Here is a 113,481-nt window from a genome sequence, read left to right as displayed (position 1 = left end):
CAGTGCGCAAGGCTTTCGCATGACAGCTTCAACCCCGTTGCACGTCCAGGCATTCAACACCGGCGATGTGGCCGAACAGATCCGCGCCACGCCCGGTTGGGTGCAGCAGTACCAGCAAATGTCACCTGGGCATTTTGCAGGCCTCATCCGCTATCTGGACTTGCAGGGCGTGGAGATCTACGAAGAGTGCATGAACACTCGCGTGGAGCAGAATTTCAGCGCGCCCGAAGGCGCCTTGGCGTTCTGTTTCGATGGCAGCGACAACGCGTTATACGTGCTCAACGGTGAAAGCCGCAACATATGGATTACCCCGGAAAACTACCGCGAGGTGGCCGTGGTGTTCGGCCCCGAGTTCGTCCAGCGCCACGGCCTGGACGTTGGCAGGCTGGAAGGCCTGTTCATGGCGCCCTTGAGCTCCCAGCAAAACGCGCTGTTCACCCGCTGGCTAAGCGGCACCCTCACCCGCCTGTCCAACACCTTCGACCCACCCAGCCGCGAGGCTCTGACCCAGCAACTGCTGGACGACTGCCTGTTCATCCTCGACAACGCCTCGGCGTGCCTTGACCGAGGCGCCCTGCAGCGGCGCAGCGAAGAACGGCTGATCATGAAGCGGGTGTTCGAATGGTCGGCCGACGTGCCAGACGAAACCCTGAACCTGATGGAACTGGCCCGCATCGCCGGAGTGCCGCTGCGCCACCTGCAACATGCCTTCAAAGCCTTCACCGGCATGGCGCCGGCGCAGTGGCTGCGCCTGCGCCGACTGAACAGCGCACACCGCGAACTGCTGCAACGCAGCCCCAACCAAACCACCGTGGCCGAGGTGGCCATGCATTGGTCGTTCTGGCATTTGGGGCGGTTTTCCAGCAGTTACCGGGCGTTGTTCAATGAGTTGCCGAGTGAGACGTTGAAGCGGGGGCGATAGCGGCCTTGCGAAACACAAACACCAACCCCAGCACGATCAACCCCATCCCCAGCACGCTGAGCAGTGCCAACCGATTACCAAAAATCAGGTAATCCATCAGCGCCGTCACCGCCGGCACCAAGTAGAACAGGCTGGTAACGTTGACCAGGTTGCCACGGGCGATCAACCGGTACAGCAACAGCGTGGCCAGCAGCGACACCACCAGGCCCATGTACAGCACTGGGCCAAAGAACCCGGCGCTGGCCTCGAAATGGAACGGCTGGAACGGTACGAACGCGGCGCACAACAGCAGGCCGGCCAGGTACTGCACCGGCAACGTACCCAACGGGTTGCTGGTGATGCGCTTTTGCATGATCGAGCCCAGGGTCATGCTCGCCAGCGCCAGCAAGCCGCACAGCATTCCAGCCATCGACATGCCGGCCGTGCCGATGCCCTGGTACACCACCAGAATCAACCCGCTCAGGCCCAGCGCCAGGCCGAACAACCGAGTAAAGGAGCGCTGACGCTCCATCAGCACGGCGGTAAGGATCGGCTGCACGCCCATGAGCGTTGCCATGACCCCGGGGGTGATTTTCAGGTCCAATGCCAGCAGGTAGAAGATCTGGTAACCGCCCAGCAATACCAGCCCGGTGCCCGCCGCATACAACAACGGCCCCCGCCCTTTGGGCAGTTTCAACTTGAGCCAGGGCAGCAACAGCAACAGCCCGATAAAAGCGATGGCGGAACGAAACAGCAAAAAGGCAAAGGTACTGCCGTGGGCCAGGCCCAGTTTGGAGAAGATCGCGCCGCTGCTCCAAAGCAGAACGAACAGCACGGTGGTGGCCGCCGAGGCCACGGATTCTTTGGTTAAGGCAAACATGTGAGGCACCTGTCATTCAGGCCAAATAAGGCCAGGTCGGCTTACGCCGGATTCAGTGTTTTGGGGTGCGCGGGGTTACAGCCAGTCAAAGGCTGCTTAAACCGCGAAAACGACGCCTGGGGGTGCGACTGCGGTGCACACCGGCGACTGAACGACAGAAGGCGGGGGATAGTGGCTGCGCATGGGCGGCTGTTTGCTCGCGCACGACACGTCGGCAGCGTTGGCTGCTGAAACGTTGGGGGCGTGGTTGCAAAAAGCGGGCATGGTGGCCTTGGCGTGACGGTTTTCGAAGTTGGAATATAACCAGGGGTGGATCGGCTTGGCAATGGTTGTTTTAAACCCACACGTCGTGTGGGAGCGGATTCATCCGCGAAGAACGCCCCGCAGTGTGCCTGGTATACCGCAGCGAACGCTTCGCGGATGAATCCGCTCCTACCGGGGGTGCTGCAGGCTATTGAGCCTTGAAGCGCAACACCTCATACGGCGGCTTGCGCAAATCCTTGCCGCCATTCAAGCCCGGCGCGCGCTGCCACTGGCCCACGCTCACGTACACATAGCCATTGCGGTAGTACAACCCGTCCGGCCAGATCAAGCGCGGGTCGGTGGCCACCAGCGAGAATTTGCCATGGGTGTCCTTCTTGATGATCGAATAGCGCGACGCATCACCGAAATATACCGAGCCCTTGTCATCCACGGTAATCCCGCCGTTGGACGCGGTCTGCCCTTCGAAATGCGTGGCCTTTTTCAGGGCCGACTCAGGCAGGTTGAAGTTGCTCAGGTCGGCCGTGGCGATGCTGTAGTAATTGGGGTTGGTGGGGATGGTCCAGTACAACGTCTTGTTGTCGGGCGAAAGCTCGATGCCGTTGGCGCCGCCCTGGGGCATGGTGGCGTGGTCGACGCTGTAGGCGTGGGGCTGGCCCTCCACGTAGGTCATGAAGCCCGGCGCCGGCGAGGTTTCGGGAGCGTCGCGGAAGATCTCGCGCATCTTGCCGCTGGCGATGTCCACCACGATCAACGAATTGTCTGGCTTGGCGAAGCCGTTGTTGCTGATGTACACAGTGCCCTGCTTGCCGTGGCTCATGTCCACGCGCAAGTCGTTGAGTTGAATCGTGTCACGCATGAACGGCTTCTTGAAGAAGATCGTGCGGGTGATCTTGCGTGTGTCGATGTCGATGGCCAAGAGCTTGGCCGAGCCATCGGGGATGCCATCGACCCCTGCACGCTTGCCTTCGTCCAGCACCCACAGCGTGTTGCCGCTCAGGGTCATGCCCAGCGGCGAGACGATCCAGTCGGCCAAGGGTTTGTTCGACGGCACGGTGGTGGCAGCATCCGGGAAAGCCACCGGTTTGCCGCCGATGATTTCCACCACCGATGGTTCGTTGTGGTTGCTGCCAGCACGGGGCAAGGTCAGGAAAGTACGCCCGGCAGGGGTCACCACTACGCCGGAAGCCTCGGCGTTGGGCAGCGACACCACCACTTCGCCGGGCGGCAGGGTGGCCGCCCAGGTGGCGAAGGGGCTGGCCAGTAACAACAGGGGCAAGGCAAGTTTGGCTGGGTTCATCGCACGGTCCTTATCGATGGAGGGCTCATTGCGCATTGAACTGCGGGGTCGGCTCGGTGGAGGTGCGAATCAGCAGGTAAGGCGGTTTGCGCGTATCGCTGTGTTTGCCCAGGCGGTCCCATTGGCCCAGGGTCACGTAGACGCTGTCGCCGGTCACGAACAAGCCATCGGGCCACACCAGGCGCGGGTCGCGCAGCACCACGTCGAGGTGGCCATCGGGCCAGCGACGCAGAATCTGGTGGTGCTCGGCGTCGGTCAGGTACAGGCGGCCTTGGCTGTCCATGTCCATGCCATCGGTCATCACTTTTTCGCCTTCGTCGCGAATCTGCGCCGCCAGTTGTGCGTCGCTCAGGCTGAAGTTGGACAAGGCTGCGGTGGGCAGGCTCCACAGGTGGCGGCTGGTGAGCGGCGAGTAGTAGAACCGCGAACTGTCGGGGGCCAGCGCGACGCTGTCGACGCCGCCGTGGGGGAACGGCGTGTTGGCGCCGTCGTAGCGCATCGGCACGCCATCCAGTTGCGTGACGAAATCTTTTTGCGGCCGTACCGAAGGGTCGTTGCCCAGCACGCGGCGCTGACGTCCGCTGGCGATGTCCACCACGACGATGGCCGGACTGTCGCCGAAGGAGGAGTCCGCCACGTAGGCCGTGCCTTTGTCGCCGTGGGTCAGGTCGATGCGCAGATCGTTCATGTGGCTGTCTTGCTTGAGCCCGGCGTCCAGCAGCACGGAGGCGAAGATGCGGTTGGTCTTGGGGTCGATGCCCACTACCTTCGCCGCTCCCGCCGGAATGCCGTCGATGCCGGCACGCTTGCCGTCGTCGATCAGCCACAGGCGCCCTTTGCTGTCCTGGGTCATGCCGTGCACCGACACCAGCCGGTGCGCGTCATCACGCCCCGGCAGGCTGGTGGCCGCGTCCGGATATGGCACCAGTTTGCCGTTGACCAGTTCGCCCAGGGTCATGCCCTTGTGATCGATGGCGTGGCGCGGGAAGCCGACGAAGGTGCGACCCTCTTTGGTCACCACGATGCCCGACGGGCCTGGGCCGGCGAAGTTGGCCACCTCGGTCAATGAACCAACCGGCACCAGGCTGCGGTCTTCGGTTTCGGCCGACGCCGGCAGTGCCGACAACAGCGCCAACGCCGCACTCAAGGCCACGGCCAACGAACTCAATCTGCTCACGTGCAACTCCCTTACCCAATGATCTGAAACCGGTTTCAGAAGAAGGTATACAAGTGCAAAGACCGGGGGCAAATGAAAAGGGTTTCATTAAAAACACCTCGGGCGCCGAATGGGCGCCCGAGGTACACGCTCTAGACCAAGGTCTAAGCCCGGCGGCGACGCCAGAAGAACGCCAACAACACCAACACGATCAAGGCAGCGACGATCATCGCCGGCAGCATGAACGGTTGCAGCACGGCCAGCATCGGCTTCTCGCCACCCTGACGGGCGATCATCACGTCATGGGCGCTGACCTGGTGCGCAGCATTGCCGAAGTTGCTCAACACGTAGTTGGCAATATCGGCCACCTGCTGGTCGTCCAGTTGGGCGACATAGGACAGCTCGTCAAAACGCGGCATCAGCACGTGATGGTCATCGACCGTGCGGTCGACCCCGTAGAGGATCGCCGCGATCAGGTTGGCCGAGATCGGCAGCCCGGTCGCGGTGTTGTGGTACAGCGACGGGTAGGCCTGGTTGGCGCTGCCGGCACCGTTGGGCTGGTGACAGCTGGCGCAGTAGCCGCTGTACAGCGCCTGGCCACTGTGCAGGCTGTCGTGGGCGTTATACGCGCCCTGGCCACGCAGTTCTGCCTCACCGCTGTGGGGTGCGCCGAAGTCGAATGCCGCTTTGCTCTCGCCTTCGTTGCGTACCGCCGGCGTGCTTTTCAGGTAGGCGACGATGGCGTGCAGGTCTTCCGTTGGCAGGAACTGCAGGCTGTTCTGCACCGCCTCGGCCATGCCGCCGGCCGCCTGGTTCTTGCCTTTCACATGGCCTTCGCGCAGGTAAGCCAACAGCTCGTCATCACTCCAGCCGCCGATGCCGCTGACGGTGTCGGAGGTGATATTGGGCGCATACCATGGCCCCACCATGGCACCGCTGAGCTCCTTGCCCTTGATCTCTGCCATCAGCGGGTTACGCGGCGTGTGGCAGGCACCACAGTGCTCCAGGGTGTTGGTCAAGTACTCGCCGCGTTGCAACTGGGTGTTGGTTTGCTGTGGCCGCACCGCCGTGCGCGAATCGAGGAACAGCAAGTTCCAGCCGATCATCGAAAAACGCAGGTTGAACGGGAACGCCAGCGCAGTGGTGGGCGCCGGGGTGTCGTCGGCTTTGACCGAATGCATGAAGTAGGCATACAGCGCCGCCACGTCGGCATCGTTCATGTGCACGTACGAGGTGTACGGCATGGCCGGGTACAGGTGGCTGCCGTCGGCGCGGACGCCTTCACGCACCGCGCCAGCAAACTGCGCCTCGGTGTAAAGGCCGATGCCTGCGGTTTTCGACGGGGTGATGTTGGTGGAAAAAATCGCCCCGAACGGCGAGTTGATCGCGTAGCCACCGGCGAACGGCTTGTCGCTGTCGGGCACCGTGTGGCAGGCCATGCAGTCACCGGCAATCGCCAGGCGCCGGCCCTGTTCTTCCAGGGTAGGCGTGGCACTGACCGGCGTTACCGCAGGGCTGGGTGGGTTGTCCTGTGCCTGGGCCAGGCTGAACAGGCTGGTGAGCAGCAACGCGCACAGTGGGCGCACGAAATCCTTGGCAGTCATCATCAACCCCGCACCAGCGCTTTGCTCATGGAATCGGCCGCCTTGATCGCCAGCGCCGCCATGGTCAGGGTGGTGTTGACCACGCTGGCCGAGGCCATCGCGCCGCCGCCGGGCAGCCACAGGTTGGCGTGGTCGTGGGTGCGGCAGTCGCCGTCCACTACCGAGTCACGCGGGTTGCTGCCCATGATGGTGCCGCCCATGATGTGGTTGTTGGCGTTCAGGCTGGTGGTGATCTTGAATTCGGTGGCACCGAACAACTGGCCGATGTGCTCCAACTGCGCATGCGCGGCCTCAGCGCCCTGGCGCACGTAGTCGCCGACGTCGTAGTAGATGTCCGGGCAGGCCAGGCCGTGGGGGTCTTTGCGGGTTTTGCTCAACGTCAGGCGGTTGTTTGGATCAGGCAACGGCTCCAGGCTGATCGACAGGTCGACGCCGTGGGTGGCACGGCGGCGGATTTCCGCTTCCAGCGCCTGGCCCACCAGGCCCATGGCCAAGGCCTGCTCGGTGGCCTTGGCGACTTGGGTGATGTTGTTCAGGATCATTTTGTTGGCCGAATACTTGGCGCGGAAATCACCATCGCGCGGGCCGACGATGCAACTGCTCTGCGCCGGGCCACGGCCAATCCACAGGGGTTCGTTGGCCAGGAAGGTACAGTGGAAGCCGGAGTGGTCCATCATATTGCGGCCCACTTGGTCGGACGAGTTGGCAATGCCATTGGGGTTGCGCTCGTTGGCCGCCAGCAGCAACAGCCGCGGGGTTTCCAGGGCGTTGCACGCCAAGGCGAAGACCTTGCCGCTGGCCTTGTGCGAGGTGCCGTCGGGGCTCAGCCAATGCACGGCGGTCACGCGGTTGCCTTCGTCGGTGTCCACCTTGTACACCACCGCTTCAGTCAGGCACTGGGCGCCATTGCGCTCGGCTTCCTCGATGGTGTGGATGGCGTTGTACATGGCCCCGATCGGGCAGATCGGTTGGCAGTTATTGTTGCCACAGCAGGTCGGCCGGCCTTTCCAGGGGCGCGTGCTGCGCCCTTGCGGAATCGGGATGTGCTTGTAGCCGTGGGCGTTCACCACTTCGGCGAAGCGCTTGTCGCCATAGCCCCATGGCACCATGTCCATCGGGTACGGCTGGCTGCGCTCACGCGGGCTTTGCATGTCCGGGTCGCTGGGGCCGGCCACGCCCATGGCTTCTTCGGCGCGGCAGTAATAGGGTTCCAGCTCGTCGTAGCTGATCGGCCAGTCGCGGCCCACGCCGTATTCGGACTGCATGCGCATGTCCACCGGCAAGTGTCGCCAGCACGACGCCGCCCAGTGCCAGGTGGTGCCACCCAAGGTGCGCAGGTAGCCTTGCTGGAAACTGCTGCCGCTTGGCCCGCTCAAGCCCACGTAGTTGTTCTGCGGGAAATACAGCGGCGCGGGCGCGTGCTCGGCCTGCGGGTACAAACCCTGGAAGTCCGAACCGATGCGGTTGTCGAACGGCATGTTGCGCCAGTTCTCTACCGCCTGGGCGCGCTGGATGCGCAGGCCTGCTTCAAGGATCAGCACCGAATGCCCTTCGGCGACCAGTTGGTTGGCGATCAGCGCGCCCGCCACGCCGGAGCCGACCACGATCACGTCGGCGGTCACGTCGCCATTGGCATCAAACACAGGCTTTCTCATACGGCACCTCGCGGGCCGCTTGCCGGCGCGCTTGCATCAGGAATAGGAGCGGTCCACCACAGCGGGCCATTGCCGCAATAGGTCGGCACGATCAGGCCGTCGCTGGCAGGGCGGTACATCAGCGCTTGCTGATAGGTGATCAGCACGGCGCTCTGGCCATGGCCGACGGTGCCTTTGAACCAAGCCGACACCACGGCCAGTGCGGCATCACGGATACCGGCCTTGTCAGCGGCGGCCAGCAGGGCTTCGGCGCTCTGCACGTTGGCAGGCTCGGTGGACAGTTGTGCCAGGGTGGCCAGCGACTGCTGCATGGCCGGCTGCTGATCGATCAACGCACGGGCGATGCGCGCCGAGATCAGGCTGTCCAATTCGCTGTAGCCCGTCAGCACCTGGGACACCCGCATGAATCCGTCGGCATCGAAGCCGTCGTGCAATACCGCGCCATCGGCGAACGCCGGCAGGCTCAATTGCGCAGCCGTCACGGCCATGCCCAACAGCACGGCACGACGTTTCAGGGGCTTGGCCCACAGGCCTGGGCCTTGGGTCTCATCAGCTATCTCGGTGTGCATGATCATTCTCTTTTTTCTACGTTCTACCTCGCCCTGAAACCGGTTTCAGAGCGGGACACAAAAAAACCTGCCCACCGGTACGGTGCAGCAGGTCAGAGTCCTTCCGGCCTTTCACTCCCCTGAAAACAGGGAGCTAGACAGGCCTGTGTCAGAATGACGCAGAGAAATATAGGAAAATGCCATCACGGGCAAGAAATATCTGGTTACAGGGGTGTAATTCAATGTTGCGGGCGGGGTAACAATGGGCGGATGGCTGGGATTAATCCTAAGCCAGGCCCATCGCAATCCGAGGCGTTAACTCACCCCATCACGCCAATCCACATTTCCCCTGGCTGCGAAACGAAAATAGGGTGTTAGCGATGCGCGGGTTCGCAGACCGGTGATACAGGACCAGGCGCACCCGAATATACCCCACGCACAACCGCCATTGCACAATGATGCAGGCGTGGGAAAACGCCAGCAAATACTGTGCGACTTGGCGCATGAAGCGCTATACCGACGGGCTGCGAAACCCAGTCGCCGAGGTGCAGCGACGGAAGGAAGTTATGCCCTGTTGTATCTAACTCGCAAATGAAAAATTGTTACAGCCGCCGACCTACGCCCCTCGCGCCAAAGACGAGTCATTGCGAGAAGTTTCTTACGAGCCTACAGGAAACCACTGATATCGCGATTTGATTTCGCCAAGTACGTTTCATACCCACCCCATCAAACGGAAAGGTCATGGCAAGCCACGGCTACATGCGTATTACAGGCAAGGCGCAAGGTACTACGCGAGAAGTATCGTCAACGATGCAGAGTCTGGAAAAATAAGTCATTCACAAGCGATTCAAGACATAAAAAAGAACAACTTGCCTTACTTAACCAATCTGCAGAGATCGCACAAAAAGGCATAGGTGTCGTCGCAGGAGCGATGCAATTCGCGACAGGTGCTGGTATATGTTACGCATCACTCGGCACATTGTGTGCTCTTATGGGCGTGCCAATTATGGCCCACGGTGCCAATAACGTGTATGAAAATGGCCGTAATCTTTGGACAGGAAAATCAGATGCGCAAGGGCCTGTCAGACACGCTTACCATGGCGCGGCAGGTCTGATGAACCGTGGACAACTCGAAGGTAATCTGGCTTATGGGGCCATCGACATAGGAATGTCGATGTATGGTGTCACTAGACTAGTATTGAAGCCTGACGCACGGCGACTTTTCAGATATATAAGAACTGACTACATCCAGTCTTATAAACAAGCCAAAATAGGCACCCTGACAATCGACAGCATCGCGACTGGCATAACACTTCGATCAATGCGCTCAGCATTCGAGAAGACGAATGAGTGAACACAATATAGTCATACTAGGCTACTTTCTCGTATCGATAATGGGGCTTTTTATTTGCCGCGTAGTCTCGGAGCATTTTTCTGGAAACCGCCTTAACCTGGCCAAGCTTTGGGGATGCCTGGCAATCACGATCTTATGGGGGCAAGTGCAGTGGGGCGTTGCCAAAAATGGAAACATCATGTTCTTCGAAAACGAAACCCATTTCCTACATGACAACATTACGGCCAGATGGATCGGATTTGCGGCTGCCTTCCTGCAGATTTTATGCATACCCAGCAAGAACTCAAGAAAACAGATCATCTTGCGAAAGCTGTTTCCCTCTCGCTATAACTAGCATTGAGCATCACCGACCGAAGACATGCTGAGGCCCTGGGTCCGCCGCAGGAAAGAGAAAGAAACCTGAGGTGGTTACTGGCCGAAGCGGACTGGCTGGAGACTTAATAGTGGCTTAGGTAGGTCTGTCCCGATTAGAAGCCCTGCAAATGTACCTGCGGTACATCCAAAACAGGCACCGCCTCTCCATCAGACTGCGACACGGTGCAACAAATGTGGGAGCAAGCTCGCTTGCGATAGGCCGCGCGGGCGGCCGGTCTCAGCCTCACTTGAATCCCCCTGCCCCTATTCCCAGCCCCCACCCAACGCCGCAATCAACTGCACGCTCGTCACCAACTGCGTACCCGTCAAACTCAACAAACTCTGCTGCTGGCTCAAACTGGTGGCCTGGGTGGTGGCCACATCCAGGTAATCGATCACCCCTTCCTGGTACTGATTCAACGTGACTTCAGCCGAATCCTTTGCCGCCGTCGCCGCCCTGCCCTGCGCCTGGATCTCGGGCTCCAGGGTGCGCAACTCCACCAGGTAATCCTCCACCTCGCCCAACCCCGTCAGCACACTCTGGCGGTAGGTCGCGACGGTGGCGTCATAAGCGGCACGGGCCTGGTCGACGCCGGCCTTGGTGGCGCCGAAGTCGAAGATCGTGCCGGCCAGCGACGGCCCCACCGACCAGAAGCGCGCCGGCACCGAGAACAAGTCGGACCAGCCACCGCTGGCACTGATAGTCAGGTCGGGGTAATAAGCAGCCGTTGCCACGCCCACCGCGGCATTGGCGGCGGCCATGTCGCGTTCGGCCACGGCGATGTCGGGGCGCCGTTCCAGCAGTTGGCTGGGCAAGCCGGTGGGAATGTTGGGGATTTTCACGCCCCAGTTTTTATCGGCGGCCAAGGCGAAGTCGGCCGGTGGCTTGCCGATCAGCAAGGCGATGGCGTGCTCGTATTGGGCGCGCTGCCATTGCAGGTCCAGGGCTGACGCGCGGGCACTTTCCAGCAGTGCCTTGGCTTGGGCCAGGTCGGCACGCGAAGAGATTTTCTCGTCGTACTTGTTCTGGATCACCCGCAGGTAGCCTTCGTAGGCTTGCACGGTTTGCCGGTACAGTTCGATGCGCTGGTCCAGCACCCGCAACTGGAAGTAATCCTGGGCCAGGGACGACTGCGCGCTCAAGGTGGCCGACGCCAGCTGCGCCTGGCTTGCCTGGGCGCTGGCGCGGTCTTGCTCCACGGTCCGGCGCAGCTTGCCCCACAGGTCCAGTTCCCAGCTTGCGCTGAGGGTGGCGGTGTTGCTGTTGCTGATCGAGTTGCTGCTGGAGCCGCTGGTGGCGGCTTTGCTGCGGGTGCTGTCCAGGCTGCCGCTGACCACCGGCAACAGGTCTGCGCGGGACTGGCGCACCAACGCCAGTGCTTGCAGATACTGCGCCTGGTAAAACGCGACGTTCTGGTTGGAGATTTGCACCTGGGCCACCAGTGCATTCAACGGCGCATCCTGGTACAGCTCCCACCAAGGGCCTTTGGGTTGGTCATCCCGGGGGGCGGCAGCTTTCCAGCCAGCGGCCTCCTTGAACTGCGCCGACATCGGTGCGCTGGGCTTCTGGTAGTCAGGGCCCACCATGCAACCGCTCACCAGGGACACCGCCAGGCACAACGGCAACAGGCTTAGAAAACGCGAACTCATACGGCACCTTTGGCGGTAAAACGCTTGTGCCACTGCGCGCGGGTGGCGCGGCTCAAACGGTCGAGATAAAGATAAACCACCGGGGTGGTGAACAGAGTGAGCGCCTGGCTCAGGGCCAGGCCGCCGACGATGGCGATGCCCAGCGGCCGGCGCAGGTCGGCATCGCCGCCACTGCCCAGGGCCAGGGGCAAGGCACCGAAAAACGCCGCCAGGGTGGTCATCATGATCGGCCTGAAGCGCATGCGGCAGGCTTCGACAATTGCCTCCACCGGCGCCAGGCCATGCTCGCGCTCGGCGATCAGGGCGAAGTCGATCAGCATGATGGCGTTCTTCTTGACGATGCCGATCAGCAGCAGGATGCCGATCAAGGCGATCACCGTCAGTTGCATGTGGGTGACGTACAGCAACAGCAACGCGCCGACCCCGGCCGAGGGTAAGGTCGACAGAATGGTCAGCGGGTGGATGTAGCTTTCGTACAGCACGCCCAGCACGATATACACCGCCACTAACGCCGCGGCGATCAGCCAGGGCATGCTCGCCGCCAGGGCCTCATACGCCTTGGCGGTGCCCTGGAAGCTGCCGTGCACGCCACTGGGCAAACCGAGGGCATCAATGGCACCGTCGATCGCGACCTTGGCCTGCTCCAGTGCCACCCCATCATTGAGGTTGAAGGCAATGGTGCTGGTGGCCGACTGGCCCTGGTGCGCCACCGACAACGGCGCGTTGCCACCGGTGGTGCGGGTGAAGGCGCTGATCGGCACCTGGTCGCCACTGCTGTTCACCAGGTACAGCCGCGACAGCATCGCCGGATCGCCGGCATAGGCCGGGTCCACGCCCATCACCACGTGGTACTGGTTCAGCGTCTTGTATAACGTGGCGATTTGCCGTTGGCTGAAGGCGTTGTTGAGCAAGGTGTCCAGGTCTTCAGTGCTCACACCCAAGCGGCTGGCAGCGGCACGGTCGATGTCCAGCAGTACTTCCTGGCCGCCGACCTGATCGTCGGAGTCTACGCCCGTGAGTTGCGGCAACGCCTTGAGCCCCGCCTCGACCTTGGGTGACCACGTACGCAACACCTCCAGGTCATCAGCCTGCAAGCTGTACTGGTAAGTCGCGTTGGCACTGCGCCCGCCCACCCGCAAGTCTTCGGCCGGCATCAGGAACACCTGCATGCCCGCGCTGTGGCTGGTGGCCCGGCTCAGGCGGTTGGCAATGACCTGGGCGTTGTCGGTGCGCTCGGTGTAGTCCTTCAGCCGGATGAAAAACATCCCGGTGTTGCGCGAGCCAAAGCCGCCGCTGCCGGTGGACGCCATCACCGCCGCCACGTCCTTGTCTTGCGACAACGTCTTGGCGATGGCCAGCAACTGCGGTTTCAAGGCCTGGAACGAGGTGTTCTGATCGGCGCGCACCGCGCCCATCAACAGGCCGGTGTCCTGGCTTGGGAAGAAGCCCTTCTGCACCGTGGTAAACAGGAACACGTTCAGCGCCACGGTCAGCAACAGGCTGGCCAGCGTCAGCAAGCGATGGCGCATCACCCAGCCCAAGCCTGCCAGATAGCCGGCTTGCAAGGCATTCAAGCCGCGTTCGATCCACTGGTACAAGCGCGGTACTGGCCGGCCCTTGGGCGGTTGGCGCAACAGGGCCACGCACAGCACCGGGGTCAGGCTCAGGGACACCAGCATCGACAAACCCAAGGCGATGCTCAGGGTCACGGCGAACTCGCGAAACAACCGCCCGACGATATCGCCCATCAGCAGGATGGGGATGAACACCGCGATCAGCGACAGGGTCATGGACAGCACCGTGAAGCCGACTTCCTTGGCGCCCACCAGGGCGGCGCGCAACGGCCGCATGCCCTGCTCCTGGTAGCGAGCGATGTTCTCCAGTACCACGATGGCGTCGTCCACCACAAAACCGGTGGCGATGATCAAGGCCATCAGCGACAGGTTGTCCAGGCTGTAGCCCAGCACATACATCAGCGCGCAGGTGCCGATCAGCGACACCGGCAAAGCCACCGCCGGGATCAGCGTGGCGCGCAGGTTGCGCAAGAACACGAACACCACCGCGATCACCAGCAAGGTGGCGATGATCAGGGTTTCCTCGGTGTCATGCAGCGAGGAGCGAATGGTCCCGGAGCGGTCGATCACGCTGACCAGTTGCACATCCCCCGGCACCATGGCTTGCAGTTGCGGCTGCAAGGCCTTGATCGCATCGATGGTCTGCAGCATGTTGGCGCCAGCCTGGCGGGTCACGCCCAGGGTCACCGAGGGCTGGCCGTTGAGGTAGCCACCCACGTACACGTCTTCCACCGAGTCATACACCCGCGCCACGTCCTTGAGGTGCACGGCGGCGCCGTCGTTGTAGCCCACGATCAGGTCCTGGTAATCGCTGGTCTTTTCCAACTGGTCGTTGCCTTCCACCGTCCAGGTTTGCCCGTTGCCTTGCAAGGTGCCTTTGGGCTGCACCTTGGTGGCGTTGGCAATGGCTTCGCGCACCGTGTCCAGCGAGATGCCGGCGTGGCTGAGCTGTTGCGGTTGCAGGTCGACGCGCACGCCCGGCAGCGAACCGCCGCGCACCGACACTTCGCCCACGCCGTCCACTTGGGCGATTTTCTGCTGCAGCTTGCTGGATGCCAAGTCGTACAGCTCGCCCGGGCTGCGGGTGGCCGAGGTCAGCGCGAGCATCACGATGGGCGCGTCCGACGGGTTGGCCTTGCGGTAGGTGGGCAGCGACGGCATGGAGCTGGGCAGCAGGCTGCGCGAAGCATTGATGGCCGCCTGCACGTCGCGCGCGGCGCCGTTGATGTCGCGGTCTAGGCCAAACTGCAGAACCAGGTTGGTGGAGCCTGCCGAACTGCTAGAGGTCATCTCGGTGATGCCGGCGATCTGCCCCAGGCTACGCTCCAAGGGCGTGGCCACCGTGGCGGCCATGGTCTCGGGGCTGGCCCCTGGCAAACTGGCGCTGACCATGATGGTGGGGAAATCCACTTGTGGCAGCGGCGCCACCGCCAGCAACGAAAACCCCAGGAAGCCCAGCGCCAGAATCGCCAGGCTGATCAGCCAGGTGGCGACTGGGCGCGCGATAAACAGCCGCGACAGATTCATTCAGCCGCCCTGCGCACGCGTCGCAGCAGGCGATCGGAATACTTGTCAAAAAGCAGGTAGATCACCGGCGTGGTGAACAACGTCAACAACTGGCTGAAGATCAACCCGCCGACGATCACCAGGCCCAGCGGCCGGCGCAATTCGGCGCCGGCGCCACTGGCGAGCATCAATGGCAAGGCGCCGAACAGTGCCGCCAGGGTGGTCATCAGAATAGGCCGGAAGCGCAACAGGCAGGCCCGGCGAATCGCATCATGGGCACTGAGGCGTTGGTGCTGGCGGCCTTCCAGGGCGAAGTCGATCATCATGATTGCGTTTTTCTTGACGATGCCGATCAACAGGATCACCCCGATCAACGCGATCAGGTTGAACTCGGTGCCGGCCGCCAACAGCGCCAGCAAAGCGCCGATGGCCGCCGAGGGCAGGGTCGAGAGGATCGTCACCGGGTGGATGAAGCTCTCGTACAGCACGCCCAGCACGATGTACATGGTCAGCAGCGCGGCCAGGATCAGCCACACAGTATTGCCGGTGGCGGCCTGGAACGCCTGGGCGGCGCCTTGGTAGCGCAGGGTGACGCTGTCGGGCACTTTCAGCTCGTCCATGACTTCGCCGATCGCTTGTTGCGCCTGCTCAAGCGAGTAGCCCTGCACCAGGTTGAACGACACCGTCACCGCCGGGAACTGCCCCAACCGCGACAGCATCACCGAACCGGTACGCTGGCTGATGTGGGCGATGTCGGTCAGGCGCACCAAGGCGGTGGCCGTGGTGGTGGTGCTGGATTTGGTGCTGGTGCTGGTGGAGTTGGTGTTCTCGGTGGTGGTAGTGCTGGTGCTGGAAGCGGTGCTGGTGGAGGCACTGGTGCTGGTGGAGGCCGGCGTCAGGTACACGTCATCGAACGCCGCCATGTTCTGCTGGAAGCGCCCCGGCACCTGCAGCACCACGCGGTACTGGTTGGACTGGGTGAAAATGGTCGAGATCAGCCGCTGGCCGAAGGCGTTGTACAACGCCGTGTCAACATCGGAGGCGGTGATGCCGTAGCGTGCGGCGGCGGCGCGGTCCAGCTCCACGTAGGCGACCAGGCCTTGGTCCTGGAGGTTGTCGATCACATCGCGCAGCTGCGGCCGAGTTTGCAGCTTGGCCATCAACTTGGGCATCAATGTGGCCAGGTTGGAGCTGTCGATGTCGTCCAGGGTCATCTGGTACTGGCTGGGCGTCAGTTGGTCGTCGACGGTCAAGTCTTGGGCAGCGACCATGTTCAGTTGCAGGCCGGCGACCACGCCGCTGGCCTTTTGCAGGCGCTGGATAACGTCCTCGGCGCTGTCGCTGCGCTCGGAAAATGGCTTGAGGGCAATCTGCAATCGGCCGTTGTTCAGCGAGCCGTTGGTGCCGTCCACCCCAAGGGTCGACGACACCGCCTGCACGGCCGGGTCCTTGAGCACTTCCTTGACCATCGCCTGCTGGCGGATGGACATTTGCGCAAAGGACACGTCCTGCGAGGCCCGGGTAAAACCCTGGATCAGCCCGGTGTCCTGGGTCGGGAAAAAGCCCTTGGGCACGATCAGGTAAAGCAATGCGGTTACCACCAGGGTAGCGGCGGCCACCAGCAGGGTCAGCCGCTGATGGTCCAGTACCCAGTCCAGCAAGCGTTCATAGCCGCCCAACAGGCGATCGAACTGGCGGCCACCCCAGGCGGCGAACCCGCGTTGCTCGGACTCTTTCACGTGGCGCAACAGGTAGGCACAGAGCATGGGCGTCAGGGTCAGGGAGATCACCATTGACACCAGGATCGCCACCGCCAGGGTGATGGCGAACTCACGGAACAGCCTGCCGACCACGTCGCCCATGAACAGCAGCGGGATCAGTACGGCGATCAGCGAGAAGGTCAGGGAGATGATGGTGAAGCCAATTTCCTGAGAACCCTTGAGCGCCGCTTCCATCGGCGCATCGCCCTCCTCCAGGTGCCGCGAGATGTTTTCCACCACCACGATGGCGTCGTCGATGACGAAGCCGGTGGCGATGGTCATGGCCATCAGCGTCAGGTTGTTCAGGCTGAACCCGGCCAGGTACATCACGCCAAAGGTGCCCACCAGCGACAGCGGCACGGCGACGCTGGGGATCAGCGTGGCGGTCATGTTACGCAAGAACAGGAAGGTGACGATCACTACCAGGCCGATGGAAATCAGCAACTCCACCTGCACGTCATGGATCGAGGCGCGGATGGTTTCGGTGCGGTCGGTGAGCACGCTGAGCTTGACCGAATCGGGCAACGCGGCCTGCAGGCCGGGCAACTGCTTTTCGACGCTATCGACCACTTCGATCACGTTGGCGCCGGGCTGGCGCTGTATGTTGATGACGATCGCCGGTTGGCCGTTGGCCGTGGCGGCCAGGTATTGGTTCTCGGGGGCTTCGGCGGTGGTGGCGATGTCCTTGAGGCGCAGCGCCGCGCCGTTTTCGTAGGCCAGCACCAGGTCGCCGTATTCACTGGCATCGCGTAACTGGTCGTTGGCGTCAATGGTGATGGAGTGGTCCGGGCCATCGAAGCCACCCTTGGAGCCGTTGACGTTGCCGGCGTTGACCTTGTCGTACACGTCTTCAAGGGTCAGGCCATGGGCGGCCAGGGCCGTGGGGTTGACCTCGATGCGCACCGCCGGTTGCTGGCCGCCCGCCAGGCTGACCAGGCCCACGCCGGAAATCTGCGAGAGCTTGAGCGCGACGCGGGTGTTGATCAAATCCTGCACGCGGGTCAGCGGCAGGCTGTCGGAGGTGGCCACCAGGGTGAGCACGGCGGTGTCGGCCGGGTTGACCTTCTTGTAGGTGGGCGGGTTGGGCAGGTCACTGGGCAGCAGGCTGTCGGCGGCATTGATCGCTGCCTGCACTTCTTGCTCGGCCACGTCCAGGGACAGGTCCAGGGAAAACTTCAGGGTAATCACCGACGCGCCACTGGAGCTTGTCGAGTACATCTGCGACAAACCCGGCATCTGCCCCAGTTGGCGCTCCAGCGGCGCGGTCACGGCACTGGCCAGCACATTGGCGCTGGCGCCGGGGTACAGGGTGGTGACCTGGATGGTCGGGTAGTCCACTTGGGGCAAGGCTGAGGTGGACAGCAGGCGATAGGCAAAACTGCCGGCAAACAGCAGGGCCAGCATCAGCAATACCGTGGCCACTGGACGCTGGATAAATAACCGCGATGGATTCATGGCTGCTGGCTACCGCCGCTCGCCTGGGGCGCCTTCTGGGCGTCGCCCTCCACCGACACTTTCAAGCCGTCGCGCAGGTGATCGATGCCGCGCGTCACCACCCGATCACCCTTGGCCACGCCCTGGGTCAGAACGGTTTGCTCGCCGAACACGGGGCCCGTGGTGACCGCCACACGCTCCACGCTGTTGTCGGCCTTGAGCCGGTAGACGAAGTTGCCGTCACTGCTCAGTTGCACCGCCGCCGATGGCACGACCACCGCGCCTTTCAGTGTGTCGGTTTGCAGCTTCACGTTGACGAACTGGTTGGGGTAGAGCTTTTCATCCGGGTTGGCGAACAGCGCCTTGAGCTTGATGCTGCCGGTACTGGTATCAATTTCGTTGCTGATGAACTTCAGGGTGCCGCTGGCCAGATCAGTGGCGTCCAGTTGGTCCAGCGCCTGCACCGGCAACTGCTGGCCCTGGCGCACCTTGGGCAAAACGCTGCGCAGTTGCGCCTGGGGGATGCTGAAGGTCACGGCAATGGGGTTGGTCTGGGTCACGGTAACGATGCCGGTGGTGCTGCTGGACTGCACGATATTGCCCGGGTCTACCAGGCGCAGGCCCACGTAGCCGTTGATCGGCGAGGTGATGCGCGCGTACTGGATGTTCAATTTGGCCGCGTCGATCTGCGCCTGGTCGGACTTCACCGCGCCGGCGTATTGGCCGACGGTGGCGGCCTGGGTGTCCAGGTCCTGCTTGGCCAGGGAGTCTTTGGCGTAGAGGCGCTGGTAGCGTTGCAGGGTGAGCTGTGCGCTGGTGAGTAGCGCCTGGTTCTCGGCCAATGCCCCCTGGTACTGGGCCAAGGTGGCCTGGTAGGCACGCGGGTCGATTTGCGCCAGCACCTGGCCCTTCTCCACGTACTGCCCCTCGGTGAAGTACACCGTCTGCAATTCGCCGTCGACGCGGCTGGTAACCGTCACGGTGTTGTTGGCGATCACCGTGCCCAAGGCTTGCAACAGCACCGGCACATCGGCGCTGCCCGCCTGCCCCACCGCCACCGTCACGGCAGCCGGCATCATCCCAGGGCCGCCCTTGGGCGCCGCCCCACCACTGCTGCGCCCATGCAGGAAGTAATAAAGGATGAGTGCGAGTACCAACAGGCCAATCACAATCAAAAAAAGGCGTTTGCGGGAGCGGCGGGCGGGCGTCTGGGTCATGTGCACTTCTGGGAAATGGGAGCGTGGCTCGAGTCAGGGACAGAGTAGACAACTTAAGTCACACAATTATGCAGACTTGGTAGACCTTCGGTTACTTCTGTCTGTGGCGCGCTTCAATTGTGGGAGCAGAGCGTGCTCGCGATGGGGCCCTCTATGACGCCTTCGCGAGCAAGCTCTGCTCCCACGACGGCAGCATCGCCCCATACGTTTGTGCGACACTTTGCCCCGCCTCTTCATACAAAAAGGACTGAACATGCAACGCAAAGCCGTACTGGGCCACGCCGAAACCACTCGCATCCTGGCCGCCGCCCGCGCCGAAGCGCTGGCCAACCATTGGGCCGTGAGCATTGCCGTGGTAGATGACGGCGGCCACCTGCTGGGCCTGGAGCGCCTGGATGGCGCCGCGTCGAGCACCGCCTACCTGGCCCCGGAAAAAGCCCGCACCTCGGCCATGAGCGGCCGCGAGTCCAAGTACTATCAGGAGTTGGTGAACAACGGCCACACGGCGTTCGTCTCGGTCAAGCTGATGACCTGCCTGGAAGGCGCGGTGCCGATCGTGTTCGAAGGCCAGGTGATTGGCGCGGTGGGGGTGTCAGGGGTCAAGTCGGAGTTCGATGCCCAGATTGCCCGGGCAGGGGCTGCAGCGCTGGCGTAATACAACCTGTGGGAGCATGGCTTGCCAACGATGGCAAGCCATGCTCCCACAGATTCAATCGGCTTCAGCCAAACAACCAATAACCCAAGGCCGTCAGCACGATCACCGCCAGTACTGGCCGGGCAATGCGGTAGCCCTTGGGGTAGGCGCGCTTGAACTTCTTGACCTTGCCGGCGAACTTGTCGCTGAAAGTCTTGCTCCAGGCGTAGGCCTGGTTGATGCCACCCACGCGTTCATCATCGGTATTCTGCGGTGCGGTGGCGCGGCCCAGAAAGGCACTGACACTGCGGTTGATGCGCCGCATGAAGGGGTTGCTCAACGGCCGCTCGATGTCGCAAAACAGGATCACGCGGGTGAAGTCGGTCTCGTTCTTGACCCAGTGCACGTAGGTCTCGTCGAACATCACGTCCTGCCCATCGCGCCAAGCGTACTCCTGCCCGTCGACAAAAATGCGGCAGGCGTCGGAGTTGGGCGTCGACAGGCCCAAGTGGTAGCGCAAGGAGCCGGCAAACGGGTCGCGGTGCGGGTTCAGATGGCTGCCGCCGGGCAGCAGCGCGAACATCGCGCCCTTGACGTTGGGGATGCTGTTCACCAGCTCCACGGTCTTGGGGCACAGCAGGTTGGCCGACGGCAGGGATTTGTCGTACCACTTGAGGTAAAAACGCTTCCAACCCTTTTTGAAGAACGAACCAAAGCCGGCGTCGTTGTTCTTTTCCGCGGCACGAATGTAGCCCTCATCGAACAGATGCATGGCTTCTTCGCGGATGGTTTCCCAGTTGTTTTTCAACAGGTCCAGTTCCGGGAACTTGCTGCGGTCCAGGTAGGGTTTGGACGGCACCGCCGAAAACAGGTACATCAACGCGTTGTACGGCGCGAACAGGGCGGAGTGGTTGACGAACTGGCGCAACACCGGCAGGCGCGCCCTGCCACGCAGGTGCACATACAAAGTGCTGCCGATGAACAACAGCAGCACGGCCGCCTTGAGGGCGAATGAAAGGGTCATGCAACAACTCCTGGTATAGGCAGTGCGCCATGATAAACCCTGGAGGGGCTGCTAGCACCTGCTTGAGGGCGACTTTCATTGAGGCAAGTCAACAGTGGCCCTCAAGGCATGGCGTTACTGCTGGGTTTCAGCCTCGGTAAACAAATCACTGAACAGCATGCTCGACAGATACCGCTCACCCGAGTCCGGCAAAATCACCACGATGGTCTTGCCCTGCATCTCAGGCTTCTCGGCCAGACGAACGGCGGCGGCCATCGCCGCGCCGCAGGAAATACCGCACAAGATGCCCTCTTCCTGCATCAAGCGCAGGGCCATGGCCTTGGCTTCTTCATCACTTACCAACTCAACCCGGTCCACCAGCGACAGGTCGAGATTTTTCGGGATGAAGCCCGCGCCAATGCCTTGGATCTTGTGTGGGCTGGGCTTGATCTCTTCCCCGGCCAGGGCCTGGGTGATGATGGGCGAGCCGATGGGCTCGACCGCCACCGAAATGATGGACTTCTTTTGCACCTGCTTGATATAGCGCGAGATACCCGTGAGGGTGCCGCCCGTGCCCACGCCGGCCACCAGCACGTCGACTGCGCCGTCGGTGTCGTTCCAGATTTCCGGGCCGGTGGTTTTCTCGTGGATCGCAGGGTTGGCCGGGTTCTCGAACTGCTGCGGCATGAAATAGGTGGCCGGGTCGCTGGCCAGTATCTGGGCAGCTTTCTCGATCGCGCCCTTCATGCCCTTGGCAGGCTCGGTGAGCACCAGTTCAGCGCCCAGGGCCTTGAGCACCTTGCGCCGCTCGATGCTCATCGAAGCCGGCATGGTCAGCATCAACTTATAGCCACGGGCGGCGGCCACGAAGGCCAGGCCAATGCCGGTGTTGCCCGAGGTGGGTTCGATAATGGTCATGCCCGGCTTGAGCTTACCGCTGCTTTCGGCGTCCCAGATCATGTTCGCGCCAATCCGGCATTTTACCGAATACCCCGGGTTGCGGCCTTCGATCTTGGCCAGCACGGTCACGCCACGCGGCGCAATGCGATTGATCTGCACCAACGGTGTGTTACCGATGGAGTGGGCGTTGTCGGCAAAAATACGGCTCATGGCAGAAGATCCTTAGGCATCAGCGTCAAACTTCAAGGGTAAGCCTGGGCAGCAAGCGAGTCCAGTCATGGCGAACGGATGCCGCCGCCAGCAGTCCATCACTTTATAAGGCTATGGACATCCAATCATGAAACGACGTTACAGCTGGCCCCTCGGCGTAGTGGTCGCGATCATCGTGCTGCTGGTGGCAGTGCACATCGCCCTGCCGTATCTGGTGCGCGATTACCTGAACGGCAAGTTGGCCGACATGGGCGATTATAGCGGCCATATCGCCGACGTTGACCTAGCGCTATGGCGCGGCGCCTACAAAATCAATGGCCTGGAAATCAACAAGGTCGACGGCAAGGTGCCGGTGCCGCTGCTCAAGGCACCCGTGATCGATATCGCCGTGAGCTGGCACGCCCTTTGGTACGACCACGCGGTGGTGGGCGAAATGGAACTCCTTCGACCGGAGCTTAACTTCGTCGATGGCGGGGTCAACAAGCAGGCTTCGCAGACCGGTGCCGGTACGGACTGGCGGGCGCAACTGAACAAGATCCTGCCCTTTACCCTCAACGAAGCACGGGTGGTGGACGGCAAGATCAGTTTCCGCAACTTCAGCTCAAAACCGCCGGTCAACCTCTCGGCGAACCAGGTCAATGCCAGCCTGTACAACCTGACCAACGTCGAAAACAAGGCCGGCAAACGCGATGCCCGCTTCGAAGGCCACGCCCAACTCTTCGGCCAGGCGCCGTTGGACGTGACGGCGACCTTCGACCCCTTCAGCAACTTCGAAGACTTCCAATTCCGCTTGCGCAGCACGGGCATCGAATTGCGCAAGCTCAACGACTTTTCCAGCGCCTATGGCAAGTTCGACTTCAACGCCGGCAGCGGCGACATCGTGATCGAGGCCGATGCCAACAATGCCAAGCTGACCGGCTACATCAAGCCGCTGCTGCACGATGTCGAGGTGTTCAATTGGCAACAAGACGTTGAAAACAAGGACAAGAGCATCTTGCGTTCAATCTGGGAAGCGGTGGTAGGCGGCACCGAAACCGTGCTGAAAAACCAACACAAGAACCAGTTCGCCACCCGCGTGGAATTGAACGGCAACGTACATCAGCAAAACATCAGCGGGTTGCAGGCGTTCTGGCAGATCCTGCGCAATGGCTTTGTCCAAGCCTTCAATGCCCGCTACGAACAAGCCCCGCCCCAGTAGGAGCGGATTGATCCGCGAAAATCGCGCCGCAGGTTGCCTGACACACGCAAGCGGCCTTCTTCGCGGATAAATCCGCACCTACAGATGTTGACGATCTGCACATTCAGCGACTGAATAATGCCGCTGCGTTCACATTTGACCAATCGGCACGTTATAGTCGCGTAATAACAAACGCTACAGAACACAGGTGAACAGCAATGAAGTTTGAAGGCACCCAGGCGTACGTCGCCACAGACGACCTGAAACTGGCGGTCAATGCGGCCATCACCCTGGAACGGCCATTGCTGGTCAAGGGCGAGCCCGGCACCGGCAAGACCATGCTGGCCGAACAACTGGCCGAATCCTTCGGTGCGCGCCTGATCACCTGGCACATCAAGTCCACCACCAAGGCCCACCAGGGCCTGTACGAGTATGACGCGGTCAGCCGCCTGCGCGACTCGCAACTGGGCGTGGACAAGGTGCATGACGTACGCAACTACCTGAAAAAGGGCAAGCTGTGGGAAGCGTTTGAGTCCGAGGAGCGGGTGATTCTGCTGATCGACGAGATCGACAAGGCCGACATCGAATTCCCCAACGACCTGCTGCAAGAACTCGACAAGATGGAGTTCTACGTTTACGAGACTGACGAGACGATCAAGGCCAAGCAGCGCCCGATCATCATCATCACCTCCAACAATGAAAAAGAACTGCCGGACGCCTTTTTGCGCCGCTGCTTCTTCCACTACATCGCCTTCCCCGACCGCACCACCCTGCAAAAGATCGTTGACGTGCACTACCCCAATATCAAGAAAGAGCTGGTCAGCGAAGCGTTGGACGTGTTCTTCGATGTACGCAAGGTGCCGGGCCTGAAGAAAAAACCGTCCACCTCCGAACTGGTCGACTGGCTGAAACTGTTGATGGCCGACAACATCGGTGAAGCGGTGTTGCGCGAGCGCGATCCCACCAAGGCCATCCCGCCCCTGGCAGGCGCTTTGGTCAAGAACGAGCAGGACGTGCAATTGCTCGAACGCCTGGCGTTCATGAGCCGTCGCGGCAACCGTTGATCATCTGGGGCAATTGCCATGCTGCTCAACCTGTTCAATGAAATGCGCGCGGCCAAGGTGCCAGTGTCGGTGCGCGAGCTACTGGACCTGATCAACGCCTTGCAAAAGCGCGTGACCTTTGCCGACATGGACGAGTTTTATTACTTGTCCCGGGCGATCCTGGTGAAGGACGAACGCCATTTCGACAAGTTCGACCGCGCGTTCGGCGCCTACTTCAATGGCCTGGAAAAACTCGACGACCACCTGCAGGCGCTGATCCCCGAAGAGTGGTTGCGCAAGGAATTCGAGCGCTCGCTGAGTGACGAAGAACGCGCGCAAATCCAAAGCCTGGGCGGCCTGGACAAGCTGATCGAAGAGTTCAAGAAACGCCTGGAAGAACAAAAGGAGCGCCACGCCGGCGGCAACAAGTGGATCGGCACCGGGGGCACCAGCCCGTTCGGCTCCGGGGGCTTCAACCCCGAAGGCGTGCGCGTGGGCGACGCCGGCAAGCGCCAGGGCAAGGCCGTGAAGGTGTGGGACCAGCGCGAGTACAAAAACCTCGATGACCAGGTGGAACTGGGCACGCGCAACATCAAGGTGGCCCTGCGCCGCTTGCGCAAGTTCGCCCGCCAGGGCGCTGCCGAAGAGCTGGACATCGACGGCACCATCGACCACACCGCACGGGACGCGGGCCTCTTGAACATCCAGATGCGCCCCGAACGTCGCAACAGCGTGAAGCTGTTGCTGCTGTTCGACATCGGCGGTTCGATGGACGCCCACGTGAAGATTTGCGAAGAGCTGTTCTCGGCCTGCAAGACCGAATTCAAGCACCTGGAGTATTTCTACTTCCACAACTTCGTGTATGAGTCGGTGTGGAAAAACAACATGCGCCGCACCTCGGAACGCACCTCGACCCAGGATTTGCTGCACAAGTATGGCCCGGACTACAAAGTGATCTTCGTCGGCGATGCCGCCATGGCGCCTTATGAAATCACCCAGCCGGGTGGCAGCGTCGAGCACTGGAACGAGGAAGCCGGGTATGTTTGGATGCAGCGGTTCATGCAGAAGTACAAGAAGCTGATCTGGATAAATCCTTACCCCAAGGACACCTGGGGGTATACCGCGTCGACCAATATCGTCCGCGAGTTGCTCGAGGACCAGATGTACCCGTTGACGTTGCGGGGGCTGGAGGAAGGAATGCGGTTCTTGTCCAAGTAGGTAGATCGGACTAGCTTTTTCACGGATGAAACCGCTCTTGCAGGAGCGGTTTCATCGGCGAACAAACCAGCGCATCACTTCCAGATACTCCACCACCGCCCTTTCCTGCACCACCGCTTTCAACCGCACCGCGCTCCCCGGCAAACACTGCGCCAAGCGCCCCTGCGCCAACGGCGTCAATGCGCCCAACCGGGGATACCCGCCGATGGTCTGCCGGTCATTGAGCAACACGATCGGCTGGCCGTCCGGTGGCACCTGCACGGCGCCCAGCGGGATGCCTTCGGAAATCATCGGCGGGCCTTGGTATTCCAGAGCCGGCCCTTGCAAGCGCTGGCCCATGCGATCGCCACGGCTGTCCAGGGTGAAGGCTTGGTTGAAGGCGGCGAACAGGCTGAGCCCCGAGAACAACCCGATCTGTGCACCCACCACCAGGTCCAGTACCGCAGGGGCGGTGAAATCCGCGATGGCATGGGGCGGCATGCCGCGCGCCTCGATGACATCCCCCTGATACGCTAGGGTGTCGCCCTTGACCAGCGCCCTACCCTGCCCATCGACCCCGCCGAAACCTTCGCGCACCACGGTTGCGCAACTGCCCAAGACCCTGGGCGCGGCAAAGCCGTGGGGCGCCGCCAGGTAGGCCCGTGCGCCCGACAGCGGTTGGCGAAAGCTCAGGCGTTGGCCGCGGCGCAGGACGAAGTTGCGCCAAGGCTTGAGCGGCGCTTCATCGATTCGCGCATCCAAATCCGCGCCTGCCAGCGCCAAGTGGCAATCTTGCTGGGCCACCAGCGTCAAGCCGCCCAGGGTGATTTCGACCACTGCCGCCCCCCATGGGTTGCCCAGCAACCAATTGGCCCAGGCCATGGACACGCTGTCCAACGCGCCCCCTTGGGTCACGCCCAAGTGGCGCACGCCAAAGCGCCCGGCGTCCTGCAACAGGCACAGCGGCGTGCTGGCTTCGACGAGCAGGCTCATGCCACGCCCTCCATCGGCGCGGTATCACCGCCCAGGCCGACAAAGGTGTCACGATCGACGGCGACAAAGCGCACCCGATCCCCCGGCTGCATCAAGCTGTAGCCATCGCGATCGCGGTCGAACAAGCGGCTCGGGGTACGCCCGATCAGGTTCCAGCCGCCTGGCGAAACCGCCGGGTACGCCGCCGTCTGGCGCTCAGCGATACCCACGCTGCCCGCCGCGACGCGTTTGCGCGGGGTATTGAGGCGCGGCGCGGCGATCTGCTCATCCACCAGGCCCATGAAGGCAAAGCCCGGCGCAAAGCCCAGGGCAAATACCTGATAATCACGGGCCGTGTGCAAGCGGATCACCTGCTCGATATCATCGGCAAAGCGCTTGCCCAGCAAAGCCAATTCCGGGCCGACGCTTGGGTGGTACCACACCGGTATTTCATGCAGGTGGCCGCAAGCGCCAGTGTCTGGCTGAAGATCGTGCAAGGCCTGGGCGATACGCTCACGCGCAGCCTTTGGCGTTAACTGAAACAGATCAAACTGCACCATCAAGGTGGTGTAGGACGGCACCAGCTCGATCAACTGCGCACCAAACGCGGCCCGCAGGCGCGTGCCGGCCGCCAGCAGCCACGGCATGTTGGCCTCGTCGATGTTGTCGAACAGCCGCACCATCAGGCTGTCGAGGGCCACCACCTCGATGCGCAGGTTCATCGGCTTGGCTGGCCGAGCGCCTCGCGAATGCGCTGCACGGCGGCAATGGAACTGACGTTGTCGCCGTGCACGCACAGGGTCTGGGCGACCAGCTTGAGGTCGCTGCCATCGCTGGCCACCAGGCTGTCGCCGCGCGATAGGCGCAAGGCCTGATCGATGATTTTTTCAGGGTCGTGGTGCACCGCGCCCGGCACGTTGCGCGACACAAGGTGCCCGGCCGCATCGTAGGCGCGGTCGGCAAAAGCTTCGAACCACAACGTCAGGCCAAACTCGTCGCCGATGGCCTGGGCCTGACTGTTGTCGCGGGTTGCCATCAGCATCAAGGGCAGTGCGCGGTCATAGGCGGCCACGGCCCGCACCACCGCGCGCAACTTGGCCGGCGTGGCCATCATGTCGTTGTACAACGCGCCGTGGGGTTTGACGTAGCGTACGCGGCTGCCTTGGGCGCGGCACACGCCGTCCAGGGCGCCGACCTGGTAATGCAGCAGGTCTTCGATTTCTTGCTCGGAACAGGCCATGGAGCGCCGGCCGAAACCCACCAGGTCCTGGTAGGCCGGGTGCGCGCCGATCATCACGTCGTGTTGCAGGGCCAGGCCCACGGTTTTGCGCATGGTGCCCGGGTCGCCGGCATGGAAGCCGCACGCGATGTTGGCGCAGTCGATGAAGGGCATCACCTCGGCATCCAGGCCCATGGTCCAGCTGCCAAAGCTTTCGCCGATGTCACAGTTCAATAACAAAGGTTTCACGGGCAACTCCTGTGGGTTCAACGCCAGGTTTCGGGAACCTCGCCTTTGTGCCGGCGGCGACCGTACAACGTCCACACCGGCAACATCAGCAGGCTTTCCAGGACAAACGCCAGCACCAGCGCACCCAGCACACCCCAGATAATGGCTTCGGGAGCCAACAACACCTGCCAAGTGTAGGCGTTGAGCGTTTCCTGGCGCAGCGCCGGGTCGGCTTCGGCGAACACGTGCCAGGCGCGTTGGTACCACGTGCCCTGCATCACCTGCCACTCATGGTCGAGCAATTGGCTACGGCCCAGCAAGGTGCCGATGCTTTGCGCGTCGCTCTGGAACACCGGGTCGTCACTGGCGCGGTAATGGGCCACCAGCGCGTTCAGGTCGCCATTGAAGAATTGCCTGGCGGTGTCGTCAAAGCCTTTGAGGCTCTGGCGCGACTCGATCATGTGCGCTTCCACCCGCTGGCTGTAGTCGTTGATCAGCCCCGGCACTTGCACGCCAAACAGCAGACCGAAGGCAAACAGCACCAGGCGCAGGTAGCTTCGCAGCATTGATGTTTTCCTTGTCAGGCCTGGCCGTGCTGGATGCACTCGCCACGGCGCCACAGGCCCCACTGGCCAGGCGTGTAGCAGTTCCAGGTTTCGTTTTCGGTGAGCGGCTCGGTGGCGATCACCGTGACCACGTCGTTGGGAGTGGTTTCGGCCTGGAAATCGACAATCACGTCGACGTCCTTCAACCGCGCCGGGCCAAAGGGCGCGCGCCGGGTGATGTGCGCCAACTTGCTGGAACAAAAACAGAACAGCCAGTCGCCGTCGCTGAGCAGGCAGTTGAACACGCCCTTGCTGCGAAACTCGGCACTGGCCTGAACCAGGATCGGCAACAACTGCTCGATCTCCACGGGCTCCGGGAAGGCTTCGCGCACACGGTTGAGCAGGTCGCAGAACGCCGCTTCGCTGTCGGTGTCACCCACCGGGCGGTAGAACGTGGCGCGCGGGTTGAAGTCGGCCAGTTGGCCGTTATGGGCAAAACACCAGTTGCGGCCCCACAGCTCGCGTACGAAGGGGTGGGTGTTGGACAGGCAGACCTTGCCCACGTTGGCCTGGCGAATATGCCCGATCACCACTTCGCTCTTGATCGGGTAGCGCTGCACCAGTTGCGCCACTTCTGACTCGCTGCTGGCGGCCGGGTCCTGGAACAAGCGCAGGCCGCGGCCTTCGTAGAAGGCGATGCCCCAGCCGTCACGATGCGGGCCGGTCTTGCCGCCGCGCTGCATCAGCCCGGTAAAGCTGAACACAATGTCGGTCGGCACATTGGCGCTCATGCCCATCAATTCACACATGCGTCACCCTACAGGCGTGGCTCTACGCGCAGGCGGCTGCCTGGGCTGGGTGGCGTCGGCGGGTTGCGCCCGTAACGGTCGTTGCCACTGGCCGAGAACGGCTCGTCCGGGGTGCGCGGCGCATCGGCAGCGGCCTTGGCGGCAGCAGCTTCCTGGGCCAGGCGTTCATCGCGGCGGGCATTGGCGCTACGCTCGAACGGCCAGCGGATCAGCGCGTAGAGCACGTACAGGCCCAGGGCGATCATGCCGTACATGGCCAGGTCCGACATGGCGCGCCAGCCATTGCTAAGGTTCTTGAACAAAACGTCCAGGGCGGTGATGGCCACCGCCGGGGCGAATTTTTCTTTCACCGGGTCGACGATGGTCGGGGTAAACAGCAGCACCGCCATCAACAAACGCAGCGGCTGACGCAGCCAGCGCCACATCCAGCGGGTCATGCGCATCCACACCAGCAGGCAGCCGATGGCGGCGATGGCGTAAATACCCCAGGCGAGGAAATAGTCGTTCTCGGTCATGGTGTCCGTGGCAAGGCAGGCGAATAGGCGCTTATGATAACGACTTTTCGCCGCGCAGGCGCCCCCAACGTCAGGCAAGCCCTGCCAATGGGGCACTCGCCGCAGAATTTCATCTTCACAAGTGAGCCCAGCATGCCTTTATCAGCCAACGCACCGATTGCCCGCAAGGCCGCAGGCAGCGACCCTTACGCCTGGCTGCAGGCGCGCGACACGCCTGAGGTCCTGGATTACCTGAAGGCCGAAAACGCATACCAGGAGGCGCAACTGGCCGACCAGGAGGCGCTGCGCGAACAGCTGTTCCAAGAGATCAAGGGGCGCATCCGCGAGACCGACCTGTCCCTGGCCTCGCCGTGGGGCCCCTACCTGTACTACACCCGCACCACCGCCGGCGATGAATACGCCCGCCATTACCGCTGCCCGCGCCCGGCCGACGATTCTCCGACGGTCGACGAAAGCCAGGAAGAACTGCTGCTGGACCCCAACGCACTGGCCGCCGGCGGCTTCCTGTCGTTGGGCGCCTTCAACATCAGCCCCGACCACCAGCGCCTGGCCTACAGCCTGGACACCAACGGCGAAGAGATCTACCGCCTGTACGTCAAAGAGTTGGCCAGCGGCGTGATCACCGAGCTGCCATTCGACGACTGCGACGGCAGCATGACCTGGGCCAACGACAGCCAGACGCTGTTTTTCGGCGAACTGGACGATACCCACCGCCCACACAAGCTGTACCGCCACCGCCTGGGCAGCAGCGAAGCCAGCCTGGTGTTCGAAGAAACCGACGGGCGCTTCTTCCTGCACTGCTACCGCTCAAGCTCCGAGCGCCAATTGGTGCTGCTGCTCAACAGCAAGACCACCAGTGAGGCCTGGGTGCTGGACGCCGAGCACCCCCAGGGTGATTTCGCCTGCCTGGCGCCACGGCTGGAAGACCACGAGTACTACCCCGACCACGGCCAGTTGAACGGCGTGTGGACCTGGTTTATCCGCAGCAACCAGGCCGGCATCAACTTCGCCCTGTGGCAAACCCCGGACCACGGCCAGGTGCCGACCCGCGACACGTGGCAGCCGCTGATCGGCCACAGCGACACGGTGATGCTCGAAGGCGTGACCCTGAACGCCCAGGCCTTCAGCCTGAGCCTGCGCGAAGGTGGCCTGCCGATCATCCAAGTGCACCCCCAGGGCCTGGCCAGCTACCGCGTGCAACTGCCGGATGCGGCCTACAGCCTGCACATCCAGGACAGCCTGGAATTTGCCAGCCCGCGCATCCGCCTGCGCTACGAAGCCCTGAACCGCCCGGCCCAGGTCCGCCAATTGGAACTGGCCGATGGCGCGCAGAAGGTATTGAAGGAAACCCCGGTGCTGGGCCCGTTCAATGCCGATGACTACGTCAGCCAGCGCCTGTGGGCCACAGCGGGCGACGGCACCCAAGTGCCGATCAGCCTGGTGGTGCGACGCGACCGCGCAGGCCAGCCAACGCCACTTTACCTGTACGGCTATGGTGCCTACGGTGAAAGCCTGGACCCGTGGTTTTCCCACGCCCGCCTGAGCCTGCTGGAACGCGGCGTGGCTTTCGCCATCGCCCATGTACGCGGCGGCGGTGAACTGGGCGAAGCCTGGTACCGCGCCGGCAAACAGGAGCACAAGGGCAACACCTTCAACGACTTTATTGCCTGCGCCGAACATTTGATCGCGCAAGGGCTGACCACTGCCGAACAATTGGCAATCAGTGGCGGCAGCGCCGGCGGCCTGCTGATTGGCGCGGTGTTGAACCAACGTCCGGAACTGTTCAAGGCGGCGATTGCCGAAGTACCGTTCGTCGATGTACTTAACACCATGCTCGACCCGGAACTGCCCCTCACCGTCACGGAATACGACGAGTGGGGCAACCCCGGGGAGCCAGACGTTTATGATCGCATCAAGGCCTACGCACCTTACGAAAACGTGTCGGCCCAGGCCTACCCAGCGCTGCTGGTGGTGGCCGGCTACAACGACAGCCGCGTGCAGTATTGGGAAGCCGCCAAATGGGTGGCCAAGCTGCGCGATACCAAGACCGATGGCAACCTGTTGCTGCTCAAGACCGAACTGGGCGCAGGCCACGGTGGCATGAGCGGGCGGTACCAGGGGCTGCGGGACGTGGCGTTGGAGTATGGGTTCGTGTTCAAGGTGTTGGGGTTGGTGTAAAAACATCGCAAGAACGCCACGGCCGGCCCTCTGCCCTCCGGCAGAGGGCCGGGGTGAGGGCAAAGGCCCCCAACCGTATTCAGCCAATAAAAAGACAGTAAAACGCCATGCCAGACACCTCTCACCTGAACACCGAAATCCGCGACATGCTCATGGACTGCGGCCTGTTCAACCAACTGCAACCCGGCGATTTCGCCGCGGCTGCCGGTTATTTCGCCATCAGCACGCCGTCCAAGGGCGAAGCGATTTTCAGCGAGGGCGATGCCGGCACCTTCATGTGCATCATCCACTACGGCTCGGTGACGGTGCAGAAGACTGGCAACGACAACCGCCAGATCGACATCGCCACCTTGCGCAAGGGCCGGGCGTTCGGTGAGATGGCGGTGCTCGACGGCGAGCGGCGCTCGGCCAGTTGCGTGGCTGCCAGCGACTGCACGTTGCTGAACCTGGGCAAGGATTCCTTGGACAAGATGCTCAACGAAGCGCCGAAAGTCGCCGCCCGGATCATCCGCGCCCTGGCGGTGTCGATGTCCAAGCGCCTGCGCATGGCCGACGGCCAACTGCTCACCCAACAGGTCTAGCCACCCGGTGGCTTGACCTTTTGCGCATCTTTTTGCAGCCCCGGCAGGTCGTCGTCACGCGGTGGTGCCGGCACCTTGATCGGCGGCAACAGGGGTGAGTTGTTATCGATGCCGCCAGCCGTTGGCACGGTGCTGGTGGTGACCTGCGGGTAAGGCGTGGGGGTGGGCGTGCCGGGCAGACCGCTCGAGGCGCCCGGCGTGTTGCTTTGCACCTCGGCGGCCATCGCGGCCGTAATCGAGAGCCCAAGCGCTGCAATCACCGATACAATAACTGACTTCATCAATGGCTCCGCTGCCAGACCAACCTTGTCTATTCAATCTACTCCCAACCGGACAAAGTTGCCTTCCTCGTGACGCCCTCCCCTATGAGAACCCCATGAAACGTTTCGTACTGCTCGACACCACGCCCATCCCCGACAACGGTGGCGCCCTGTGCCTGTTCGAGTACGGCGAGGATTTTGTCATCAAGATCCAGGGCGGTGACGGCGGCCAGTTGATGAATACCCGCATGCACGGTTCCGAAGACGCCCTGGCAGAAATACCCTGCCGCAAGGTGGCCGGCCGGCCAGGCTCACGCGTGCTGATCGGTGGCCTGGGCATGGGGTTCACCCTGGCCGCAGCGCTGAAGAACCTGGGCAAGACCGCCGAAGTGGTGGTCGCCGAACTGGTGCCCGGCGTGGTGGAATGGAACCGCGGCCCCCTGGGTGAAAAAGCCGGCCGCCCCCTGGACGACCCGCGCACCACCGTGCGCATGGAAGACGTGGCCAAGGTGCTGCAGGCAGAGCCCGCAGGCTTTGACGCGATCATGCTGGACGTCGACAACGGCCCTGAAGGCCTGACCCAAAAAGCCAACAGCTGGTTGTATTCCTCACAAGGCCTGAGCGCCTGCGCCCGCGCCTTGCGCCCCAAGGGCGTGTTGGCCGTGTGGTCGGCCAGCGCCGACCGGCAGTTTTCCGACAAGCTGCGCAGGGCCGGTTTCAAGGCCGAGGAAGTGCAGGTGTTCGCCCACGGCAACAAGGGCACGCGGCACACCATCTGGATCTGTGAAAAACTCAAAGCCCAGTAAAAACACTGCCCCCTGTAGGAGCGGATTCATCCGCGAAGGCGGCGCCGCGGTTTGCCTGGGTGATCTGGGTGGATGTTTCGCGGATAAATCCGCTCCTACAAACGATCGCATTCCTTCTGCAGGAGTGGATTTATCCGCGAAAAGGACACTGCAGTGTGTCAGGCGGCTGCTTCGCGGATGAATCCTACGGGGGGCCGCTGCTCATGCAGGGCGGTGTTAGAATGAAGCCTTACCGTGACTATTCCTTGAGGTGAACCGTGAGTTCGTCCACGCCCCATACCGCCAAACTCGACCGCATCCTTGCCGACGCCCAACGCGACCGCGAGATGGGGTACCGCGACAAGGCCCTGAAGATGTACCCGCATGTGTGCGGCCGCTGTGCCCGTGAGTTTGCCGGCAAGCGCCTGAGCGAGCTCACCGTGCACCACCGCGACCACAACCACGACAACAACCCCCAGGACGGCTCCAACTGGGAGCTGCTGTGCCTGTACTGCCACGACAACGAGCACTCGCGCTACACCGACCAGCAGTATTACGCCGAAGGCTCCACGGCCAGCCCGACCATCGCCAAGGCCACCCACAACCCCTTCGCGGCTTTGGCCGGCATGTTGAAAAAGGACTGATCCTGCGTGGCAAACAAGCGTTACAGCTGCATTGGCCTGTTCAACCCCAAATCCCCGGAAAACGTCGGCTCGGTCATGCGAGCCGCCGGCTGCTACGGCGTGAACTCGGTGTTCTACACCGGCAAGCGCTATGAGCGCGCACGGGATTTTGTCACCGACACCAAGCGCATCCACTACGACATCCCGCTGATCGGCATCGACGACCTGCAAAAGATCATCCCGCTGGGGTGCACGCCGGTGGCCGTCGAGCTGGTGGATGGCGCCCGGCCGTTGCCCGAGTACACCCACCCGGACCGTGCCATCTATATCTTCGGCCCAGAAGACGGCAGCCTCGACCAAAGCGTGCGCGACTGGTGCGAAGACACCATCTACATCCCCACCACCGGCTGCATGAACCTGGCGGCCACGGTGAACGTGGTGCTATACGACCGCATGGCCAAGGGCTTGAACACCCGCTCGGGGCCCAAATTCAAGTAAGCCGATGGAACGCGCCGGCCACTTTGGCAGTCTGCTGACTATCACTGCCCACTGGAGAAGATCATGAGCAACAACCAGCACCTGGAAGTCTTCGACACCATCCCGCGCCAAACCCATTCGGTTGAGCAGAACGTACATGGCTGGGAACGCGCCGGCTCCCTGGCCACCGGCGTGGTCATGGTGGGCAAGGGCCTGCGCCGTGGCGGCTTGTTCGGCCTGGTGCAAATCGCCATTGGCGGCGTGGCCCTGGCCCGTGGCATCACCGGGCACAGCTCGGCCAAGGCCTTACTTGAAAAAAGCCGCCGCGAGATGGATGGCATCCGGTCCAAGATCGAACGCGCAGGCGATGAGTTGAGCGCCCTTAAGGCCAGTGCCGAGGCGGCGACGAAGTCGGCCACGGTCACCGGGAATGATTCATTGAAATCGCCCAAGGCCTGAGGCGACGTTGTGCCGAGGGCGGCCCCTCTTCGCCCTCAACCGGCGCGGAAGATCAGGTAGTCCTCCCAGGCATCTTCATCCACATCCCGTTCGCTGACCATGCGCCCTGACCGCGAAATGTGCTGCTTGTGCACTTGCTCGCGGTCGCCGCTCACCAAGTGGTGCCACAGCGGCAAGTCCTTGCCCTCGCTGACCAGGCGGTAACCGCAGGTGGGCGGTAGCCACTTGAACTCGTCGGCTTGCCCTGGCGTCAGCTGGATGCAGTCCGGCACCTGGGCCTTGCGTTCGGGGTAGTTGCTGCACTGGCAGGTCTTCAGGTCCAGCAATTTGCAAGCGATGCTGGTGTAATAGACGCTGTTGTCTTCTTCGTCTTCCAGTTTTTGCAAACAGCATAGGCCACAACCGTCGCACAACGATTCCCACTCGACGCTATCGAGCTGCTCGAGGGTCTTGCGCTTCCAGAAGGGATCGACGTTTGCGGCCATGGTGCGGATGTCCTGTTTCGGTATGACGTTTCAGCTTGAGGTCTATACGCTGAAAAGGCCGCCAGTCTAGTGCTGCGGGGCCTTGAGGAAAAGCCCGGGCGACTATTGGTGCGGCTTTACTTGTCAGCAGCGCGGCGGCGCAGTAGTTTCCACCTTTCCCTCAACGCATCAGGAAGCTTGCATGAGTGCCAATTCCCGCATTGCCGAGCGCGGTATTCACCCGCAATTCATCAACCGCTGGTCGCCACGCGCTTTCAGCGGCGAGAGCATTCCCCAAGAAACCCTGCTGAGCTTCTTCGAAGCCGCGCGCTGGGCACCGTCGGCGTACAACTCGCAACCGTGGCGCTTTTTATACGCTCGCCGCGACACGCCGAACTGGGAACGCTACCTGGGCCTGCTGAACGAATTCAACCGCAGCTGGGCACAGCACGCGGCAGCGTTGGTGATCGTTATCTCCAAAACCACCTTTACCGCACCAGGCGCCACTGAAGAAACCCCGGCGCTGTGGCACACCTTCGACACCGGTTCTGCCTGGGGCCACCTGGCGCTGCAAGCCAGCCTGAGCGGCTGGCACACCCACGGCATGGCCGGTTTCGACCAGGAGCTGACCCGCAAGGAGCTGAACATTCCAGAAGGTTACGCCCTGCATGCGGCCGTGGCCATTGGCAAGCTGGGTGACAAGGCGACCCTGGCCGACTACCTGCAGGCCCGCGAAACGCCAAGCCCGCGCAAACCGCTGGAAGAACTGGCGGCCGAAGGCGACTTCAGCCTGTAAGGCTTGTGTAGGAGCGGATTTATCCGCTCCTACCGCTTCAATACCCGCGGTTGAAGTCGACTTCGCCGCGCAGCGGGCTTTTCGAGGTGTAGGCCTTCAGGTTCTCGGCAAACAACCTCACCATCGCCTGCGGCGACGTCGGCGCCGAGCTGTGCCCGGTCAGCAGCAAGCCCCAGGCCGTCCAGAACGGATGGCGCTGTGGCAATGGCTCCTGACGGCACACATCGATCACCGCACCCGCCAAGTGCCCCAGCTTGAGCGCGTCTACCAGGTCTGCATCGACCACCGCCACGCCACGCCCGGCGTTGATGAACAACGCATCGGGATTGAAGCGCGCGAACATCGGCGCATCGTACAGGTCGTGGGTGGCCGGGGTATCGGGCAGCAGGTTGATCACGTAGTCCACCTCACCCACCAAGCGGCCCAATGCGTCAAGCCCGGCCACTTCGATGAACGGTGCTTGCTCGCGCGGGGTGCTGGCGATGCCATACAGCTTCACGCCGAACGGCAGCAGAAAGTCGGCGACGCTCTGGCCGATGTCACCGGTGCCGACGATCAGCACCCGGCGCCCTTCCAGGCTGCGGCCCGGGCGGCTGTCCCACTTGCGCTCGACCTGGCTGACCAGCCGCGCCAACACTTCGCGCTCGTGGCCCAGCATGTAGGTCAGCGCGTATTCGGCCATCACCTGGCCGAATACGCCCACGGCACGGGTCAAACGGTAGTCGCGGCGCAGCCCGTCGGCCAGCAGCGGGGTAATCCCCGCCCAGGTCGACTGCAGCCACTGAGGCTGATGGCCCTGACGCAGCAAGGTGGCCAGCAGGTCGGGCTGGCCGAGCCATACCGGGCAGTCTGCGGCCAAGGCCGACAGCTGGGCTGAATCACCGCTGGTCAGGACGTCTAGGTCGGGGGCGGCCTCGCGCAGCAAGTGTGCGTAGAGGGCGTGATCCTGTTCAGCGATCAAAACGCGCATGTCAGTCATTATTCCAAAATCACATCGGGTCGTTGCGGCGCAGCAGCTCTTCGGGCAAGTGCTCGATGTACTCGTCTTCGGCCGGCGGCATTTGCAGGTGGTAGCCCTGGGTATTCAGGTGCTCCAGCACTAACGTGATGTCCTCGCGGGCCAGGGTGCGCTCCGGGGTCAGTACCAGGTCGAATGCGTGCTGTGGCTTGCCAAACACCGTCAGCAGCCCTTCGGGCACGCGCTCCAGCGCATCGCTCTTGAGCACGTAGAGGTACATCTCGTTCTTTTTCGAGCTGCGGTAGATGGAGCAAATGTGTTTCATGGCTGTTCTCCAGCGCTGGCCAGGCAGTCGAGCAGGGCCTGGCCCATGCGCTCACGGCGCCAGCCGCGCAGCGACTCGGGCAATTGATAGGGGCCATCGGGGTAACCGCTTTTGAGCAGGGCCTCGAGGGTTTTCTTGCGCAGCATCACTTCCGGGGCAATCCCCAGGCGCTCGCCTTCGGCCTGGCCGATGGCCCGCAGTTGCTTGAGCACCGCCGCCGCTTCGATCGGCAGGGGCTCGGGCACGGCTGGCGGCCACTGGTCTGGGCCCACGCTGCCGGCTTGCTTGATCAACTTGAGCAAAAAGTCGCCGTCCTGGCGCACGGTGCGCGGGTGCATGTCCTCGATCTTGGCCAGGGCTTGCAGGTTATCCGGCTGGGTCTTGGCCAGGGGCCACAGGGCGTGCTCGCGCACGATGCGGTTGCGCGGCAGGTCACGGGCACGGGCTTCGTGCTCGCGCCAGGCGCACAGCTCGCGTAGCACCGCCAGTTGGGCGCGGCTCAGCTTCCAGGCCAGTTTGGCGTCGCGATACAACTCGTAGGGGTCGACCTCGCGACGCAGTTGGGCCACCAGCTCGGCGCCGTCTTCCAGCACCCAGGCGAATTTTTCGTCGGACAGTTGCGGGCGCAGTTTCTCGAACACCTCGGCCAGGTGCACGGCGTCTTCGGCCGCGTAGCTGATTTGGGTCTCGGACAACGGCCGCTGCAACCAGTCGGAACGGGTTTCACCTTTGGGCAGCTCGATGTTCAACACCGCTTGCACCAGGCGCGAGTAGCCCATGGAAAAGCCGAGGTTGAGGTACGCTGCCGCCAACTGGGTGTCGAACAACGGCGCCGGCAGGCTGCCGGTCAGGCGCAGCAACACTTCCAGGTCTTCGCTGCAGGCGTGCACCACCTTGATCAGCGTGGGGTTTTCCAGAAGCTCTGCCAGTGGTTGCCACTGCTTGATGGTCAGTGGGTCGATCAGCCACGCGCGCGTGCCGTCACCTACCTGCACCAGGCCTGCGATTGGGTAAAAGGTGTCGACCCGCATGAATTCGGTATCGATGGCGACGTAGGGCAAGGACTGCCACTCGGCACATTGCCGGGCGAGGCTTTCGTCGTCGCGAATCCAGTGAATTTCGATGGGCACAAGGCTCTCCCCTGAAGAATGGCGCGCAGTATATATCGACCCCGACATTTACTGGGCATTCACTCGACAAGAGCCTTGGCAAATTGACCAGTGCGGCCGGGTCAGTTGGGTTTGCGCAGTACGTAGGTGCGCCACATGGCGTAGCCGGGTATCAAGTCATGATAGGTGACGATCTCGAAGCCGGCGTCGTGGAACTCACGCTCTATCTGCTCCTTGCCGACCACGAAGCGGTTATGCCGCCGCACCGCCTGCCCCGCCGCCAATCGACGCTGTTCCAAGCGTTTTCGCCGCCAGGATTTGAAATTACCGTCCACCCAAAGTGAAATGATCACGGTGTCACGGCTGACGCGGTGGAACTCACGCAGGATGTTGCGCCGCTGCTCGTAGCTTTCGACGTGGTGAAACAGGCGCATGCAAAATATGCAGTCCACCGCGCTGCTGTTCAGGCTGATGGAGAAAACCGAGGCCTGGAACGTGGTAATGCGCTTGAGCACCTCAGGCGCGCAGAGGGTTTCGGCTACCTGGATGACCTCCGGGCTGTCGTCCGCCGCCAGAATCACCCGGTTGCCATGCTCGGCCAGCACCGGCCAGAAGCGCCCGGCCCGGCAGGGCAAATCCAGCACCAGGCCCGGCTCCCCGGCCGAGTTCAGCGAATAACGCGCCAACTGCTCTTCACGCCAGTGCGACAGCTTGCGGGCCAGGCCCGAACGGCTTTTTTGCAGATACCGCTGTGCCTGCTGCCCAGGGTGGCGCTCGGGCAGTTTGACTTCATCCGGCGAAGACGGAGGCGTGGACATGAGCTGCAAAATACTCGCGGTGGAATGGGTGCCCGGGAATAGTAATTGTGAAGGAGTTAAAGGCAGGTCAACCGAATGTAAAAAAAATGTTATTCGGCCTTCATTTACTTACTCGGCACCCGGCCCGTTGCAGGCCGGATACCGGTGGGCTCAACCGTCGATGCGCGCCTTGGCGTAAGACTCACGGTCAATATCAAGGATCTCAACGCACAACTGAATGTTCAAACCTGCCGGCCACGGCGCCGCCTCGGTCAGCACGGTCAACAGGCTTTCGGACACCAGCTTCTTGACCTCTGGCGAGCGCCCGCTCAGCAAGGCCAGCTTGATGTGCGCGAAGCCCCGATTACCCGGCGCCGTGCCAACCCTAAAAGCCTGGGCCTTGACCGCACGGCTTTTAATGTCTGACTCGTTGGCGAACTGCCCGGTGGCCACCAGCGCATGGTTAAGGCGCAGCAGTAGGGTGTCGACTTCCAGGGCTGGCAGGTTTTCCGAGTATTCCAAGTGCAGATGCGGCATGGCGGTAACGGTCCTATGTCAGGGTATGGGCTTGCAGTAAAACAATCATACACATCCGAGGGAACAATCCGACGGTCTTGGGGGGTCCAAAAACTGAATCGGGACTACTCTCACAGTCTCATGGCCCCAATTGACAACACGGAGAAGGTGACCAGATGCCGGTAAAACATGACCTGCTCGCAGACTTGAATCTTACCCAGCAAGCACTCGACCAACTCAGTAAAAAGGATGACAGGCTCAGCGTCCTGTTAGAGGCCTATTACACCATAGACCGCGAAGTGCTAAAGGCCGAGGCGGCCGCCATGAACGATGACCCACTGAAAAAACTCAAGGAACGGCGCCTGCTGGCCAAGGACAAAATCGTCCAGCAAATAGACCACCCGAACACACGCGGGGCGGCGGCGCAGTCCTGAAACGCAAAAGCCCGCGATCGATGGATCGCGGGCTTTTCAATGGCTTTAAAGACCCTGTTGCTATCGTGGGAGCAACGCTTGCTTGCGAGAAGCGCTAAGCACCAATGGTGATCCTAACGACAAGATCGCCGACCAGTCGCCTCACATCGCCGTACGGAAAATCTCTTCGATCTCCCCCTGATTCGCCGGCCGCGGGTTAGCGCGCTCGCTGAAAAAACGCGTCGCACTGACAAAACGGAAATGCCTGACAGACAACGCTCGACAACCTAAGCATTCTTGGCAAACCATAAGCAACTTGCGCACACTTTGTGCCATGAAAGCGGGAGTGATTTACTACCGCATTTTGGGTGAAGGGCTGTTTTGGATGTTCACCCTTTACAGTAAGGATGAGCTAGTGACGCTCAGCCCCGCCCAGCAGCAGATTTTGAAACAAGCCATAACCCAAGAATTGAATCGTCGAGGCATTTAATGAAAAAGCGCGACCTTTTCTCCGAGATGATGCAAGGCGTCGCCGAAATGGCCGCTCAGCGTGAGGGCAAAATCACACTGCGCCAGCACACCATCGAGGACAAGCCAGCACCTGAAATTTCAGCCCAGGAAATCGTAGCACTGCGAGATAAACTTCATATGTCACAAAGTGTTTTCGCCCGCCGAATCCGAACGAGCACCAGTACGCTGCGTAATTGGGAACAAGAAAAATCAAAGCCAAATGCCCAAGCTGCCTTGCTGATTAAACTGGTTGAGCAGTATCCCGACATGGTCGAGCGGCTCGGCACTGTCTGACCCCCTTTACGCAAAAAAAAGGGCACGCTCTACGTGCCCATTCCATCTAGTCAAATCTGATCACATCGCCGTACGGAAAATCTCCTCGATCTCCCCCTGATTTGCCGGCCGCGGGTTGGTAAAGCCGCACGCATCCTTCATCGCATTCGCTGCCAGCGTCGGAATGTCGTCGGCCTTTGCACCCAGTTCGGCCAGACCGCCCGGAATACCGATATCCGACGACAGCTTGCGGATCGCCGCAATCGCCGCTGCCGCGCCCTGTGCGTCATCCAAGCCTTGGGTATACACGCCCATGGCCGTGGCCACATCTTTGAGGCGCGCCGGGCAGGTGCTGGCGTTGAAGCTTTCCACATGGGGCAGCAACACCGCGTTGCACACGCCGTGGGGCAGGTCATAGAAGCCGCCCAACTGATGCGCCATGGCATGCACATAACCGAGGGAGGCGTTATTGAACGCCATGCCCGCCAGGAACTGCGCATAGGCCATGTTTTCCCGCGCCGGCATGTCGCCGCCATTGGCCACGGCGGTGCGCAGGTTGGCAGAGATCAGCTCCACCGCCTTCAGCGCACAGGCGTCGGTGATGGGCGTGGCCGCGGTGGACACATAGGCTTCGATGGCATGGGTCAACGCGTCCATGCCGGTGGCGGCGGTCAGGCCTTTGGGCATCGCCGCCATCAGCGACGGGTCGTTGACCGACAGCAGCGGCGTCACGTTACGGTCCACGATCGCCATTTTCACGTGGCGGGTTTCGTCGGTGATGATGCAGAACCGGGTCATCTCGCTGGCGGTACCGGCGGTGGTGTTGATCGCGATCAGCGGCATTTGCGGCTTGGCGGACTGGTCCACGCCTTCGTATTCGCTGATATGCCCACCGTTGGCGGCACACAGGGCAATACCCTTGGCACAGTCATGGGGCGAACCACCGCCCAGGGAAATAATGAAATCAGCGCGGCTGAGCTTCAGCTGCTCCAAGCCCTTCTCGACGTTGCTGACGGTAGGGTTAGGCTTGGCCCCGTCGAACACCGTGGCATTGATGTCCTGGGCGGCCAGCAGTTTCACCACCTTGTCCGCCACCCCAGCCTTGGCCAGGCCCGCGTCGGTGACGATCATTGCATTGCGAAAACCGTACTTGCGGATGGCGTCCATGGCTTCGTCGAGACTGCCAATGCCCATCATGTTCACGGAGGGAATGAAGAACGTGCTGCTCATGGTTGATCCTCTTTTATTGTGATTGGCCCCGATGGGCCGAGGTTGCACTCATCAAGTGGGGTCAATCGTAGGAGCAACGCGGGGGGAGCTAAATGATGCTTTGGGTACTGGGGGGCGGTTCTTTGGTAGTAGAGGGGCTACCGGACAGTGATTTGAACATCAAAGATATGCTCGATGATCTGGCGAGGCCCTTGGTTCAGGCTCCAGGTAAAAATGACCAATACGCCCAACAACAGCACAAACGCGGCAGAACCCACCACGCTCTGACCAACGCCCAGCCAAAAGCGAGGCTTGAGCTTTGCAACCTCTTGCCTGGACTTCTCGGCGTAGTAATCAGAAACCTCCTTTGCTTCCTCAACAATGGCGTCGTCGGTAAAGGTCCTGATGAGTGATAGGGCTCGGGCTTGATACGTTTCGATTTGAGTAGGGCTATTGCTCAGGCTATGAAACGACTCGAGTTCTGACGCCAATGGCTCTCTACCCTGCTTCTGTCGAATTGAGGTGAGGTACTCAATTTTCTGCTTCTTATAAACCGAGTAAGCAATGATGCCGAGTACGTCTTCGTCGTACTGCACGAGCTTTTGGAAAATAAAATTGTATCCCTTCGATTCAGCAGTCCCTTCTTCCATGAAGTCAGATGCCTCGCTCTTTCAACAAAGCTTTTTTAAAACACTCCCGGACCCTTTCCGCAGAAAGCTCTTTCCATGAAATCACTATCTGCAGCTCCCGGGGCAGTGCATTACGGCCAGAAGAATGACCGTCACGCATACGTTTGGCTGCTCGCTCGATAACTTCTCGACTGATCAAGGATTTTTTCTCCATGTGCGCTTTCTCCATGTTGCCCTCAGGGGCGTACTGATCGAGGATTATTGTAATCCAGCGCACCGCGCCTGGCCCCTGACAAACGGAGGGAAAGGTTTACAGCAGGTTTCCTGCCCTGCCCCCCAGCAGGTGAACCATGACAACGGTGGCGACAGATGCTACCCGCACCTGCTGACCACCCTAAACAACCTCATGGCAAGAGGCGTTCAGAATTTTCAGCCTCGGGAACAAAGCACCGTCTCTCTAGCCTGCCCGCTCCAATCACTCAAAACACTCAGTGGCGCCCTGCAACTCGCCCAATCGCTCTAGCCGAGCAAGGTGCTAAGCCATTGCCAAAATCGAAGTCCAAGGCGCGCTGGACATTCAAAATCGCGGCATCTTGCCGGGTCAAGTCGCTGGCAAAGGTTGCGGGACCCATGTGGTATTCCTCACGAGCCCTCGCCACGCAACGCGCTGTGGAGGCTGCTGCGCTTATCAGCGCATCGTCGTTCATGAAAAACACCTTCGCCTTCACATTGAATCCATCAACCGCCGACGTCGAACCGCTACCGCCTCCTCCAGCGTGCGGTTAGCGCAGTCGATTAGCAGGTAGGCGAGATGCGTCAGCCCGTCCTCTTCTTCGGAAAATTGGCTTTGCGGAGCAAAATCCAAAGCGTCACGCCCCGCTGAACTGAGGCCGCTCCACTCATTCAGTAAATGGCTTTGCAGGGCCCGAATGGCCTCCTCCCTTGAAGAAAGGTCGGCAAATGAGAAGCCGGAAGACGCCGGCTTTCTATCAAACGATTTTGGAGATGTGCGGAAGAGCTGTACGACCGTCTGCTGCCTCAGAAACCGGGAAGGTCTATTTTTGTCCATCATCCGAAAATCCTTTTCAGTAACTGATTGATATGGGCGCTGCCCAAAAGCGGGAAAGCGCTCGCGTTTTGATCAACGCAGGCCCACTATAAATCAAAAACCCATTTTGGGATAATCCTAAATTAGGTTTATTCAGACTGTCGACCTCTAATCGGCAGTCCTCATGAAGACCATCCACAAGGCTCGTTACCAGTCACTTTTGAAGCTTTTGACCGATGCCAGGAAGGAAGCAGGCCTTACGCAAAGCGAGCTCTCGGCAAAGCTGATGCGGCCGCAATCGTACGTCTCGAAGGTCGAGAATGCGGAGCGCAGGTTGGATGTGATTGAGTTTCTGGAGTTGTGCGAGGCCTTGGGAAGAGCTCCCAATACCCTGATCGAGCAGATTCAGCTGTGATCGTGGTGCTTTTACCCTTTTTAGCACGAGGCTCAGGACTGAACGGCCTGGCCAAATATTGTCTGTACCACACACGTCTATAACCTACGCTCAAATCTGCGTGATACCTTTAGGCCATCATTTGTAATCAATAACAACAAGGAGCAGAAATGATAAAAGCCTTCACATGGATCGCCTTGGCATCCGCAGTCGTTTTGTCGGGCAACGCATTCGCCCGAGGTAGCAGCTTCGGGGCGCATAGCTCTTACTCCTACAGCGGCTATAGTGGTCGCGCAGATCACTCCATCAGCGGGTATACGCGGAGCAATGGGACCTACGTTCAGCCCTCTCACGCCACGAACCCTGACGCCACAAGAAATAATAACTACACAACTAAAGGCAACGTGAACCCCTACACCGGCAAGGTCGGAACCAAACCCCGAGATTAGCCGACCGCAGCCTATCGCTGCTGCTGGAGTTTCGCGCAGTTCAAGCCGATAGATGCGCCCCCAGAATATTGCTCAAGAACCTGCACTGGTCATTGAACCCCACCACCCCGTTGCTGAAATGGTGGATCGCCTGGGGCATCAGGTAGGCATCGAAGCTTTTGTCTTCGATCAAGGCAACCGAGCGCCGGGCTTCGACGTGCTGGGCGAAGTAGTTGGTGCCAAAATTAGGGAAGGTGACAGAAAGGTTGACGGTGCGGATCATGAATGCCCCCTGCGGGTCGTTGATCGTTCGGGATCGATTATCAACGGGGGCGCCTTACGTAGGATGAAGACTGGGTGAATTTGCTGACAGGATCCAGCTCCATTCCTGCTTACCAAGGCCTGCTGCTTTCCAACATCCGGTAGCCAGCAGGCTACAATGATCACCCTGAAATTCATCATCGATAACCCAACGGCACTCGACGTATGGCTAATAAAGGTGCGCCATGAGCAAGACATTCAACCCACTGGACATGCCCATTGTCGAACTGAAAAACGCTACCACTGAAAACACCAGCCGTTTTGAGGCCTCCCGTTACCTGGATTCGCCCGAAACCATCAGCGCATTCCTGGCCGAGGTCATGAAGGAGAGGAATCCCCACCTGCTGATGCAAGCGTTGGGGGAGGTGGCAAAGGCCCGTGGCGTGAACAAACTGGCCGAGGAGGCAGGTGTCAATCGGGAATCGCTGTATAAGACCCTCAAGGGGGTGATAAAACGCGGTTTGACACCATTCAAAGGCTGATGCTGGCACTCGGTGTAGAACTGACCGTGAAGCCCATAGAAGTGCATTGACTACTTGGCTGCACGCACTGGTGTTTCAGCCAATCTGCCGAGCCCGACAGGACAGATTTAGGCCAAAACGCCCAAGATCAAAACCTGGAAACGAAAAAGCCCCTGAAATCTTTGAAAATTTCAGGGGCTTTTTCTTACACAATAATGGCGGAGAGATATGGATTTGAACCCCTTCTCATGGGCGAATGGACCGCTCTAGGCGACTGAAATAGGCGTTTTCGGATTTAGTCTAAGGCTCATAACGGCCTATGGCGGCCCCGAGTATGCCCTAATCTTGCCCTAAAACTTGAACGCCTTCTTGTCTCGGGTTAAGCATCCTCATCCTCTAGAGCTTCACTCGACTTACGTTGACGCTCTATTCCATCGCGCGCGGTTCGGAGCAATGCGGCATATAGATCAAATGAAGGCTCTACGCGGCTGAGCGACTCAAGCATCTTCACACAGTGTTGTTCTTGTCGGACATCCTCAGGGAACGGTTCACCGTATGCTCCACCTCGAATGCCAGAATATACTGACGCCTCGATTGATGAGCGTATATACATTAACGCTTCTTCCCCCATTAACTCTGCCGCGTTGAGGATGTCGCGGATAAACTTTGGATGATCGTAGATAAAGGCCGGTTGACTCTCCCGCAGCACCCTGGCTACAACGTTAGCATGTGCCAGAGTACCCGAGGACATCCACGCGATTAGTAATTCAAGAAGCACTTCGTCATAGTCGCCGCATAGACCGGCAATTACGTCACCAATACACCGAGCCCCCCGAGACTCTGCTGACTCATTGAGAGCCCAGTCAAGCAACCCTCTTATCAAACGGGGTCCAGCCTCAACACCCATAAGTCTAAGGCTGTTTTCATTGCGCTCTTTGCTCAACGGCTCATAGGACCAATCTTTTCGACGCGTTGCCTCGATAAGACGTTCCTTGACCAAGGCAACTACAGCTGAAGGATCTTCTTTCATTGACGATGCGAGGAAGGACCTAACCCAGTAATCATCAAGCTCCTTCATTACTAAAAGCTTATTTAAAAGCTCGTGTCGTCGACTGTCGATATCAACCTTCGGAATTTGCGTTCCGCCGGCGATCAACATGAACATATCGTGAGTTGCCCTAGTACTCACTTCAAAATCTGCCGAACAAATTAACTCAACTGCCAAAGCAGGATTTTTATCAGCGATTTGGCGCGCTAGACTAGACGCGACAAACATTACGCTCGGATCATTACTTTCAAAGATACGCCTAAACAGAGCAATTTCATGCTGGGTGTAGGACCGTGAAGGCTCGAATCTCGCGTATGCCTCAGCGAGTTGAGCCATCACTTCTGTAGACCCCTCCGAGCGACCTACATAGTCCATTACCAATTCCGAGTGTCCCGTTTCCACAGCGACACTTAAAGCCTTACCTACAAACGGGGCAAGATGACCGACCTGACACTCGCTATTTCTGCGGAGCAATTCGGCGGCAAGATTCGGGACTGAACTGAGCAGATGATTTATAAGTAGGAAAGGAGAGCCATAGCCATTAGAGGCCACGTTTTCAATATCCTGCATACAGTCATTCAACTCATCAAGCAAATCTCCCAGAACCGGAAACGCAGTCATCAAATCAGCCGTCAGAATTATACGGTCGGTCTCATGCTCCTCCCGGTTAAGTGACGGACTAAGCCTCCATGTCTTCGTACCCCAGCCGTCTATGAGCGCTCGTATAAGCCGCGTCCTCAAATCTCGGCTTAATAAATCAATGATGGCACCCGCTTCGCCAGCCCCCTCACTCTTTCCGTGAAATGCATGCCAGGATATGGAATCTGCGAGCCGAAGCAACACTACAGGCGGTAAATACACCTCTTGAAGCATAACTCGAAGCTTCCGCAAGAGGTCCTGATGCTCTCGCTGCCATTCTTTATCGGTGGAATCACCGCGCATTGGCCCCCGCAAGGCTTGAGCTATTGTCTGCGCAGCAAGAAATGCTCTTCGAGGTGGAACTTCCCGCAAAAACTTGAGCAATGCTTCGGTTATACCATCTCTAACGACTTTTACTGCCTTCAGGGAAAGGTGATGTCGAGTGATCGTTAAGGTCGAGCGAGAATAACTTGTCGACTCAATCTCCGTACCCAGCGCTCCCTCAAGAATGGTGAAGGGAGTGTGAACCGAACTGAGCGATATTGGTCTTTCTAGGAGCTCAAAAGCAAAACGAACAACTTCGAGCACGTACCCGACAGGTTTATTCAACTCAAACTTAGCCAGGTCCTTGAGAATGCGAATGCCGTGACTCGGTTGCTGATTCAGCGCTCGGACGTCGCTACGCCCTGCTGCCCAAAGGAGTGAACACGCCTCTTGGAGGTGGTCGTAAGTATATGCGGCATTACGCACCATGTTGCATACAGCCGAATTCTCCCCATGTTTTTCCATGATGAGGCGTTTGGCGAAGTCGAGCGCAAACCGGGGTTGGTAATAGGAAACCGCTTCAACTGCTTCGACATGTGGGTTGGTATATTTCTCTTCCCAACGTAGCTTCGGGCTCAAACTCGTCAATAACACACTGTCATCTGTCTTTCCTGCGCGTAGGCGCCAGTCCAACCGACCAAGATTAACAAATAAATTTTTAAGCTGGTCAGCGCCCGCAAGATCAAATACTGCCGTAACTAGCTCGTTAGCCTTGCGGTCTACATCAAGATAGTTCGAACGGATAATTTCATCTGCCAGTAAGTCAGGAGCAAGCCTCGAGCGCACACCGCGCTTGAATAGAACCCCCGCTTCTCCTAACAAACGTATTAGCCTACTGGCGTCCGGCTGTTCAACCCCTTCGACTTTTGACAAAATATTAAGCAGACAGGGATCGTCCGGAATTATAGGCTGAAGTAGCGCAATGACCCGTAGGACCCCCCTAAGCTTCGAAACATCCAGCCCCGAAACTAAAGTGACCGCAATAACGTCTTGAAGACTGGAAAGCACATAGGTTTGAAACTCTTCTGAATTGCCTAACAACGTCATTGGCACATTGTCACGGGCGACCAACTGCGCCGCCAAAACTGTAACCAAGGGCGTTGAAAACGTTGCACGAGCGATTTCGACAGCGGCCGCAAGAGGACCGTTGCATTCGGTAAGAACTGATTCAGCTAGTGCTTGCGCTTCCTCTCGCGTCTGCTGGTGCATATCAACATATTGAACCAAAGGCCCGGAGAGACTTATCTCAGCGGCTTGAAGGCGCAATCTTTCTTTTCCGTAGGGACGAAGCGAAAGAAGCAACCGCGTTCTGTTGTCCGGTACGGCTGCGTATCTTAGGAGTACACCAAGGTCTTCGCGCTCGTGAGCATCATCTATCACAAGCAGCGTCACGCCGCCGAGACTGTCGCGAAGGTTGTCCAAAAAATGAGCTTTAACGTCTTCAGTTGGCGATACAAATCGAACTAATAGGGTAGTGTTATCAGCTATCTGCTGAGTGACTTCACGAAGAACCCGGCTCTTTCCAAAACCTGGCGCCCCGACTAGACAGGTTAGGAGCACCGACTCATCCTTCACATAGTCCACCACCTGCGACACCTCTGCGTCGCGACCAACAAGTGCCCAAGAGTGGTTGAAGAAGCGATCGGAAATTAGGAAGGGTTTGAAGAAGTCCTCTACGGTCTGAATAGGTCCCGACTCATCAACACCTAATAGTTCTAATCGCTGACCGCTGAAGTAACGGTCGACGAGATCCAGGCGATCGGACATAGCGAGATCATGGAATTTTCGGGTAATGTCCTCTCGATCCCACAACTCCCAGTCAATATGCACAACCATTGCATCACGCGCCTTTGTGCTCGCGACGCTGGAGAGCAACAGCACCTTAAGATCCGCGATGTAAGTTTGCTCAGCAACGGCCGTATGGACCTTTTGGGCGCCAAACTCATTAACGCGTTTGCATTGAAATGTATACGTCCCGAATGGGCCAGTAGCGACGATATCGATACCGTGCTGCTTATGGCCTGTCCCCCCATAACGATGAACTTTTCCACCACCGGATCGGTACAGCCGACCCAAAAAGGCCGCGCAGAAACTTTCAAATGTATCCGGATGCAAAGCTGAGAGCGGGAGGGGACGGTCGTATGACGTGGCCGTTTCGATGCGAAGATCCGCAGAAGCAGCCATATATCCCGCAGCCTCCAGAAGCTCGTTTTCTTTAGCTCCAACAAGCCGCTCCAGCGAGGGAATGTCAACGGATTTTGGGCGGGCAGCCCCTTTCTCCCAGCGACTCACCGACTGCTGGGTCTTTCCGAGGGCCGTAGCCAGATCCTTCTGCTTAGGGAAACCCGCCGCTATTCGATATCTAGTTAATAATTCGCCGAATTCTGCATAGGGAACCGATTTCGAAGACGTATTCATTTTTTTGTACCATTTGATGGACACACAAAAAAGTGTACCATAATATCAAGCTCAATCAATACGTTATCGATGACGCGCCAGAGGTGGCAGATCTGGCTGATGATTCTGCTGCTCGTCGCCTCAACCTCGCCTAGTGAGCACTTTTTGTACGCTGTATATTTATACAGCAAACATATAGAGAGCCATCCCCTGAATTTCGACCAGTCTAAAGCGCTGAGACTTCAGCAGTGGCACTCCACCCTCGACGACCACGATTTCCGCATGCAGACCCCGGAAGCTCACCGGCAGACTTTGCACGCCATGAGTGCCGCCCTGCTCAGCGAGGGCTTAATCGATGTGCTGCAGCAGTTCGATTTGAACGAAATGGCGAACGCAGCCTATTGGCACGCCGTCGAGGAATTGCAGAGCTGCCCGGTGCACTACTGCGCTGCCTCTTCCTACGATGTCAGAGGTAACAACAGCGAACTGCTCGGCAAGATTCGTCGCTCGATTTTTTATGTCGCCGACACGCTGGTCAGCGACACACCCTCCACCTACGATGGCAAGGTTTATCGTGACTCCAGCGGGGCGAACCTGGTGTTCAACCCCTCCGGCGATATCGCGAGAATAGACGGGCTGACCCTGACGCTTCGCGAGGGAGAGCAGTACACGCTCATCGAAACCGGTCGCACCATCGAAGGAGTGACCTACGAGCCCATGGAGGATCCGGACAGCTACCGCGGGCTTATGGATGCCGCCCAAGTGGCGCATGAATGCCGCGATCTGGACGCCTTCGAAAAATTGCGTCCGCTGCTCGACCTGGCTCGACTCCGCCCCTGCATCGTTTGCCAGGATCGGTTTGATCAGCGTGAAGATTGCTCGGTATGCGTGGGACTGGGGTTTGTAACGAAGTCTTCAGCCGTTGGTCTACCCTGAGGACACTCTAGGAGCACCCAGCTATGTGCGGACGCCTATCCCAGTACCGCGGCATTCCATCGCGTTAGAACACACTAAAAAAGTCCGCCTAAAGCCGCCGGAACCCAGTTCATGATGATCAATTCGCCACTGACTTCGGCTTTGCCTTGGCGCTGATTGGTGTTGCTATAGCGGATATCCAGCGTCTCAAAGTGAAAGCCAGCAAACACCCGGCGGATGTCTGGGTGATCGTTAATGCTGACCATCACCTTGCCTTTGCAGCGACGCATGAAGTCGGCCATGCGCTCGTAATTCTCGAACTGAAAATCCACGCCATAGCCGGCGGTCTGCCAGTAAGGCGGGTCCATGTAGTGAAACGGTGCGCACGGCCATAACGTTCGGCACATTCAAGTCAGGGGAGGTTTTCAACGTAGGTGCCGGACAGGCGCTGCCAGGCGGCCGAGAGGTTTTCCTCGATCCGCAGCAGGTTAATGGCCGGGCCGGTGGTCGCGGTGCCAAACGTCTTCCCGGTGACCTTACCGGCAAAGGCATGGTGCTGCAGGTAGAAAAATCGGGCGGCACGCTGGATGTCGGTGAGGGTTTCGGGGCGGGTCATCTTCTGCCACTCAAACACCTGGCGTGAACTGAGTGCCCATTTGAATTGGCGCACGAACTCTTCCAGGTGGTTCTGCACAACGCGGTACAACGTGACCAGGTCGCCGTTGATGTCATTGAGGACTTCAACCGGCGCGGCCTGCGGACGCATGAAGTAGAGCGCGGCACCGCCGGCAAAGACTTCGACGTAGCATTCGTGCGGCGGAAAACGCGGGATGAGGCGATCGGCCAGGCGGCGTTTGCCGCCCATCCAAGGGATGATGGGCGTGGACATATAGAGCAAGACCTTTACTGTATGGATAAACAGGTGCTAGCCTCGCCGCGCTTCGTGCACGCGTGCACGGAGTAAGAGCCTTGGCTGGACTTGCAGGGACAGTCTGCAGGGACGGCGGCCGGTTTGGATGTTGTCGCATCCACCCCGGTCGCTCTTTTTCACTTCGGTGTTGAGACTTCTTTGGCGTAGGCCAGACAGGCAGCCAACGCGATCAATCCTTGGTCGCCGGCATCGGTGATGCCGATAATTCGTTGAGCATGCGCTGGTTCAAGCTGGGCTCTTGTGGGGCCATGAACCATGCTGCTGGTTGCGGTGGTGGCTGACACTGGGCCGCTGGCTGTATTGGCGGCGTCGAGTAGGATGCCGGGAACCTCTCGAAGGGATCTCGAAGGTAAACAAGGCCGCGATCGCCTACGCCGACAACAAACGCCGCACCATCCTCGCGGAGATCAGAGAGGGCCGCTTCGACTATGCGGCCCATTTCCCGAACTCACCTAGGGCCACTATGTTCACGGGCACTGGCGGCCCGTCGCTCAAGCGTACAGTAAAGGAAGGCATTGATCGTTGGCTGGAGGTTCAGCGCGCCCTCAAAGCATCGAGCACGGTGGTCAACTACGTGAGCAAGGCTGTGCACGTTGAGAACAAGTTCGGTAAACGCCGAATTGTCGACATCAGCAAAAGCGACATCGAGTTGTTCCAAGCGCAGTTGCTGAAGCATGGTCTGGCCCCGAAGACGGTAACGACATTTTCACCGTCGTCCGAGGAGTATGGGCTGATGCCTTCGGCGACGGCATCTTGACAGCGAACCCTCTCGATAGAATCAGCAACGTCGGGGCGGACGTCGATCTGGAACACGCCGACCCGTTCAACCGCACCGAGATCGAGATGATCGGCAAAGCGGATCCCCGCCGCCGCGCCGACGCCCGAATGATCGAGTTCAACTGCTGGGCCGGGCTTTCGCTATCCGAGCTTATTGGACTTGCCGCCGAAGATATCGACCTTGAGGCAGGCCTAGTGCACGTCCGCCGGGCATTGGTCGTTGGGGAATTCAAAGTCCCCAAAGAACGCACCAGGGTGCGAGTCATCGAACTGATAGACCCCGCTCTAAGCTTAATGCGGGAAATTGTTGCCGCCGCGAAGGATTCACCTAGCGTTGATATCACGTTGATACAGCGCGACAACATCACCACGAAGAAGATGAAGGTCAAGTTTCTTTTCCGCAGCTCCGCCAGCGGCCTGCTGTGGAGTGGCAAAACCCTGAGCAAATGGTTCACCGCCCATATGAAAAAGGCAGAAGTCCGCCGCCGAGGGGCCAACCAATGCCGCCACACCTTCGCGAGCCAAGCCCTATCAAGCTACGTACCTGTGGAATGGGTCGCACGCCAATTAGGACATAGCGATACAACAATGGTGAGGAAACACTATGGACGCTGGATACCAAGGGATACAAAAGCATGGCATCTCTTGTATCTGAGCAAATGGGCTTTCGGACAACGGTTAAAGTCAATCAACCCAATTCTACTGAATAGCTTTCCAGCGAATCGCAGTCATGACCGTATGGTAGACGTTGTAAATAAAAGACTTTAATTGCATCAACAAAAAGAACATCCCCGTATAAAGGGTAACGTAAGCCATACCGACCAACCATTCTGTAATTTTCCATGATATCGGGGAGAGCTGTACTATTTTATGTATCAGACCTCCCTTGATAGCAAACACAATCACCAACAAACAAAAAACCGTATAAGCCAAGTAATAGATAAACACACGCATAAAAATAAAAAAATTATTCTTCAGAAACGACAACTGTGATTTTTCATGCCTATGCTTAGACATTGCCACAAGCATATCAGGCTGACTGATCGTTGCAAAAATGGTAAAGCCAGCCAAAATAAAACCCAAGACAGAGACTACAACCCCCAAAGCCATGGTACTAAACTCTCGTACAATCTTAAGCTTCTCATCCAATGAGATTTCCAACATACAATATTGAAGCACCACCAAAATAAAAACGACGAACGTCATCCAAAAATTAAATGAACTGAAGGGAATTCTTCTCGCTTTGACGTAAATCGCCCACAAGCTTTTTTCGTCCATCAACGCCTTTGGAGACAAATCATCGTTCACTTGGTTCACCTACGATAAGGAGCGAGTTTGGCAATCGCTGCTCGGGTCGGAGCTGCAACCTGGATCATACCATCGCCTACCAACTGAATAAATTTTTGAAACAAAGTCGGAGCAGCTTGTGAAGGCGAGTTCGTGGTTAACTCAACATAACTCTTAAGCTGAAAATGCTCATTGTCACCACGCAACTCCGTACCTGAGCTATCTTTACCCACCAGCGTTACTTTCTGATTGCCTTGAACAGTGGCAGCCTGCACTTCTTCGATCACACTATCTTTATCCAACCCCTCAGAATTTGAGTGACGAATTGTCGTCGTCTTACTATTAACTTCATCCTTCTGACGTTGCACTGCTTCGAAAAAACCTTCGTTGTCGTGCTCATCATTTCGATCAGAAAATTTATATGTAACCGAACTCAAAACCTCATACTGCCGAACAAACGAGTCGATACTCTGTGCGGAAGTTAACGGAATCAATTCCAAAGTAGGAGGAAAGATATCAAGCATCAACTGTTTTTTTGTTACTTTTTCGCCACTTTCTTTACGTTCATCATATGTAGTATCGATATAAGCTTTATGGTTACGCTTCAAAAAGCTCTCAAGCGTCGACTTGAAATTATCCAGCGTTGGTGCAAACTTGGTTTCTTTAAGAAAGACAAGCCGATGAATATCAAGAACCAAAACAAAAATACAAGAAGGAGAGGATTGCATTTCCTCATGATCTTCTACCAACCCGGATTTCGTATAAATTTGCTCTCGTTCTAAAACCATGTCCTTAATAAATCGCCCGACAAGCAATACTCGCCCATCAACTGTAACTAATTCAACGTTTTCAAAAAAAAATTGCGTCGTTCCATAAACCCTTTTGAGATCCGGATTCGAAAAGGACGGAAGCACGATTTCTGCAAAATAATCGAGAAGATTTTGGCTCCCAAATTTGCAAACGAGATTCGCCATCTCAACTGGGTACTGGCGGTTAGACATTAGATCCCTCTAGACGAGCGCAAAAGCTCTTGGTAGCCATTTGATGGCTGACTTTAGCCTCCCAGTGAATCTTTGTCACTGGGACTTGCTGAATGACCTGGATTACCTTCGATCTCACAAGAGCAAAGAAGCGCGACCGATCCAGCCGAAGATGCTTTTTGCCCTAAAAATGCCCTAACTCAATCGTCAGGAACGAAAAAGCCCCTGAAATGTTCAACCATTTCAGGGGCTTACTCGTATTCAATAATGGCGGAGAGATAGGGATTTGAACCCTAGGTACTGTCGCCAGTACAACGGATTTCGAATCCGTCCCGTTCGGCCACTCCGGCATCTCTCCAACGGCGCGCATCATAACACTGATTCAGCGAATGTCTAAGCTTTCTTTCGAAAAAATTCACGATCTATCAGTCAGTTGCGCGCTTTTTGCAAAATTACAGCGGCACGCCCAGGCGCTTGGCCACTTCTTCGTAGGCTTCGATGACGTCACCGAGGCCCTGGCGGAAGCGGTCCTTGTCCATTTTCTTCTTGGTGTCCTTGTCCCACAGGCGGCAGCCGTCAGGGCTGAACTCGTCACCGAGAACAATGGAGCCGTCGCTGAACACGCCGAATTCCAGCTTGAAGTCGACCAGCAGCAGGCCTGCGTCGTCAAAGAGCTTGTTCAGCACGTCGTTGACCTTCAGCGACAGCTCTTTCATTTTGGCCAGTTGCTCGGCGGTGCCCCAGCCGAACGCCACTACGTGGGATTCGTTGATGAACGGGTCGCCCTTGGCGTCGTCCTTCAGGAACAGCTCGAAGGTGTAGGGGTTCAGCTTCAGGCCTTCTTCCACGCCCAGGCGCTTGACCAGGCTGCCGGCGGCGTAGTTGCGCACTACGCATTCGACCGGGATCATGTCCAGTTTCTTGACCAGGCACTCGTTGTCACCCAGCAGCTTGTCGAACTGGGTCGGGACGCCCGCTTCTTCCAGCTTTTGCATGATGAAGGCGTTGAACTTGTTGTTCACCATGCCTTTGCGGTCCAACTGCTCGATGCGCTTGCCGTCGAACGCCGAAGTGTCGTTGCGAAACAGCAGGATCAGGCGGTCGGCGTCGTCGGTCTTGTAAACCGATTTGGCCTTGCCGCGGTAGAGTTCTTCACGTTTTTCCATGATGGGCTCCGCTTGCTAAGTAGGTGGGCTAGGCGATGTGTCGCCAGTCGAGCCCTGAATCTTGATCGGCCAATTGCAGCCAGTCGGCGTCGCACCCCAGGGTATCGACGAAACATTGCCGGGCCAGCTCTGGCAGGTTGTTCTTGCTGCTGAGGTGGGCCAGCACCAGGTGTTGCAGGTTTTGCCAGCCCAGCTCTGCCACCAGGCTCGCGGCCTGGTGGTTGTTCAAATGTCCCAGTGAACCGCCCACCCGCTGTTTCAGAAACATCGGATAGTGGCCACGGGCAAGCCGATCACGGCAGTGATTGGCCTCGATCATCAAGGCGTCCAGGCCCTGGTAGCTGTCCATTACGCGCCCGCAGTACGAGCCCAGGTCGGTCAGCACGCCAAAGCGCCGTGCACCGTCGCTGAACACGTATTGGGTCGGCTCCAACGCGTCATGCGCCACCGAGACGACCGTGATGCTCAATGCGCCGACTTGCAACACATCCCCGCAGGCCACGAAACCCGCCAGTTCCACGGGTTTGCGCAGGCCGCGATGGGTGCCGCGGCTCATGTACACCGGTAAATTGTAGCGCCGAGACAGCAAACCCACGCCATGCACGTGGTCGGCATGTTCGTGGGTCACTACAACGGCACTCAGTTGCTGGGGGCTGACACCCAGGCGGGCCAGGCGACGCTCGGTTTCTTTTAAAGAAAACCCGCAGTCGACCAGCACGTAGGTGTCGTTGCTTGCGATGAGCGTGCCATTCCCTTGGCTTCCGCTTCCGAGAACGGCGAAGCGCACTTAACCCAGGTTGTCCTGGATCACGCTCAACACGCGACGGGCGACATCGGCCGGCGCAACGGTATTGATGTTCTTCTCGACGGTGACCTGAACGCTGTCGCCTACCTTGCTCAGGCGAACCTGGTAACGGTCGGCACGGGCTTCGATCTCTTCCTTGGTGGGTGCGCTGCCGAACATGCGGCTGAAGAAGCCAGGCTTCTCATCCTTGTTCTCGGCTTTTTCCGCCAGGTTGATGTAGTACAGGCCCAGGCTGCGGTTGATGTCTTCCACCTTCCACTGGCCATGGTCCAGGGCGCGGCCAACGCTTGACCAGGCACGGTCAAGGTCGGCGCCGACGTTCAGCACGGGGTTGCCGCTGCCGTCTTCGCTCAGGCTGACGCGGCTTGGGGCGTCGAAATCACGTGCGGCCACCAGGGAGATCGAACCGCCCTTCTCGGCGCTGCGGCTCATGCTGGCGAGCATTTCGTCGACCAGGGCCGAGTCGATGCCGGTGTTGGCCGGGCTGCTCGGGAAGTTGACGTCATCGGTGCTGCCGGCAGGGCGTTCCACGCTGGTGACGTACACTTCACTGGTGTTGCGCTGCACGCCAGGCTCGATGCGCACGCGCACGCGAGTTTGGCCGTCGGCGCTGCTGGCCGAGGTGGTCAGGCGCTTGGCCATCGACCCGGACAGCTCATCGAAATGCTGCCAGGTGGTGGTGAATTCGCCGGTTTGCGGGCGCTCATCAGCGATCCGGAAGCCGTTGTCTTCAAAGAACTGGTGCGCAATCGGCCAGACTTCGGCCGGCGTGTGCTGGGCGAGAATCCAGCGGGCCGGGCCGTTCTTTTGCAGCGTGAAGTCGCTGGCCTCGGCCGATGCTTGCAGCGGCAGCGGGCGCGGCACTTCGAATTCGCCGGTGGCGTGCTCGTCGGCAACGTTGCGCGGGATCGGCAGCAGCGGATCCAGACGTTTGGCCAGGGTCAGGTCCTGGGGCGTTTGCATCGGTGCCGTTTGCGTCGCTTGCAGGTAGTCACTGCCACGATCGCGGAAATAACCATCTTCGCCCCAGAGCCACCCACAACCGCTAGTGCTCGAGATAACCAAGGCAAGGGCAGAAAGACCAGCCATTCGCTTCATGCGTTGTACTTCCTCAATTAAACCAGGACGCCGGACTGGCGCAGGGCCTGCCGCAGCGCTTCGTGATAAGGGGTGCTCAACCAGGTGAGCGGAAGGCGGATGCCTTCAGGCATCAAGCCCATTTCGTGCAGCGCCCATTTCACGGGAATAGGGTTGGCTTCCAGGAACAGATTCTTGTGCAGCGGCATCAGTTTTTCGTTGATGGCGCGGGCTTCGGCGGCATCACCACGCAGGGCGGCGGCACACAGTTGGTGCATGGCGCGCGGCGCGACGTTGGCGGTGACCGAAATATTGCCCTTGCCGCCCAGCAGGATCAGCTCGACCGCCGTGGGGTCATCGCCGGACAGCAGCAGGAAGTCGCTGGCAACGCCGGCCAGGATGTCCTTGGCGCGTTGCAGGTCGCCGGTGGCTTCCTTGATGCCGATGATGTTTTTCACCGTCGACAGGCGAATGACCGTCTCTGCTTTCATGTCGCAGGCAGTGCGGCCAGGCACGTTGTAGAGGATCTGCGGGATGTCGACGGCTTCGGCGATGTGCTTGAAGTGCTGGTACAGGCCTTCTTGCGTCGGCTTGTTGTAGTACGGGGTTACCAGCAGGCAGGCGTCGGCGCCGGCGTCCTTGGCGTTGCGCGTCAGTTCGACCGCCTCGCGGGTGGAGTTGGCACCGGTACCGGCGATTACCGGGATGCGGCCCGCCACCTGTTCGACCACGCGATGGATGACATCGATGTGTTCCTTGTAGTCCAGGGTCGCGGACTCGCCGGTAGTCCCCACGGCAACGATGGCATCGGTGCCTTCCTTCAGGTGGAAGTCCACGAGTTTGCTGAGGCTGTCCCAGTCGAGACGACCTTCTGCGTCCATGGGTGTGACCAGTGCCACCATACTGCCCGCAATCATGCAACCGCTCCTGCCGGAAAAAGAGAGCGGTAATGGTACTGGCGCCTTCGGGCTTGCACAAGCGAAGTACCACGCTCTGAGCATTCCCCTGAGCGATGCTTTTCGCTACCCTTCAGACTTTGATCGGTACGACTGGGTCTGTTTGTCCGATTTGTAAGCTGCCCGAGGCGGTCGCAACCGCCGTTTTCAAGCCTCCAAGCCCCTGCCCGCGCCCCTTTCAGGGCAATGGCCGGTGTTTGCCACAGGCGTTTCGGGGCACCATGCTGCAAAGCTGACTCATTCACCTCACTCATTTTGCGTGCCGACCGCTCATCGCTTTAGGAATGCTGCATGTCCACCCCCACAGTTCGCGAACAATTCCTTGTCATCAGTGCCCTGGGCCCCAACCCGATGGAACTGACCAACGTGCTGTGCCGTGCCAGCCACGACAGCCGTTGCTCGGTCGTGACGTCGCGGCTCACCCGGCATGGCGAGTGCAGTGCGCTGGTACTGGAAATCTCCGGTAACTGGGACGCCCTGGCGCGCCTGGAAACCAGCTTGGGCTCGCTGTCCAAGAAGCACGGCTTCACGGTCAACGTGGTGCGCAGCGCCACCCTGGAGAACCGCCCGCTGTCGTTGCCGTACGTGGCCTACGTCAGCTCGGCCTACCGCTCGGACATCATCAACGAGCTGTGCCAGTTTTTCATCGACCACAACGTGGAGCTGGAAAGCCTGACCTGCGACACCTACCAGGCCCCGCAAACCGGCGGCACCATGCTAAACGCCACGTTCACCGTGACGCTGCCGCCAGGCGTGCAAATCAGTTGGCTGCGCGATCAGTTCCTGGACTTTGCCGACGCGCTGAACCTGGACGCGTTGATTGAACCGTGGCGCCCACAGAACCCCATGTAAGGAAGCGTTCATGACCGTTGTCGTCGACCAGCCCGTGCCGGACTTCCAGGCACCGGCCACCAGTGGCAAGACCGTCAGCCTCAGCGAGCTCAAAGGCCGCCAGGTGGTGATCTACTTCTACCCCAAGGACAGCACCCCGGGCTGCACCACCGAGGGCCAGGGCTTTCGTGACCAGCACCAGGCTTTCCTGGACGCCAACACCGAGGTGTTCGGCCTGTCCCGCGACAGCCTCAAGGCCCACGAGAACTTCAAGGCCAAGCAGGCCTTCCCGTTCGAGCTGATCAGCGACAAGGACGAGGCCGTGTGCCAGCTGTTCGACGTGATCAAGCTGAAAAAGCTCTACGGCAAGGAATACCTGGGCGTGGACCGCAGCACCTTCCTGATCGACAAGAACGGCGTGCTGCGCCAGGAATGGCGTGGCGTGAAGGTGCCGGGCCATGTTGATGCGGTGTTGGCGGCGGCGCAGGCGTTGAACAAGGGTTGAGGTTGAGGCGTTCCTTTCACGGATAAATCCGCCCCTACGGCCTGTAGGAGCGGATTTATCCGCGAAAAAACCACCACTGACTCAAAGAATCGGCGCCACGCTAGGCTCCTGCCGTGGCCAGGCATCCAGCACCGCCTTGAACAGGGTGGCCAGCGGGATCGCAAAGAACACCCCCCAAAAGCCCCACAGCCCGCCAAACAGCAGCACCGCGCAGATGATCGCCACCGGGTGCAGGTTGACCGCGCCCGAGAACAGCAGCGGCACCAGCACGTTGCCGTCAAGGGTCTGGATAATCCCGTACACCGCCATCAGGTAGATGAACTGGTCGCTCCAGCCCCACTGAAACAGCGCGATCAAGGTCACGGGCACCGTCACAACCACCGCGCCCACGTAGGGCACCACCACCGACAGGCCTACCAACAACGCCAGCAAAGCCGCGTAATTCAGGCCCAAGGCGACGAAGGCGATGTAGGTAGCCACGCCGCAGATGAAAATCTCCACCACCTTGCCGCGGATGTAATTGGCGATCTGCCGGTTCATTTCCTGGGCAACACGGGTCAGCAGGGCGCGCTCGCGCGGCAGGTAGCCTTTGACCCAGCGGCCGATCATGACGCGGTCCTTGAGAAAGAAAAACACCAGGATCGGCACCAGCACGAAGTAGATCATCATGTTGACCAGCAGCGGCAGGCTGGACAGGGAAAAGGTCAGCGCCAACTGGCCGAACTTGCCAACCTCACCACGCGCCGCCTCGATGGCTTGCAGCACCTGCTCGTCAGACACCAGGTGCGGGTAGCGCTCAGGCAGCAGCAACAGCAGCGACTGCCATTTACCGAGCATGCCTGGCAGTTCGTTGAACAAGGTGATGACCTGATGCCACAGCAGCGGCACCAGCACCAGCATGAACACCGCCAGCACGCCCATGAACAAGGCGAACACCAGCCCCACCGCGACCCCGGAAGGCACCCGCAGGCGCTCAAGGGCGGTGACCAGGCCCTGCATCAGGAAGGCCAGTACCATGCCCGCCAACACCGGGGCGAGCATGCCGCCCAGGGTCAGTACGGCAGTGAATGCCAGTACCAGCAGCACCGCCAATACCACCGCTTCTTCATCCGAGAAGTAGCGCTGCATCCAGTCGCGAAGCACTTTGAACATCGAGTTTCCTTGAAATTTTTATGGGGTGTGCCTGGTATTTCGCGGGGTATTTTTCGCGGATGAATCCGCTCCTACAGTAGGAATTGGCGAAAAGGGCGCGGCGGCCTATCAGGCCTTCTTCAACCAATAGGTATAGACCCCCGCCTGGACCTGTTCGTGTAACAGCGTGTGACCCGCCAGCTTGGCAAACGTACGGAAGTCTCGCTGGGAACCGGCGTCGGTGGCGATCACTTTCAATACCGCGCCACTGCCCAGGCCATTGAGCTGCAGCTTGGCCTTGAGTAGCGGCAGCGGGCAGTTCAGCCCACTGGCATCGAGTTCGGCGTCACACTGTACAACGTCGGTCATGAACAACTCCCCAAGGCTATGGCGGGCTTCCCGGGCAAGCATCGGCGCCGGGAACAAGCCGCCTAGAATACCTCATGCGCGCACGCCTCTGGTCCTCGACTGATGTGCCAGCTACAGTAAGGTCTTTCTTCGACCCGAGCTCCGTGCATGTCTTTATTGCGCCCTACCCTGTTGACGCTTGCCTGCCTGCTGCCTCTTGCGAGCATCGCCGACGACCTGCCGTCACTCGGCGACGCCAGTTCTGCCATTGTCTCACCCCAGCAGGAGCACGACCTGGGCCGCGCCTGGCTGAGCATCCTGCGCGGGCAGGTCAACCAGTTGTCCGACCCGCTGCTCAAGGATTTCGTCGAAAACAGCGTGTATAAACTGGCCGAAACCAGCCAGCTGCAAGACCGGCGCCTGGAATTCATCTTGATCGACAGCAAGGAACTCAACGCCTTCGCCGCGCCCGGCGGTATCGTCGGGGTCAACGGCGGGCTGTTCCTCAATGCCCAGACCGAAGGCGAATATGCCGGCGTGCTGGCCCACGAATTGGCTCACTTGTCGCAACGCCACTTTGCCCGCGGCATCGAACAGCAACAACAAATGCAGTTGCCGGTGATGGCGGCCTTGCTGGCCGGCATCGTGCTGGCCGCCACCGGTGCCGGTGACGCCGGTATCGCGGCCATTGCCGGCACCCAGGCCGGCGCCTATCAGAAGCAGATGAGCTTCTCGCGCGAGCGCGAGCAGGAAGCCGACCGTATCGGCATCATCAACCTGGAAAAGGCCGGCTACGACCCGCGCAACATGCCGAACATGTTCGAACGCCTGGCCCGCCAGTACCGGTTCGATGCCAAGCCGCCGGAATTCCTGCTGACCCACCCGGTGACTGAATCGCGTATCGCCGACACCCGCAACCGCGCCGAACAGTCGCCCAAGGGCGGCGTGGAAGACACCGTGCGCTACCAGTTGATCAGGGCGCGAGTACAGTTGATCTACGAAGAAACTCCCGGCATGGCGGCCAAGCGCTTTCGCGTGCTGCTGGACGAGAACCCCAACTCGGACCCGGCCCGCTATGGCCTGGCCATCGCCCAGATCAAGGGCGGCCAGCTCAACGAGGCGCGCGCCAACCTCAAGCCACTGCTGGCCAAGTCGCCGAACGAGGTGATCTACAACCTCGCCGAAATCGACCTGGACATCACCAACAACCGCTTCCCGGATGCCCAGGCGCGGGTCGACAAGATGCTCGCCCTGTACCCCGACAACTACCCGCTGAACCAGTCACGGGTAGACTTGTTGCTCAAGCAGGGGCACTACCCCGAGGCCGAAAAGGCTTTGAGCAGCTTGCTCAAAAGCCGCCCCGAAGACCCGGACGTGTGGAACCTGGTGGCCGATGCCCGTGGCCAGAACGGCAATATCGTCGGTTCCCAACAAGCCCGCGCCGAATACTTTGCCCTGACTGGCGACTTTCGCCAGGCCATCCAGCAACTGGACTTCGCCCAGCGCCGCGCCGGCAACTTCCAGGAACAGGCGAAAATCGATGCACGGATCAAGGAATTGCGTGATCAGGAGCGCATGGTCAAGGACATGATGCGATAGGCAACCGGATACGGGCGGCGTGGACTACACTTTTCCCTCCCCGCCCGTGACTTAGCAGCGCCAATGGTTTTTTTCGCCACATTTTCGACAATTTTTTCACCATTGACCGGCAACGTCTAAGCTTCAGCAAGGTGCGATGAATTTACGTAACCGGGCTGAACACTATGGGCGCTTTGTGGCAAAACGAACCCACCCGGACTGCAGTGCCTACTGACAGTCCTGAACCCCCTACCCCGCCAAAAAGCCCGCGGCAGCGCCATTTGTGGCGGCGCCTGTTCTGGTTACTCGTGTTGATCGCCCTGGTGACCCTGGGGTTTGCCATCGCCTCGGAAATGCGCACCTCCAAATTACAGGCGCGCGAATTCAGCAAACTGGCCAAGACCCTCACCTACACCCTGGAACCCGGCCCCAGCAAGGCCATCGCCTACCCTGGCAGCGGCCCGTTCGACAAGCGCTTGGGCTACAGCGACCTGGGCGAATTTTTGCCGCGCCTGCTCAAGCGCGACTACGTGATCAAGGACCAGACTCACTTTTCCCCAGACTTGATGGCCTATTACGACCACGGGCTGTTCGTGCCCTACTCCGAGAAAATCCAGGCGGGCTTGTCGATTACCGACTGCCGCGACGAATTGCTGTACGGTTTTCACTATCCGCAACTGTTGTACCCCAGTTTCCAGTCAATTCCACCGGTGGTGGTCAATAGCCTGTTGTTCATCGAAGACCGCGACCTGCTCAGCCACAGCGAACCGCTGATGAATCCGGCGGTCGACTGGCCGCGCTTCGGCATGGCGGCCTACTCCCAGGTGGCCAAATTGCTGTCGCTGCCCGGCCAGTCTGCAGGTGGCAGCACCTTGGCCACGCAACTGGAAAAGTACCGCCACTCGCCCGACGGCCTCACCGTTTCGGGCAGCGAAAAAATTCGCCAAATGCTCTCGGCCAGCGTACGTGCTTACCAAGACGGCCCGCAAACCCTGGAAGCGCGCCAGCGCATCGTGCGCGACTACCTCAACAGCGTGCCGCTTTCGGCAGTACCCGGCCATGGCGAAGTGCACGGCATGGCCGAGGGCCTGCGCGTGTGGTACGGCGCCGACTTCAACCAGGTCAACAAGGACCTCAACGCCACCGCCACCGACCCGACCAGGCTGGCTGCCCGCGGCCTGGCCCTGCGCGAGGTGCTGTCCTTGATGATTGCCCAGCGCCGGCCTTCGCACTTTTTGAACAAGGGCCACGACGAACTGGCGCAACTGACCGACAGCCATATCCGCTTGTTGGCCGCCAATAACGTGATCGACCGCAAACTTGGCGACGCCGCCCTGGCCAGCAAGGTCAGCTACCGCGACTGGGTTCAACAGCCGACGATTCAACCGATCGAAACCAACAAAGGCATCAGTGCGGCACGTACGCGCCTTTCGGTGCTGCTCAACCGGCCACTGTACGACCTGGACCGCCTGGACCTGTCGGCCACCACCACCTTGCAAAGTGACCTGCAGCGCCAGGCCACCGACTACATCAAAAAACTTGCCGACCCCACCGTGGCCCAGCAACTGGGCCTGATCGGCGAGCACTTGCTGACCCCCACCAGTACCTCGCAAGTGAACTACAGCTTCACTCTGTTCGAGCGCACCCCGGACGGTGATCGGGTGCGGGTGCAAACCGACAGCACCGACCAGCCGTTCGATATCAATGAGGGCAGCAAGCTGGAACTGGGCTCCACGGCCAAAATGCGCGTGCTCACCAGTTACCTGGAGATCATCAGCGAACTGCACGACCGTTTTGCCGGGCAAGCACCCGCCGACCTGAAAAAGGTGGACATCAACGAAAACGATCGCCTGACCCGCTGGGCCGTCGACTACCTAATCCAAAATAAGGACCAGAACCTCAAGGCCATGCTGGAGGCAGCGCTGGAGCGCAAGTATTCAGCCAGCCCCGGTGAAAGCTTTTTCACCGGCGGCGGCATGCACAGCTTCGTCAACTTCCGCCGTGAGGACAACGGCCGTATCCCCACCCTCAAGGAAGCGCTGCGCGAGTCGATCAACCTGCCCTTTATCCGCCTGATGCGCGACTTGGTGCGCTACAGCACCTACCAGGCGCCCAATAACAGCGCGCAACTGCTCAAGGACGATGGCGACCCGCGCCGCCAGGAATACCTGGCGCGCTTTGCCGACCGCGAAGGCACAGAGTTCCTGTTGCGCTTCTGGAAGCGCTACCAACACAAGGACAATGCCGCGCGCCTGGATACCTTCCTCGACGGCATGCACCCTACCGCCTCGCACTTGGCCGCCGTGCACCGCTACCTGTACCCGGACGCCGACCCGGCCACTTTCAACACCTTCGTCCGTTCGCACCTGAAAAAAGGCGACAGCGTCACCGACAAACGCCTGGGCGAGTACTACACCAGTTACGGCCCCGGCCACTGGGACCTGCCCGACCAAGGCTATATCGCTCGGGTTCACCCACTGGACCTGTGGCTGGTGGGCTACCTGATGAAAAAACCCGACGCCAAGTTCAGCGAAGCCACCACCGCCAGCCACTTCGAACGCCAAGAGGTATACAGCTGGCTGTTCAAAAGCAAACACAAGAGCGCCCGTGACAGCCGTATCCGCACCATGCTCGAGATCGAGGCCTTCCTGGACATCCACCGCCGCTGGCAGCGCCTGGGCTACCCGTTCGACCACCTGGTACCGTCCCTGGCCACCGCCATCGGCAGCTCGGGCGACCGCCCCGCCGCGCTGGCCGAGCTGATCGGGATCATCCAGAACGATGGCGTGCGCCTGCCGGTCATGCGCATCGACTCCCTGCACTTCGCCGAAGGCACCCCCTACGAAACCCAGATCATCAGTGACCCGAGCAAAGCCAAGCGGGTATTGCCTTCGGAAGTAGCCGGGGCCATGCGCGAAGCCCTGTCGCAAGTGGTGGACGCCGGTACTGCGCGGCGCGTCTCGGGCAGCTTCAAAACCGCCGATGGCACCTCGCTGGTGATGGGCGGCAAGACCGGCACCGGTGACAACCGCATCGAAAGCTTTGGTGCCCGCGGCCGGGTGCTGGGCTCCAAATCCATCAACCGCACGGCCACCTTCGTGTTCTTTATCGGCGACAACCACTTCGGCACCCTGACCGCGTTTGTGCCGGGCCGGGCCTCGGAGGCATTCAAATTTACCTCGGCGCTGCCGGTGCAGGTGCTCAAGGGCATGGCGCCGATCCTCACGCCCTACTTGCAGCCCGGCGCAAATACTGAGTGCCGGGGGCCGGCACCCGCTGCCAGTTTGAAGCTGCAAGCTTCAAGTGGTGCACCGTAGGCCGGCTCCCGTCGGTCCAGCTTGAGGCTTGAAGCTTAAAGCTGCTCTTGATCCTGATTAAGATATATCTTAAGGTATATCTTAACTAGACAGGAGAAGACGAGATGAGAGAGCACAACCACCCCCACCACCCCCATTCCGGCCGCGAGCTGGGCGATGGCCGCGATGGCTTCGAACGCCGCCCCGGCCGTGAGCGCGGCGGCCGCGGCCCACGGGTATTTGCCCCCGGCGACCTGAAACTGCTGCTGTTGGCCCTGGTGGCGGAACAGCCTTGCCACGGCTACGACCTGATCCGCCAGATCGAAGGCATGTTCGATGGCGCCTACAGCCCCAGCCCTGGCGTGATCTACCCGACCCTGACCTTCCTTGAAGAAAGCGAAATGATCAGCGGCGATGCCCAAGGCGGCAAAAAGCTCTACAGCGTGACCCAAGCGGGTCGCCAGTCCTTGCTGGACCAGGCCATCGCCCTGGACGGCGTGCGCACCCGCATCGACGTGAGCAAACGCTCGCTGCGCGGCCACGACCGCCCAGCCGAGATTCACGAAGCGGTGCACAACCTGCGCCACGCCCTGCAATTGCACCATGGTCGCTGGAGCCCGGAAGAAATCCTGCGTGTGCGCGACCTGCTCAACACCACCGCCAAGGCCATCGTCGACGGCCCACAGACCCAGGAGAAAGCTCAATGAAGGCTGAGAACACCCAAGGCGTACACCGCGTCATGCACGAAATCAAACGCCGCCGCCTGGACGTGCTGCGCGTGGTCGACCTGACCCCACGCATGCGCCGCATCACCCTGGGCGGCCCAGAGCTGGCAGGTTTCCTGAGCTTGGGCAGCGACGACCACATCAAGTTGATGTTCCCCCGCACCCCAGAGGAACAAGCAGCCCTGGAAACCATGGTGCTCGGCGCGCCCGGCGCAGACGGCGTGAAGCCGGCCATGCGCGACTACACCCCGCGGCGCATCGACCTGGCCGGCGGCGAACTGGACATCGACTTCGTGCTGCACGGCGACGGCCCTGCCTCGACCTGGGCCGAGCAATGCAAACCTGGCCAGCACCTGTACATCGGTGGGCCGCGCAGCTCGATGATCGTGCCGGACATTTTCGACAGCTACTTGCTGATCGGCGACGAAACCGCCATCCCGGCCATCGCCCGGCGCCTGGAAGAACTGCCGGCCGGCCGCACTGCCCTGGTGGTAGTGGAAATCGAGAACGCCGAGGAAAAACAAGCGTTCCAGAGCGCGGCAAGCGTGGAAGTGATCTGGGTCAAGCGCCACACCGGCGACCTGGAGAGCGTGGTCACCGACCTGGAACTGCCCAAAGGCGAGTTGTACGCCTGGATTGCCACCGAGGCGGCCCTGTCACGCCGCGTGCGTAAAGTGCTGTTGCAGGCTCGCGGCCTGAACGAAGGCCAAGTCAAGGCCGCCGGCTACTGGCGCCTGGACGAAAACGACGAGGGCTGATCACGAAATGCTGACGGCCTGGCGCTTGCCCTGCCAGTGATCCAGGCCAATCAGCAACAGTGACATGGCAATGAAACCCACCAAAATCACCAGGCAATTGATGAACACCTGCGTGTAGCCCAACTCGCCGACGTCCATGAACCCGTATGGGTAAGTCCCGATCACATGGCCGCGCAACAAGCTGTAGGCGAAGTAGACGGTGGGGTACAGCATCCACCGCAGGACATGCCGCACGCGTAGCTGGCCCTTGGGCACACAGCACCACCAGAAGCACAGGAACACCGGTGGCAGCACGTCATGCAGCAATTCGTTGACCCACCACTGCAACCCCTCGGGATGCCACAGATCACGTAGCAGCAAGCTGTAGACCAACCCCACCAGCGCAATGCTGACCGCCACCCCGGAACTTACCCAGGGCTGTCGGAAAAAATCCCGCCCCCTGGACGCTCGCCCTACCACCGCACTGGTCAACACGACAGCCACCAGGGTATTGGTGAGGATCGTGAAGTAACTGAAGAAATTGACCACCCCGCCCAACAGGCTCGCTTCATTTTGCCAGCGCACCATCAAGGTGATGTACAGCTGCAAGGCCAAGGCCACCCAGGCCATCCAGGCCGCACCCTGGGTGAACCACTTCAGGGGTCGGGACATCTCGTGGGGCATGCAACTCTTCCTTGGCAATCAGCGTTTGGTGCGCTGCAGCTTCACATACAAGCGCTCGACCTTCTCCCGTGCCCACGGCGTCTTGCGCAGGAACGTCAGGCTGGACTTGATGCTGGGGTCGCTCTTGAAGCAGCGGATATCGATGCGTTCGGCCAGCCCCGACCACTCGTAGTGGGCGACCAACGCATTGAGGATCTGCTCAAGGGTAACGCCGTGCAGCGGGTTATTGGGGGTATCGGTCATGCCGGGCTCCAGCCGAGTGAAAGGTGCGCACCATAGCCGAGCCGTCAGGCAGGGGGAAGAGCCTATCGCAGTGGCCTTGGTGGTTGAATAGGCTCTTTTGCAAGCGCCTGTAGGGCGTTTCTGAAAATTGCCAATTAGCCATTCGCTCAGTCTAGCGGCTGGAGCGCCGCGCAAAGAACACTTACACCGTGCGGGGTTATTAGCTTCATTGTTACACGCTGAGCAATTATTCATGTTGCTTTAACATCTTTAATTCACAAAAAAACCTCTATATCCTTCGCGCGCTGCAAACTGAAGCGTTTAACTTTCGTAATAAAACCTACATTTATCGTTTCCGGATAAACACCCCGCAAACATAATGTACCGTTTAGTTAATAATTAAGAATCGTATAAAAAATGCCCGATATCGACTTCCAGCGTCCTCGCGTCGCTCGCACTTCCCTGGCCTGTGCAAAGGCCCTCCGACTGCTGGGCGGCATGACTGCCCTGGGCTTGGCCACCTGCGCCCAGGCCGCACCGGCATTCGACAGCGACTCCCCGTGGATGCTGGGCGACTGGGGCGGCAAGCGTACCGAGCTGGCTAACGCCGGTTACGACTTCAAGCTGGACTACGTGGGCGAGACCGGCAGCAACCTGCACGGCGGCTACAATCACGACCACGCCACCCGCTACAGCGACCAGTTCGCCTTGGGCATGCACATGGACCTGCAGAAAATCCTGGGCTGGCACGACGCCGAGTTCCAACTGACCCTGACCGACCGCAACGGTGACAACATCACCAACGACCGCGTGGCCGACCCGCGCACCGGCGGCATCAGCTCGTCCCAGGAAGTTTATGGCCGCGGCAGCATCGTGCGCCTGACCCAGATGTACTACCAACAGAAGTTTTTGGACCGCAAGCTCGACATCAAGGTCGGCCGCTTTGGCGAAGGCGAAGACTTCAACAGCTTCAACTGCGACTTCCAGAACCTGGCGTTCTGCGGCTCGCAAGTTGGCAACTGGGCCGGTTCCATCTGGTACAACTGGCCGGTCAGCCAATGGGCGATGCGCGTCAAGTACCACATCACCCCAGAGGTTTACGCACAGGTTGGCGCCTACGAGCAGAACCCGTCCAACCTGGAAAATGGTAACGGTTTCAAATTGAGCGGCAGCGGCACCCAAGGCGCGGTACTGCCCGTGGAACTGGTGTGGACCCCAACCCTGAACGGCCTGCCGGGCGAATACCGTGCCGGTTACTACTACAGCACCGCCAACGCCAAGGACGTCTATAAAGACAACCAAGGCCAACCGGCCGCCCTCAGCGGCGATGACTACCGCTCGAGTTCGAGCAAGCACGGCTACTGGCTGGGCCTGAACCAGCAACTGACCAGCCTGGCGAGCGACCACTCGCGCGGCCTGAGCGTGTTCGGCAACGTGACCGTGCACGACAAGAAAACCAACATGGTCGACAACTATGTGCAGGCCGGCGTGGTGTACAAGGGCCTGTTCGACGCCCGCCCCAAGGATGACATCGGCTTTGCCGTGGCGCGCATCCACGTGAACCCTGCCTACCGCAAAAACGCCGAGGCGCAGAACCTCGCCAACGCCGTGTATGACTACGACGACCCCAGCTACTTGCCGATCCAACGCACCGAATCCAGCGCCGAACTCAATTACGGCGTGCACGTGGCCAATTGGCTGACCGTGCGCCCCAACCTGCAGTACGTGCGCCACCCTGGCGGCGTCTCCGAAGTGGATAACGCCTGGGTCGGTGGCATCAAGATTCAAAGTTCTTTCTGAATTTAAAAGCGAACTATTCGTTCGCTGTAGTACCTCAGCAGGAGCGTAGGAAAATTCTGAACTACGCTCCACTACTTAAAACGTAACGGAGAAACACACTATGAGCACTGACGGTGCTTTGAGTAGATCTCGCCTGTGGCCCAACTTGTTGGGCCTGGTATTTCTATTGCTTGGTTTGGGTTTGCTAGGCCTGGGTATCAAACTGGCCACCCTGGGCGGCTCGCTTTACTACGTGATCGCCGGTGTTGTTCTGGTGATCAACGGTATCCTGCTGCTGACCGGTCGCCAGGCCGCGATCGGCTTGTACGCGCTGTTCCTGTTCGCCAGCACCGTCTGGTCCTTGTATGAAGTCGGCCTGGACTGGTGGCAACTGGTCCCACGCCTGTCGCTGTGGTTCGTGCTGGGTGCGCTGCTGTGGCTGCCAGCCTTCCGCGTGCCTTTGCTGCGCAACGGCCCTGCGCCGGTCGCCACCCGCGCACTGGGTGCTGCCGTGATCATCGCCGGCGCTTGCGCGGTGGCCAGCCAGTTCACCAACCCGGGTGAAATCAAGGGCGACCTGGGCCGCGATACCGCCGACATGGCCAGCGCCGCGCCAACCCAGCCCGATGGCGAATGGCAGTCGTATGGCCGTACCGAGTTCGGCGAGCGTTACTCGCCGCTCAAGCAGATCACCGCGGCTAACGTCGGCAAGTTGAAAGAAGTGTGGCGTATCCGCACCGGCGACATGCCGACCGACAAAGACCCGGTCGAGTTGACCAACCAGAACACCCCGCTGAAGGTCAACGGCATGCTGTATGCCTGCACCGCCCACAGCAAGGTGCTGGCCCTGGACCCGGACACCGGCAAGGAAATCTGGCGATTCGACCCTGAAATCCAAGGCCCTAACGGCAATGACTTCCGTGGCTGGGCGCACATGACCTGCCGTGGCGTGTCGTACTACGACGAAGCCAACTACAGCAAGTCTGACGCCATCAGCACCCCGGCAGCCCTGTCGACCGCTGGCCAGGCCGTCGCCACCAGTTGCCCGCGTCGCCTGTTCCTGCCGACCGCCGACGCCCGCCTGATCGCGCTGAACGCCGACACCGGTAAAGTCTGCGAAGACTTCGGCAACAAAGGCGTGGTGAACCTGCGCGCCAACATCGGCTCGTTCACCCCAGGTGGCTACTACGCCACTTCCCCCGCTGCCATCACCCGTAACCTGGTGATCATTGGCGGCCACGTGACCGACAACGAATCCACCAACGAGCCATCGGGCGTGATCCGTGCGTTCGACGTGCACGACGGTCACCTGGTATGGAACTGGGATGCCGGCAACCCGGACGCTACCGCGCCGATCGCCGAAGGCCAGACCTACACCCGCAACTCGCCGAACATGTGGTCGCTGGCCAGCGTCGACGAGAAGCTGGGCCTGATCTACCTGCCATTGGGCAACCAGATGCCTGACCAATGGGGCGGCAACCGTACCCCAGAGTCGGAGAAATTCAGCGCCGGCACCGTGGCCCTGGACATCGACACCGGCAAACTGCGCTGGAACTACCAGTTCACCCACCACGACCTGTGGGACATGGACGTACCGAGCCAACCGACCCTGCTCGACATGAAGACCGCCGAAGGCGTGAAGCCGGCGCTGATTCAGCCGACCAAGCAAGGCAGCCTGTACGTGTTGGACCGTCGCACCGGTACGCCGATCGTGCCGATCCAGGAAATCTCGGTACCGCAAGGCGCTGTCGAGGGTGATCATACCTCGCCGACCCAAGCACGCTCCGAGCTGAACCTGCTGGCACCAGAGCTGAACGAAAAATCCATGTGGGGCGTGACCCCGTTCGACCAACTGCTGTGCCGTATTCAGTTCAAGTCGCTGCGTTATGAAGGCCAGTACACCCCTCCGTCGGTCCAGGGCAGCATCATCTACCCAGGCAACGTCGGTGTGTTCAACTGGGGCGCGGTATCGGTAGACCCAGTCCGCCAGATGCTGTTCACCAGCCCTAACTACATGGCGTTCGTATCGCAACTGGTGCCACGCGCCAAAGTCGACGCCAACAGCAAGCGCGAAAGCGAAACCAGCGGCGTGCAACCTAACGCTGGCGCGCCTTACGCGGTGATCATGCACCCCTTGATGTCGCCGTTCGGCGTACCGTGCCAGGCACCTGCCTGGGGCTACGTGGCCGGTATCGACATGACCACGGCCAAGGTCGTCTGGAAGCACAAGAATGGCACCAGCCGTGACAGCTCGCCCGTGCCACTGGGCCTGAACCTGGGTGTGCCAAGCATGGGCGGCTCCATGGTGACGGCCGGCGGCGTCGGCTTCCTGAGCGGCACCCTGGACCAGTACATCCGCGCCTATGACGTGCGCAACGGCAAGGAGCTGTGGTCCAGCCGCCTGCCGGCTGGTGGCCAGTCCACGCCAATGACCTACACCGGCAAGGATGGCGCGCAGTACGTGCTGTCGGTGGTTGGCGGCCATGGCTCGCTGGGCACCAAGATGGGCGACTACATCATCGCCTACAAACTGGCTGAGTAAGGCCGGTTAAAAAAAACCGCCGCTCCCGGAAGGGCGCGGCGGTTTTTTTATGCCTGTGAAACGTTATTTTTCGATCACTTCACCGCGCATCGGCGCAAGCCTTGCCAACAACCGGTTCTGCGCCGGCACCGGCACGTTCTGCGCTTCCATGGCCTTGATCAGGTCTTCCACCAAGGCGTTGAAATCGCTGCGGGTCAGGTGTTGGCCCTTGTGGCTCTCGGCCATGCTGTCGCCGGTATAAACGCAAGGCCCACCGGCCTCCACGCAAAACTGCTCCACCAGCTTGTCGCGCAGGCGGGCGATGTCGATCTTGCGAAAGTGCTCGACGATGCGCGGGTCGCGGGCGATGTTCAAGAGCATGCCTTCGACGATTTTCTGGATACCGGCGCGCTGGCCCAGCGCTTGATACAGGCTGTCATCACGCGCGGGCTGTTGCGCGCTGCAACCCCACAACAGCGCAAGGCCCAGGGCTGCGGCGATCAATGGCTTCATCAGAAACTCCCCTGCACGGACAGGTAGGTGCCGTTCTGGTTGTCCAGGGTGGCGATCTCGCCCAGGCGGGCATATGCCAGCACAAAGGCTACATGCTTGGTCGGGAACCAGCCGACGAACACATCGGCCCAATCGCTTTCACCCGAGAACGACAGGTTGTCCGGCTTTTCTCGATACTCCACGCCCATGGCCCAACGCGGGTTGAACATCACGGCCACCGAGCCTTCCTTGAGCACGCTGCGCGTGTCACGCCGGTCGCCGCCAAACCCCAGCACGCCCAGCTCGTTGGCCCGGCTGTAGCGCAGGTTGCCGTTCACCAGCAGGTCGTAGCCAAACGCCGCGCCGAGGAACAACCGGCTGGCGGCCAGGTAGCCTTCCACGTCGTGGTCGCGCTTGGCGCCCACCAGGCTCGGGATCAGGAAATCGCGCTGGTGCTTGTACTCAAGGCCCAGCGACACTTGCGGCAAGTCGTCGTAGATCAGGTCGCCAAACAGGCGCACCTTGAGGCCGAACACGTCTTGGCTGAGGCTGTCTTCGGGCAGGCCGAGCTTGTGCACCAGCGAGCCCAAGTCAAAGCGCTGACGGGCATAGGACACTTCAATGCGGTTGTCATAACTGGCCGCCATGCCCACCACGTCCAGGCGGTAGTCCGGCAGGTTGACCGTGGTGCCGAACACCGTGGCGCCCCACTCGCCCTGCTCGCCGTACCCGGCCAGCACCGCCCACGGCGTGATGCCGCCACCCGCCGCGCCTTCGATACTGGATGCACCCCCGGTAGCCAACAAGCGCCCCTGATCGGCCAGCACCGGAGCAACCCACCCCAACGCCAATGAACACAACACAAAGGAAACTCTGAATTTCATCAATCAATGAACCATGGCAAACGGGGTGGTGAGCGGTTGTTTGACCCAGGCCTCGAACGCCGCCGCAGTGAGCGGCCGGCTGATCAGGTAACCCTGGGCGGTATCGCAGTGCCAGCGCTCGAGTAAGCGCAGGCTATGTTCGTATTCGACGCCCTCGGCCACCACCTTGAGCCCCAGGTTGTGGCTCATCTCGATGGTGGAGCGCACGATCACCGCGTCTTCGCTTGTTTCATCCAGGTTGCGCACAAAGGACTGGTCGATCTTGAGCTCTTGCACCGGCAGGCGCTTAAGGTGGGCCAGCGATGAATAGCCGGTGCCGAAGTCATCCACCGACAGGCTGATGCCGCACTCGCGCAGACGGTTGAGCACCTTGAGCGCCGATTCCGGCTCACGCATCACGGCGCTTTCGGTGATCTCGAAAATCAGTTGCTCGGCCGGCACGTTGTGCTGCTTGAGCACTCGCGTCACCTGCTCGGCCAGGTCCTGGCCATGCAGGTCATCGGCGGAAATGTTCAACGACAACTGCACGCGCATGCCGCGCTTGTTCCATTCGCTCAACTGCCGGATGCCCTCGCCGATCACCCAGCGCGTCAGGCTCTGGATGCTGCCGGTACGCTCGGCCAGCTCGATGAACTCAGCCGGCGAGACCATGCCGAACTGCGGGTGCTGCCAACGCAACAAGGCCTCGGCCTGGCGCACCCTGCCCTGGCGGATGTCGAGCTTGGGTTGATAGTTGAGCAACAGTTCGCCGTTCGCCGCGGCGCGGCGCAAGTCACGGATCAAGCTGATCTGGCGCTGGTGCGCCAGGTCGCGGCCGTGCTCATACACCTGCAGGCGACCGGGTATGTCGGCAGCGTCTTTCATGGCGATGGCGGCGCGGGCCAGTAACTCGTCGCAGGTCACGCCATCGGCAGGATAGGCCGCGATACCGATACGGCAATCGATGGCGATGTCGTGCCCGCCAATACGCTGGGGCTTGAGCAGCAATTGCTGCACCTGGTCGGCCATGGCCACCGCGCTGTCGCTGTCGATGCCTTCAAGCAGCAACAGGAACTCGTCGGCAATCAGGTGCGCCACGGTATCGCCCGGGCGAACTGCTGCCAGAAGGCGTTGGCTAACCCGTTGCAACAGGCTGTCGACAAAGGCCGGCCCACCGTTTTCACTGAGCGAGCGCAGGTTATCGATGCCCAGGTACAGCAAGGCCACCGGCCGTTGCGCGGCGATTGCACTGCCCAGGCGCTCCATGGCCAACGCGCGGTTGGGCAGGCCCGTCAGGCTGTCGTGCAAGGCGTTGTGGGCGATCAGTTGCTCACGTTCGGCGATGCCCTCCTGCATCTGGTTGAAAGCGGTGGCCAACAGGCCCAACTCGTCGCTGCGGGTCATTTGCAGAGGCGTCTGGTAGTCACCCTTGCGGATGCGCCCGGCGGCTTGGGCCAAGGCCTGCACCGGTTGCGAAACGCTGCGTGCCAGCAACAACGCGCCGACCAAAGATGCCAGCAAGGCCAGCAACGAGATGCCGAGGATGTTCTGGTCCAGCGGGGCGAAGGCGCGCATCGCTTCGTCCAGCGGGCTTTGCAGCAACGCGACGACCTGGCCTTGACCGCTGCTGTCGTTGCCCAGCAGCACCGGCTGGCTGAGGTAGTTCTCACCACCAAAGACAGTCAGGGTGACGCCATGGGCTTTCTGATTGCCCTGCATCCAGATACTCAGGCTGCCCAGCAAGCCGGCCGGCTGGGTACTGACCAACGCGCCCGGTTGGGCATTGTCGATGGCCAGGAACGATACCTGCAAGTTGGTCATCGAGCGCAGTTCCTGGGCGAACGCGCTGTCCATGCTGAAGCCCATCACCACCCGGGCGATCGGCAGGGGCGCCATCACCGGCGCCTCCACCAGCAAGTGCGGTTGCCCGGCCAACGGCACGATCAACATCGATTGCTTGCTGCGGCGCATGTCGCGCAGGGCCTGGTCAAAGCGGAACGGTGTGCCAACCGCGACACTGTCCAGGGTGCTCGACAGCACCCGACCGTCCATGCCCAGCAGGAACACGTCACTGGCATTGATGCGCATGCCGTGGTTGACCAGTGCCGAGCGGATGGTGGCCGAATCGCCACTGGCCACCGCATCGCGAAAACCGAAATCCTGCGCCAGCACCTGCACGCCATCGCGCAGGCGGCGCCCGCGGGCATCGAGCAAGCGCTCGAATACCCGCGCACCTACCTCCAGCTGTTCATTGGCCTGGGCACGCACGGCTTCGTTGGTGGCCCCCTTGACTGCAAACGTCAACGCACCGATCACTACCATCAACAGCAGGATCAATACGCAGGCGATGCGCGCCTGGAAGCTATTTCGCAGGTTCACGGGCAGCTTGATCAAAGGCATTGCCAAAGTCGCTCTGTGAGTGTTCGCTCATGTCCATGCCATCCATGTCACCCATTGCCTCGCCAGTGGCGGGTTGCACCGTCACCTTGAAACTTTGTTTAAGCCCCGCGGCGGGCACCTGGATGTCGCCCGCAGGCTGGGTACGCAGGTCGGCCGATTGCGGGTGCCACAGGGTCGCGGTGTACTGCCCGGGCGCAAGGTCGGCCAGGTGGATGCGCCCCTTGTCGTCACTCACGGCAAACACTGGGTCGGCGGTCACGTAGACGTAGCCAAGCATGGTGTCGTGAATGTTGCACCCCAGCACCACCACGCCTGGCTTATCGAACAATAGGGGTTGGCTGGGCGTGCCTTGATAGAGGCGCAACTCGAAACGCTTGGGTTCGGAGAACGAATAGACCTGGTGGCGGATGTCATCGCTGTTGGGGAACTTGACCTGTGTGCCGGTGTGCACCACCAACACATGGGGCGCGAACTGCTTGTCGTGCTGGTCCATGTCGGCCTTGCCGGCAACCGGCGCCTTGAGGCCATTGCCGCTCAAGGTCAACACCGCGTTGCGCAGCGGCTTGCCGTCCTGGTCGAGCATTTGCGCGTCCAGGCTCGCCGCCTGGACGTCGGCAGCCACTGGCAGCAGGGCCAACAGGGTCAAAACAGCAATCAGCACTTTGCGCATGCGGGAAACTCGGCAAGACAGAACAAGAGCCGACCCTGGCGTTCAAGTGAAACGTTAAAGCAGGTTACCCGGCACATAAAGGAAGCGCACGTTATATATTGTAGCCTTTTGCCATTACGCGGCAAAGGAGACGAACGGTAATACTGGCCCACTGACACAACCCTAGCGTCGTTTCAGAGAGGTTTTCATAGATATCGTCAGGGTTTGGTAAAGCTGAAGGGCTGCCATTGAAACCACCGACGAACTGCCCCATCTAAGCACCATAGCCAATTGCGCAGGTGCCCCATGAGCAACCAGCAGGACTTCCCCGAGAATCCCTCCGAACACCTGGAAAGCGAACACATCGAGCATTCGACTCACTCCAGCACCGAACTGACCCTGCCCGGGCAAAACCTGCCGGACAAGGTGTACATCATCCCGATCCACAACCGGCCGTTTTTCCCGGCGCAGGTGTTGCCGGTCATCGTCAACGAAGAGCCCTGGGCCGAAACCCTGGACCTGGTGGCCAAGACCCCGCATCACTCGCTGGCGTTGTTCTTCATGGAAACGCCGCCGGAAGACACTCGGCATTTCGACACCTCCAACCTGCCGCTGTACGGCACCTTGGTAAAGATCCACCACGCCAGCAAAGAGAACGGCAAGCTGCAGTTTGTCGCCCAGGGCCTGTCCCGGGTGCGCATCCGCACCTGGCTCAAGCATCATCGCCCGCCCTACCTGGTCGAGGTCGAATACCCGCACCAGCCCAGCGAGCCGACCGACGAGGTCAAGGCCTACGGCATGGCGTTGATCAATGCGATCAAGGAACTGTTGCCGCTCAACCCGCTGTACAGCGAGGAGCTGAAAAACTACCTCAACCGCTTCAGCCCCAACGACCCGTCGCCGTTGACCGACTTCGCCGCCGCCCTGACTTCGGCCACAGGCCCCGAGCTGCAACAGGTGCTGGACTGCGTGCCGATGCTCAAGCGCATGGAAAAAGTGCTGCCCATGCTGCGCAAGGAGGTCGAGGTCGCGCATCTGCAAAAAGAGATCTCTGCGGAAGTGAACCGGCAGATCGGCGAACATCAGCGCGAGTTTTTCCTGAAAGAACAACTCAAGGTTATCCAGCAGGAGCTGGGCCTGACCAAGGACGACCGCAGCGCCGACGTCGAACAATTCCAGCAGCGTCTGGAGGGCAAGACCCTACCCGCCCAGGCGAAAAAACGCATCGACGAAGAGATGGGCAAGCTGGGCATCCTGGAAACCGGCTCGCCGGAGTACGCCGTTACCCGCAACTACCTGGATTGGGCCACCGCCCTGCCCTGGGGCGTGTACGGCAAGGACAAACTGGACCTCAAGCACGCACGCAAGGTGCTCGACCAGCATCACGCGGGGCTGGATGACATCAAGACACGCATCCTGGAGTTCCTCGCGGTAGGCGCCTATAAGGGTGAGATCGCCGGTTCCATCGTGCTGCTGGTGGGGCCGCCGGGCGTGGGCAAGACCAGCGTCGGCAAGTCCATCGCGCAATCCCTGGGCCGGCCGTTCTATCGCTTCAGCGTCGGCGGCATGCGTGACGAGGCCGAGATCAAGGGCCACCGGCGCACCTACATCGGCGCCCAACCGGGCAAGCTGGTGCAGGCGTTGAAAGACGTCGAGGTGATGAACCCGGTGATCATGCTCGACGAAATCGACAAGATGGGCCAGAGCTTCCAGGGCGACCCAGCCTCGGCGCTGCTGGAAACCCTGGACCCGGAACAGAACGTCGACTTCCTGGACCACTACCTGGACCTGCGCCTGGACCTGTCCAAGGTGCTGTTCGTGTGCACCGCCAACACCTTGGACTCGATCCCCGGGCCGTTGCTGGACCGCATGGAAGTGATCCGCCTGTCGGGCTACATCACCGAAGAAAAAATGGCCATCGCCAAGCGCCACCTGTGGCCCAAGCAGCTGGAAAAAGCCGGCGTAGACAAGGCCACCCTGGGCATCAGCGACGGCGCCCTGCGCGCGGTGATCGAAGGCTATGCCCGCGAAGCCGGGGTGCGCCAGCTGGAGAAACAGCTAGGCAAACTGGTGCGCAAGGCCGTGGTCAAACTGCTCGACGCCCCGGGCACGCCAATCAAAATCGGCACCAAGGACCTGGAAGCCGCCCTGGGCATGCCGGTGTTCCGCAGCGAGCAAGTGCTGTCGGGCAAGGGCGTGATCACCGGCCTTGCCTGGACCAGCATGGGCGGCGCCACCCTACCGATCGAAGCCACGCGCATCCACACGCTGAACCGCGGCTTCAAGCTGACCGGGCAATTGGGTGAGGTGATGAAGGAGTCGGCAGAGATCGCCTACAGCTATGTCAGCTCCAACCTCAAGCAATACGGGGCGGATCCGACCTTCTTCGACGAAGCCTTCGTGCACCTGCACGTACCGGAAGGCGCCACGCCCAAGGACGGCCCGAGTGCCGGGGTGACCATGGCCAGCGCCCTGCTGTCCCTGGCCCGCAACCAGGCGCCGAAAAAAGGCGTGGCCATGACCGGCGAACTGACCCTGACCGGGCACGTGCTGCCCATTGGTGGCGTGCGCGAGAAGGTGATTGCCGCGCGGCGCCAGAAGATCCATGAGCTGATCCTGCCGGAGCCCAACCGTGGCAACTTCGAAGAGCTGCCGGACTACCTGAAACAGGGCCTGACCGTGCACTTCGCCAAGCGCTTCTCTGACGTCGCAAAAGTGTTGTTCTGACACTCGTTTGGCTGCATTGCCCCTGTGCGGCAATGCAGCCAAATGGCTTTGCCCTCATCTTCGGTTATGCTGGCGCCATCCCTGATTGCCCGGAGCCTTCATGAAACCAGCCCGCCTGCTCGTCCCGCTGAGCCTTGCCCTGCTCGCCGCCTGCGCCCAACAAGCGCCCAAACAGAACGTCAGCCTGGCCAAGCAAAGCGACTGCCCCCTGGCCTTGCACACCGGCCAGCACCTGATTCTGACCCTGCCCAGCAACCCCACCACCGGCTACCGCTGGAAGGTGCAGAACCCTGCACCCGGAATTTTGCGCAGCCTGGGCCCCGAGGTTTACAGCAACCCGGAAGACGCGGGCCTGGTCGGCAGCGCCGGCCAGTCGGTGTGGCAGTTCCAGGCGCAAAACGCGGGCGATGGGCACTTGCTGCTGGTGTATCAACAGCCGTGGGCGCCGGAAGTGAAGCCGGTGCAAACCTTCGATTGTGCTATTACCGTGAAGTAAATATTGCTATCACTTGAATCACCTGTAGATAAAAAAACCGCCATTTGGGCGGTTTTTTATAAAGTGGATTCAGGCCTCTGGCCCTGCCAGCCGACCTACAGGCTCAAGCACCTTGCCTTTCTCCAAGCCTACCTTGAGGAGGCGGCGTTGATTGGAGGAAATGTCGCCCGCCAGCCGACGAGCGTCTTCTTCAAACTGAGCGATGAGCAACGCCTTGGCGGTATGATGTGCGGCTTTCATAGGCACCTCGAGTAATCTGACGATAGTCTGCATATTATTACGCCTTCACCGGCATAACAAGGCGCCCTTGAGCATTATATTCAAAACCAAGTTCTAGATACCAATGCGCGGCCCCTTGGCTGGGTTCTTGAATTTCTATCTCTTCACAGCCCAGCATCCGAGCATAGATATCTATCGACACGATGGCGAGTGATGCAACTACACCTCTTAGTGGATGAAATTTATTTGGCTTACCTTCCAGCAAGATAACTTTAATACAAATACTGCTTTTTCTTGGGGTCGCGTAACATAAACCACAAAGCTCCTTACCATACCAGAGAGAGACATCTAAACCTCGCGGATCCTTGCGTTTCCAGCCTCGCACGTTTTCCCAAGGGTATAGGACTACCTCTGCCCCCCATAAGTGACTAGCCGCAATGGCCTCGGCATCTATAGCATCATAACGAACCATCGCCGGATCGATTCCCGCCTTCAAGAAGCCAGGCTCTGCCTTTACCCTTTCATAAGCAATTTTGCGAGCTGCCGCCTTAAAGGCTTGATAGCGCAAGTTGTAATAACGCGACTCCTGAAGCATTGAATAAAATCCGTAAGCAACCCTAAGATCAGATATACAAAACAGTACCCGCGCACATCAATAATGACAATAACCTGGGTGCCCCACATAAAAATACGGAAACTTCCTACCTACTGTCCTACAGAAGCATCGATCATTAACAATCAGCCAATCGTTAGTGACCATTACTGAGTTTCGTGGGATGAAGCAACAGCATTGCAGCCTTCGGCCTCGCCACAGGTGTGAAACCGCGCCATACCGGTTAAAATACCGCCCCTCATTTCAGCCGACAGCACCGGAACACCCCCGTGAGCAAAGAGCCCGACCGCCTATTCTCCCAGCCGCTGGCCCAGGTGCCCGACTTCGCCTTCAACGAAGACGTGGTGCGGGTGTTCCCGGACATGATCAAGCGCTCGGTGCCGGGTTACCCGACCATCGTCGAGAACCTTGGCGTGCTGGCGGCGCAGTTCGCCCAGCCGCACACCACGCTGTACGACCTGGGCAGCTCCCTAGGCGCCGTCACCCAGTCGTTGCGCCGCCATGTGCGGGTGGACGACTGCCATGTGATTGCCGTGGACAACTCCCAGGCCATGGTCGAGCGCTGCCGCGAATACCTCAATGCCCAGGACTCGATGTTCCAGGAGTTGCTGCCAGTGCAGGTCATCGAAGGCGACATCCTGGCCCTGGACTTCAAGCCCGCGTCGGTGGTGGCGCTGAACTTCACCCTGCAGTTCATCGCCCCCGAGCAGCGCCTGGCCCTGCTGGGCCGTATCCGCCAGGCCCTGGTGCCCGGCGGGGCGATGATCCTCTCGGAAAAACTGCGCTTCAACGACCTTGAAGAACACGCACTGCTCACCGACCTGCACATCGCCTTCAAACGCGCCAATGGCTACAGCGAACTGGAAATTGCCCAGAAGCGCAGCGCCATCGAGAACGTGATGAAACCCGACAGCCTGGAAGAACACCGCGACCGCCTGCTGGCGGCCGGCTTTTCCAAGGTGGTGCCCTGGTTCCAATGCCTTAACTTTGCCTCGTTGATTGCCCTGCCATGATTGATCTCGCCCCACTGGTCCGCCGCCTGGCGGGCACCCCCCTGGCCGAATGGGCCAACGGCCTGCAAACCCAGCTCGACGCCAAAATGGAAAAAGGCCACGGCGACCTGGAGCGCTGGCAGGCCGCGCTCGACGCAATCCCGGCCGTGATGCCCAGCCAGATCGACCTGGTGAACGGCCTGAACCTCAACTGCGACTGCGACGACGCCACCCGCGAGCAGATGCGCACTGCGCTGATGGGCTTGTCGCCCTGGCGCAAGGGCCCGTTCGACCTGTTCGGCGTGCACGTGGACACCGAATGGCGCTCAGACTGGAAGTGGTCGCGGGTAGCGCCGCACCTGGACCTTAAAGGCAAGCGCGTGCTGGATGTCGGCTGCGGCAATGGCTACTACCAGTGGCGCATGCTGGGTGCCGGTGCCGACAGCGTGATCGGGGTAGACCCCAACTGGCTATTCTTCTGCCAGTTCCAGGCCGTGCAACGTTTTCTACCGGACTTGCCCGCCTGGCACCTGCCATTCGCCCTGGAAGACCTGCCGGCCAACCTGGAAGGCTTTGACACCGTGTTCTCCATGGGCGTGTTCTACCACCGCCGCTCGCCCATCGAACACCTGCTGGCCTTGAAAGACTGCCTGGTGAAGGGTGGCGAACTGGTGCTGGAAACCCTGGTGATCGATGGCGACGTCAACCAGGTGCTGGTACCCGAAGACCGTTACGCGCAAATGCGCAACGTGTGGTTCCTGCCCTCAGTGCCGGCGCTGGAACGCTGGCTGCGCCGCGCCGGCTTCAGCGACGTGCAGTGCGTGGACGTCAGCGTGACCAGCGTCGAGGAGCAACGCAGCACCGACTGGATGCGCTACCAGTCCTTGAGCCACTTCCTTGACCCGGACGATCACAGCAAGACCATCGAAGGCCTGCCAGCGCCGATGCGTGCGGTGATCAAGGCTCGCAAGTAAGCCACTACACCAGCACGCTGCGGTCGAACACGAACACCCCACCCTGCTGCGGGCAATGCTGCAGCAGGTGTTGCGGGCGGCCCATTTTCGGGTAGTTCTTTTCGCCGGTATCCTTGATCCAGCCCTGCGCTTTCATCCGCTCCAGCCGCCCGCGCAAGGTGGTGTGCTGCACCGCCTGGCCCAGGCACGCCTGGAAGGTGCCCAAAGCCTCGGTCACGGTAAAGCGCGGCGCCAGCAAATGCAGCGGCAGCGAGGTGTACACCGCCTTGCCCGACAGCCGCTCCCAGGCCTGGGCCACCAAGGCTGCGTGGTCGAACGGTAAGCCGTAGCTGCCGTCGAGCACCTGCGCCAGCGCCACGAAACACAAATCCCCCCCTTCCAACACGGTGCCTGGGCCCAGCAACGCCAGGTAGATGGTGCTCAGCGACCAGCCGCGCGGGTCCCGCGTGGCGCTGCCCACGGTGGCCACCTGTTCCAGGTATTGCGGGCGGACCCGGGCCTTTTCATTCAGGGCGCGCCCGGCAGCCTGGTCCAGGCTGGTATCGGCGCAGCGACCGTTGACCAACACACCAGGCAGAGCCCACTGCTGGGCGAAGGGTTCGCGGGCGCGGCGGATCAGCAACAGCTCCAGGCCCAACTGGGGGTTAAGGCGCAGGGCGACAATGTCGACGCTGGCGAGTACTTGTGCGGTATTCATTGATCCCCCCTGCCGCGCCCACCGACGGCGGTGTTTGCCAAAATGTGCTTGACCACATATTACATCAGGTGGAATATGTAGTCACGCACAACGCAGGAGATACCGCCCATGAAAATCGCCAGCTTCGACATCGACGCGCAAAAAGGCTTCACGCCCCTGTGCCCGGACGAGTTGCCGGTGCCCGAAGGCCACCTGATCGCTGGCGCACTCAACCACTTGGCAAGCTTCGCCGAGCTGCGCCTGGGCAGCAAGGACGCCCACAGCCCGCAGGCCGCCTGGGTGGTGCAAACCCAAGCCGAGATGTTGCAGCCGCTCGAACTGGCCAACGCCGACCTGACCTGGGTCAGCCACTGCGTACCGGGCACGCCGGGCTTCGAATTGCTCGACACCCTGCCCGCGCCGTTGGCCTACGACTACTTCGTGTGGAAAGGCGTGGAGCCGGACTTACACCCTTACGGCGCCTGCTACCACGACTTGGCCGACACCCGCAGCACCGGGGTCATCGAGTACCTGCGCCAGCAGCAGGTCGACACCGTGCTGGTCGGTGGCTTGGCGCTGGACTACTGCGTGAAGACCACCGCCCTGCAACTGCGCCGCGCAGGCTTCAGGGTGGGCGTGTACTTGCCCGCCTGCCGCGCCATCGCTGACCACACAGCAGCACAAGCCTGCGAGCAGATGCGCAGTGAAGGCGTCGAACTTTATGACAGCGCCGCGCAACTGGCCGCCGCCGTGCCCCAGAAGGAGGCCTGACCATGGCCGAGAGCGTATTTGCCGACCGGATCGTGCAGAACCTGCTTGATACCGACTTTTACAAGCTGACCATGATGCAGGCGGTACTGCACAACTACCCCAACGCCGAGGTGGAATGGGAGTTTCGCTGTCGTAACAACGAGGACCTGACCCCGTACCTGGCCGAGATCCGCCACCAGATCGAGCGCCTGGCCGAGATCTCCATCACCGCCGACCAGTTGCAGTTCCTGGAGCGCATCCCGTTCATGAAGCCGGACTTCATCCGCTTTTTGAGCCTGTTCCGCTTCAATCTGCGTTACGTGCATACCAGCATCGAGGACGGCCAGTTATGCATCCGCTTGCGCGGGCCCTGGCTGCACGTGATCCTTTATGAAATCCCGCTGCTGGCCATCATCAGCGAGGTACGCAACCGCTATCGCTACCGCGACGTGGTCATGGAGAACGTCAGCGAGCAGCTGTACAAAAAACTCGACTGGCTGAAAGCCGAGGCCAGCATCAGCGAGCTGGAAGGTTTTCAGTTGGCCGACTTCGGTACGCGCCGGCGCTTCTCGTACCGCACCCAGGAAGAAGTGCTGCGTATCTTGAAGCGCGACTTCCCCGGGCGATTCGTGGGCACCAGCAACGTGCATTTGGCCCGCGAACTGGACGTCAAACCGATTGGCACCATGGCCCATGAATGGTTGATGGCCCACCAGCAACTGGGCCCACGGCTGATCGACAGCCAGATCGCCGCCCTCGATTGCTGGGTGCGCGAGTACCGGGGCCTGCTGGGCATCGCCCTGACCGACTGCATCACCATGGACGCCTTCCTCAAGGACTTCGACCTGTATTTCGCCAAGCTCTTCGACGGCCTGCGCCACGATTCCGGCGACCCGCTGGCATGGGCCAACAAGGCCATTGCCCACTACGAAAAACTGGGCATCGACCCCATGAGCAAGACCCTGATCTTCAGCGACGGGCTGAATATGCCCAAGGCGCTGGAACTCTATCGGGCGCTGCACGGGCAGATCAATGTAAGCTTTGGCATCGGCACCAACCTGACCTGCGACATCCCGGGCGTCACGCCCATGAACATCGTGATCAAAATGACTGCCTGCAACGGTCAGCCGGTGGCGAAGATCTCCGATACGCCGGGCAAGACCCAGTGCCTGGATGAGAATTTCGTCACTTACCTCAAACATGTTTTTCGCGTCTGAATTGCACCCCTCAAGGAGGTTAGACATGAGCAATCGTCAACAGGAAATCGCCGCGGCCCTGGAGGTGGTTCCACCCTTCGCCGACACCGCGGCCCTCGTGGCCGAGGTCGAGCGGCGCAAGGCATTCATCAAGCAGTGCCTGCGCAACGCCCACCTCAAAGTGCTGGTGCTGGGCATCAGCGGCGGCGTCGACTCGCTGACCGCCGGGCGCCTGGCCCAGTTGAGCGTCGAGGAGTTGCGCGCCGAAACCGCTGACAACGACTACCGCTTCATCGCCGTGCGCCTGCCCTACAACGTGCAGCACGACGAACACGATGCCGCCGCCTCCATGCAGTTCATCAAGGCCGACGTCGAAGACACCGTGAACATCGCCGGCGCCGTGCTCGGCCTGTCCGAGCAAGTGGTGCACCTGCACGGCCTGACCGACGCCCGCCGTGACTTTGTCATTGGCAACGCCAAGGCACGTATCCGCATGGTGGCCCAGTACACCATCGCCAACGCCAACAACGGCCTGGTGATCGGCACCGACCACGCCGCCGAAGCGGTGATGGGTTTCTTCACCAAGTTCGGCGACGGCGCTTGCGACCTGGCGCCCCTGAGTGGCCTGGTGAAAAACCAGGTGCGCGCCATCGCCCGTCACTTGGGCGCGCCGCAAAGCCTGGTGGAAAAAGTACCCACCGCCGACCTTGAAGAACTGCGCCCAGGCAAGCCGGACGAAGAGTCCCACGGCGTGAGCTACGCGCAGATCGACGCCTTCCTGCATGGCCAGCCGGTCAGCGACGAGGCCTACGCGATCATCGTGCGCACCTACGACAACTCCCAGCACAAGCGCGTGCTGCCGTTTACCCCGTGAGCCCTAGCCGCTGAAGAAACTTTGCCCGCGATCCTTGAGCATGCTCAGCATGACCTGGGCCGCGGGTGACTGGTACGCCCCGGCCCGCACCGTCACGCCAATGGTACGGGTCATGGTGGTTTGCGCCAGCGGCACCTCGCGCAGCAGGCTCATGCCCTGCCCATATTCCAGCGACTCCCTGGCCAGAAAACTCAGCAGGTTAGTGTGGGCGATCAAGCGTGGCAGCACCGAAATGGTGTTGGTCTCGATCTGCACGAACGGCGGTGGCAATTGCCGGGACGCAAAGGCGTTTTCCACCCAACGCCGCGATGACACGCTGGGCCCCGGTAGCACCCAGCGGTAGCGGTTAAGGTCGGCCATCTTGTAGGGCCCATCGAAGATCGGATGGTTGGCGCTGGCCACCACCACGGCCTCGTCCTTGAGCAACGAATGGCTTTGCAATTGCGGGTCACTGGAAATCATCGAACAGATGATCATGTCCAGCCGCCCCGACAACAGCGATTCGCGCAACAAGTCGTCCTGGCCGATCACCAGGCTTAAGGTGATGTCCGGTGCCCGCGCCAACAATGCGGCGGTCAACCGCGGCAACAGGTACTCGGCCATGCTCGATGCGCACCCCAGGCGGATGTTGCCCACCGCACCAATGGCGAAGTCCCTCACCTCTCGCTCGGTCTCGGCAATGCTTTGTTGCAATTGCTTGCCACGCGCCAATAGCAGTTCACCCACGTCGGTCAGCTTGATCCGCCGGCCATCACGCTGGAACAGTTTGGTGCCCAGCGACTCCTCCAGACGCTGGATACTCTTGGTCAACGCCGGCTGGCTGCGGTTGAGCTTCTCGGCGGCGCGGCCCAGGTGGCCAAGCTCGGCGATGGTTTCAAAATAGGTGAGGTCGCGCAGGTCCATGATTCATAACTGCCAGTTATCGGTTGATCAGTATTAGAAAATAGACTTGATCGATTGCACTGTCGATAATTTCCCCGCGCCCGGCTCTGATCCGGGCCTTGGAGAGTTCACGTTGTCGCATCAAACATCCCTCGCTTTACGCTACTGGCCCGTTCAGGTGCAGTGGCTGTTGCTGATACTGTCCGCCGGCGCGTTCGGCCAGTTGCTCAAACACTTCAACTTGCCCGCCGGGCAGTTCGTCGGCCCCATGCTGGTGGCCATCGGCTTTGGCGTAAGCGGCGCGCAGGTGCGCATACCCCGGCAACTGTTCAAGCTGGGCCAAGGCTGCGTCGGCTTGCTGGTGGCCCATTCGATCACCTTCGCGGTGTTACTGGCGGTGGTGCAAAGCTGGCACGTGATGCTGTTTGCCACCGTGTTGACGGTGCTGCTCAGTACCCTGGTCGGCCTGGGCATGGTGCGCTATGGCGGTATCAGCGCGGGCACTGCGGCCTGGGGCACCTCGCCGGGCGCAGCGTCGGCCATGGTCTCCATGGCCGAGGACAACGGCGCCGACGGGCGCGTGGTGGCCACCATGCAATACGTGCGCGTGGTATGCGTGGTGATGATCGGCGCGCTGGTCAGCCACTTGCTGGGGGTGGAAGGCAGCGGCACCGACGCCCACAGCGCACCGGTGGCAATACATGCCGACCACTGGCTGAACCTGGGCTTTAGCCTGGCCGTGATCGTGTTCGGCGTATGGGCTGGCACCCGGGTCCCGGCCGGCGCCCTGCTAGTACCGATTCTGCTGGGGGGCGCGTTGCAGTTGAGCGGCGTGTTGCAGATCACCTTGCCGCCTTGGCTGCTGAGCATCGCCTACGGGGGTATCGGTTGCTACATTGGCTTGCGCTTTGATCGCGAAACCATGCAGTACGTATGGCGGCGCCTGCCGGCCATGATCGGTGGCTCACTGATGCTGATCGTGCTGTGCGCGCTCTCGGCCTGGCTGATTGCCTGGATGCTGGGCAAGGACTTCCTCTCGGTGTACCTGGCCACCAGCCCGGGCGGCTTGGACTCGATGGCGATCATTGCCGTGGACACCCATTCGGATGTTGGCCTGGTGCTGGCCATGCAGACGTTACGTTTGTTCGGGGTGATCTTTACCGGTGCGTATCTGGCCCGACTGATTATCCGGGTGAGCGAGCGCTCGAAAACGGATTGAAATCATTACACTGGAATGCTTTTGATCCAAGCAAAGCCGGATGTCTGTCTTTATTGGCATATTGATAGTGAAAAGCGGCTTAATACCGTTTCAATTGGATTGAAATCGTTACAGTAAAAATCACTAAAAAACAATAACCTATTGTTTTTATTGGGTTTTACACACTGGCATCGACTTTGCTCTGTTCCTGATCATCCTCCCCCGTATCAGGAATGCGAGCATGTTCGAGAAAAGCCTCACCCTGTCCGATTTTGACCCCGCCCTTGCCCAGGCCATGCATCAGGAAGCCCGGCGCCAGGAACAGCACATCGAACTGATCGCCTCGGAAAACTACACCAGCCCCCAAGTCATGCAGGCCCAGAGCTCGCAGCTCACCAACAAATACGCCGAAGGCTACCCCGGCAAGCGCTATTACGGCGGCTGCGAGCACGTCGACCTGGTCGAGCGCCTGGCCATCGAGCGGGCCAGGTTGCTGTTCGGTGCCGACTACGTCAACGTGCAGCCGCACTCCGGCTCGCAGGCCAATGCCGCCGTGTTCCTCGCCCTGCTGGCAGCCGGCGACACCGTGCTGGGCATGAGCCTGGCCCACGGCGGGCACCTGACCCACGGCGCCAAGGTGAGCTTCTCGGGCAAGCTGTACAACGCCGTGCAATATGGCGTGAACGACCAGGGCCTGATCGACTACGACGAAATCGAGCGCCTGGCCGTGGAGCATCAGCCGAAAATGATCATCGCCGGCTTCTCGGCCTATTCCAAAACCCTGGACTTCGCGCGCTTTCGCGCCATCGCCGACAAGGTCGGGGCTTACCTGTTCGTCGACATGGCTCACGTCGCGGGGCTGGTGGCCGCGGGGCTCTACCCTAACCCGCTGCCCTACGCCGACGTCGTCACCACCACCACGCACAAAACCCTGCGTGGGCCACGCGGGGGGCTGATTCTGGCGCGGGCCAATCCGGCACTGGAGAAAAAGTTCGACTCCGCGGTGTTCCCCGGTGGTCAAGGTGGGCCGCTGATGCATGTGATCGCCGCCAAGGCCGTGTGCTTCAAGGAAGCGCTGGCACCCGAGTTCAAGGTGTATCAACAACAAGTGATCGACAACGCCCAGGCCATGGCCGCGGTGTTTATAGAGCGCGGTTACGAGGTGGTGTCGGGCGGCACCGACAACCACTTGTTCCTGGTCAGCCTGATTGCCCGCGGCATCACCGGCAAGGACGCTGACGCGGCCCTGGGCCGGGCCCACATCACGGTCAACAAGAACGCCGTGCCGAACGATCCTCAATCACCCTTCGTGACGTCGGGCTTGCGCATCGGTACACCGGCAGTCACTACCCGAGGTTTGGGCCTGGTTGAGTGCCAAGCGCTGGCAGGCTGGATCTGCGACATCCTCGACCACCTGGGCGATGCCGACGTGGAAGCCGAAGTGGCCACCCGCGTGGCTGAATTAACCCGGCGCTTTCCCGTTTACGCTCACTGATCGCAACACGCGTACACGCCCAGGTACAACGCCTGGGCGCACGCGCGGGTGCACTTCTGGCAAACTCCGTCCATAACCTCTCTGGCCGGTGGCCGTTGTCGGGAATAACAATGAAACTGCATCAACTACGCGCACTCGTCGCCATCCATGAAACCGGCAGCCTGCAGGACGCCTCCAACGTGCTGCACCTGACCCAGTCCGCCTTGAGCCGGGCAATCAAAGAAATGGAAAACGAGTTGGGCATCACCCTGCTGGTACGCTCGAACAAGGGCATGACCTTGACCGAATACGGCCAGCGCATGCTGGGCCACGCTCGCCAGGCGCTGGAAAGCGTGCGCCGCGCGCGCCAGGAGATCGAAGACATGAAGGGCTTGGTGGTCAGCGAGATCACCATCGGCGTGACCCCGGTCACCGCCATCCTGCAGCCCCTCAAAGACGTGTTGCTGGAGTTCCAGCAGGCCTACCCGCAGGCCTCGTTGCGGGTGCTGGAACTGCGCCCGGCGCAATTGCTGCAACACCTGCGCGATGGCCTGCTGGACTTTGCCGTGACCTCGCAACTACCGGCCAGCACCGTGGGCCTGGACTGGCAGCCACTGCGCCAGATCAACGGTGCGGTAGTGGTGCGCAAGGAGCACCCGTTGCGTAATGTCCGCACGCTGCGCCTGCTGCAGCAATCGCAATGGATCAGCGTGGACCCGTTGGCCGACAACCAGTCGCAATTCAACCAGCTGTTCGAAGCCAGCGCCCTGGCCCGCCCGCGCAAGACCCTGGAATGCACGGCGATGAACCTGGCGATCAAACTGCTGATCGACAGCGACGCCGTCATGATCATGAGCGAACCCGCCCTGGGCCACGACTTGGTGGGCCTGAGCGACATGTCCAAGTACTTGCAGCAGGTGGACATCCAGGAACCGGTGCCCGATTACTTCATTAACTTGGTGTGTGTGAACCGCAGCTACCTGACCAAGACGGCCGGGCAGTTGTTTATTATGTTGCAGCGGGCGTTACAGAACGCCTGAATGGACTCGCCACGTTGATTAACTGACAAGGAACGCCAATGAACCTGGCTCCCCACGGGTTGCTGATATTCAACACGTACTGAGCCAAAGCCTGGTGCTGGGCAGCGAGCAAACCAGCGTGAGTTTCGTGGTGAACCTGCTGATTACCCTGTCGGGGCGGTGTTGGCGGGGTTGTCGGTGCGCATTGCGCTTTGAATCTTTGATGACTGTGGCCCTCGGCCCACTTCACCAATACTCAAGCCCTTGAGCAAAGTGCCCGAAACCCGTCTGCCACAGCCTGTTTCAGTGCCGGCCGATCAGAAAACTCACCTGCCGTTATCAGAAAAAACCATCTCCGGCGCCCACTGGTTACCGATTGCCCCACTGCCAGGGCACCGGGTTTGTGCACGTCGAGTCAAAATTGCCCAGATGTCGACACAGGGGTACGCACAGGCCGGAGCTTTCCCACACTATTGGTGAGGGCCTTGCAGAAATGCCAAGTGCATGACGCTCCAACATGCCCAAAACTGCGCCCACACCGTTCAATCGGGCTCAGGATGACCAGCATGAAGACCACGCCAGCCAGTACCCCTGTCAGCACCATCGGCGCATCGACCGCCACGCCTCAAGCCCGCACCATGCGCCGGGTGGTCATTGCCTCCTCGTTGGGCAACGGCCTGGAGATCTACGATTTCACCGTGTACAGCTTCTTCGCGGTGATCATTGGCCAACTGTTCTTCCCCAATGACTCGGCCCTGGCTTCGCTGCTGATGTCACTGGCGACCTTTGCCGTGGGCTTTCTGATGCGCCCGCTGGGCGCGGTGATCATTGGCCGGGTCGCCGACCGCTGCGGGCGCAAGGCAGCGCTGTCGCTGACCATTGGCTTGATGACCGTGGGCACCGGCTTGATCGCCTTTACTCCCACCTACGCCAGCATCGGCATCACCGCCACCGCGCTGCTGGTGTTCGGTCGCCTGCTGCAGGGGATTTCGGCGGGTGGCGAAGTGGGTACCGCCTCGGCTTTCCTGATGGAATCGGGGCGCACCGACAACCGCTGCTTCATGGTCAGTTGGCAAGGCGCCAGCCAAGGTGCAGCGGCGTTGCTGGGTGCCTTGACCGGCCTGTTGCTGACCAGCAACCTGACCCAGGAGGCCCTGCACAGCTGGGGCTGGCGCGTGCCGTTCGTGATCGGCCTGCTGATCGGGCCGGTGGGCTGGTACATTCGCCAGCACCTGGACGAAACCCACAGCGCCCCGCACAACCCCACGCCACTGGCCGCCCTGCTGCGCAACCAAGGCCGCACCTTGGTGCTGGGCATTTTGTGGATGGCAGCGGCCACCGTGTCCATGTACATGGTGGTGTTCTACATGCCTACCTACCTGGTCAACACCCTGCACTACCCCGGCACCTTCGCCTTCGCCCTGGTGGGCCTGGCCAGCGCGCTGCTGGCGATCATCCCACCGTTCGCCGCGCGCTACGCCGACCGCCTGGCCAGCCGCAAAACCATCCTTTACTGGACGGTGTGCCTGCCGTTGGTGATGGTCTACCCAGCCTTCCTGCTGCTGGGCGGGCAAAGCACCTTGCTGTGCATGCTGGCGATCACCCTGCTGGTGATGCCGCTGGCCGTGGGCGTGGGCCCCAGCCTTGCGATGATGATGGAGGCCTTCCCCCGTGAGCAGCGAGTAACGGGGCTATCGATCATCTACAGCTTTGGCGTGACGATTTTCGGCGGTTTCTCGCCGCTGCTGGTGACCTGGCTGATCGGCGTCACCGGTAACCCGCTGACCCCCGCCTTCTACCTGATCGCGGCGTGCCTGGTGAGCCTGTTTGCCCTGCGCCTGTTTCCAGAACACCCAGGCCGCGACTGATTACTGCCAAAATAAGGAAGCCCCTCCATGACCAACCTGATCATCAAGCAGAACCTGCAAGGCACGGCCGAGCATTTCGCCGTTATCCGCCGCGACATCCACCGTTTTCCGGAGCTGGGCGGTGATACCCAACGCACCTCGGCCCTGGTGGCGGAAATGCTCGGTGCCTGGGGCTATGAAGTGCATGAAGGCGTCGGCGGCCAAGGCGTGGTCGGCGTACTGCGCAAGGGCGACGGCAACCGCACCCTGGGCATTCGCGCCGACATGGACGCCCTGCCGATCCTGGAAAAGAACGGCCTGCCCTGGGCCAGCCAGCACGCCGGGCGCATGCACGCCTGCGGCCACGATGGGCACACCGCGACCTTGCTGGCGGCGGCAGAACAGCTTGCCACCAGCGCCGAGTTCAACGGCACGCTGAACCTGATCTTTCAGCCCGACGAAGAAGGCCTGGCCGGCGCCAAGCTGATGATCGAGGACGACCTGTTCACGCGCTTCCCGTGCGACGCGGTGTACGCCTTCCACAATATGCCGGGCCTGAACGTGGGCCAGGCGGTGGTGCAGGCTGGCGGCCTGATGGCCTCCTCGGAACGGGTGACCATCACCCTGACCGGCCGTGGCGGCCACGGCGCCATGCCCGAGCGCGCGGTGGACCCGATACCGGCCCTGGCCAGTATTATTGCCGCCCTGCAAACCGTGGTGTCACGCAACCTGGCGGCCGACGACGCGGCGGTGATCAGCGTGGGCATGGTGCACGCGGGCACGGCCTACAACATTATCCCGGAAACCGCCCAACTGATGCTCAGCGTGCGCACCGCCGCGCCGCAGATCCGCGACCGCGTGGAAAAGCGCATCCGTGAAATCATCGAAGGCCAAGCCGCAAGTTTCGGCGTAACGGCCCAGGTCGACTACACACTGCTGGCGCCGGTGCTGGTCAATACCGAGGCCGAAACCGAACGCATGCGCGCAGTGGCCCGTAAGGTACTGGGTGAGCACAACGTGCTGAATAAAATGCCGGTACGGCTGATGGGCAGCGAAGACTTTGCCTGGATGCTGCAGGCCCGACCGGGCTGCTATTTCGTGCTAGGCAATGGTACGGGCGAGTTCACCGGGTGCTCGGTGCACAACGACCATTATGATTTCGATGACGCGGTGATACCGCTGGGCGCGGCGTGCTGGGTGGAGTTGGTCGAGGGGTATTTGGCGTAAATCGCGCTGTCTGGTTCGCGGATGAATCCGCTCCTACAAAAGAGCACATTCATCCGCGTCGTTATTAGCGGCTGGATTGGGCGATCAACGCCTTCATCTCGGCCACCGCCGCCTTGAACCCTACGAACAAAGCGTGAGCCACCAGCGCGTGGCCTATGTTCAATTCATTGATGCCCTTGATCGCGGCCACGGCCTGCACGTTGTGGTAATGCAGGCCGTGGCCGGCATTGACGATCAAACCCTGGGCCACGCCAAAGGCCACGCCGTCGGCGATGCGCTTGAGCTCTTCAGCCACCTCGGTCGGATTCTCGGCATCGGCATAACGGCCGGTGTGCAACTCGACCGCGGGTGCGCCGACACGCTTGGATGCGGCGATCTGACGTTCGTCCGGGTCGATGAACAACGACACTTCACAGCCGATCTTGGCCAGGCGCTCGACTGCGGCCTTGATCCGCGCCTCTTGGCCGGCCACGTCGAGGCCGCCTTCGGTGGTCAACTCCTGGCGGGTTTCCGGCACCAGGCAGATGTGCGCCGGGCGGATGCGTTCGGCAAAGGCAAGCATCTCTTCGGTCACGCCCATCTCGAAGTTCATGCGCGTTTGCAGCACGTCCTTGAGCACCAGCACGTCGCGCTCCTGGATGTGCCGGCGGTCTTCGCGCAGGTGCACAGTGATGCCATCGGCGCCCGCTTCTTCGGCGTCCAGTGCGGCTTTGACCGGGTCAGGGTAGCGGGTGCCACGCGCCTGACGCAGGGTGGCCACGTGGTCGATGTTCACGCCAAGAAGAATGCGATTGCTGGTGGTCACGGGAGCGCTCCTAAGGTTTGAGCCCACTAGGATACGGCCAGACTGGCGCCGCGGCTACGGCTTGCGGAACAGTTCGCGGCTGACCAGCGGCTTGCCGCCCAGATGCACGGCCAACGCCTGGCGCATCAGCCGCTTGGCCGCGGCCAACGCGCCGGGCACGGCCCAGTCGGCCTGGGCCATGGCCATCAGCTCGATGCCGTTGAACACGCCAGGTTGCAGCAACCAGATACGCTCAAGGCCCGCGTCGACCTTCAGCCGATACAGCCCGCCTTCCTCGATCGCATCGCCATTGATGTCCTGGTGCAGGGCAAAGCCGTAGCCCAGGCTGTCGAGCAAGCGCCATTCGAAGGAGCGCAGCAACGGCTCCAGTGGTAGGCCGGCGGCCAGCGCCTGCAAGGTCGCGGCGTAGTGATCAAATACGTGGGGGTGCGGGTCTTCGGCGGGCAGCAGGCGGATCAGCAGCTCGTTGAGGTACAAACCGCTAAACAGGGCATCACCGACCATCCAGGCGGCCACGCCCACGCCTTCCATGCGCCCGACGTTCTTCAGCTCGCCCTTGCCACGAAATTCAACTTCCAGGGGCACGAACGGCCGCGCCAAGGTGCCCGCCTTGCCACGGGCGCTGCGCAGCACCGCACGCAGGCGGCCTTGGGGCGTGAGGAAGTCCACCAGCGCACTGCTTTCGCGGTATGCACGGGAGTGGAGCACGTAGGCGGGTTGGGCTTGGGGGGTGGCCATGGCAATCCTGAACCCTGGCACTGTGGGAGCAGCGCTTACTCGCGATAGCCTTTGAGCACGGTGTGCCTGATCGGGCTTCGTCGCAAGCAAGCTTGGCTCCCACAGGGGGGGTATTACTGGTCGTTGTAACCGAGGGAACGCAGGGCGCGTTCGTCGTCGGACCAGCCACCCTTGACCTTGACCCACAGGTTGAGCATGACCTTGGAGTCGAACAGCAGCTCCATGTCCTTGCGCGCTTCGGTGCCGATGCGTTTGATGCGCTCGCCCTTGTCGCCGATGATGATCTTCTTCTGGCCATCACGCTCGACCAGGATCAAGGCGTGGATGTGCAGGGTTTTGCCCTGCTGCTTGAACTCTTCGATCTCGACGGTGATCTGGTACGGCAACTCAGCACCCAGTTGGCGCATGATCTTTTCACGCACCAGCTCTGCGGCCAGGAAGCGGCTGCTGCGGTCGGTGATCTGGTCTTCCGGGAAGAAGTGATCGTTTTCCGGCAGGTGCTTGGCGATCAGGCCTTCCAGCGCCTCGAGGTTGTGCCCCTGCTGCGCGGAAATCGGTACGATCTGCGCGTTCGGCAGTTGCTCCTGAAGCCAGCTCAGGTGCGGCATCAAATCGGCCTTGTCTTCGATGCGGTCGGTCTTGTTGATCGCCAGGATCACCGGGCCCTGCACATACTGCACACGCTCCAGTACCAACTGGTCTTCGTCGGTCCACTTGGTGCGGTCGACCACGAAGATCACCACGTCGACGTCTTTCAACGCCGCCGAAGCGGTCTTGTTCATGTAGCGGTTGAGCGCCTTTTCGTTGCTCTTGTGCATGCCGGGGGTATCGACGTAGATCGCCTGGATCTCGCCCTCGGTCTTGATGCCCAGCATGTTGTGGCGGGTGGTTTGCGGCTTGCGCGAGGTGATTGCCAGCTTTTGACCCAGGATGTGGTTCAGCAGCGTGGATTTGCCCACGTTAGGGCGACCAACGATGGCCACGTAGCCACAGCGGGTTTGAGTTGTTTCAGTCATTGCCATTCTCCACGCCCAGGGCGATCAGTGCTGCAGCGGCCGCTACCTGTTCGGCAATACGACGGCTGACGCCCTGCCCACGGCTTTTTTCGTTCAAAAGGGTGATTTCACATTCGACGAAAAACGTCCGGCAATGCGGTTCGCCCTGGATATCCACCACTTCGTAACGTGGCAGTTCACAGGCACGCGACTGCAGGAACTCTTGCAGGCGGGTCTTGGGGTCTTTGTTGGTGTCGACCAGGGTCAGGCCTTCGAACTCGCCGGTCAGCCAGGCCAATACGCGTTCACGGGCCACTTCCATGCCCGAGTCCAGGTAGATGGCACCAATCAGCGCTTCGAGGGCATCGGCCAGGATCGATTCGCGGCGAAAACCACCGCTTTTCAATTCACCCGAACCCAGGCGCAGGTACTCGCCCAAGTCGAAACCACGGGCCAGCACGGCCAGGGTCTCGCCCTTTACCAGACGGGCCCGCAGGCGCGACAGCTGACCTTCGCGGGCCAGGGGGAAACGCTCGAACAGCGCCTCGCCGGCCACGAAATTGAGGATGGCATCACCCAGAAACTCCAGGCGTTCGTTGTTACGCCCGGCGAAGCTGCGGTGAGTCAAGGCCAGGACCATCAGTTCCTGATCTTTGAAGGTGTAGCCGAGCTGACGCTCGAGACGGCTCAAGGAAACGCTCACGGTTTACGCACGCTGAATTCGTGGTCGAACTTCACCACCAGATCGATGTTCTGGATCAGTGGCTCACGCTCTTCATATTTCAAATGGGCGAGGAACACATTGTCCTCCAATGTCACACTTAACGCCTTGTTCAAATCCACATCCTGAATATTGTTGACCTGCATGCCAGCGCGCACATGGTTGTAAAAGTCGCTGACAGTGCTGATCGGCACGGCCTTCTCGGTTTCCACCGAGCTGATGATTTTTTTCAACGACCAATAGTCGAAGTAGTGCGGCGCCAGTTTCAACCCGGCGCTGAAGGCAAAGCCCAGCACAACCAGGATCAACAAACCGCCCAGCAGCGATACGCCTTTCTGCGAAGTAGCGACGTTCATGCCCGACCTCCCCTTCCTTGCGACGCCAGAAAAGCATTCGGCGCTGCCCCAAGGGCAGCGCCGCGCTCGACTACTTGATCAGGCCCACTCGCGAAAAATTCGGGAAGTGGCCTATCTTCGGTTCCGGCCAACTCATCCAGACCGCGAAGGCCTTGCCGACGATATTGTGGTCCGGGACCATGCCCAGCAGTTCCTTGGGAATCTTGGGGTCATCCCAGTAACGGCTGTCGTTGGAGTTGTCGCGGTTGTCGCCCATCATGAAGTAATGATCGGCGGGCACCGTCCACTCGTTGTCCGGTGGCATGTTGTAGCGACCCATCTGCTGACGAATCAAATGCTCGACGTCACCCAGCTTTTCCTTGTATAGCTCGGCGGTGCCAAGGCTGCCGTTTTCCGTGCCCACCAACTGCTTGGAAACCAGCTGGCCGTTCACGTAGAGCTGCTTGTCCTGGGTGTAGCTGATCTTGTCACCTGGCAGGCCGATGACCCGCTTGATGTAGTTCACGCTCGGGTCGCTGGGGTAACGGAACACCATCACGTCCCCGCGCTGCGGATCACCCACCGGGATCACCTTCTTGTCGATCACCGGCAAGCGGATCCCGTACGAGAATTTGTTCACCAGGATGAAATCGCCCACTTCCAGCGTCGGGATCATCGACCCCGACGGAATCTGGAACGGCTCGACCAGAAACGATCGCAGCACCAGCACGATAAACAGCACCGGGAAGAACGACTTGCCGTACTCCACCAGCATCGGCTCTTTGTTCAACTGCTCGACGACAGCCATCTCGGGGTTACTGACACTGCCCTCGTAGTTGGCGATCGCCGCCTTGCGCTTGGGCGCAAGGACAACCAGATCGAACAGGGCCAGCAAACCGCAGACGGCGACAGCAATGACCAGCAACAGCGGGAAATTTAGTGACATAGGACCTAACTATCCAACCTGAGCACCGCAAGGAAGGCTTCTTGTGGAATTTCCACGTTGCCCACTTGCTTCATGCGTTTTTTACCGGCCTTCTGCTTTTCCAACAGCTTGCGCTTACGGCTCACGTCGCCACCGTAGCATTTGGCCAGTACGTTCTTTCTGAGCGCCTTGACAGTGGTCCGGGCAACGATCTGGCCACCGATGGCGGCCTGGATCGCAACGTCGAACATCTGCCGAGGAATCAGTTCTTTCATCTTCTCGGTCAGCGCGCGGCCTTTGTAGTGGGCGTTGTCGCGGTGCACGATCAGGGCCAAGGCATCGACCTTCTCGGCGTTGATCAGCACGTCCAGCTTGACCAGGTTAGCCGACTGGTAACGGTCGAAATGATAGTCCAGCGAAGCATAGCCACGGCTGGTGGACTTCAGGCGGTCGAAGAAGTCCAGCACCACTTCGTTCATCGGCAGGTCGTAGGTGACCTGCACCTGGCTGCCAAGGAACAGCATGTCGTGTTGCACGCCGCGCTTCTCGATGCACAGGGTGATGACGTTGCCCAGATGCTCCTGCGGTACCAGGATATTGGCCCGCACGATCGGTTCGCGCATGTCTTCGATGGCCGACAGGTCAGGCAGCTTGGACGGGTTGTCGACGTAGATGGTCTCGCCGTTCTTGAGCAACAGCTCGAAGATTACCGTCGGCGCGGTGGTGATCAGGTCCAGGTCGTATTCGCGCTCCAGGCGCTCCTGGATGATCTCCATGTGCAGCATGCCCAGGAACCCGCAACGGAAGCCGAAGCCCAGGGCGTCGGAGCTTTCCGGGGTGTACTGCAGGGAGCTGTCGTTGAGGGTCAGCTTCTGCAGGGCTTCGCGAAAGTCCTCGAAGTCATCGGAGCTGACCGGGAACAGACCGGCGTAGACCTGGGGCTGAATGCGCTTGAAGCCTGGCAACACGTCGACGTCCGGCGTGGTGTTCAAGGTCAGGGTGTCACCTACCGGTGCACCGTGGATGTCCTTGATGCCGGCGATGATGAAGCCCACTTCGCCGGCTTTCAGGTCAACGGTGGCGGTGTGCTTGGGGTTGAATACACCGACGCTGTCCACCAGGTGGATCTTGCCGGTGGATTTGACCAGAATCTTGTCGCCCTTTTTCACGCGGCCATGGCGCACGCGTACCAGGGACACAACGCCCAGGTAGTTGTCGAACCAGGAGTCGATGATCAACGCTTGCAGCGGATCTTCGATGTTGCCGGTTGGCGCGGGGATGGTGGTCACCAGGCGCTCGAGCACTTCGTCGACACCCAGGCCCGTTTTGGCGCTGCAGGTGACGGCGTCGGTGGCGTCGATGCCGATGATCTTCTCGATTTCTTCTTTCACGCGATCAGGATCGGCCTGCGGCAGGTCGATCTTGTTCAGCACCGGCATGACCTCAAGGCCCTGCTCGATGGCGGTGTAGCAGTTGGCAACCGACTGTGCCTCGACGCCTTGACCGGCATCGACCACCAGCAGCGCACCTTCGCAGGCCGCCAGCGAACGGCTGACTTCGTAGGTGAAGTCGACGTGGCCGGGGGTGTCAATGAAGTTCAGCTGGTAGGTGACACCGTCTTTTGCCTTGTAATACAGGGTAACGCTGTGGGCCTTGATGGTGATGCCGCGCTCGCGCTCAAGGTCCATGGAGTCCAATACCTGGGCTTCCATTTCGCGCTCGGCGAGGCCACCGCACATCTGAATGAACCGATCGGCCAGCGTCGACTTGCCGTGGTCAATGTGGGCGATGATGGAGAAATTGCGGATATGACTCAAATCACTCACGGATCAACACTCAAAAAGGCTGCGGGCCGGACGCCCAACGAAAAATAGCCGGGAATTGTACCTGAATAACGGTTGCATGGGGAAATTGGGGTTCCTTGGCAGATGTGGCGCCCGGTTCGCGGATAAATCCGCTCCTACAGGGGGGGCTGCGTAGGAGCGGATTTATCCGCGAACCGGGCACTCCAGTGCTCCAGGCCCAAAAAAGCGACCCGAAGGTCGCTTTTCCAGTTACTCGTTCAGCTTGAACGTGATGAAACTGGCACGCCCCTGTCGCAGCACGCGCATGGACACCGAACGATTCTTCGGCAGGCCCTGTGCCACGTCTGTGAACTCCTTGGCCGAACCGATGGCCTGGTTGTTCAGGTGGGTGATCACGTCACCCGGCTGCAGGCCGATCATTGCGGCTGGGCCGTCCTGGATGTCCTTGATCAGCACGCCCCCCTTGAGGTCCAGGGTCTTTTTCTGATCGGCGGTCAGGTCGGCCACCGAAACACCCAGGCGGTTGCTGCTGCGCTCGGCGCCGGCTTTTGGGTTGTCGCCCAGCTCCGGATCTTCATCCGGCAGCGCACCGACCGTCACGGTCAGGGTTTTGCGCTTGCCCTCGCGGATCACTTCCAGGTTGGCCTTGGTGCCCTCTTTCAGGCTACCGACCAGATGCGGCAAGTCGGCCGACATGTCGATCGGCTGGCCGTTCATGCTCAGGATCACGTCACCTACCTGCACGCCACCCTTGGCCGCCGGGCCGTCTTCCATCACCTGGGCTACCAGCGCGCCGGCTGGTTTGTCCAGGCCGAAGGATTCAGCCAGGTCTTTGTTGACCTCCTGGATCACCACGCCGAGCCAGCCGCGGCTGACCTTGCCGTCTTTCTTCAGCTGATTGGCCACATCCATCGCCACGTCGATCGGGATGGCGAACGACAGGCCCATGAAGCCGCCGGAGCGGGTGAAGATCTGCGAGTTGATGCCCACGACTTCGCCATTCATGTTGAACAGCGGGCCACCGGAGTTACCCGGGTTGATGGCAACGTCGGTCTGGATGAACGGCACATAGGTGTCGTTAGGCAGGGTGCGGCCCTTGGCGCTGACGATACCCTTGGTAACCGAGTGATCGAAGCCGAACGGCGAGCCAATGGCCAGCACCCACTCCCCGACCTTCAGCTTGTCGGAATCACCCAACTTGACGGTCGGCAGATTCTTGCCTTCGATCTTCAACACGGCCACGTCGGTTCGCGGGTCGGTGCCCACCAACTTGGCCTTGAGTTCGCTGCGGTCGGACAGGCGCACGACGATTTCGTCGGCATCTTCGATTACGTGGTTGTTGGTAAGCACATAGCCATCATCGGAAATGATGAAACCGGAGCCCAGCGACTGAGTCTGGCGCTGGCGGTCGCCGCGAGGCGAGTTGGGCGAACCGGGCTGGCGCGGCATGTTGCGGAAGAAATCCCGGAACGCCGGCGGCAGGCCTTCCAGGTCCGGCATCTGGCTGTCGGCGACCTTACGGTCCGGCAGCTTCTGCGTGGTACTGATATTGACCACGGCCGGCGAGGCTTGCTCGACCAGGGTGGTGAAGTCAGGCAGTGCCTCGGCCTGGGCGTTGACCACCTGCCCGAACAGCAGCACGGCGGCAAACAAGGACAGATAAGGCTTCAAGCGTGGTATCGACATACGGCTCCCGTTAACAACGAGCATGGTTAAGCAATTGGGACCAGCAGGCACAAAAAACCCGGGCTGCACTCGATGAGTGCTGACCGGGCCTGGTTGATCATCCGTGCTGATCCTGAAACGACAAACAAGGCCAGACCCTTGAGGGTCTGACCTATAGAAAAAATCCGGGGGAGTTGCAAGCTAGATGACCTAAATTTCATCTGGGAAATTCAGTCTAAACGTGTCGGATCGCGCTGGCGGGCAGCGCGCGATGCCAAGGGCGAGGCCTTGGCACGGCCATTTCACTGCTTGGCCTGCCCATCTTGGGCGCGCATCGACAGGGCGATTCGCTCGGCCGTGCCAATCGGAATTTCACCCACCACAGTCACCATCACGTCCCCCTTAGGGGTGGTCAGGTGGCGCGACACGGCGACGGTCGGGCCCAATTGCGTGCGGGTATCGGTGCCGGTGGTGCCGTTCAGGGGTTCCAGGAACACCGAGAAGCGCGCAAGGCCATCGTCATACATCAGGCTGCTGACGGTGGTCTTGGTATTTTCGTCCTTGCGTACCGAACTGCTGGCCAACTCGAAACCGGGCGGTAGCCAATCCGAGCGCCAACCGGTGCTGACATTGCTCGCCTGCTTGGCAACTGCGGGGCCGATGGCCTTGCAGTTGTCGCTGGGCTTGAGGTCAGTATCGGTGGGGACGGTGTCGCTCAGCGAAGTGAACTGGAAGCGCTCCAGCAATCGCCCCTTGTCGTCCAGCAGCAACGACTTGAGTGGCAAACCGGTTTGCTTGTCCAGGTGCAATTCAAAACCATAGCGATGCTGATCCTTGGGGCTCAGCGTCACGATGACTGCGTCCCTGCCCGCCACACGTGACTCCCCGGCGACCTTGAGGTCGTACCAGGACATCAGCTTCAGCGGGTCAAGCACACGGCTGGAGGAATCAGGTGCTTCGCTCACACCCGGAACCAGGGCACCGCTCACGCATTGCGTACGACCGTCCACCCGCACCACTTCCTGGGCGGAGCCATCGAGCTGTAGTAAACGCTCGTCGACCTTGCCGTTCAGGGCTCGATGCCAGATATCGTGGGTAGAGAAACTGCCGTTGCGTTCGTAAACGAAAGTGCCTTGGAAACTCTGCTTTTGCTCGGCCTGCGCCAGGCGGTTAAGCCATTGGGAAGCGTCGTCTGCAGCAAAGGCAGGGACGCTCAGGCAAGTACCGAGCAAGAGCGGTAGTAGAGGTATGGCGCGCATGATCCTCCTTAGCGGTTTTCCAGGCTGGCGGCACGTGCGTAGGGCAGCGCGCTTTCAGTACCTTTCAGTGCAGCTTCCTGTGCATGTTGACGCAGGTAACCTGGCAGACGCGGATCGTGCGCACCGGCCTGACCTTGCAATACACCGTTAGCCATGGGGCCTGTGGCCTGGTCATTGCTTTCAGTGTAGCCCGCCAATACGGCCGGCCCTTGTACCTGTGGCACATTCAGCGTCGGCTGAGCCGGCTGCTGCTGAGCCAATTGCTGGGCACCGGTCACTTCGTCCTGGTTGTACAGGCGTACACCTGCCAACACGGCAACGGTTACCGAAGCGGCAACAGCCAGGCGGCCAATGCTGCGCCACGGGCCGCTCTTGGCCTTTACGGGAGCCACTTCGTCGGCCAGCGCAGCCGAAACGGCGGCAGCCAGGTCCAGGCGTGGGTCCAGCAAATCCTTATGCATTACTGCACGGGCAATCTGGTAACGGTTCCAGGTTGCACGGGTGTCAGAATCGTCCAGGGCGTTGATAACCCGGCGTAATTCCAGTTCGTCCGCTTCGTTATCCATCACCGCGGACAGCGATTCCTGCAAAGCTTCACGACTCATGGCGGTTCCTCTCTTGGCTGTCGCCGCTGTCTCAGGTTTCCTGCAACAAAGGCTGCAAGGCTTTATCGATGGCCTCCCGAGCGCGGAAAATCCGGGAGCGCACGGTGCCAACCGGACACTGCATGACGCTCGCAATGTCCTCGTAACTCAGACCATCAAATTCACGTAAAGTTAGCGCCGTACGCAAATCTTCTGGCAGTTGCTGGATGGTCCGATGGACAGTGCCTTCGATCTCATCGCGTAGCAACGCACGCTCCGGTGACTCCAGATCCTTCAGGCCATGATCGCCGTCGTAGAACTCGGCATCCTCAGAACTCACATCACTGTCTGGCGGCCTGCGACCGCGGGAAACCAAATAGTTTTTCGCCGTGTTAATGGCGATTCGATACAGCCAGGTGTAGAACGCACTGTCGCCGCGAAAATTCCCCAGCGCTCGATAGGCCTTGATAAAGGCCTCCTGCGCCACATCCTGGGCTTCATGGGTGTCGTGCACGAAACGCACGATCAACCCGAGAATCTTGTGCTGATACTTCAGCACCAACAGATCGAAAGCTCGCCGGTCGCCGCGCTGAACGCGCTCTACCAGCTGCTGATCCTCTTCCTGGGTTAGCATGAACACTCCTCGGTGGTCTTGAAGGAGCGTTGCTTCAGCCATCGTTCAGGCTTGCAAACATAGACTCGGGCTTTTCGCAAAAGTTCTCCCCTCCAAACAAGTTTCCTGCAGGCGGTCATTCCGGCCTACACGAAAAACGCCGCTCGGTCATGGCCGGCTGCGTCAATAATCTTGTCGTCGAATCCGCTTGCGGTGCCAAGTTTTCAGCACCACCCATGGCCGACGCTGTTCCCGTACTATGGGTAACCCCTTATGGATACCGGGCGCTTGCGGAAAGTTCCCATGATTTTGCGGGGTTACCCAGGACATTCTGTCAAAAATCGCCGATACGCGATTGTTTCAGCCATGAAACAGCCTTGTGGGTCGCGATCGGGCGGTAACCCGTTGGTCAGGCACCGTGGTTTCAGAATGCCATGAGGGCGACGCTATTGTGCCGTTCGCCCTCTCTATATACTAGTGGGCCCCGCACCTGAGCGCCGGCCCGCTACCAAATGAGCATTGCGCTTGCCTACCGGGGTGAACGAGACTTCGCCCTCTCGCTTGAAACCCAATAAAAACAGCAACGGTCGTATTCGCGGAATTCACCCATGAGCCAGCAGTATCAGCATGACGTTCTAGTGATTGGCAGCGGCGCCGCCGGCCTGAGCCTGGCCCTTAATCTGCCGGGCCATCTGCGCATCGCCGTGTTGAGCAAGGGTGACCTGGCCAATGGCTCGACCTTTTGGGCACAGGGCGGCGTGGCCGCGGTGCTCGATGACACCGACACCGTGCAGTCCCATGTCGAGGACACCCTGAACGCTGGCGGCGGGTTGTGCCATGAAGACGCGGTGCGCTTCACCGTGGAGCACAGCCGCGAAGCCATCCAGTGGCTCATCGACCAGGGCGTGCCGTTTACCCGCGACGACGACCCGGACCACGACGAAAACGCCTTCGAGTTCCACCTGACCCGCGAAGGCGGCCACAGCCACCGGCGCATCATCCATGCCGCCGACGCCACCGGCGCCGCGATTTTCACCACGCTGCTGGCCCAGGCGCGCCTGCGGCCGAACATCGAACTGCTGGAACAGCGCGTGGCCGTGGACCTGATCACCGAGCGCCGCCTGGGCCAGACCGGCGAGCGCTGCCTGGGTGCTTATGTACTGAACCGCACCACCGGCGAGGTCGACACCTACGGCGCACGCTTCACGGTGCTGGCCTCAGGCGGCGCGGCCAAGGTGTACCTCTACACCAGCAACCCCGACGGCGCCTGCGGCGATGGCATCGCCATGGCCTGGCGTGCCGGTTGCCGGGTAGCCAACCTTGAGTTCAACCAGTTCCACCCCACCTGCCTGTACCACCCGCAGGCCAAGAGTTTCCTGGTGACCGAAGCCCTGCGCGGCGAAGGTGCGTTGCTCAAGCTGCCCAACGGCGAGCGCTTCATGCCGCGCTTCGATGAGCGCGCCGAACTGGCCCCACGGGACATCGTGGCCCGGGCCATCGACCATGAAATGAAACGCCTGGGCGTGGACTGCGTGTACCTGGACATCAGCCACAAGCCCGCCGAATTCGTCAAAGCGCACTTCCCCACCGTGTACGAGCGCTGCCTGGCGTTTGGCATCGACATTACCCGCCAGCCGATCCCCGTGGTACCCGCCGCGCATTACACCTGCGGCGGCGTGATGGTCGACGATCAAGGCCGCACCGACGTGCCCGGCCTGTACGCCATCGGCGAAACCAGCTTCACCGGCCTGCATGGCGCCAACCGCATGGCCAGCAACTCGCTGCTCGAATGCTTCGTGTATGGCCGCTCGGCTGCCACCCACATCATCGAGCAACTGGGCCACACGCCCATGCCCGAGCAACTGCCCGGCTGGGATGCAAGCCAGGTGACCGACTCGGACGAGGACGTGATCATCGCGCACAACTGGGACGAACTGCGGCGGTTCATGTGGGACTACGTGGGGATCGTGCGCACCACCAAGCGCCTGCAACGCGCCGAACACCGGGTGCGCCTGCTGCTGGACGAGATCGACGAGTTCTACAGCAACTACAAGGTCAGCCGCGACCTGATCGAGTTGCGCAACCTGGCCCAGGTGGCCGAGCTGATGATCCGCTCGGCCATGCAGCGCAAGGAAAGTCGTGGCTTGCACTACACGCTGGATTACCCGGACATGCTGCCCGAGGCGCTGGACACTATTCTGACGCCGCCCACCTTCGGCGACTGAACTTGAGCCGCAAGCGCAGGCGCCGGTGTTGATCCGGCGCCAACGCGTCGGCGGGGATGCATAGCCCCTGCCCCCACCACCGGCCCTTGCGGCGAAAACGCAACACCACCAGCCCTGGCAATGCCAGGCTGTCGGGCAGCAATTGCACCGGTTGCCAACCGTCACGGGCACACCACAGCGCCCAGCCGTCAGGGCTGCGACGCAAACGGGTATAGGCGTGGGGGTGGCTGAGCAGCACTTGCCGTGGCAACACCCAGGCCCCATGGGCCAGGCACAGCAATACGCCAGCGAAGGTCAACAAGAAGGGAATATCGAGCAGCAGCAAGGCGATCAGTGCCAGCCCCTGAGCCGCCAGGTACGCCGCCAGCAACCGCCCCGAGGCGCGCCAGCGGCATTCGAAGCGGTCACTTGGGCTGGACACGGTCCAGGATCATGCGAACCATGCGCTGCAGCTCAGGGTCTTCGGACTCGGCGCGTTCCATGAACCAGCCGAACATGTCCTGGTCTTCGCACTCCAGCAGACGGCGATACACGTCGCGGTCGACATCGTTGAGGTGCGCGTAGACCTCACGGACAAAAGGCACCAGCAACACGTCCAGTTCCAGCATGCCGCGGCGGCTGTGCCAGTAGAGTCGGTTGAGTTCAACATCTTCGACCATGGAGCTCTCCTCAAATAGGCGGCCAGTATACAGAGCTGAACGCAAGGGGGCATGTCCATACGACTCTTGTAGCAAAGTGAAAGCGCGGTGGCCTTTACGCGGATAAATCCGCGCCTAAGGGCCCGTGTATCCGCGAACCCGGGCCCCCTTACCCAATCGTCGCCTACCTATTTTCCCACCGCCGCTCTATGATGGTGCCCAGTCTTTTAGCCCTTGCGATCTCCCATGGCCGATTCCGCTTTTTTCTGCACGCTCACCCATGAAGGCGTTCTCGCCGTCCGCGGCTCCGATGCCGGCAAGTTTTTGCAGGGCCAGTTGACCTGCAACATCAACTACCTCAACGACACCACCGCCAGCCTGGGCGCGCGCTGCACGCAAAAGGGTCGCATGCAGTCCAGCTTCCGCATCCTGCTGCAAGGCGACGGCTGCCTGCTGGCCATGGCCCGCGAGCTGATCGAACCGCAACTGGCGGACCTGAAAAAGTACGCGGTGTTTTCCAAGTCCAAGCTCACCGACGAGAGTGCTGCCTGGGTGCGATTGGGCTTGAGCGAAGCGGATCAAGTACTGAGCGAACTGGGCCTGGAACTGCCACAAGACACTCACAGCGTGGCCCGCCACGACGATTTGATCGCCATTCGCGTGTCGCCAGCGCGCGCCGAACTCTGGGTTGCTGCCGAGCAAGCCGATGCCATCAAGGCCCGTTTGTCGGCCAGCCTGGCCGAAGGCGATCTCAATGCCTGGCTACTGGGGCAGGTGCGCGCCGGTGTTGCCCAGGTGATGCCCGAAACCCGCGAAACCTTCATCCCGCAAATGCTCAACCTGCAAGCCGTGGGCGGCGTCAGCTTCAAGAAGGGCTGCTACACCGGCCAGGAAATCGTCGCGCGCATGCAGTACCTGGGTAAGCTCAAGCGTCGCCTGTACCGCCTGAGCCTGGCCGGCGATGAACTGCCGCTGCCGGGGGCCGCGCTGTTTTCACCCAAACACAACAGCGCCATCGGTGAGGTCGCCCTGGCTGCCCGTGCCGACGGTGGCGTTGAACTCCTGGCGGTGCTTCAAGCCGAGGCCGTGGAGGATGGCAACATCCACCTGGGCAGCCTGGAAGGCGCGCCCCTGCAACTGCTCGACCTGCCTTACACACTGGACCGCGACCGCGAGATTCAGCGTTAAGCTTTTTAGAGAGCATTGATGAGCAAGCTGGCGCAAACGGTTCAAACGCAACTGCTCGAGGCGATCGCCAATGACGACCTCGTGCTGCCAACCCTGCCCGAGGTGGCCTGGCGCATTCGCGAGGCTGCCGAAGACCAGAACATCAGCCTGAACGCCCTGGGCCGGGTGATCGGCAGTGACCCGGCCTTGGCGGCGCGGTTAATCAAAGTGGTCAACAGCCCGCTGCTGCGGGTCAGCAGCGAGGTGACCGGGCTGAACACGGCCATTACCCGCCTGGGGGTCAATTACAGCTGCAACCTGGCGATCGGCCTGGTGATCGAGCAGATCTTTCATGCCCGCTCGCCTGCGGTCGAAAGCAAAATGCGTGAAGTATGGGAAAACAGCCTTGAAGTGGCGGGCATTTGCGCCGAACTTTGCCGCCGTTATAGTGCACTGCACACCGACCAGGCGGCTTTGGCGGGGCTGGTGCACCAGATTGGCGTGCTGCCCATCCTGACCTACGCCCAGGACTGCAACGACTTGCTGTCTGACCCGGTGTGCCTGAACCATGTGATCGAGGCCATCCACCCGATCATTGGTGATCGGATACTGGCCGTGTGGGAGTTCCCCTCGACCGTCGCCCAAGTGCCCGGGCATTACCTGGACCTGACCCGTCAATCGAACCGCCTGGACTATGCCGACCTGGTGCAGATCGCCAGCGCGCTGAACCGTGGCCAGGCGCTGTGCGAGTTGCCCGCGTTCAAGCAGCTGGGGCAGCCCCTGCCGTTGCTCGACGAGCACGAGTTGCTGGCAGCCAGGCAAATGTTCCGCTAACCGGCGACAAAACTCACCCGCACCCGCAAGCCTGTCCGAGCCCCATCGTGCAAGCTGATCTGGGCCAGGTGCGCACGGCAGATCTCGCCGACGATCGCCAGGCCCAGACCTGCGCCCATGCCTTGCGCCTTGCGCCGGTAGAAGCGCTCGAACACCCGCTCGCGATCGGCCACGGGGATACCGGGCCCGTCGTCTTCCACTTCCAGCACCGCCGGCGCCATCACCCGCAAGATCACGTTGCCGCCGACCGGGGTATGGGCCAGGGCATTGTCCACCAGGTTGCTAAGCAACTCGTTGAGCAAGGTCGGCTCGCCGCGCAGCCACACCGGCTGGTCAGCCTCCAGCGCCAGGGCAACGCCGCGGGCATGGGCCAGCGGCGCCATGGCCATGCCCAGCTCGCGCGCCAACTGGCTCAGGTCGAGCAACTGCGCACCGCCCTCGGCGATCGCCCGCGCGCCGTTCTCCACCCGGGCCAGGGACAACAGCTGATTGGCCAGGTGGGTCAGCCGATCGGTGCCTTGCGCTGCCGACTCCAAGGTTTCCCGCCACACCGGCGGTTGGTCGCTGCGCAAGCCCAACTCGACCCGCGCCTTCAAGGCCGCCAACGGCGTGCGCAGCTCGTGGGCCGCGTCGGCGATAAATTGCGCCTGGCGCTCGAATTGCACCCGCAGGCGTTCGGTGAAGTGGTTGAGCGAACCCACCAGCGGCCACAGCTCGCGCTGCACCTCCACCAGCGGCAACGGCCGCAAATCGTCGGGTTGGCGGGTCTCGACTTCCCGGCGCAAGCGCTCCAGGGGCCGCAACGCCGCGCTCACCGCGAACCACACCAGCAACAGCGCGCCCAGGCCCAGCATGCCCAGGCGCAGCAGGGTATCGGCCATCAGGCTGCGGGCCATGCGCACCCGCGCCTCCTCGGTCTCGGCCACGCGAATTTCGGCCATGCCATTCATGTTCGGCTCGGTCACCGCCTTCAACAGGCTGACCACGCGCACATCCTGCCCCTGATACTCGCCGTTGTAGAAACGCGCCAAGGCCGGGTAGTCATCGGTGCGCGGCGTGCCGGGCGGCGGCGGCGGGATGTTTTCGTAGCCGGAAATCAGCTTCTGGTGGATGTCATTGACCTGGTAGTAAATGCGCCCGGCGCTGTCGTAGGCAAAGGTGTCCAGGGCCACGTAAGGCACATCGGCGCTCAAGCTGCCGTCGCGCTGGGACAGCCCGGCCGCAATGGTCCGCGCCGAGGCCAGCAGGGTGCGGTCGTAGGCGGTGTCGGCGGCCTCGCGACCATTCCAGTAGGCGCTCAGGCCACTGGCGATCATCAGCACCACCAGCAGCACCGCCAGATTCCACAGTAGCCGCCCACGCAGGCTGCGCACGTTACGCATCGCGGCTCTCGAGCAGGTAGCCCAGGCCACGGAAGGTGACGATGGCGATGGCCTGGCCATCGAGCTTCTTGCGCAGCCGGTGCACGTAGATCTCGATGGCGTCGGCGCTGGCTTCCTCGTCCAGGCCAAATACCTGGGCCGCCAACTGTTCTTTGCTCATGACCCTGCCTGGCCGGGCGATCAACGCCTCCAGCACCGATTGCTCGCGCGAGGTCAACTGCAGCAGATCCTCGCCCAGGGTAAAGCGCCGCGTGTCCAGGTCATACACCAACGGGCCGCAGCGCTGCTGGCGCTCGCCGCCCAGCACCGAGCGACGCAACAGCGCCTTGACCCGCGCTTCAAGTTCGGTGAGCTCGAACGGTTTGGCCAGGTAGTCGTCGGCGCCCAGGTTCAGGCCATGCACCCGGTCTTTCACATCGCTGCGCGCGGTCAGCATCAGCACCGGCAGGTTCTTGCCACGGGCACGCACCCGCGCCAGTACCTCGAAGCCGTCCATGCGCGGCAGGCCCACGTCAAGGATCGCCATGGCGTATTCCTCGCTACCCAAAGCCAGGTCGGCCGCCACGCCATCGTGCAGCACGTCGACGGTCAAGCCTGCGGACTTGAGGGCCTGGGCCACGCTTTCAGCCAACTGGGGGTGGTCTTCGACGAGCAGCACTCGCATGGTGTTCTCCGGGTAAACGAGGGGCCTGCGGCCTTGTTATCGGGCGCAGTGTACAGCCGCGAAAGCCCCCGTGAAGCGTGAAACACAATGATTGTGTGTTGAAAGGTTAGCGAAAGGTTCACCCCCTAGCATCACGTAACGGCAGGTTTGCCCACCCGCCGCACACGAAAAACGCCTCGATGCGTTTTCGCTAAAAACAAGAACAATAATGGAGTCACCGACGATGCCGTCCATGCAGCTGCAGGCGTGCCTGCCTTCCCGCTTTCCCCGTCTTCGCCCCACCGCCCTGGCCAGTGCCGCCGCCCTTATGGGCTTGAGCCCCGTCAGCCAGGCCGATTTCTTCGAAGACAGCAGCGCCACCTTCGAAACCCGCAACATGTACTTCAACCGCGACTTTCGCGACGGCACCAGCGCGCAGCAGTCCAAGCGCGACGAATGGGCCCAGAGCTTCATGCTCAACCTACAGTCGGGCTACACCGAAGGCACCGTCGGCTTTGGCGTCGATGCCCTGGGCATGCTCGGGGTCAAGCTGGACTCCAGCCCCGACCGCACCGGCACCGGCCTGTTGCCCACCCACGATGACGGCCGCGCCGCCGACGAATATTCCAAGCTGGGCCTGACCGGTAAAGTGAAGGTCAGCGCCACCGAGTTCAAGATCGGCACCCTGATCCCCGAGCTGCCGACCTTGCGCCCCAATGACGGGCGCATCCTGCCGCAAACGTTCGAAGGCGGCTTGCTGACCTCCAAGGAACTGAAAAACCTGACCTTCACCGGCGGGCGCCTGGAGAAAGCCAAGGACCGCGACGACACCAGCTTCGAAGACATCGCCCTGAACAACAAGAACAGCCGCTTCTTGGGCACGGTGGCGGGCAACCACTTCGACATGGCCGGCGTGGACTACAAGTTTAGCGAGCGTCTGGTCGGCAGCTACCACTTCGCGCAACTGGACGACGTGTACCGCCAGCATTTCGTCGGCCTGGTCGGCAACCAGCCCTTGAGCGTCGGCAAGTTCGGTTATGACCTGCGCATGGCCTTGAGCGGTGACCAGGGCCAGGCGCGCGGTGGCAACATCGACAACACCTCGCTCAACGGCATCCTCAGCTACAGCCTCAGCGGGCACAAATTCAGCGCGGCCTACCAGCACATGTCCGGCGACACGGCCTTCCCCTACGTCGACGGCAGCGACCCTTACCTGGTCAACTTCGTGCAGATCAACGACTTCGCCGGTGCCCAGGAGCACTCCTGGCAGGCCCGCTACGACTATGACTTCGCCGCCATC

At 60.8% G+C, this 113,481-nt stretch carries 107 protein-coding genes, 1 tRNA gene and 3 pseudogenes (1 of these 111 cut by a window edge); 44 read left to right on the top strand and 67 right to left on the bottom strand.

Features of this window, described 5'->3' with window-relative positions; genetic code table 11:
* The first annotated feature begins 19 nt into the window (after positions 1–19).
* Positions 20–922, top strand: a complete 903-nt coding sequence (locus tag L9B60_RS17915; RefSeq protein WP_249672087.1) for a helix-turn-helix domain-containing protein — start codon at positions 20–22, stop codon at positions 920–922.
* Here the strand turns inward: L9B60_RS17915 and L9B60_RS17910 are convergent.
* From L9B60_RS17910 to L9B60_RS17885, 6 genes are all read right to left on the bottom strand, one after another.
* Positions 882–1,781, bottom strand: a complete 900-nt coding sequence (locus tag L9B60_RS17910; RefSeq protein ID WP_249672086.1) for a DMT family transporter — start codon at positions 1,779–1,781, stop codon at positions 882–884. The two genes, L9B60_RS17915 and L9B60_RS17910, sit on opposite strands and share 41 nt — an antisense overlap.
* A 451-nt stretch (positions 1,782–2,232) precedes the next feature.
* Positions 2,233–3,342, bottom strand: coding sequence for an L-dopachrome tautomerase-related protein (locus L9B60_RS17905; protein WP_249672085.1), 1,110 nt, complete (start codon positions 3,340–3,342; stop codon positions 2,233–2,235).
* Positions 3,343–3,367: 25 nt separating this feature from the next.
* Entirely contained in the window at positions 3,368–4,519 is a 1,152-nt protein-coding gene (locus L9B60_RS17900; RefSeq protein ID WP_249672084.1) for an SMP-30/gluconolactonase/LRE family protein, read from the bottom strand.
* A 143-nt stretch (positions 4,520–4,662) separates the two neighbouring features.
* On the bottom strand, positions 4,663–6,105 hold the full coding sequence (locus tag L9B60_RS17895) for a cytochrome c (RefSeq protein WP_249672083.1): 1,443 nt from the start codon (positions 6,103–6,105) through the stop codon (positions 4,663–4,665).
* Complete coding sequence (locus L9B60_RS17890) at positions 6,105–7,757, bottom strand: GMC family oxidoreductase (protein ID WP_249672082.1); 1,653 nt, start codon at positions 7,755–7,757, stop codon at positions 6,105–6,107. Before L9B60_RS17890 ends, L9B60_RS17895 begins: the two co-directional genes overlap by 1 nt.
* Positions 7,754–8,326 carry a sugar dehydrogenase complex small subunit gene (locus L9B60_RS17885; RefSeq protein ID WP_249672081.1) on the bottom strand — a complete coding sequence of 191 codons (573 nt, stop codon included), beginning with the start codon at positions 8,324–8,326 and terminating at the stop codon, positions 7,754–7,756. Before L9B60_RS17885 ends, L9B60_RS17890 begins: the two co-directional genes overlap by 4 nt.
* A 910-nt stretch (positions 8,327–9,236) precedes the next feature.
* Here L9B60_RS17885 and L9B60_RS17880 point away from each other — a divergent pair.
* Positions 9,237–9,659 (top strand): DUF4225 domain-containing protein, encoded by a 423-nt coding sequence (locus L9B60_RS17880; RefSeq protein WP_249672080.1) that lies wholly within the window; start codon positions 9,237–9,239, stop codon positions 9,657–9,659.
* Positions 9,660–10,277: 618 nt separating this feature from the next.
* Here L9B60_RS17880 and L9B60_RS17875 read toward each other — a convergent pair.
* From L9B60_RS17875 to L9B60_RS17860, 4 genes are read right to left on the bottom strand one after another with little or no spacing between them, the layout of a single operon-like run.
* On the bottom strand, positions 10,278–11,663 hold the full coding sequence (locus L9B60_RS17875; RefSeq protein WP_249672079.1) for an efflux transporter outer membrane subunit: 1,386 nt from the start codon (positions 11,661–11,663) through the stop codon (positions 10,278–10,280).
* Positions 11,660–14,764 (bottom strand): efflux RND transporter permease subunit, encoded by a 3,105-nt coding sequence (locus tag L9B60_RS17870; RefSeq protein ID WP_249672078.1) that lies wholly within the window; start codon positions 14,762–14,764, stop codon positions 11,660–11,662. Before L9B60_RS17870 ends, L9B60_RS17875 begins: the two co-directional genes overlap by 4 nt.
* The gene (locus L9B60_RS17865) at positions 14,761–17,958 is read right to left on the bottom strand and encodes an efflux RND transporter permease subunit (RefSeq protein ID WP_249672077.1); all 3,198 of its coding nucleotides are present in this window, start codon (positions 17,956–17,958) and stop codon (positions 14,761–14,763) included. Before L9B60_RS17865 ends, L9B60_RS17870 begins: the two co-directional genes overlap by 4 nt.
* Complete coding sequence (locus tag L9B60_RS17860; RefSeq protein WP_249672076.1) at positions 17,955–19,154, bottom strand: efflux RND transporter periplasmic adaptor subunit; 1,200 nt, start codon at positions 19,152–19,154, stop codon at positions 17,955–17,957. The genes L9B60_RS17865 and L9B60_RS17860 overlap by 4 nt, the downstream gene beginning before the upstream one ends.
* A gap of 253 nt (positions 19,155–19,407) precedes the next feature.
* Here L9B60_RS17860 and L9B60_RS17855 point away from each other — a divergent pair, with 253 nt between their 5' ends.
* The gene (locus L9B60_RS17855) at positions 19,408–19,809 is read left to right on the top strand and encodes a heme-binding protein (protein WP_249672075.1); all 402 of its coding nucleotides are present in this window, start codon (positions 19,408–19,410) and stop codon (positions 19,807–19,809) included.
* Positions 19,810–19,873: 64 nt separating this feature from the next.
* On the opposite strand, the gene L9B60_RS17850 is transcribed toward L9B60_RS17855, so the two are convergent.
* The gene (locus L9B60_RS17850) at positions 19,874–20,812 is read right to left on the bottom strand and encodes an aspartyl/asparaginyl beta-hydroxylase domain-containing protein (RefSeq protein WP_249672074.1); all 939 of its coding nucleotides are present in this window, start codon (positions 20,810–20,812) and stop codon (positions 19,874–19,876) included.
* Positions 20,813–20,926: 114 nt separating this feature from the next.
* Positions 20,927–21,901 carry a cysteine synthase A gene (gene cysK, locus L9B60_RS17845; protein ID WP_249672073.1) on the bottom strand — a complete coding sequence of 325 codons (975 nt, stop codon included), beginning with the start codon at positions 21,899–21,901 and terminating at the stop codon, positions 20,927–20,929.
* A gap of 127 nt (positions 21,902–22,028) precedes the next feature.
* Between cysK and L9B60_RS17840 the strand changes: the two genes are divergently transcribed.
* The 3 genes from L9B60_RS17840 (at position 22,029) to L9B60_RS17830 (ending at position 25,339) form a co-directional block, all read left to right on the top strand.
* Positions 22,029–23,099, top strand: coding sequence for a DUF748 domain-containing protein (locus tag L9B60_RS17840; protein WP_249672072.1), 1,071 nt, complete (start codon positions 22,029–22,031; stop codon positions 23,097–23,099).
* Positions 23,100–23,296: 197 nt separating this feature from the next.
* Positions 23,297–24,142, top strand: a complete 846-nt coding sequence (locus L9B60_RS17835; protein WP_249672071.1) for an AAA family ATPase — start codon at positions 23,297–23,299, stop codon at positions 24,140–24,142.
* A gap of 18 nt (positions 24,143–24,160) precedes the next feature.
* Positions 24,161–25,339 carry a vWA domain-containing protein gene (locus L9B60_RS17830; protein WP_249672070.1) on the top strand — a complete coding sequence of 393 codons (1,179 nt, stop codon included), beginning with the start codon at positions 24,161–24,163 and terminating at the stop codon, positions 25,337–25,339.
* A gap of 51 nt (positions 25,340–25,390) precedes the next feature.
* On the opposite strand, the gene L9B60_RS17825 is transcribed toward L9B60_RS17830, so the two are convergent.
* Genes L9B60_RS17825 through L9B60_RS17800 form a run of 6 tightly spaced genes read right to left on the bottom strand, consistent with a single transcriptional unit; the run spans position 25,391 to position 29,606 of the window.
* Positions 25,391–26,311, bottom strand: coding sequence for a 5-oxoprolinase subunit C family protein (locus L9B60_RS17825; protein ID WP_249672069.1), 921 nt, complete (start codon positions 26,309–26,311; stop codon positions 25,391–25,393).
* Positions 26,308–27,012 carry a 5-oxoprolinase subunit PxpB gene (gene pxpB / locus L9B60_RS17820; protein ID WP_249672068.1) on the bottom strand — a complete coding sequence of 235 codons (705 nt, stop codon included), beginning with the start codon at positions 27,010–27,012 and terminating at the stop codon, positions 26,308–26,310. The genes L9B60_RS17825 and pxpB overlap by 4 nt, the downstream gene beginning before the upstream one ends.
* Positions 27,009–27,758: a 5-oxoprolinase subunit PxpA gene (locus L9B60_RS17815; RefSeq protein WP_249672067.1), complete on the bottom strand. Its 750-nt coding sequence runs from the start codon at positions 27,756–27,758 to the stop codon at positions 27,009–27,011. Before L9B60_RS17815 ends, pxpB begins: the two co-directional genes overlap by 4 nt.
* A 17-nt stretch (positions 27,759–27,775) precedes the next feature.
* Positions 27,776–28,303 (bottom strand): DUF2937 family protein, encoded by a 528-nt coding sequence (locus tag L9B60_RS17810; RefSeq protein WP_249672066.1) that lies wholly within the window; start codon positions 28,301–28,303, stop codon positions 27,776–27,778.
* Between the two features lie 14 nt (positions 28,304–28,317).
* Positions 28,318–29,091: a class II glutamine amidotransferase gene (locus tag L9B60_RS17805; protein WP_249672065.1), complete on the bottom strand. Its 774-nt coding sequence runs from the start codon at positions 29,089–29,091 to the stop codon at positions 28,318–28,320.
* Between the two features lie 8 nt (positions 29,092–29,099).
* Positions 29,100–29,606: an MFS transporter gene (locus tag L9B60_RS17800; RefSeq protein ID WP_249672064.1), complete on the bottom strand. Its 507-nt coding sequence runs from the start codon at positions 29,604–29,606 to the stop codon at positions 29,100–29,102.
* A gap of 132 nt (positions 29,607–29,738) precedes the next feature.
* Between L9B60_RS17800 and L9B60_RS17795 the strand changes: the two genes are divergently transcribed.
* Positions 29,739–31,784: a S9 family peptidase gene (locus L9B60_RS17795; protein ID WP_249672063.1), complete on the top strand. Its 2,046-nt coding sequence runs from the start codon at positions 29,739–29,741 to the stop codon at positions 31,782–31,784.
* A gap of 107 nt (positions 31,785–31,891) precedes the next feature.
* On the top strand, positions 31,892–32,365 hold the full coding sequence (locus L9B60_RS17790; RefSeq protein WP_249672062.1) for a cyclic nucleotide-binding domain-containing protein: 474 nt from the start codon (positions 31,892–31,894) through the stop codon (positions 32,363–32,365).
* Here the strand turns inward: L9B60_RS17790 and L9B60_RS17785 are convergent.
* A complete protein-coding gene (locus L9B60_RS17785) occupies positions 32,362–32,646 on the bottom strand; it encodes a hypothetical protein (protein ID WP_249672061.1) in 285 nt (94 codons plus the stop codon). The two genes, L9B60_RS17790 and L9B60_RS17785, sit on opposite strands and share 4 nt — an antisense overlap.
* Positions 32,647–32,741: 95 nt before the next feature.
* On the opposite strand from L9B60_RS17785, the gene L9B60_RS17780 reads away from it, so the two are divergent.
* The 4 genes from L9B60_RS17780 (at position 32,742) to L9B60_RS17765 (ending at position 34,969) form a co-directional block, all read left to right on the top strand.
* Positions 32,742–33,431, top strand: coding sequence for a spermidine synthase (locus tag L9B60_RS17780; RefSeq protein ID WP_249672060.1), 690 nt, complete (start codon positions 32,742–32,744; stop codon positions 33,429–33,431).
* Positions 33,432–33,688: 257 nt separating this feature from the next.
* Positions 33,689–34,054, top strand: a complete 366-nt coding sequence (locus L9B60_RS17775) for a YajD family HNH nuclease (RefSeq protein WP_249672059.1) — start codon at positions 33,689–33,691, stop codon at positions 34,052–34,054.
* A 6-nt stretch (positions 34,055–34,060) separates the two neighbouring features.
* Positions 34,061–34,531 (top strand): RNA methyltransferase, encoded by a 471-nt coding sequence (locus tag L9B60_RS17770; RefSeq protein ID WP_249672058.1) that lies wholly within the window; start codon positions 34,061–34,063, stop codon positions 34,529–34,531.
* 63 nt (positions 34,532–34,594) lie between these two features.
* The gene (locus L9B60_RS17765; protein ID WP_249672057.1) at positions 34,595–34,969 is read left to right on the top strand and encodes a YgaP family membrane protein; all 375 of its coding nucleotides are present in this window, start codon (positions 34,595–34,597) and stop codon (positions 34,967–34,969) included.
* 35 nt (positions 34,970–35,004) lie between these two features.
* Here L9B60_RS17765 and L9B60_RS17760 read toward each other — a convergent pair whose 3' ends face one another.
* Entirely contained in the window at positions 35,005–35,454 is a 450-nt protein-coding gene (locus L9B60_RS17760; RefSeq protein ID WP_249672056.1) for a YcgN family cysteine cluster protein, read from the bottom strand.
* Positions 35,455–35,635: 181 nt separating this feature from the next.
* Between L9B60_RS17760 and L9B60_RS17755 the strand changes: the two genes are divergently transcribed.
* Positions 35,636–36,229 (top strand): nitroreductase family protein, encoded by a 594-nt coding sequence (locus L9B60_RS17755; protein WP_249672055.1) that lies wholly within the window; start codon positions 35,636–35,638, stop codon positions 36,227–36,229.
* 37 nt (positions 36,230–36,266) lie between these two features.
* Here L9B60_RS17755 and L9B60_RS17750 read toward each other — a convergent pair whose 3' ends face one another.
* The 5 genes from L9B60_RS17750 to L9B60_RS17730 form a co-directional block, all read right to left on the bottom strand.
* Entirely contained in the window at positions 36,267–37,199 is a 933-nt protein-coding gene (locus L9B60_RS17750; RefSeq protein ID WP_249672054.1) for a D-2-hydroxyacid dehydrogenase, read from the bottom strand.
* 19 nt (positions 37,200–37,218) lie between these two features.
* Positions 37,219–37,512, bottom strand: coding sequence for a YcgL domain-containing protein (locus L9B60_RS17745; protein ID WP_249672053.1), 294 nt, complete (start codon positions 37,510–37,512; stop codon positions 37,219–37,221).
* Positions 37,509–38,642 (bottom strand): ribonuclease D, encoded by a 1,134-nt coding sequence (rnd, locus tag L9B60_RS17740; protein ID WP_249672052.1) that lies wholly within the window; start codon positions 38,640–38,642, stop codon positions 37,509–37,511. The genes L9B60_RS17745 and rnd overlap by 4 nt, the downstream gene beginning before the upstream one ends.
* Before the next feature lie 101 nt (positions 38,643–38,743).
* Positions 38,744–39,439, bottom strand: a complete 696-nt coding sequence (locus tag L9B60_RS17735) for a class I SAM-dependent methyltransferase (protein WP_249672051.1) — start codon at positions 39,437–39,439, stop codon at positions 38,744–38,746.
* 150 nt (positions 39,440–39,589) lie between these two features.
* Positions 39,590–39,955 carry a 5-carboxymethyl-2-hydroxymuconate Delta-isomerase gene (locus tag L9B60_RS17730; RefSeq protein ID WP_249672050.1) on the bottom strand — a complete coding sequence of 122 codons (366 nt, stop codon included), beginning with the start codon at positions 39,953–39,955 and terminating at the stop codon, positions 39,590–39,592.
* A gap of 155 nt (positions 39,956–40,110) precedes the next feature.
* Here L9B60_RS17730 and L9B60_RS17725 point away from each other — a divergent pair, with 155 nt between their 5' ends.
* Together L9B60_RS17725 and L9B60_RS17720 are read left to right on the top strand one after the other, a co-directional pair.
* Positions 40,111–40,368 carry a hypothetical protein gene (locus L9B60_RS17725; RefSeq protein WP_249672049.1) on the top strand — a complete coding sequence of 86 codons (258 nt, stop codon included), beginning with the start codon at positions 40,111–40,113 and terminating at the stop codon, positions 40,366–40,368.
* 468 nt (positions 40,369–40,836) lie between these two features.
* A complete protein-coding gene (locus L9B60_RS17720; protein ID WP_249672048.1) occupies positions 40,837–41,151 on the top strand; it encodes a helix-turn-helix domain-containing protein in 315 nt (104 codons plus the stop codon).
* 60 nt (positions 41,152–41,211) lie between these two features.
* Here L9B60_RS17720 and yiaY read toward each other — a convergent pair whose 3' ends face one another.
* The 4 genes from yiaY to L9B60_RS17700 form a co-directional block, all read right to left on the bottom strand.
* Positions 41,212–42,360: an L-threonine dehydrogenase gene (yiaY, locus tag L9B60_RS17715; protein WP_249672047.1), complete on the bottom strand. Its 1,149-nt coding sequence runs from the start codon at positions 42,358–42,360 to the stop codon at positions 41,212–41,214.
* Positions 42,361–42,497: 137 nt separating this feature from the next.
* Complete coding sequence (locus L9B60_RS17710) at positions 42,498–42,989, bottom strand: hypothetical protein (protein WP_249672046.1); 492 nt, start codon at positions 42,987–42,989, stop codon at positions 42,498–42,500.
* 4 nt (positions 42,990–42,993) lie between these two features.
* Positions 42,994–43,182: a hypothetical protein gene (locus tag L9B60_RS17705; RefSeq protein WP_249672045.1), complete on the bottom strand. Its 189-nt coding sequence runs from the start codon at positions 43,180–43,182 to the stop codon at positions 42,994–42,996.
* A gap of 510 nt (positions 43,183–43,692) precedes the next feature.
* Positions 43,693–44,040, bottom strand: a complete 348-nt coding sequence (locus L9B60_RS17700) for a hypothetical protein (RefSeq protein WP_249672044.1) — start codon at positions 44,038–44,040, stop codon at positions 43,693–43,695.
* A gap of 160 nt (positions 44,041–44,200) precedes the next feature.
* On the opposite strand from L9B60_RS17700, the gene L9B60_RS17695 reads away from it, so the two are divergent.
* On the top strand, positions 44,201–44,431 hold the full coding sequence (locus L9B60_RS17695; RefSeq protein WP_249672043.1) for a helix-turn-helix domain-containing protein: 231 nt from the start codon (positions 44,201–44,203) through the stop codon (positions 44,429–44,431).
* 468 nt (positions 44,432–44,899) lie between these two features.
* On the opposite strand, the gene L9B60_RS17690 is transcribed toward L9B60_RS17695, so the two are convergent.
* Positions 44,900–45,121, bottom strand: a complete 222-nt coding sequence (locus L9B60_RS17690) for a hypothetical protein (RefSeq protein ID WP_249672042.1) — start codon at positions 45,119–45,121, stop codon at positions 44,900–44,902.
* 223 nt (positions 45,122–45,344) lie between these two features.
* On the opposite strand from L9B60_RS17690, the pseudogene L9B60_RS17685 reads away from it, so the two are divergent.
* Positions 45,345–45,691: pseudogene (locus L9B60_RS17685) on the top strand (addiction module antidote protein).
* Between the two features lie 308 nt (positions 45,692–45,999).
* Here the strand turns inward: L9B60_RS17685 and L9B60_RS17680 are convergent.
* Complete coding sequence (locus tag L9B60_RS17680; protein ID WP_249672041.1) at positions 46,000–50,073, bottom strand: helix-turn-helix domain-containing protein; 4,074 nt, start codon at positions 50,071–50,073, stop codon at positions 46,000–46,002.
* Positions 50,074–50,148: 75 nt separating this feature from the next.
* On the opposite strand from L9B60_RS17680, the gene L9B60_RS17675 reads away from it, so the two are divergent.
* Positions 50,149–50,964, top strand: a complete 816-nt coding sequence (locus L9B60_RS17675) for a hypothetical protein (protein ID WP_349631953.1) — start codon at positions 50,149–50,151, stop codon at positions 50,962–50,964.
* 74 nt (positions 50,965–51,038) lie between these two features.
* Here the strand turns inward: L9B60_RS17675 and L9B60_RS17670 are convergent.
* A pseudogene (locus L9B60_RS17670) lies at positions 51,039–51,832 on the bottom strand (DNA adenine methylase).
* A 158-nt stretch (positions 51,833–51,990) separates the two neighbouring features.
* Positions 51,991–52,194, bottom strand: a pseudogene (locus L9B60_RS17665) (lysis protein); the annotation flags it as partial.
* On the opposite strand from L9B60_RS17665, the gene L9B60_RS17660 reads away from it, so the two are divergent.
* Together L9B60_RS17660 and L9B60_RS17655 are read left to right on the top strand one after the other, a co-directional pair.
* A complete protein-coding gene (locus L9B60_RS17660; protein ID WP_349631952.1) occupies positions 52,113–52,631 on the top strand; it encodes an Arm DNA-binding domain-containing protein in 519 nt (172 codons plus the stop codon). The pseudogene L9B60_RS17665 and the gene L9B60_RS17660 sit on opposite strands and share 82 nt — an antisense overlap.
* Positions 52,628–53,419, top strand: coding sequence for a tyrosine-type recombinase/integrase (locus L9B60_RS17655; RefSeq protein WP_249672040.1), 792 nt, complete (start codon positions 52,628–52,630; stop codon positions 53,417–53,419). Before L9B60_RS17660 ends, L9B60_RS17655 begins: the two co-directional genes overlap by 4 nt.
* Here the strand turns inward: L9B60_RS17655 and L9B60_RS17650 are convergent.
* From L9B60_RS17650 to dapA, 7 genes are all read right to left on the bottom strand, one after another.
* Positions 53,351–53,959 (bottom strand): hypothetical protein, encoded by a 609-nt coding sequence (locus L9B60_RS17650; protein WP_249672039.1) that lies wholly within the window; start codon positions 53,957–53,959, stop codon positions 53,351–53,353. The two genes, L9B60_RS17655 and L9B60_RS17650, sit on opposite strands and share 69 nt — an antisense overlap.
* A gap of 5 nt (positions 53,960–53,964) precedes the next feature.
* Complete coding sequence (locus L9B60_RS17645) at positions 53,965–54,939, bottom strand: hypothetical protein (RefSeq protein WP_249672038.1); 975 nt, start codon at positions 54,937–54,939, stop codon at positions 53,965–53,967.
* Between the two features lie 247 nt (positions 54,940–55,186).
* A tRNA-Ser gene (locus L9B60_RS17640) sits at positions 55,187–55,276 on the bottom strand.
* A gap of 94 nt (positions 55,277–55,370) precedes the next feature.
* Positions 55,371–56,084 carry a phosphoribosylaminoimidazolesuccinocarboxamide synthase gene (gene purC / locus L9B60_RS17635; RefSeq protein WP_249672037.1) on the bottom strand — a complete coding sequence of 238 codons (714 nt, stop codon included), beginning with the start codon at positions 56,082–56,084 and terminating at the stop codon, positions 55,371–55,373.
* A gap of 28 nt (positions 56,085–56,112) precedes the next feature.
* Positions 56,113–56,871 (bottom strand): MBL fold metallo-hydrolase, encoded by a 759-nt coding sequence (locus tag L9B60_RS17630; protein ID WP_249672036.1) that lies wholly within the window; start codon positions 56,869–56,871, stop codon positions 56,113–56,115.
* Entirely contained in the window at positions 56,872–57,987 is a 1,116-nt protein-coding gene (bamC, locus tag L9B60_RS17625; protein ID WP_249672035.1) for an NlpB/DapX family lipoprotein, read from the bottom strand.
* 17 nt (positions 57,988–58,004) lie between these two features.
* Positions 58,005–58,883: a 4-hydroxy-tetrahydrodipicolinate synthase gene (gene dapA, locus L9B60_RS17620; RefSeq protein ID WP_249672034.1), complete on the bottom strand. Its 879-nt coding sequence runs from the start codon at positions 58,881–58,883 to the stop codon at positions 58,005–58,007.
* Positions 58,884–59,213: 330 nt separating this feature from the next.
* Between dapA and L9B60_RS17615 the strand changes: the two genes are divergently transcribed.
* On the top strand, positions 59,214–59,774 hold the full coding sequence (locus tag L9B60_RS17615) for a glycine cleavage system transcriptional repressor (protein ID WP_249672033.1): 561 nt from the start codon (positions 59,214–59,216) through the stop codon (positions 59,772–59,774).
* 10 nt (positions 59,775–59,784) lie between these two features.
* Positions 59,785–60,258 carry a peroxiredoxin gene (locus tag L9B60_RS17610; RefSeq protein ID WP_249672032.1) on the top strand — a complete coding sequence of 158 codons (474 nt, stop codon included), beginning with the start codon at positions 59,785–59,787 and terminating at the stop codon, positions 60,256–60,258.
* A gap of 81 nt (positions 60,259–60,339) precedes the next feature.
* Here the strand turns inward: L9B60_RS17610 and L9B60_RS17605 are convergent, their stop codons facing one another.
* Both L9B60_RS17605 and L9B60_RS17600 read right to left on the bottom strand, forming a co-directional pair.
* Positions 60,340–61,410 (bottom strand): AI-2E family transporter, encoded by a 1,071-nt coding sequence (locus L9B60_RS17605; RefSeq protein ID WP_249672031.1) that lies wholly within the window; start codon positions 61,408–61,410, stop codon positions 60,340–60,342.
* A 108-nt stretch (positions 61,411–61,518) separates the two neighbouring features.
* On the bottom strand, positions 61,519–61,758 hold the full coding sequence (locus L9B60_RS17600; protein ID WP_249672030.1) for a sulfurtransferase TusA family protein: 240 nt from the start codon (positions 61,756–61,758) through the stop codon (positions 61,519–61,521).
* 147 nt (positions 61,759–61,905) lie between these two features.
* Here L9B60_RS17600 and L9B60_RS17595 point away from each other — a divergent pair, with 147 nt between their 5' ends.
* From L9B60_RS17595 to L9B60_RS17580, 4 genes are all read left to right on the top strand, one after another.
* The gene (locus tag L9B60_RS17595; RefSeq protein WP_249672029.1) at positions 61,906–63,336 is read left to right on the top strand and encodes a M48 family metalloprotease; all 1,431 of its coding nucleotides are present in this window, start codon (positions 61,906–61,908) and stop codon (positions 63,334–63,336) included.
* A 164-nt stretch (positions 63,337–63,500) separates the two neighbouring features.
* Entirely contained in the window at positions 63,501–66,632 is a 3,132-nt protein-coding gene (locus L9B60_RS17590; protein ID WP_249672028.1) for a transglycosylase domain-containing protein, read from the top strand.
* 104 nt (positions 66,633–66,736) lie between these two features.
* The gene (locus L9B60_RS17585; RefSeq protein ID WP_249672027.1) at positions 66,737–67,318 is read left to right on the top strand and encodes a PadR family transcriptional regulator; all 582 of its coding nucleotides are present in this window, start codon (positions 66,737–66,739) and stop codon (positions 67,316–67,318) included.
* Positions 67,315–68,094, top strand: coding sequence for a siderophore-interacting protein (locus L9B60_RS17580; protein ID WP_249672026.1), 780 nt, complete (start codon positions 67,315–67,317; stop codon positions 68,092–68,094). Before L9B60_RS17585 ends, L9B60_RS17580 begins: the two co-directional genes overlap by 4 nt.
* Here the strand turns inward: L9B60_RS17580 and L9B60_RS17575 are convergent, their stop codons facing one another.
* Together L9B60_RS17575 and L9B60_RS17570 are read right to left on the bottom strand one after the other, a co-directional pair.
* Positions 68,095–68,757: a Pr6Pr family membrane protein gene (locus tag L9B60_RS17575; protein ID WP_249672025.1), complete on the bottom strand. Its 663-nt coding sequence runs from the start codon at positions 68,755–68,757 to the stop codon at positions 68,095–68,097. It lies immediately after the preceding gene.
* 18 nt (positions 68,758–68,775) lie between these two features.
* Complete coding sequence (locus tag L9B60_RS17570; RefSeq protein ID WP_249672024.1) at positions 68,776–69,000, bottom strand: VF530 family protein; 225 nt, start codon at positions 68,998–69,000, stop codon at positions 68,776–68,778.
* 396 nt (positions 69,001–69,396) lie between these two features.
* Between L9B60_RS17570 and L9B60_RS17565 the strand changes: the two genes are divergently transcribed.
* Positions 69,397–70,779 carry a carbohydrate porin gene (locus L9B60_RS17565; RefSeq protein ID WP_438865989.1) on the top strand — a complete coding sequence of 461 codons (1,383 nt, stop codon included), beginning with the start codon at positions 69,397–69,399 and terminating at the stop codon, positions 70,777–70,779.
* A 100-nt stretch (positions 70,780–70,879) separates the two neighbouring features.
* Positions 70,880–73,300, top strand: coding sequence for a glucose/quinate/shikimate family membrane-bound PQQ-dependent dehydrogenase (locus L9B60_RS17560; protein ID WP_249672023.1), 2,421 nt, complete (start codon positions 70,880–70,882; stop codon positions 73,298–73,300).
* 63 nt (positions 73,301–73,363) lie between these two features.
* Here the strand turns inward: L9B60_RS17560 and L9B60_RS17555 are convergent, their stop codons facing one another.
* Genes L9B60_RS17555 through L9B60_RS17540 form a run of 4 tightly spaced genes read right to left on the bottom strand, consistent with a single transcriptional unit; the run spans position 73,364 to position 77,704 of the window.
* On the bottom strand, positions 73,364–73,792 hold the full coding sequence (locus L9B60_RS17555; protein ID WP_249672022.1) for a group I truncated hemoglobin: 429 nt from the start codon (positions 73,790–73,792) through the stop codon (positions 73,364–73,366).
* Positions 73,792–74,655: a DUF3034 family protein gene (locus tag L9B60_RS17550; protein ID WP_249672021.1), complete on the bottom strand. Its 864-nt coding sequence runs from the start codon at positions 74,653–74,655 to the stop codon at positions 73,792–73,794. Before L9B60_RS17550 ends, L9B60_RS17555 begins: the two co-directional genes overlap by 1 nt.
* Positions 74,656–74,658: 3 nt before the next feature.
* Complete coding sequence (locus L9B60_RS17545; RefSeq protein WP_249679766.1) at positions 74,659–77,013, bottom strand: bifunctional diguanylate cyclase/phosphodiesterase; 2,355 nt, start codon at positions 77,011–77,013, stop codon at positions 74,659–74,661.
* Positions 76,997–77,704: a methylamine utilization protein gene (locus L9B60_RS17540; RefSeq protein WP_438865988.1), complete on the bottom strand. Its 708-nt coding sequence runs from the start codon at positions 77,702–77,704 to the stop codon at positions 76,997–76,999. Before L9B60_RS17540 ends, L9B60_RS17545 begins: the two co-directional genes overlap by 17 nt.
* A gap of 285 nt (positions 77,705–77,989) precedes the next feature.
* On the opposite strand from L9B60_RS17540, the gene lon reads away from it, so the two are divergent.
* Both lon and L9B60_RS17530 read left to right on the top strand, forming a co-directional pair.
* Complete coding sequence (gene lon / locus L9B60_RS17535) at positions 77,990–80,410, top strand: endopeptidase La (RefSeq protein WP_249672020.1); 2,421 nt, start codon at positions 77,990–77,992, stop codon at positions 80,408–80,410.
* Positions 80,411–80,510: 100 nt separating this feature from the next.
* Positions 80,511–80,906 (top strand): protease inhibitor I42 family protein, encoded by a 396-nt coding sequence (locus L9B60_RS17530; protein WP_249672019.1) that lies wholly within the window; start codon positions 80,511–80,513, stop codon positions 80,904–80,906.
* 69 nt (positions 80,907–80,975) lie between these two features.
* Here the strand turns inward: L9B60_RS17530 and L9B60_RS17525 are convergent, their stop codons facing one another.
* Both L9B60_RS17525 and L9B60_RS17520 read right to left on the bottom strand, forming a co-directional pair.
* Positions 80,976–81,179: a hypothetical protein gene (locus L9B60_RS17525; protein WP_249672018.1), complete on the bottom strand. Its 204-nt coding sequence runs from the start codon at positions 81,177–81,179 to the stop codon at positions 80,976–80,978.
* Between the two features lie 4 nt (positions 81,180–81,183).
* The gene (locus tag L9B60_RS17520) at positions 81,184–81,720 is read right to left on the bottom strand and encodes an N-acetyltransferase (protein ID WP_249672017.1); all 537 of its coding nucleotides are present in this window, start codon (positions 81,718–81,720) and stop codon (positions 81,184–81,186) included.
* Positions 81,721–82,007: 287 nt separating this feature from the next.
* Between L9B60_RS17520 and cmoA the strand changes: the two genes are divergently transcribed.
* Positions 82,008–82,751, top strand: a complete 744-nt coding sequence (cmoA, locus tag L9B60_RS17515) for a carboxy-S-adenosyl-L-methionine synthase CmoA (RefSeq protein ID WP_249672016.1) — start codon at positions 82,008–82,010, stop codon at positions 82,749–82,751.
* Positions 82,748–83,704, top strand: coding sequence for a tRNA 5-methoxyuridine(34)/uridine 5-oxyacetic acid(34) synthase CmoB (gene cmoB, locus L9B60_RS17510; RefSeq protein ID WP_249672015.1), 957 nt, complete (start codon positions 82,748–82,750; stop codon positions 83,702–83,704). Before cmoA ends, cmoB begins: the two co-directional genes overlap by 4 nt.
* Positions 83,705–83,708: 4 nt before the next feature.
* Here cmoB and L9B60_RS17505 read toward each other — a convergent pair whose 3' ends face one another.
* A complete protein-coding gene (locus L9B60_RS17505; RefSeq protein WP_249672014.1) occupies positions 83,709–84,401 on the bottom strand; it encodes an NUDIX hydrolase in 693 nt (230 codons plus the stop codon).
* Positions 84,402–84,509: 108 nt separating this feature from the next.
* Between L9B60_RS17505 and L9B60_RS17500 the strand changes: the two genes are divergently transcribed.
* The 3 genes from L9B60_RS17500 to nadE are packed head-to-tail and all read left to right on the top strand — an operon-like array spanning position 84,510 to position 87,200.
* The gene (locus tag L9B60_RS17500; RefSeq protein WP_249672013.1) at positions 84,510–85,151 is read left to right on the top strand and encodes a nicotinamidase; all 642 of its coding nucleotides are present in this window, start codon (positions 84,510–84,512) and stop codon (positions 85,149–85,151) included.
* A gap of 2 nt (positions 85,152–85,153) precedes the next feature.
* Positions 85,154–86,347, top strand: coding sequence for a nicotinate phosphoribosyltransferase (gene pncB, locus L9B60_RS17495; protein WP_249672012.1), 1,194 nt, complete (start codon positions 85,154–85,156; stop codon positions 86,345–86,347).
* A 25-nt stretch (positions 86,348–86,372) separates the two neighbouring features.
* Complete coding sequence (nadE, locus tag L9B60_RS17490) at positions 86,373–87,200, top strand: NAD(+) synthase (protein WP_249672011.1); 828 nt, start codon at positions 86,373–86,375, stop codon at positions 87,198–87,200.
* A 3-nt stretch (positions 87,201–87,203) separates the two neighbouring features.
* Here nadE and L9B60_RS17485 read toward each other — a convergent pair whose 3' ends face one another.
* Positions 87,204–88,103 (bottom strand): LysR family transcriptional regulator, encoded by a 900-nt coding sequence (locus L9B60_RS17485; RefSeq protein ID WP_249672010.1) that lies wholly within the window; start codon positions 88,101–88,103, stop codon positions 87,204–87,206.
* 112 nt (positions 88,104–88,215) lie between these two features.
* On the opposite strand from L9B60_RS17485, the gene L9B60_RS17480 reads away from it, so the two are divergent.
* The 5 genes from L9B60_RS17480 (at position 88,216) to L9B60_RS17460 (ending at position 94,847) form a co-directional block, all read left to right on the top strand.
* On the top strand, positions 88,216–89,301 hold the full coding sequence (locus L9B60_RS17480) for an AbrB family transcriptional regulator (RefSeq protein ID WP_249672009.1): 1,086 nt from the start codon (positions 88,216–88,218) through the stop codon (positions 89,299–89,301).
* A 220-nt stretch (positions 89,302–89,521) separates the two neighbouring features.
* Positions 89,522–90,775, top strand: coding sequence for a serine hydroxymethyltransferase (glyA, locus tag L9B60_RS17475; protein ID WP_249672008.1), 1,254 nt, complete (start codon positions 89,522–89,524; stop codon positions 90,773–90,775).
* A 110-nt stretch (positions 90,776–90,885) separates the two neighbouring features.
* Positions 90,886–91,794, top strand: a complete 909-nt coding sequence (locus L9B60_RS17470; RefSeq protein WP_249672007.1) for a LysR family transcriptional regulator — start codon at positions 90,886–90,888, stop codon at positions 91,792–91,794.
* A 545-nt stretch (positions 91,795–92,339) separates the two neighbouring features.
* On the top strand, positions 92,340–93,641 hold the full coding sequence (locus tag L9B60_RS17465) for an MFS transporter (protein ID WP_249672006.1): 1,302 nt from the start codon (positions 92,340–92,342) through the stop codon (positions 93,639–93,641).
* Positions 93,642–93,668: 27 nt separating this feature from the next.
* Positions 93,669–94,847 (top strand): M20 aminoacylase family protein, encoded by a 1,179-nt coding sequence (locus L9B60_RS17460; protein ID WP_249672005.1) that lies wholly within the window; start codon positions 93,669–93,671, stop codon positions 94,845–94,847.
* A gap of 64 nt (positions 94,848–94,911) precedes the next feature.
* Here L9B60_RS17460 and pdxJ read toward each other — a convergent pair whose 3' ends face one another.
* The 11 genes from pdxJ to rpoE all read right to left on the bottom strand — a co-directional run bounded on the left by pdxJ (position 94,912) and on the right by rpoE (position 105,313).
* The gene (gene pdxJ / locus L9B60_RS17455; RefSeq protein WP_249672004.1) at positions 94,912–95,652 is read right to left on the bottom strand and encodes a pyridoxine 5'-phosphate synthase; all 741 of its coding nucleotides are present in this window, start codon (positions 95,650–95,652) and stop codon (positions 94,912–94,914) included.
* Between the two features lie 54 nt (positions 95,653–95,706).
* Positions 95,707–96,390 (bottom strand): DNA repair protein RecO, encoded by a 684-nt coding sequence (recO, locus tag L9B60_RS17450; RefSeq protein WP_249672003.1) that lies wholly within the window; start codon positions 96,388–96,390, stop codon positions 95,707–95,709.
* Positions 96,391–96,503: 113 nt separating this feature from the next.
* Positions 96,504–97,406: a GTPase Era gene (era, locus tag L9B60_RS17445; RefSeq protein WP_249672002.1), complete on the bottom strand. Its 903-nt coding sequence runs from the start codon at positions 97,404–97,406 to the stop codon at positions 96,504–96,506.
* Positions 97,399–98,088, bottom strand: coding sequence for a ribonuclease III (rnc, locus tag L9B60_RS17440; RefSeq protein WP_249672001.1), 690 nt, complete (start codon positions 98,086–98,088; stop codon positions 97,399–97,401). Before rnc ends, era begins: the two co-directional genes overlap by 8 nt.
* Positions 98,085–98,462 carry a DUF4845 domain-containing protein gene (locus tag L9B60_RS17435; protein ID WP_249672000.1) on the bottom strand — a complete coding sequence of 126 codons (378 nt, stop codon included), beginning with the start codon at positions 98,460–98,462 and terminating at the stop codon, positions 98,085–98,087. The genes rnc and L9B60_RS17435 overlap by 4 nt, the downstream gene beginning before the upstream one ends.
* Before the next feature lie 70 nt (positions 98,463–98,532).
* Positions 98,533–99,387, bottom strand: a complete 855-nt coding sequence (gene lepB / locus L9B60_RS17430; RefSeq protein ID WP_249671999.1) for a signal peptidase I — start codon at positions 99,385–99,387, stop codon at positions 98,533–98,535.
* Positions 99,388–99,392: 5 nt separating this feature from the next.
* Complete coding sequence (lepA, locus tag L9B60_RS17425) at positions 99,393–101,192, bottom strand: translation elongation factor 4 (protein ID WP_249671998.1); 1,800 nt, start codon at positions 101,190–101,192, stop codon at positions 99,393–99,395.
* Positions 101,193–101,420: 228 nt separating this feature from the next.
* On the bottom strand, positions 101,421–102,857 hold the full coding sequence (locus L9B60_RS17420; RefSeq protein ID WP_249671997.1) for a DegQ family serine endoprotease: 1,437 nt from the start codon (positions 102,855–102,857) through the stop codon (positions 101,421–101,423).
* Positions 102,858–103,138: 281 nt separating this feature from the next.
* Entirely contained in the window at positions 103,139–104,095 is a 957-nt protein-coding gene (locus L9B60_RS17415; RefSeq protein WP_249671996.1) for a MucB/RseB C-terminal domain-containing protein, read from the bottom strand.
* 8 nt (positions 104,096–104,103) lie between these two features.
* Positions 104,104–104,700: an RseA family anti-sigma factor gene (locus L9B60_RS17410; protein WP_249671995.1), complete on the bottom strand. Its 597-nt coding sequence runs from the start codon at positions 104,698–104,700 to the stop codon at positions 104,104–104,106.
* 31 nt (positions 104,701–104,731) lie between these two features.
* A complete protein-coding gene (gene rpoE, locus L9B60_RS17405; protein ID WP_010220971.1) occupies positions 104,732–105,313 on the bottom strand; it encodes an RNA polymerase sigma factor RpoE/AlgU in 582 nt (193 codons plus the stop codon).
* 587 nt (positions 105,314–105,900) lie between these two features.
* On the opposite strand from rpoE, the gene nadB reads away from it, so the two are divergent.
* On the top strand, positions 105,901–107,517 hold the full coding sequence (gene nadB / locus L9B60_RS17400; RefSeq protein WP_249671994.1) for an L-aspartate oxidase: 1,617 nt from the start codon (positions 105,901–105,903) through the stop codon (positions 107,515–107,517).
* Here the strand turns inward: nadB and L9B60_RS17395 are convergent.
* Together L9B60_RS17395 and L9B60_RS17390 are read right to left on the bottom strand one after the other, a co-directional pair.
* Positions 107,486–107,938: a protein YgfX gene (locus L9B60_RS17395; RefSeq protein WP_249671993.1), complete on the bottom strand. Its 453-nt coding sequence runs from the start codon at positions 107,936–107,938 to the stop codon at positions 107,486–107,488. The two genes, nadB and L9B60_RS17395, sit on opposite strands and share 32 nt — an antisense overlap.
* A complete protein-coding gene (locus tag L9B60_RS17390; RefSeq protein WP_249671992.1) occupies positions 107,922–108,176 on the bottom strand; it encodes an FAD assembly factor SdhE in 255 nt (84 codons plus the stop codon). The genes L9B60_RS17395 and L9B60_RS17390 overlap by 17 nt, the downstream gene beginning before the upstream one ends.
* Positions 108,177–108,401: 225 nt before the next feature.
* Between L9B60_RS17390 and ygfZ the strand changes: the two genes are divergently transcribed.
* Both ygfZ and L9B60_RS17380 read left to right on the top strand, forming a co-directional pair.
* Positions 108,402–109,343 carry a CAF17-like 4Fe-4S cluster assembly/insertion protein YgfZ gene (ygfZ, locus tag L9B60_RS17385; RefSeq protein WP_249671991.1) on the top strand — a complete coding sequence of 314 codons (942 nt, stop codon included), beginning with the start codon at positions 108,402–108,404 and terminating at the stop codon, positions 109,341–109,343.
* 18 nt (positions 109,344–109,361) lie between these two features.
* Positions 109,362–110,156, top strand: coding sequence for an HDOD domain-containing protein (locus L9B60_RS17380; RefSeq protein ID WP_249671990.1), 795 nt, complete (start codon positions 109,362–109,364; stop codon positions 110,154–110,156).
* Here the strand turns inward: L9B60_RS17380 and L9B60_RS17375 are convergent.
* Together L9B60_RS17375 and L9B60_RS17370 are read right to left on the bottom strand one after the other, a co-directional pair.
* Positions 110,153–111,538, bottom strand: a complete 1,386-nt coding sequence (locus L9B60_RS17375) for a sensor histidine kinase (protein ID WP_249671989.1) — start codon at positions 111,536–111,538, stop codon at positions 110,153–110,155. The genes L9B60_RS17380 and L9B60_RS17375 overlap by 4 nt on opposite strands.
* On the bottom strand, positions 111,531–112,202 hold the full coding sequence (locus tag L9B60_RS17370) for a response regulator (protein WP_249671988.1): 672 nt from the start codon (positions 112,200–112,202) through the stop codon (positions 111,531–111,533). Before L9B60_RS17370 ends, L9B60_RS17375 begins: the two co-directional genes overlap by 8 nt.
* A 223-nt stretch (positions 112,203–112,425) precedes the next feature.
* Between L9B60_RS17370 and L9B60_RS17365 the strand changes: the two genes are divergently transcribed.
* On the top strand, positions 112,426–113,481 hold the 5' portion of the coding sequence (locus L9B60_RS17365; protein WP_249671987.1) for an OprD family porin. Its footprint extends 234 nt past the window's final position; only the first 1,056 of its 1,290 coding nucleotides appear in the window; the start codon lies at positions 112,426–112,428; the stop codon falls past the right edge of the window.

Origin of the sequence: Pseudomonas abieticivorans (assembly GCF_023509015.1) — a bacterium.
Lineage (GTDB): Bacteria > Pseudomonadota > Gammaproteobacteria > Pseudomonadales > Pseudomonadaceae > Aquipseudomonas > Aquipseudomonas abieticivorans.
This window is presented reverse-complemented; position numbering and strand designations above follow the sequence as displayed.

What these genes read in the sequence shown, in the direction of transcription:
- L9B60_RS17885 (WP_249672081.1), bottom strand. Translation starts at nt 8,326, where the DNA reads ATGCACACCGAGATAGCTGATGAGACCCAAGGCCCAGGCCTGTGGGCC.
- dapA (WP_249672034.1), bottom strand. Translation starts at nt 58,883, where the DNA reads ATGATTGCGGGCAGTATGGTGGCACTGGTCACACCCATGGACGCAGAA.
- era (WP_249672002.1), bottom strand. Translation starts at nt 97,406, where the DNA reads ATGACTGAAACAACTCAAACCCGCTGTGGCTACGTGGCCATCGTTGGT.
- L9B60_RS17860 (WP_249672076.1), bottom strand. Translation starts at nt 19,154, where the DNA reads ATGACCCAGACGCCCGCCCGCCGCTCCCGCAAACGCCTTTTTTTGATT.
- yiaY (WP_249672047.1), bottom strand. Translation starts at nt 42,360, where the DNA reads ATGAGCAGCACGTTCTTCATTCCCTCCGTGAACATGATGGGCATTGGC.
- L9B60_RS17760 (WP_249672056.1), bottom strand. Translation starts at nt 35,454, where the DNA reads ATGGCCGCAAACGTCGATCCCTTCTGGAAGCGCAAGACCCTCGAGCAG.
- L9B60_RS17560 (WP_249672023.1), top strand. Translation starts at nt 70,880, where the DNA reads ATGAGCACTGACGGTGCTTTGAGTAGATCTCGCCTGTGGCCCAACTTG.
- recO (WP_249672003.1), bottom strand. Translation starts at nt 96,390, where the DNA reads ATGGCCACCCCCCAAGCCCAACCCGCCTACGTGCTCCACTCCCGTGCA.
- L9B60_RS17565 (WP_438865989.1), top strand. Translation starts at nt 69,397, where the DNA reads ATGCCCGATATCGACTTCCAGCGTCCTCGCGTCGCTCGCACTTCCCTG.
- L9B60_RS17435 (WP_249672000.1), bottom strand. Translation starts at nt 98,462, where the DNA reads ATGAACGTCGCTACTTCGCAGAAAGGCGTATCGCTGCTGGGCGGTTTG.
- L9B60_RS17580 (WP_249672026.1), top strand. Translation starts at nt 67,315, where the DNA reads ATGAAGGCTGAGAACACCCAAGGCGTACACCGCGTCATGCACGAAATC.
- L9B60_RS17370 (WP_249671988.1), bottom strand. Translation starts at nt 112,202, where the DNA reads ATGCGAGTGCTGCTCGTCGAAGACCACCCCCAGTTGGCTGAAAGCGTG.
- L9B60_RS17550 (WP_249672021.1), bottom strand. Translation starts at nt 74,655, where the DNA reads ATGAAATTCAGAGTTTCCTTTGTGTTGTGTTCATTGGCGTTGGGGTGG.
- glyA (WP_249672008.1), top strand. Translation starts at nt 89,522, where the DNA reads ATGTTCGAGAAAAGCCTCACCCTGTCCGATTTTGACCCCGCCCTTGCC.
- L9B60_RS17730 (WP_249672050.1), bottom strand. Translation starts at nt 39,955, where the DNA reads ATGCCGCATCTGCACTTGGAATACTCGGAAAACCTGCCAGCCCTGGAA.
- L9B60_RS17865 (WP_249672077.1), bottom strand. Translation starts at nt 17,958, where the DNA reads ATGAATCCATCGCGGTTATTTATCCAGCGTCCAGTGGCCACGGTATTG.
- L9B60_RS17800 (WP_249672064.1), bottom strand. Translation starts at nt 29,606, where the DNA reads ATGACCGAGAACGACTATTTCCTCGCCTGGGGTATTTACGCCATCGCC.
- L9B60_RS17765 (WP_249672057.1), top strand. Translation starts at nt 34,595, where the DNA reads ATGAGCAACAACCAGCACCTGGAAGTCTTCGACACCATCCCGCGCCAA.
- L9B60_RS17750 (WP_249672054.1), bottom strand. Translation starts at nt 37,199, where the DNA reads ATGCGCGTTTTGATCGCTGAACAGGATCACGCCCTCTACGCACACTTG.
- L9B60_RS17805 (WP_249672065.1), bottom strand. Translation starts at nt 29,091, where the DNA reads ATGTGTGAATTGATGGGCATGAGCGCCAATGTGCCGACCGACATTGTG.
- cysK (WP_249672073.1), bottom strand. Translation starts at nt 21,901, where the DNA reads ATGAGCCGTATTTTTGCCGACAACGCCCACTCCATCGGTAACACACCG.
- L9B60_RS17390 (WP_249671992.1), bottom strand. Translation starts at nt 108,176, where the DNA reads ATGGTCGAAGATGTTGAACTCAACCGACTCTACTGGCACAGCCGCCGC.
- pxpB (WP_249672068.1), bottom strand. Translation starts at nt 27,012, where the DNA reads ATGAACCTGCGCATCGAGGTGGTGGCCCTCGACAGCCTGATGGTGCGG.
- L9B60_RS17755 (WP_249672055.1), top strand. Translation starts at nt 35,636, where the DNA reads ATGAGTGCCAATTCCCGCATTGCCGAGCGCGGTATTCACCCGCAATTC.
- L9B60_RS17505 (WP_249672014.1), bottom strand. Translation starts at nt 84,401, where the DNA reads ATGAATACCGCACAAGTACTCGCCAGCGTCGACATTGTCGCCCTGCGC.
- L9B60_RS17530 (WP_249672019.1), top strand. Translation starts at nt 80,511, where the DNA reads ATGAAACCAGCCCGCCTGCTCGTCCCGCTGAGCCTTGCCCTGCTCGCC.
- L9B60_RS17780 (WP_249672060.1), top strand. Translation starts at nt 32,742, where the DNA reads ATGAAACGTTTCGTACTGCTCGACACCACGCCCATCCCCGACAACGGT.
- nadB (WP_249671994.1), top strand. Translation starts at nt 105,901, where the DNA reads ATGAGCCAGCAGTATCAGCATGACGTTCTAGTGATTGGCAGCGGCGCC.
- L9B60_RS17540 (WP_438865988.1), bottom strand. Translation starts at nt 77,704, where the DNA reads ATGCGCAAAGTGCTGATTGCTGTTTTGACCCTGTTGGCCCTGCTGCCA.
- L9B60_RS17520 (WP_249672017.1), bottom strand. Translation starts at nt 81,720, where the DNA reads ATGCTTCAGGAGTCGCGTTATTACAACTTGCGCTATCAAGCCTTTAAG.
- L9B60_RS17605 (WP_249672031.1), bottom strand. Translation starts at nt 61,410, where the DNA reads ATGTTCAAAGTGCTTCGCGACTGGATGCAGCGCTACTTCTCGGATGAA.
- L9B60_RS17910 (WP_249672086.1), bottom strand. Translation starts at nt 1,781, where the DNA reads ATGTTTGCCTTAACCAAAGAATCCGTGGCCTCGGCGGCCACCACCGTG.
- L9B60_RS17575 (WP_249672025.1), bottom strand. Translation starts at nt 68,757, where the DNA reads ATGCCCCACGAGATGTCCCGACCCCTGAAGTGGTTCACCCAGGGTGCG.
- L9B60_RS17835 (WP_249672071.1), top strand. Translation starts at nt 23,297, where the DNA reads ATGAAGTTTGAAGGCACCCAGGCGTACGTCGCCACAGACGACCTGAAA.
- L9B60_RS17500 (WP_249672013.1), top strand. Translation starts at nt 84,510, where the DNA reads ATGAAAATCGCCAGCTTCGACATCGACGCGCAAAAAGGCTTCACGCCC.
- L9B60_RS17725 (WP_249672049.1), top strand. Translation starts at nt 40,111, where the DNA reads ATGCCGGTAAAACATGACCTGCTCGCAGACTTGAATCTTACCCAGCAA.
- L9B60_RS17570 (WP_249672024.1), bottom strand. Translation starts at nt 69,000, where the DNA reads ATGACCGATACCCCCAATAACCCGCTGCACGGCGTTACCCTTGAGCAG.
- L9B60_RS17415 (WP_249671996.1), bottom strand. Translation starts at nt 104,095, where the DNA reads ATGCGCGCCATACCTCTACTACCGCTCTTGCTCGGTACTTGCCTGAGC.
- L9B60_RS17470 (WP_249672007.1), top strand. Translation starts at nt 90,886, where the DNA reads ATGAAACTGCATCAACTACGCGCACTCGTCGCCATCCATGAAACCGGC.
- L9B60_RS17600 (WP_249672030.1), bottom strand. Translation starts at nt 61,758, where the DNA reads ATGACCGACGTTGTACAGTGTGACGCCGAACTCGATGCCAGTGGGCTG.
- L9B60_RS17850 (WP_249672074.1), bottom strand. Translation starts at nt 20,812, where the DNA reads ATGACCCTTTCATTCGCCCTCAAGGCGGCCGTGCTGCTGTTGTTCATC.
- L9B60_RS17905 (WP_249672085.1), bottom strand. Translation starts at nt 3,342, where the DNA reads ATGAACCCAGCCAAACTTGCCTTGCCCCTGTTGTTACTGGCCAGCCCC.
- L9B60_RS17555 (WP_249672022.1), bottom strand. Translation starts at nt 73,792, where the DNA reads ATGAAGCCATTGATCGCCGCAGCCCTGGGCCTTGCGCTGTTGTGGGGT.
- L9B60_RS17790 (WP_249672062.1), top strand. Translation starts at nt 31,892, where the DNA reads ATGCCAGACACCTCTCACCTGAACACCGAAATCCGCGACATGCTCATG.
- L9B60_RS17890 (WP_249672082.1), bottom strand. Translation starts at nt 7,757, where the DNA reads ATGAGAAAGCCTGTGTTTGATGCCAATGGCGACGTGACCGCCGACGTG.
- L9B60_RS17465 (WP_249672006.1), top strand. Translation starts at nt 92,340, where the DNA reads ATGAAGACCACGCCAGCCAGTACCCCTGTCAGCACCATCGGCGCATCG.
- L9B60_RS17830 (WP_249672070.1), top strand. Translation starts at nt 24,161, where the DNA reads ATGCTGCTCAACCTGTTCAATGAAATGCGCGCGGCCAAGGTGCCAGTG.
- L9B60_RS17380 (WP_249671990.1), top strand. Translation starts at nt 109,362, where the DNA reads ATGAGCAAGCTGGCGCAAACGGTTCAAACGCAACTGCTCGAGGCGATC.
- L9B60_RS17410 (WP_249671995.1), bottom strand. Translation starts at nt 104,700, where the DNA reads ATGAGTCGTGAAGCTTTGCAGGAATCGCTGTCCGCGGTGATGGATAAC.
- L9B60_RS17795 (WP_249672063.1), top strand. Translation starts at nt 29,739, where the DNA reads ATGCCTTTATCAGCCAACGCACCGATTGCCCGCAAGGCCGCAGGCAGC.
- L9B60_RS17585 (WP_249672027.1), top strand. Translation starts at nt 66,737, where the DNA reads ATGAGAGAGCACAACCACCCCCACCACCCCCATTCCGGCCGCGAGCTG.
- L9B60_RS17840 (WP_249672072.1), top strand. Translation starts at nt 22,029, where the DNA reads ATGAAACGACGTTACAGCTGGCCCCTCGGCGTAGTGGTCGCGATCATC.
- L9B60_RS17695 (WP_249672043.1), top strand. Translation starts at nt 44,201, where the DNA reads ATGAAGACCATCCACAAGGCTCGTTACCAGTCACTTTTGAAGCTTTTG.
- L9B60_RS17595 (WP_249672029.1), top strand. Translation starts at nt 61,906, where the DNA reads ATGTCTTTATTGCGCCCTACCCTGTTGACGCTTGCCTGCCTGCTGCCT.
- pncB (WP_249672012.1), top strand. Translation starts at nt 85,154, where the DNA reads ATGGCCGAGAGCGTATTTGCCGACCGGATCGTGCAGAACCTGCTTGAT.
- cmoB (WP_249672015.1), top strand. Translation starts at nt 82,748, where the DNA reads ATGATTGATCTCGCCCCACTGGTCCGCCGCCTGGCGGGCACCCCCCTG.
- L9B60_RS17855 (WP_249672075.1), top strand. Translation starts at nt 19,408, where the DNA reads ATGCAACGCAAAGCCGTACTGGGCCACGCCGAAACCACTCGCATCCTG.
- L9B60_RS17525 (WP_249672018.1), bottom strand. Translation starts at nt 81,179, where the DNA reads ATGCAGACTATCGTCAGATTACTCGAGGTGCCTATGAAAGCCGCACAT.
- purC (WP_249672037.1), bottom strand. Translation starts at nt 56,084, where the DNA reads ATGGAAAAACGTGAAGAACTCTACCGCGGCAAGGCCAAATCGGTTTAC.
- L9B60_RS17870 (WP_249672078.1), bottom strand. Translation starts at nt 14,764, where the DNA reads ATGAATCTGTCGCGGCTGTTTATCGCGCGCCCAGTCGCCACCTGGCTG.
- L9B60_RS17590 (WP_249672028.1), top strand. Translation starts at nt 63,501, where the DNA reads ATGGGCGCTTTGTGGCAAAACGAACCCACCCGGACTGCAGTGCCTACT.
- L9B60_RS17675 (WP_349631953.1), top strand. Translation starts at nt 50,149, where the DNA reads ATGATTCTGCTGCTCGTCGCCTCAACCTCGCCTAGTGAGCACTTTTTG.
- bamC (WP_249672035.1), bottom strand. Translation starts at nt 57,987, where the DNA reads ATGAAGCGAATGGCTGGTCTTTCTGCCCTTGCCTTGGTTATCTCGAGC.
- L9B60_RS17375 (WP_249671989.1), bottom strand. Translation starts at nt 111,538, where the DNA reads ATGCGTAACGTGCGCAGCCTGCGTGGGCGGCTACTGTGGAATCTGGCG.
- L9B60_RS17420 (WP_249671997.1), bottom strand. Translation starts at nt 102,857, where the DNA reads ATGTCGATACCACGCTTGAAGCCTTATCTGTCCTTGTTTGCCGCCGTG.
- L9B60_RS17810 (WP_249672066.1), bottom strand. Translation starts at nt 28,303, where the DNA reads ATGCTGCGAAGCTACCTGCGCCTGGTGCTGTTTGCCTTCGGTCTGCTG.
- L9B60_RS17880 (WP_249672080.1), top strand. Translation starts at nt 9,237, where the DNA reads ATGCAATTCGCGACAGGTGCTGGTATATGTTACGCATCACTCGGCACA.
- rpoE (WP_010220971.1), bottom strand. Translation starts at nt 105,313, where the DNA reads ATGCTAACCCAGGAAGAGGATCAGCAGCTGGTAGAGCGCGTTCAGCGC.
- L9B60_RS17710 (WP_249672046.1), bottom strand. Translation starts at nt 42,989, where the DNA reads ATGGAAGAAGGGACTGCTGAATCGAAGGGATACAATTTTATTTTCCAA.
- L9B60_RS17615 (WP_249672033.1), top strand. Translation starts at nt 59,214, where the DNA reads ATGTCCACCCCCACAGTTCGCGAACAATTCCTTGTCATCAGTGCCCTG.
- L9B60_RS17610 (WP_249672032.1), top strand. Translation starts at nt 59,785, where the DNA reads ATGACCGTTGTCGTCGACCAGCCCGTGCCGGACTTCCAGGCACCGGCC.
- L9B60_RS17700 (WP_249672044.1), bottom strand. Translation starts at nt 44,040, where the DNA reads ATGATGGACAAAAATAGACCTTCCCGGTTTCTGAGGCAGCAGACGGTC.
- nadE (WP_249672011.1), top strand. Translation starts at nt 86,373, where the DNA reads ATGAGCAATCGTCAACAGGAAATCGCCGCGGCCCTGGAGGTGGTTCCA.
- L9B60_RS17705 (WP_249672045.1), bottom strand. Translation starts at nt 43,182, where the DNA reads ATGGAGAAAAAATCCTTGATCAGTCGAGAAGTTATCGAGCGAGCAGCC.
- L9B60_RS17645 (WP_249672038.1), bottom strand. Translation starts at nt 54,939, where the DNA reads ATGTCTAACCGCCAGTACCCAGTTGAGATGGCGAATCTCGTTTGCAAA.
- L9B60_RS17735 (WP_249672051.1), bottom strand. Translation starts at nt 39,439, where the DNA reads ATGTCCACGCCTCCGTCTTCGCCGGATGAAGTCAAACTGCCCGAGCGC.
- L9B60_RS17460 (WP_249672005.1), top strand. Translation starts at nt 93,669, where the DNA reads ATGACCAACCTGATCATCAAGCAGAACCTGCAAGGCACGGCCGAGCAT.
- L9B60_RS17895 (WP_249672083.1), bottom strand. Translation starts at nt 6,105, where the DNA reads ATGATGACTGCCAAGGATTTCGTGCGCCCACTGTGCGCGTTGCTGCTC.
- L9B60_RS17825 (WP_249672069.1), bottom strand. Translation starts at nt 26,311, where the DNA reads ATGAGCCTGCTCGTCGAAGCCAGCACGCCGCTGTGCCTGTTGCAGGAC.
- L9B60_RS17785 (WP_249672061.1), bottom strand. Translation starts at nt 32,646, where the DNA reads ATGAAGTCAGTTATTGTATCGGTGATTGCAGCGCTTGGGCTCTCGATT.
- L9B60_RS17720 (WP_249672048.1), top strand. Translation starts at nt 40,837, where the DNA reads ATGAAAAAGCGCGACCTTTTCTCCGAGATGATGCAAGGCGTCGCCGAA.
- L9B60_RS17915 (WP_249672087.1), top strand. Translation starts at nt 20, where the DNA reads ATGACAGCTTCAACCCCGTTGCACGTCCAGGCATTCAACACCGGCGAT.
- ygfZ (WP_249671991.1), top strand. Translation starts at nt 108,402, where the DNA reads ATGGCCGATTCCGCTTTTTTCTGCACGCTCACCCATGAAGGCGTTCTC.
- lon (WP_249672020.1), top strand. Translation starts at nt 77,990, where the DNA reads ATGAGCAACCAGCAGGACTTCCCCGAGAATCCCTCCGAACACCTGGAA.
- L9B60_RS17690 (WP_249672042.1), bottom strand. Translation starts at nt 45,121, where the DNA reads ATGATCCGCACCGTCAACCTTTCTGTCACCTTCCCTAATTTTGGCACC.
- L9B60_RS17745 (WP_249672053.1), bottom strand. Translation starts at nt 37,512, where the DNA reads ATGAAACACATTTGCTCCATCTACCGCAGCTCGAAAAAGAACGAGATG.
- L9B60_RS17485 (WP_249672010.1), bottom strand. Translation starts at nt 88,103, where the DNA reads ATGGACCTGCGCGACCTCACCTATTTTGAAACCATCGCCGAGCTTGGC.
- lepB (WP_249671999.1), bottom strand. Translation starts at nt 99,387, where the DNA reads ATGTCACTAAATTTCCCGCTGTTGCTGGTCATTGCTGTCGCCGTCTGC.
- L9B60_RS17875 (WP_249672079.1), bottom strand. Translation starts at nt 11,663, where the DNA reads ATGAGTTCGCGTTTTCTAAGCCTGTTGCCGTTGTGCCTGGCGGTGTCC.